This window comes from Flavobacterium sp. P3_A6 (assembly GCF_056403035.1).
On record NZ_JBFUGG010000017.1, the window covers coordinates 1 to 111,622 of the forward strand.

Annotated in this window: 88 protein-coding genes, 1 tRNA gene and 5 pseudogenes; 19 read left to right on the forward strand and 75 right to left on the reverse strand. The window is 34.9% G+C overall.

All coding sequences use genetic code 11. The features are described from left to right. The 13 genes from AC1DVP_RS15280 to AC1DVP_RS15340 all read right to left on the reverse strand — a co-directional run. On the reverse strand, positions 1–156 hold a 156-nt coding region (locus AC1DVP_RS15280), incomplete at its 3' end, for an MFS transporter (RefSeq protein WP_477184439.1). Between the two features lie 228 nt (positions 157–384). Continuing rightward, complete coding sequence (locus AC1DVP_RS15285; RefSeq protein ID WP_477184355.1) at positions 385–1,674, reverse strand: family 8 glycosyl hydrolase; 1,290 nt, start codon at positions 1,672–1,674, stop codon at positions 385–387. Positions 1,675–1,715: 41 nt separating this feature from the next. Beyond that, on the reverse strand, positions 1,716–2,636 hold the full coding sequence (locus AC1DVP_RS15290; protein WP_477184356.1) for an alpha/beta hydrolase: 921 nt from the start codon (positions 2,634–2,636) through the stop codon (positions 1,716–1,718). 69 nt (positions 2,637–2,705) lie between these two features. Beyond that, positions 2,706–3,557, reverse strand: coding sequence for a sialate O-acetylesterase (locus AC1DVP_RS15295; protein WP_477184357.1), 852 nt, complete (start codon positions 3,555–3,557; stop codon positions 2,706–2,708). A 40-nt stretch (positions 3,558–3,597) separates the two neighbouring features. Next, positions 3,598–4,839, reverse strand: a complete 1,242-nt coding sequence (locus AC1DVP_RS15300) for an SGNH/GDSL hydrolase family protein (RefSeq protein ID WP_477184358.1) — start codon at positions 4,837–4,839, stop codon at positions 3,598–3,600. A 24-nt stretch (positions 4,840–4,863) separates the two neighbouring features. Then, the gene (locus tag AC1DVP_RS15305; protein WP_477184359.1) at positions 4,864–6,219 is read right to left on the reverse strand and encodes a family 43 glycosylhydrolase; all 1,356 of its coding nucleotides are present in this window, start codon (positions 6,217–6,219) and stop codon (positions 4,864–4,866) included. Positions 6,220–6,252: 33 nt separating this feature from the next. Further along, entirely contained in the window at positions 6,253–8,130 is a 1,878-nt protein-coding gene (locus AC1DVP_RS15310) for a glycoside hydrolase family 97 protein (protein ID WP_477184360.1), read from the reverse strand. A gap of 123 nt (positions 8,131–8,253) precedes the next feature. Then, positions 8,254–10,848 (reverse strand): xylan 1,4-beta-xylosidase, encoded by a 2,595-nt coding sequence (xyl3A, locus tag AC1DVP_RS15315; RefSeq protein WP_477184361.1) that lies wholly within the window; start codon positions 10,846–10,848, stop codon positions 8,254–8,256. A gap of 60 nt (positions 10,849–10,908) precedes the next feature. After that, on the reverse strand, positions 10,909–12,468 hold the full coding sequence (locus AC1DVP_RS15320) for a glycoside hydrolase family 43 protein (RefSeq protein ID WP_477184362.1): 1,560 nt from the start codon (positions 12,466–12,468) through the stop codon (positions 10,909–10,911). 126 nt (positions 12,469–12,594) lie between these two features. After that, a complete protein-coding gene (locus AC1DVP_RS15325) occupies positions 12,595–12,807 on the reverse strand; it encodes a glycoside hydrolase N-terminal domain-containing protein (protein ID WP_477184440.1) in 213 nt (70 codons plus the stop codon). A 474-nt stretch (positions 12,808–13,281) separates the two neighbouring features. Beyond that, entirely contained in the window at positions 13,282–15,228 is a 1,947-nt protein-coding gene (locus AC1DVP_RS15330) for a RagB/SusD family nutrient uptake outer membrane protein (RefSeq protein ID WP_477184363.1), read from the reverse strand. 14 nt (positions 15,229–15,242) lie between these two features. Further along, positions 15,243–18,338 carry a SusC/RagA family TonB-linked outer membrane protein gene (locus AC1DVP_RS15335; RefSeq protein WP_477184364.1) on the reverse strand — a complete coding sequence of 1,032 codons (3,096 nt, stop codon included), beginning with the start codon at positions 18,336–18,338 and terminating at the stop codon, positions 15,243–15,245. Between the two features lie 663 nt (positions 18,339–19,001). Then, positions 19,002–21,056, reverse strand: coding sequence for a transketolase family protein (locus AC1DVP_RS15340; RefSeq protein WP_477184365.1), 2,055 nt, complete (start codon positions 21,054–21,056; stop codon positions 19,002–19,004). Positions 21,057–21,360: 304 nt separating this feature from the next. Between AC1DVP_RS15340 and AC1DVP_RS15345 the strand changes: the two genes are divergently transcribed. The 3 genes from AC1DVP_RS15345 (at position 21,361) to chrA (ending at position 24,159) form a co-directional block, all read left to right on the forward strand. Then, positions 21,361–22,392: a LacI family DNA-binding transcriptional regulator gene (locus tag AC1DVP_RS15345; RefSeq protein WP_477184366.1), complete on the forward strand. Its 1,032-nt coding sequence runs from the start codon at positions 21,361–21,363 to the stop codon at positions 22,390–22,392. 227 nt (positions 22,393–22,619) lie between these two features. After that, a complete protein-coding gene (locus AC1DVP_RS15350) occupies positions 22,620–23,039 on the forward strand; it encodes a DoxX family protein (RefSeq protein ID WP_477184367.1) in 420 nt (139 codons plus the stop codon). Next, positions 23,029–24,159, forward strand: coding sequence for a chromate efflux transporter (chrA, locus tag AC1DVP_RS15355; RefSeq protein ID WP_477184368.1), 1,131 nt, complete (start codon positions 23,029–23,031; stop codon positions 24,157–24,159). Before AC1DVP_RS15350 ends, chrA begins: the two co-directional genes overlap by 11 nt. A gap of 175 nt (positions 24,160–24,334) precedes the next feature. Here the strand turns inward: chrA and AC1DVP_RS15360 are convergent, their stop codons facing one another. The 20 genes from AC1DVP_RS15360 to AC1DVP_RS15455 form a co-directional block, all read right to left on the reverse strand. After that, positions 24,335–26,503 carry a TonB-dependent receptor gene (locus tag AC1DVP_RS15360; protein ID WP_477184369.1) on the reverse strand — a complete coding sequence of 723 codons (2,169 nt, stop codon included), beginning with the start codon at positions 26,501–26,503 and terminating at the stop codon, positions 24,335–24,337. A 75-nt stretch (positions 26,504–26,578) separates the two neighbouring features. Further along, positions 26,579–26,902 carry a DUF6660 family protein gene (locus AC1DVP_RS15365; protein ID WP_477184370.1) on the reverse strand — a complete coding sequence of 108 codons (324 nt, stop codon included), beginning with the start codon at positions 26,900–26,902 and terminating at the stop codon, positions 26,579–26,581. Between the two features lie 681 nt (positions 26,903–27,583). Beyond that, positions 27,584–28,828 (reverse strand): hypothetical protein, encoded by a 1,245-nt coding sequence (locus AC1DVP_RS15370; protein ID WP_477184371.1) that lies wholly within the window; start codon positions 28,826–28,828, stop codon positions 27,584–27,586. 35 nt (positions 28,829–28,863) lie between these two features. Beyond that, positions 28,864–31,401: a heavy metal translocating P-type ATPase gene (locus AC1DVP_RS15375; RefSeq protein WP_477184372.1), complete on the reverse strand. Its 2,538-nt coding sequence runs from the start codon at positions 31,399–31,401 to the stop codon at positions 28,864–28,866. A 100-nt stretch (positions 31,402–31,501) separates the two neighbouring features. Further along, positions 31,502–31,792, reverse strand: coding sequence for a heavy metal-binding domain-containing protein (locus AC1DVP_RS15380; RefSeq protein WP_477184373.1), 291 nt, complete (start codon positions 31,790–31,792; stop codon positions 31,502–31,504). A gap of 316 nt (positions 31,793–32,108) precedes the next feature. Next, complete coding sequence (locus AC1DVP_RS15385) at positions 32,109–32,528, reverse strand: hypothetical protein (RefSeq protein ID WP_477184374.1); 420 nt, start codon at positions 32,526–32,528, stop codon at positions 32,109–32,111. Between the two features lie 138 nt (positions 32,529–32,666). Then, a complete protein-coding gene (locus tag AC1DVP_RS15390) occupies positions 32,667–33,881 on the reverse strand; it encodes an efflux RND transporter periplasmic adaptor subunit (RefSeq protein WP_477184375.1) in 1,215 nt (404 codons plus the stop codon). A gap of 8 nt (positions 33,882–33,889) precedes the next feature. Next, positions 33,890–35,137, reverse strand: a complete 1,248-nt coding sequence (locus AC1DVP_RS15395) for a heavy metal-binding domain-containing protein (RefSeq protein WP_477184376.1) — start codon at positions 35,135–35,137, stop codon at positions 33,890–33,892. 2 nt (positions 35,138–35,139) lie between these two features. Continuing rightward, positions 35,140–36,393: a TolC family protein gene (locus AC1DVP_RS15400; protein WP_477184377.1), complete on the reverse strand. Its 1,254-nt coding sequence runs from the start codon at positions 36,391–36,393 to the stop codon at positions 35,140–35,142. Then, the gene (locus AC1DVP_RS15405; protein WP_477184378.1) at positions 36,380–38,317 is read right to left on the reverse strand and encodes an efflux RND transporter permease subunit; all 1,938 of its coding nucleotides are present in this window, start codon (positions 38,315–38,317) and stop codon (positions 36,380–36,382) included. The genes AC1DVP_RS15400 and AC1DVP_RS15405 overlap by 14 nt, the downstream gene beginning before the upstream one ends. Before the next feature lies 1 nt (position 38,318). Then, positions 38,319–39,608 (reverse strand): efflux RND transporter permease subunit, encoded by a 1,290-nt coding sequence (locus AC1DVP_RS15410; protein ID WP_477184379.1) that lies wholly within the window; start codon positions 39,606–39,608, stop codon positions 38,319–38,321. A gap of 5 nt (positions 39,609–39,613) precedes the next feature. Further along, on the reverse strand, positions 39,614–40,084 hold the full coding sequence (locus AC1DVP_RS15415) for a heme-binding domain-containing protein (protein ID WP_477184380.1): 471 nt from the start codon (positions 40,082–40,084) through the stop codon (positions 39,614–39,616). A gap of 1 nt (position 40,085) precedes the next feature. Further along, positions 40,086–40,652 carry a DUF3347 domain-containing protein gene (locus tag AC1DVP_RS15420; protein ID WP_477184381.1) on the reverse strand — a complete coding sequence of 189 codons (567 nt, stop codon included), beginning with the start codon at positions 40,650–40,652 and terminating at the stop codon, positions 40,086–40,088. Positions 40,653–40,683: 31 nt separating this feature from the next. After that, positions 40,684–41,301, reverse strand: a complete 618-nt coding sequence (locus AC1DVP_RS15425) for a heavy metal-binding domain-containing protein (protein ID WP_477184382.1) — start codon at positions 41,299–41,301, stop codon at positions 40,684–40,686. Positions 41,302–41,523: 222 nt separating this feature from the next. Next, positions 41,524–41,892: a hypothetical protein gene (locus AC1DVP_RS15430; RefSeq protein WP_477184383.1), complete on the reverse strand. Its 369-nt coding sequence runs from the start codon at positions 41,890–41,892 to the stop codon at positions 41,524–41,526. A gap of 109 nt (positions 41,893–42,001) precedes the next feature. Continuing rightward, complete coding sequence (locus AC1DVP_RS15435) at positions 42,002–42,436, reverse strand: hypothetical protein (RefSeq protein ID WP_477184384.1); 435 nt, start codon at positions 42,434–42,436, stop codon at positions 42,002–42,004. 78 nt (positions 42,437–42,514) lie between these two features. After that, positions 42,515–43,084 (reverse strand): Crp/Fnr family transcriptional regulator, encoded by a 570-nt coding sequence (locus AC1DVP_RS15440; RefSeq protein ID WP_477184385.1) that lies wholly within the window; start codon positions 43,082–43,084, stop codon positions 42,515–42,517. Between the two features lie 249 nt (positions 43,085–43,333). Continuing rightward, on the reverse strand, positions 43,334–43,711 hold the full coding sequence (locus AC1DVP_RS15445; protein ID WP_477184386.1) for a hypothetical protein: 378 nt from the start codon (positions 43,709–43,711) through the stop codon (positions 43,334–43,336). 101 nt (positions 43,712–43,812) lie between these two features. After that, a complete protein-coding gene (locus tag AC1DVP_RS15450; protein WP_477184387.1) occupies positions 43,813–46,434 on the reverse strand; it encodes a glycoside hydrolase family 31 protein in 2,622 nt (873 codons plus the stop codon). A gap of 49 nt (positions 46,435–46,483) precedes the next feature. After that, positions 46,484–48,130, reverse strand: coding sequence for an alpha-L-fucosidase (locus tag AC1DVP_RS15455; RefSeq protein WP_477184388.1), 1,647 nt, complete (start codon positions 48,128–48,130; stop codon positions 46,484–46,486). A 247-nt stretch (positions 48,131–48,377) separates the two neighbouring features. On the opposite strand from AC1DVP_RS15455, the gene AC1DVP_RS15460 reads away from it, so the two are divergent. Beyond that, the gene (locus tag AC1DVP_RS15460; RefSeq protein ID WP_477184389.1) at positions 48,378–49,259 is read left to right on the forward strand and encodes a helix-turn-helix domain-containing protein; all 882 of its coding nucleotides are present in this window, start codon (positions 48,378–48,380) and stop codon (positions 49,257–49,259) included. Between the two features lie 360 nt (positions 49,260–49,619). Here AC1DVP_RS15460 and AC1DVP_RS15465 read toward each other — a convergent pair whose 3' ends face one another. Next, positions 49,620–50,120 carry a nuclear transport factor 2 family protein gene (locus tag AC1DVP_RS15465; protein WP_477184390.1) on the reverse strand — a complete coding sequence of 167 codons (501 nt, stop codon included), beginning with the start codon at positions 50,118–50,120 and terminating at the stop codon, positions 49,620–49,622. Between the two features lie 31 nt (positions 50,121–50,151). Beyond that, entirely contained in the window at positions 50,152–50,529 is a 378-nt protein-coding gene (locus AC1DVP_RS15470) for a nuclear transport factor 2 family protein (protein WP_477184391.1), read from the reverse strand. Between the two features lie 110 nt (positions 50,530–50,639). Here AC1DVP_RS15470 and AC1DVP_RS15475 point away from each other — a divergent pair, with 110 nt between their 5' ends. After that, positions 50,640–50,972, forward strand: a complete 333-nt coding sequence (locus AC1DVP_RS15475) for a winged helix-turn-helix transcriptional regulator (protein WP_477184392.1) — start codon at positions 50,640–50,642, stop codon at positions 50,970–50,972. Positions 50,973–51,009: 37 nt separating this feature from the next. Here the strand turns inward: AC1DVP_RS15475 and AC1DVP_RS15480 are convergent. The 6 genes and pseudogenes from AC1DVP_RS15480 to AC1DVP_RS15505 all read right to left on the reverse strand — a co-directional run. Further along, positions 51,010–51,123 (reverse strand): annotated as a pseudogene (locus AC1DVP_RS15480) (IS982 family transposase); the annotation flags it as partial. 45 nt (positions 51,124–51,168) lie between these two features. Continuing rightward, a complete protein-coding gene (locus tag AC1DVP_RS15485; RefSeq protein WP_477184393.1) occupies positions 51,169–54,222 on the reverse strand; it encodes an efflux RND transporter permease subunit in 3,054 nt (1,017 codons plus the stop codon). Positions 54,223–54,224: 2 nt separating this feature from the next. Continuing rightward, the gene (locus tag AC1DVP_RS15490) at positions 54,225–55,160 is read right to left on the reverse strand and encodes an efflux RND transporter periplasmic adaptor subunit (RefSeq protein WP_477184394.1); all 936 of its coding nucleotides are present in this window, start codon (positions 55,158–55,160) and stop codon (positions 54,225–54,227) included. Then, positions 55,153–56,313, reverse strand: coding sequence for a hypothetical protein (locus tag AC1DVP_RS15495; RefSeq protein WP_477184395.1), 1,161 nt, complete (start codon positions 56,311–56,313; stop codon positions 55,153–55,155). The genes AC1DVP_RS15490 and AC1DVP_RS15495 overlap by 8 nt, the downstream gene beginning before the upstream one ends. A gap of 99 nt (positions 56,314–56,412) precedes the next feature. Next, a complete protein-coding gene (locus AC1DVP_RS15500) occupies positions 56,413–57,438 on the reverse strand; it encodes a YncE family protein (protein ID WP_477184396.1) in 1,026 nt (341 codons plus the stop codon). Between the two features lie 699 nt (positions 57,439–58,137). After that, complete coding sequence (locus AC1DVP_RS15505) at positions 58,138–59,586, reverse strand: pyruvate kinase (protein ID WP_477184397.1); 1,449 nt, start codon at positions 59,584–59,586, stop codon at positions 58,138–58,140. A gap of 151 nt (positions 59,587–59,737) precedes the next feature. On the opposite strand from AC1DVP_RS15505, the pseudogene AC1DVP_RS15510 reads away from it, so the two are divergent. Both AC1DVP_RS15510 and AC1DVP_RS15515 read left to right on the forward strand, forming a co-directional pair. After that, positions 59,738–59,863: pseudogene (locus AC1DVP_RS15510) on the forward strand (IS982 family transposase); the annotation flags it as partial. Between the two features lie 185 nt (positions 59,864–60,048). After that, entirely contained in the window at positions 60,049–62,673 is a 2,625-nt protein-coding gene (locus tag AC1DVP_RS15515; protein ID WP_477184398.1) for a phosphatidylglycerol lysyltransferase domain-containing protein, read from the forward strand. Between the two features lie 302 nt (positions 62,674–62,975). Here the strand turns inward: AC1DVP_RS15515 and AC1DVP_RS15520 are convergent, their stop codons facing one another. The 10 genes from AC1DVP_RS15520 to AC1DVP_RS15565 form a co-directional block, all read right to left on the reverse strand. After that, positions 62,976–63,896, reverse strand: coding sequence for a carbohydrate kinase family protein (locus AC1DVP_RS15520; RefSeq protein WP_477184399.1), 921 nt, complete (start codon positions 63,894–63,896; stop codon positions 62,976–62,978). Between the two features lie 24 nt (positions 63,897–63,920). Beyond that, positions 63,921–65,477 carry a glycoside hydrolase domain-containing protein gene (locus AC1DVP_RS15525; RefSeq protein WP_477184400.1) on the reverse strand — a complete coding sequence of 519 codons (1,557 nt, stop codon included), beginning with the start codon at positions 65,475–65,477 and terminating at the stop codon, positions 63,921–63,923. A 21-nt stretch (positions 65,478–65,498) separates the two neighbouring features. Then, the gene (locus AC1DVP_RS15530) at positions 65,499–66,896 is read right to left on the reverse strand and encodes a DUF4960 domain-containing protein (protein ID WP_477184401.1); all 1,398 of its coding nucleotides are present in this window, start codon (positions 66,894–66,896) and stop codon (positions 65,499–65,501) included. A gap of 20 nt (positions 66,897–66,916) precedes the next feature. Next, on the reverse strand, positions 66,917–68,608 hold the full coding sequence (locus AC1DVP_RS15535) for a RagB/SusD family nutrient uptake outer membrane protein (protein WP_477184402.1): 1,692 nt from the start codon (positions 68,606–68,608) through the stop codon (positions 66,917–66,919). 22 nt (positions 68,609–68,630) lie between these two features. Then, on the reverse strand, positions 68,631–71,735 hold the full coding sequence (locus AC1DVP_RS15540; protein ID WP_477184403.1) for a SusC/RagA family TonB-linked outer membrane protein: 3,105 nt from the start codon (positions 71,733–71,735) through the stop codon (positions 68,631–68,633). Between the two features lie 17 nt (positions 71,736–71,752). After that, entirely contained in the window at positions 71,753–73,351 is a 1,599-nt protein-coding gene (locus tag AC1DVP_RS15545) for a glycoside hydrolase family 32 protein (RefSeq protein ID WP_477184404.1), read from the reverse strand. Further along, complete coding sequence (locus AC1DVP_RS15550; RefSeq protein WP_477184405.1) at positions 73,323–74,681, reverse strand: sugar porter family MFS transporter; 1,359 nt, start codon at positions 74,679–74,681, stop codon at positions 73,323–73,325. Before AC1DVP_RS15550 ends, AC1DVP_RS15545 begins: the two co-directional genes overlap by 29 nt. 230 nt (positions 74,682–74,911) lie before the next feature. After that, positions 74,912–77,650, reverse strand: a complete 2,739-nt coding sequence (locus tag AC1DVP_RS15555; RefSeq protein ID WP_477184406.1) for a substrate-binding domain-containing protein — start codon at positions 77,648–77,650, stop codon at positions 74,912–74,914. Positions 77,651–77,780: 130 nt separating this feature from the next. Next, entirely contained in the window at positions 77,781–78,140 is a 360-nt protein-coding gene (locus tag AC1DVP_RS15560; RefSeq protein WP_477184407.1) for a hypothetical protein, read from the reverse strand. An 8-nt stretch (positions 78,141–78,148) separates the two neighbouring features. Continuing rightward, positions 78,149–78,631, reverse strand: coding sequence for a nucleotidyl transferase AbiEii/AbiGii toxin family protein (locus AC1DVP_RS15565; RefSeq protein ID WP_477184441.1), 483 nt, complete (start codon positions 78,629–78,631; stop codon positions 78,149–78,151). Positions 78,632–78,715: 84 nt separating this feature from the next. On the opposite strand from AC1DVP_RS15565, the pseudogene AC1DVP_RS15570 reads away from it, so the two are divergent. The 3 genes and pseudogenes from AC1DVP_RS15570 to AC1DVP_RS15580 form a co-directional block, all read left to right on the forward strand. Next, positions 78,716–78,814, forward strand: a pseudogene (locus AC1DVP_RS15570) (IS982 family transposase); the annotation flags it as partial. A gap of 119 nt (positions 78,815–78,933) precedes the next feature. Continuing rightward, positions 78,934–79,056 carry a hypothetical protein gene (locus AC1DVP_RS15575; RefSeq protein WP_477184408.1) on the forward strand — a complete coding sequence of 41 codons (123 nt, stop codon included), beginning with the start codon at positions 78,934–78,936 and terminating at the stop codon, positions 79,054–79,056. 216 nt (positions 79,057–79,272) lie between these two features. Beyond that, a complete protein-coding gene (locus tag AC1DVP_RS15580; RefSeq protein WP_477184409.1) occupies positions 79,273–79,941 on the forward strand; it encodes an alpha/beta hydrolase in 669 nt (222 codons plus the stop codon). A 277-nt stretch (positions 79,942–80,218) separates the two neighbouring features. Here the strand turns inward: AC1DVP_RS15580 and AC1DVP_RS15585 are convergent, their stop codons facing one another. From AC1DVP_RS15585 to AC1DVP_RS15635, 11 genes are all read right to left on the reverse strand, one after another. After that, on the reverse strand, positions 80,219–81,271 hold the full coding sequence (locus AC1DVP_RS15585) for an NAD(P)-dependent alcohol dehydrogenase (RefSeq protein WP_477184410.1): 1,053 nt from the start codon (positions 81,269–81,271) through the stop codon (positions 80,219–80,221). 25 nt (positions 81,272–81,296) lie between these two features. Continuing rightward, positions 81,297–81,683, reverse strand: a complete 387-nt coding sequence (locus AC1DVP_RS15590) for a (R)-mandelonitrile lyase (RefSeq protein ID WP_477184411.1) — start codon at positions 81,681–81,683, stop codon at positions 81,297–81,299. Between the two features lie 29 nt (positions 81,684–81,712). Continuing rightward, complete coding sequence (locus AC1DVP_RS15595) at positions 81,713–82,288, reverse strand: TMEM175 family protein (RefSeq protein ID WP_477184412.1); 576 nt, start codon at positions 82,286–82,288, stop codon at positions 81,713–81,715. Between the two features lie 10 nt (positions 82,289–82,298). Then, positions 82,299–82,868, reverse strand: a complete 570-nt coding sequence (locus AC1DVP_RS15600) for an NAD(P)H-binding protein (protein WP_477184413.1) — start codon at positions 82,866–82,868, stop codon at positions 82,299–82,301. A gap of 74 nt (positions 82,869–82,942) precedes the next feature. After that, positions 82,943–83,776: an SDR family oxidoreductase gene (locus AC1DVP_RS15605; RefSeq protein ID WP_477184414.1), complete on the reverse strand. Its 834-nt coding sequence runs from the start codon at positions 83,774–83,776 to the stop codon at positions 82,943–82,945. A gap of 11 nt (positions 83,777–83,787) precedes the next feature. Continuing rightward, on the reverse strand, positions 83,788–84,768 hold the full coding sequence (locus tag AC1DVP_RS15610) for an aldo/keto reductase (protein ID WP_477184415.1): 981 nt from the start codon (positions 84,766–84,768) through the stop codon (positions 83,788–83,790). 12 nt (positions 84,769–84,780) lie between these two features. Next, positions 84,781–85,254: a nuclear transport factor 2 family protein gene (locus tag AC1DVP_RS15615; protein WP_477184416.1), complete on the reverse strand. Its 474-nt coding sequence runs from the start codon at positions 85,252–85,254 to the stop codon at positions 84,781–84,783. Positions 85,255–85,275: 21 nt separating this feature from the next. Continuing rightward, on the reverse strand, positions 85,276–86,427 hold the full coding sequence (locus AC1DVP_RS15620; protein WP_477184417.1) for an aldo/keto reductase: 1,152 nt from the start codon (positions 86,425–86,427) through the stop codon (positions 85,276–85,278). Positions 86,428–86,459: 32 nt separating this feature from the next. Continuing rightward, positions 86,460–87,311 (reverse strand): aldo/keto reductase, encoded by an 852-nt coding sequence (locus AC1DVP_RS15625; RefSeq protein WP_477184418.1) that lies wholly within the window; start codon positions 87,309–87,311, stop codon positions 86,460–86,462. A gap of 12 nt (positions 87,312–87,323) precedes the next feature. Beyond that, positions 87,324–87,794, reverse strand: a complete 471-nt coding sequence (locus tag AC1DVP_RS15630) for a nuclear transport factor 2 family protein (RefSeq protein ID WP_477184419.1) — start codon at positions 87,792–87,794, stop codon at positions 87,324–87,326. Positions 87,795–87,853: 59 nt separating this feature from the next. Beyond that, positions 87,854–88,843, reverse strand: a complete 990-nt coding sequence (locus AC1DVP_RS15635; RefSeq protein ID WP_477184420.1) for an aldo/keto reductase — start codon at positions 88,841–88,843, stop codon at positions 87,854–87,856. 173 nt (positions 88,844–89,016) lie between these two features. On the opposite strand from AC1DVP_RS15635, the gene AC1DVP_RS15640 reads away from it, so the two are divergent. Further along, on the forward strand, positions 89,017–89,913 hold the full coding sequence (locus AC1DVP_RS15640; protein ID WP_477184421.1) for a helix-turn-helix domain-containing protein: 897 nt from the start codon (positions 89,017–89,019) through the stop codon (positions 89,911–89,913). Between the two features lie 30 nt (positions 89,914–89,943). On the opposite strand, the gene AC1DVP_RS15645 is transcribed toward AC1DVP_RS15640, so the two are convergent. From AC1DVP_RS15645 to tpx, 8 genes are all read right to left on the reverse strand, one after another. After that, positions 89,944–91,194, reverse strand: a complete 1,251-nt coding sequence (locus AC1DVP_RS15645) for a site-specific integrase (RefSeq protein WP_477184422.1) — start codon at positions 91,192–91,194, stop codon at positions 89,944–89,946. Positions 91,195–91,463: 269 nt separating this feature from the next. Further along, positions 91,464–91,551: transfer RNA gene (locus AC1DVP_RS15650), tRNA-Ser, on the reverse strand. Between the two features lie 157 nt (positions 91,552–91,708). Further along, positions 91,709–92,842 (reverse strand): 3,4-dihydroxy-2-butanone-4-phosphate synthase, encoded by a 1,134-nt coding sequence (gene ribB, locus AC1DVP_RS15655; RefSeq protein ID WP_477184423.1) that lies wholly within the window; start codon positions 92,840–92,842, stop codon positions 91,709–91,711. Continuing rightward, positions 92,843–94,294 (reverse strand): LptF/LptG family permease, encoded by a 1,452-nt coding sequence (locus AC1DVP_RS15660; protein WP_477184424.1) that lies wholly within the window; start codon positions 94,292–94,294, stop codon positions 92,843–92,845. A gap of 8 nt (positions 94,295–94,302) precedes the next feature. After that, on the reverse strand, positions 94,303–94,944 hold the full coding sequence (gene lolA1 / locus AC1DVP_RS15665; protein ID WP_477184442.1) for an outer membrane lipoprotein periplasmic chaperone LolA1: 642 nt from the start codon (positions 94,942–94,944) through the stop codon (positions 94,303–94,305). Between the two features lie 307 nt (positions 94,945–95,251). After that, complete coding sequence (locus tag AC1DVP_RS15670; protein ID WP_477184425.1) at positions 95,252–97,714, reverse strand: DNA translocase FtsK; 2,463 nt, start codon at positions 97,712–97,714, stop codon at positions 95,252–95,254. Positions 97,715–97,732: 18 nt separating this feature from the next. Continuing rightward, positions 97,733–98,107 (reverse strand): diacylglycerol kinase family protein, encoded by a 375-nt coding sequence (locus AC1DVP_RS15675; protein ID WP_477184426.1) that lies wholly within the window; start codon positions 98,105–98,107, stop codon positions 97,733–97,735. Positions 98,108–98,115: 8 nt separating this feature from the next. Continuing rightward, positions 98,116–98,613 (reverse strand): thiol peroxidase, encoded by a 498-nt coding sequence (gene tpx, locus AC1DVP_RS15680; protein WP_477184427.1) that lies wholly within the window; start codon positions 98,611–98,613, stop codon positions 98,116–98,118. A gap of 269 nt (positions 98,614–98,882) precedes the next feature. Here tpx and AC1DVP_RS15685 point away from each other — a divergent pair, with 269 nt between their 5' ends. Next, complete coding sequence (locus AC1DVP_RS15685; RefSeq protein WP_477184428.1) at positions 98,883–99,641, forward strand: hypothetical protein; 759 nt, start codon at positions 98,883–98,885, stop codon at positions 99,639–99,641. Between the two features lie 61 nt (positions 99,642–99,702). Here AC1DVP_RS15685 and dcm read toward each other — a convergent pair whose 3' ends face one another. After that, positions 99,703–100,671, reverse strand: coding sequence for a DNA (cytosine-5-)-methyltransferase (gene dcm, locus AC1DVP_RS15690; protein ID WP_477184429.1), 969 nt, complete (start codon positions 100,669–100,671; stop codon positions 99,703–99,705). Between the two features lie 384 nt (positions 100,672–101,055). Between dcm and AC1DVP_RS15695 the strand changes: the two genes are divergently transcribed. Beyond that, entirely contained in the window at positions 101,056–101,427 is a 372-nt protein-coding gene (locus AC1DVP_RS15695; RefSeq protein ID WP_477184430.1) for a nuclear transport factor 2 family protein, read from the forward strand. 57 nt (positions 101,428–101,484) lie between these two features. Here the strand turns inward: AC1DVP_RS15695 and AC1DVP_RS15700 are convergent, their stop codons facing one another. Beyond that, on the reverse strand, positions 101,485–102,069 hold the full coding sequence (locus AC1DVP_RS15700; protein ID WP_477184431.1) for a DUF6642 family protein: 585 nt from the start codon (positions 102,067–102,069) through the stop codon (positions 101,485–101,487). 230 nt (positions 102,070–102,299) lie between these two features. Here AC1DVP_RS15700 and AC1DVP_RS15705 point away from each other — a divergent pair. Both AC1DVP_RS15705 and AC1DVP_RS15710 read left to right on the forward strand, forming a co-directional pair. Beyond that, a pseudogene (locus tag AC1DVP_RS15705) lies at positions 102,300–102,683 on the forward strand (acyl-CoA thioesterase); the annotation flags it as partial. Between the two features lie 18 nt (positions 102,684–102,701). After that, positions 102,702–103,091, forward strand: coding sequence for a DUF1398 domain-containing protein (locus tag AC1DVP_RS15710; protein WP_477184432.1), 390 nt, complete (start codon positions 102,702–102,704; stop codon positions 103,089–103,091). A 156-nt stretch (positions 103,092–103,247) separates the two neighbouring features. Here AC1DVP_RS15710 and katG read toward each other — a convergent pair whose 3' ends face one another. Further along, a complete protein-coding gene (gene katG, locus AC1DVP_RS15715; protein WP_477184433.1) occupies positions 103,248–105,470 on the reverse strand; it encodes a catalase/peroxidase HPI in 2,223 nt (740 codons plus the stop codon). A 236-nt stretch (positions 105,471–105,706) separates the two neighbouring features. Here katG and AC1DVP_RS15720 point away from each other — a divergent pair, with 236 nt between their 5' ends. The 3 genes from AC1DVP_RS15720 to AC1DVP_RS15730 all read left to right on the forward strand — a co-directional run bounded on the left by AC1DVP_RS15720 (position 105,707) and on the right by AC1DVP_RS15730 (position 108,208). Continuing rightward, positions 105,707–106,072: an iron chaperone gene (locus AC1DVP_RS15720; protein WP_477184434.1), complete on the forward strand. Its 366-nt coding sequence runs from the start codon at positions 105,707–105,709 to the stop codon at positions 106,070–106,072. A 265-nt stretch (positions 106,073–106,337) separates the two neighbouring features. After that, positions 106,338–106,703 carry a VOC family protein gene (locus AC1DVP_RS15725; RefSeq protein WP_477184435.1) on the forward strand — a complete coding sequence of 122 codons (366 nt, stop codon included), beginning with the start codon at positions 106,338–106,340 and terminating at the stop codon, positions 106,701–106,703. Between the two features lie 218 nt (positions 106,704–106,921). Next, complete coding sequence (locus AC1DVP_RS15730; protein ID WP_477184436.1) at positions 106,922–108,208, forward strand: DUF6602 domain-containing protein; 1,287 nt, start codon at positions 106,922–106,924, stop codon at positions 108,206–108,208. Positions 108,209–108,427: 219 nt separating this feature from the next. On the opposite strand, the pseudogene AC1DVP_RS15735 reads toward AC1DVP_RS15730, so the two are convergent. Together AC1DVP_RS15735 and AC1DVP_RS15740 are read right to left on the reverse strand one after the other, a co-directional pair. Then, positions 108,428–109,543: pseudogene (locus AC1DVP_RS15735) on the reverse strand (IS91 family transposase). Between the two features lie 47 nt (positions 109,544–109,590). Then, positions 109,591–110,262 carry a tyrosine-type recombinase/integrase gene (locus AC1DVP_RS15740; protein ID WP_477184437.1) on the reverse strand — a complete coding sequence of 224 codons (672 nt, stop codon included), beginning with the start codon at positions 110,260–110,262 and terminating at the stop codon, positions 109,591–109,593. 582 nt (positions 110,263–110,844) lie between these two features. Here AC1DVP_RS15740 and AC1DVP_RS15745 point away from each other — a divergent pair. Then, positions 110,845–111,342 carry a hypothetical protein gene (locus AC1DVP_RS15745; RefSeq protein ID WP_477184438.1) on the forward strand — a complete coding sequence of 166 codons (498 nt, stop codon included), beginning with the start codon at positions 110,845–110,847 and terminating at the stop codon, positions 111,340–111,342. Positions 111,343–111,622 lie beyond the last annotated feature (280 nt).

Genomic DNA, 111,622 nt, shown 5'->3' on the forward strand with positions numbered 1-111,622 from the left:
TTTTATAGACGAATGCGTGGGAGACAGTCCATAAATATCCGTATAGAAATAGGCCAGATACGTCATCAGGGTCTGAAAAACTAAATTTGCCGCTAAGTCGCCTAGACTGTATCCGATTTTTTCCTTAACAGACAGTTTTTGTGAAATGGTACTCATTATTTGTATTGGTTTATTGAGGGGTTAATGCTAAAATCGATTCTTTTAAGCGCTTAATTAAAACAATCGGTTGTGTAAAAGTATTAAAAAAAAAACGCCAGCAAAAAAAAACTCTAATTATTTATAATATAATTTGAAATAAAAACAAAATCAAGCATATTTCATTAGCACTATTAGCTCAATTAATTTTTATTTAAAAACTCCTTTACTAACTAAACAACTTAAGATCTATTTAGCTTGAGGAGTGATAATTTGATAATTTCCACTTAAATGCATTAAACTAAAAAGATACAGCAAACCATCATAGTAAGGATCAAAATAGCCATCCTCATAAGGTTCAAGCTTAGCATTCCAAATAGCATGAACAAAATCAAAACTTCCTTTTTCATCATTTATTAATGCTGTTGTTGCAGCTGTGGAAACTAAGCCAATAGAATGCCTTAGTTTTTTCACAGATCCAACCTGTAAAATAAATTCTGGCACTGCACCGTCAAGATTAAACTGATCATCATAACTATCTATTCCTTTAGATCTTAGAAATTTTTGGAATTTTACAGCATACTCTTTCTGCCATTTTTTGTCCTTACCAAACCATACATAATCCATTGCAATATTCATTGGAACCCGCCAAGAATCATAACGAAAACCAGCTGGCATCCAACGTGTAACATGAGGCTCTCCACTAAATTCTGTATAATCGGAATTGAGAGCTGTTACAGGATGAGCAGCTCTGTGAAAAAACACCCTCGAAGTATCTGCACAAGCCTTATAAAATTCTTCATGGCCGTCTTTTGCATATTCTGACCAAACTTCATAAAAAGCAGGTAAATGATACGATGGATCTGTCCAATTGTAACTGTTTCCCTCAGGAACAAAACTTATTTGCTTATGTTCGGTATTAATAAGATTGTAAATATTGCCTGTTCCGTTTTTTTTCCACATATTATCCAATATGCGTCTGGCTTCTTTATAATAATTAATTCCTGTAGCATTGCCCCATCTGTTAGAAGCAAATAAAAGGCTGGTTATATAATACAGCTCACCATCAGATGCAGAGCCAGGAGAGTTTTGCTTCATCGTAGCCGGATTAAAGCTCCATGCAAAATATCCCTCACGAGGACCGTTTTGATGCTGCAGATACGTTTTCGAAAATCTCCAAATCCGGTCAAAAACATCTTTTTTATTCAGCTGGACAGCGACCATCATTCCGTATGACATCCCTTCCGTTCTTGCATCTTTATTTTTTACATCAGATACATAGGCCATAGTATCTCTAACTGTAAAATAAACGCGATTAGGCCCTTCAAAAACATCATAATAAGCTTTAGCTAATTTCTGGTCAATAGCTTCCTTTTTGTACCCAGCTTCTAAAAAAATATTTCTGTATTTTATAGTTTCAAAAACTCCTTTGGCTTTTCTTTTTCCCTGAGCAAAAATCATATTAGAAGAAAGAATAACAGTCAATATAAACAAGCCTGTTTTATGAATATTCTTGAATAAATATCTTTGGTTTTTCATTTTATAAGTTTGGTTAGATATTAAAAATTGTACTGAATAAATTATTTTTTCAGCCAGGCATTACTTTCCAGCCATCTAAATAATGGTTCCATCCATCCCGGATGCCTAAAAATAAATCCATGATCTCCTTTTGGATAAATATGCATCTCAACAGGTACTTTATGATTTCTCAATTTTTCAAAATAGACAATACTATTATCCACGTCCACTGTTTTATCATCGGCAGTATGTGTCAAATATGCTGGGGGCGTATCAGACTCAACCTGCAGCTCATTTGAAAACAAATCGACATCTTCCTTGCTTGGATTTTTTCCCAGCAAATTATCTCTAGAACCAGCATGAGTTAAAGCATTTGTCATACTGATAACGGGGTACACCAAAATCTGGAAATCTGGACGCAGGCTTGTATTCTCTTTATTTTCTATATAAGTTTTCTCAAAATGTGTTGCAGCTGCTGAAGCTAAATGCCCGCCTGCAGAAAAGCCCATAATGCCAATTTTATTTTTGTCCAATCCCCATTTTTCAGCATTATCTCTTACTAATTTAATGGCCTGCTGCGCATCCTGCAATGGACCTATTTTTTTATCCGTCATAACGGCATCATTTGGCAATCGGTATTTAAGCACAAATGCAGCAATTCCTTTTTCAGCCAAAGCTTTGGCGGTACTTACCCCTTCCCCATCATACACCACAACTGAATAACCGCCTCCTGGAATGACGATTATTGCTGTTCCCGAAGCTTTTTCAGCATTGGGCTTAAAAAATTCAAGAGTTGGGACAGTTACATCTTTATATATTCCTATTCCAGACTCTTTTATCGCCGATGGTCTTGAGTTAGGTATATCAGACGGATATAAAGTGATTATCTCCTGTGCATGAACAAACAAAGAAAACAGCAGAAAAAGCATTAAAAACAGCCTTTCTTTAAAAATATCACAAAAATTTCTATTTGTATTTTTCATTTAATAAAACATATTTGATTGGCTGTAACTTTATCCTTTGTTGCTGTGACTCATGACAAAAAATCTATCTCATTTAGAAGCTTTATTTCCCTTTAACGACAGCATTTTCTCCGCATATCTTTTTCCTAATTCTCTATAACCGGCAGCATCAAAATGCAAATTATCTTTAGCAACTGTGCATCCGCTGGATGAAACCACATAGGAATTAGGCACCGTTTTTGGAAGAGTTGCAATAATCGTATTCATACTGGCACATATCCCGCCTTGATCTGCATTGACAGTTTCTCCAGCAAGCAAAGGAACATTTTTAGGATTCAGATTAAGATCTTTCATCAAATTGTCATAAACAATTTTGACCTTTTTTGTCCAAAGGGTATCATTTGTATTTGATTCCCCCTGATGCAGTAAAATTCCTTTAATCACTCCGTCTTTCTGAGCAATTTTTGCCATTTCAACCAGCCTTCCATAAGGGTTTTCATCATATTCTTTTACCATTCCTTTCATCCAGTCGGGGGTAGTTGTCATGTATGCCTCATATTTGTCTTTATCAAAAAGCTCAATTTTACAGCCTCCAACTGCCACATTAATAATCCCCACTTTTACATTTTTAGGAAGATGATCAACCATTGCTCTTCCAAAATAATCCGTTAGCGTCAAACCTGTCTTACATCGGCATAATGGCGGAACCGCTGTATACCATTTGCCTTTTTCACGTTTAAGCTCTGGGCAGTTTACAGTTTCCAAAACCTGAAAACGATTATCCACACCTACTGTATCTTGAGGTTCAATTTTAGCGTTTCCTTCCATATTAGATTGACCAAAACTCAAATAAATATGAAAATTAGCATCTTGTGAAAATGAATACTGACCTGCTAAAAGCAATAACAGCACTGCAAAGTATTTATTAATCTCTTTTTTCATTTTTGTGATTTTATAAATTATTTTTAAACTTATCCTTACTCTATTTAAACAAATCTAAATCTATGGCTTCACCCATTCGACGGTAGCCTAATTCATTTGGATGCAAAAAATCTCCGTCATGCATACTTGATAGAATAGTTTTAGACCCAGACTCAGAAACCATTGCTTTATCAAAATCGATTATAGCATCGAAACCGCTATTATTCCGAATCCAAGCATTTACAATATCTCTCGCTTCCTGCCGGTAGGGTGCGTCATAAAATGATTTTTCAAACGGCAAAATAGTGCAGCCATATACTTTTATCCCCTTTGCATGTGCTTTGTCTATCATCACTTTATAAGCACCAATAAGCTCTTGAGCTCTAACGGGTGCATCTTCAGCTTGCTTAATTCCTCCAATATCATTCACTCCTTCCAGAAGAATTAACCATTTTGTGCCTGTTTGAGATAATACATCCCTGTCAAATCTATTTAATGCCGTAGGCCCTAATCCTCCTCTAACAACACAGTTTCCTCCAATTCCTAAATTCAAAACTCCAATATGCTCCGTTTTTTTATTGGCTAATAAACGAGCAGATAATATGTCGGTCCATCTGTTTTGCCTATTTGTGCCAGATCCGCGCCCGTCAGTAATAGAATTTCCTAAACAGACTATATTTGCAGATTTTTTAGGAGCAATCACGTCCACTCCCATAATTGAATACCAATGATCTGTCTTTACTGCTCCCGAAAAAGATGCGTTGTTAAGGTTATCTCCTTCCAAAATATAAGAAGTCGTGCGGGAACCTGGATGTCCGGATGTTTTTTGCGAAGCTGTTCCATAATGAATGGTAATGGCCAAAAGCTGGCCTGGCTGCAATGCAAAATCAAAAGCATCTGAAAACACTTCTTGTTCAGGACTCAATGTTATCTCAGCATTTCCATTAAAGCTTAATGTCTTTTGAGTATTTTGATCAATAGCAGCTCCTTCAGCAACATTTGCAACACTTACGGATTTTAAAACTGTTGGCTGGTCACTAAATATATTCGAAAAGCGTAACCTCATCCGTTTTCCACCTATTGAAACCCTAATAATTTGCCTAAGCGTATTATCTGTCAGACCTGGAGCCGGAGGCATATTATTAGGTTCTACCAACATCTGAGCCGTAGCCCAAGTACCAACCCAATTTTGAGTATTTGTTTTCTCCGTTCCCTGTATAGATGTTATTTGATTGGATTTACAGCCAATAACAAAAATGACTAGGCTTAAAAACCATAACCATTTAAAATATTTCTTTTTCATATTTAATTCTTTAAAAACCTGAAACTATTTTGCAAATTTTATCCAATCAGCCTCAATCTGATTTTCATCTTTCGATAAAACAACCAAATTTTGGATCCCGGATTCCATCTTCAGCAATGGCGATTTTATTTCTGTCCAATTACTGCCTTTAGGAATAATCACCTCAGCAATAATCGTTTGTTTTTTTCCTTTAAGAGCTATTTGCAGAACGCCACCTTTTTCTGAAAAAGCTTTAACAGTCAATGATTTTAATTTTTTTTGTCCAAAATCAATATTATTGTACTGTATCCAGCCTCCAGATTGATTGAAAACTGTTTTCCAGCCATTAAAAGAATTTTGACTGTCCAAAAATGAAATTGACACCCCTTTATCACTTATTTCAGAATAACGGTCAATTTGAATTTGATCTGTCGCTTTGGTATTTCCTACTCCTCTCAATGTAGGAATGACTTTCTGAATGCTTCCGTCTGGTTTGAAAAACAAATAATCTGCTCTAATTGATCTAGCTTTATCAAACTGAGGCGATAAATCATTATGATGATAAAATAAATACCATTGTTTTTTAAATTCTATAATCGAATGATGATTTGTCCAGCAGCCAGAAGGCGATTCATCCATAATGACACCCGCTGCCTTAAACGGTCCTAAAGGATTATCGGCAGTTGCATATTCTAAACGTTCAATTTTGTTTTCGACATGAGGATAAGTCAAGTAATAAATCCCATTTCTCTCAAACATATATGGGCCTTCTTTTAGTCCTTTCGCAGGAAGATTCTCGAGTATTTTTACCTCAGAATCTAATTCGGTCATGTTTTCTTTTAATTTGGCCACATAAATATTCCCTCCAGACCAATACAAATAGGCCTGTCCGTCTTTGTCTATAAAAACATTAGGGTCAATCCCGCTGATGCCTTTTATCGGATTAGGCTCTGGCACATAAGGGCCTTCTGGTTTGCTGGCAATGGCAACACCCACAGTAAATCCTTTTTTATAATTAACTGTATCTTTTGGAATACTCGGAAAATAGAAATAATACTTACCGTTTCTTTCAATACAATCTGGAGCCCACATACTATAGCTGTTGGGTTTAACCCATGATACCTTATTTTGCTGCACTATCATTCCATGATCTGTCCAATCTGTTAAGTTAGATGTAGAAAACACATGATAATCTTCCATACAAAACCAATCTTTACGCCCTTTTCCTTCTGTTGCAAGTATATCATGAGACGGAAAAACATAGACTCTTTCTCCAAATACCCTAGCAGAAGGATCGGCAGTAAACTGATCTCTGATAAGCGGATTTTGAGCAAACGAAATCGTGCTAACTATAAAAATCAACATTATTTCGATTTTAAAAATACAGGTTAAATTCTTCATTATATTTTAGTTAAGTAAAATTAAAACCGTCTCTTAATTGACCATCAGCACACCTCCATTAGAAGGTATTGTCAATTGAGCCAACTGGTTTTTATTAATTTTTACAGTACTCACTTTTCCATTTAATTTCAGATCATCGCTGTACAGTTTTAATTCAGTTCCTGCCATAATCATTGGCAATTTTAAATTAATTTTCAGCGTCTCTTTTTGAGCATTCACACCGGCTACATACCATTTTGTGCCTTTTCGGCGGGCAAGCACCACATATTTACCAGGATAACCGTCTAAAAAACGGACTTCATCCCAGGTTGTAGGTACTTCTTTCATAAAGTTAATAGCCCATTCAGGGGCGTCTGTCAAATTATTTGGTGCCAAAGCAAAATGCTGTACCCCGCTTTGAAACAGTACGGTTGCTGCTAGAGCAAATACATCCGAAGTCATTCTTTTTGAACCTTTGTTAAGCGTATTGTCACTATTATAAAATTTATTCAAGGCACTTCCTCCAAAATCCATGCTTCCCACCACATTCCGGATAAAAGTATGTATGGAGGCATTCATTGCTTCATTATCACAGCTTCCCTGACCAAAATGCAAATTTTCACTGGCCAAAACCGCTTCGCTTGCTGCATAATTTGGATACATTCGCTCCCATCCCCTAGGCAGTGTACAGCCATGAAAAATAACCATGATGCCAAAATCATTTGCATCTGCTAAAATATCTTCATACAGCTTCATTGTAACCTGTTTGTCTCCTCCAAAAAAATCAACTTTGATTCCTTTAATGCCAATGCTTTTCATCCAAGCCATTTCCTTACGGCGGATAATAGTGTTGTCCATAATTCCTCTAGGGCCCTGAGGAGCATCATTCCAATACCCGTTAGAATTGTACCACAAATAAAGCCCTACTCCTTTGTCAGCACCATATTTTGCCAGTTCAGCAATTTTATCTTTACCAATTTGCGTGTCCCAAAGCGCATCAATTAAGATCGTTTCATATCCCATGGCATTACTAAAATCGATATACTGTTTTTGAACTGGAAAAGTCGTATTGTTATCCATTTTCATAATCCAGCTCCAAGTTCCTTTTGTATATTGGTATTTTTTAGAAGCTTCGTATTTTGGCTTAACCAAATCAAACGGAATAGTTGTTTCTACAATTGGAGCCAATGTTTCACCCACAGTAATTGTTCTCCAAGGTGTTTCTCCCGGCAATGCAATACCTGGAGCAGTTGTTCCATTGCCATTATTTTCGCCTGCCATTGGGAATCCTATTGTATATAAACCATCAGTATTGCCAATAAGCCTGCTGCCGCAATAACCGCTGTCAACACCAGTTTCAGAAATTAATACCCACCCATTGTTATTTACTTTAAAAAGACAGGGAAAAGTATATCCGTCACCCGAACCATTTTTCCCCATTGGAGCATCAATAGTATAGGGAGTTTCATAACTTGGCATTGTTCTGGCATATCCTACCATCGATTTACTCTGAGGGCACAAGAATGTTGTCGTTCCTTCCGGCAGTAAAAAACCGGAAGCTTCTTCCTGTACAACACAAGAACGGGCTTCTTTTTGCGGGTAAACTTTATACTTAAAAGCAACATTATTATTACTTGCCCTAAAAATTACATCGATAGCTTTTTTTCCATCTTTGGTAAAAGAAAATACAGCCTCGTTAGCCACATAATGCACCCCGCTTTGCTTTATATTAGATAACTCATAAGTTTCATCAATTTTATTTTGATTCACATTAGCTTCTAAAACTAATCCCGAAGTAAAATCACCAACATTGGTTTTTAAGCCAAGAGGAGATCTTTCTAAAAATTGTTTTTCATTGTAAGCAACACTATAAAAAGGTTTCCCGTTATTTAAAGAAATTGATACTTTAAGTTTTCCGTCTGGACTTTCCACGATCGATTGTGCTTTTAAAGCAAAAAAACTGAACAGACAAAAGCATAAAAGATATTTAAAGTTCATAATATATTGATTGTTAATTAGCATAGTCTTAATATTTCTTTTATTATATCCTCTGTTTTATTTAATGAAAACTTTAGTCATTTTTAAATCTTTGGCATCCGAACTGTTACCATAATAAACCTCATATTCACCCGAAGCTACATTCATTCTTTTAGCATTAGAATCATAAAATTCGAATGAAGAAGCTGGTAAATCAATAGTTATATTTTGTTTTTCTCCGGCTTTTAAATTGATTCGTTTAAAAGCTTTTAATGTTTTTAAAGGCCCATCGGAATCATTTAATTTTCTAACATAAACCTGAACAATCTCTGTTCCATCACGTTTACTAACATTATCTACGGTAAAATTTAATTGAGTATTTTCATTTGGTTTTATATTTGTCTTGCTTAATTCACCTGATCCAATAATAAACTTGGAGTAGCTTAAGCCAAAACCAAAAGGAAATAAAACATCCGTAGTGTATCTATACGTACGTCCTTTCATTGAATAATCTTCAAAATCACGTAATACCTCTGAGTTTTTATAAAATGAAACCGGCAGTTTTCCAGCAGGATTATAATCACCAAAAAGCACATCAGCGACAGCCTGACCTCCAGATTCCCCTGGATACCATGCCTGTAAAATAGCATCACAGCTCGAGGTTTCAGGCGTTAAAGCAATGGCAGAACCAGAACAGTTTACAAAAATTACTTTTTTGCCAGCCTCTTTCAGCTCTTTCAAACATTTTCTCTGAACAGGCGGAAGCTCGATATTTGTACGATCACCGTCTTTAAAACCAGGGTAAGAAACAGGCATTTCTTCACCTTCAAGCAAAGTAGAAAGCCCTCCTACAAAAACTACAGTATCGATACCTTTTAATTTTTGAATCAATTTGCTAAAATCTATGTCAAATCCTTTTCCAAAATCGAACTCAAGATTGGCTTGCCAATTGTTTGATTGAGCGTAAAGAATTTCAATTTTATATTTTTTTCCAGCTTCAACGACAAATGGAATATTAGCAGGAACAGTACGCCAATTGTTACTTTTTGAAATTGATTTTCCGTTCACTAATAATTCAAAAACACCCGTAATACCAGTTTTAAAAACAAGAGTATCGTTTTGCTTCGATAAATATTCCGTCTCATATTTAGCTGAAAATCCTTCCAGCTTAACTCCTGATGCAAACTCATGCTGACCTGCAGTGGTCATTTTTATAGGATTAACAATTTGCTGAGATATTACACTAGCACCCTCTCTATTTGGATTATTCCAATAAGTAGCTTTCATTCCTTTTTTTCCTTCAAATGAAATTTGGTCAAAATAAGTCTGAGTTACTTTATCTTCTACTAAATCACAGGCTTTATCGTAAAAGATTTTATTTGCACCCGTTTTGGATTCGATTCCGTCTTTTATCGTAATCGTTCTAACGGGTGTACCATTATAATTCCCCCATAACATCGGCTCATTAGCAGCGTTTGGACCAATAATTGCAATTTTGCCTGCAGTTTTATTTAAAGGAAGAACATTGTTTTTATTTTGCAGAAGCGTCATTGTTTTTTGCGCCATTTCAAGTGCCAACTGTTGATGTTCTTTATTATTAAGAACAGATGCAGGAATTTTTGTCCAGGGCACAATGGCATCATCATCCATTTCACCTAAATCAAAACGGCCTATTAAAACACGAAGCAGACTTTTATTAATATCGGCTTCTTTAATTAAATCTTTTGCCACAGCTTCGGGCAAATTTTTAAAAGGATACTTCTCCCAAACGCATTCTACATCGGTTCCTGCAAGTACAGCTTTCGAAGCTGCATGAACCGCATCTGATGAAACTTTATGGGAAGTATAAAAATCAGTTACTGCTCCGCAATCTGAAACTACCATGTATTTATATCCCCACTCATCGCGAAGAATACGCTGCAAAAGACGGGTATTACTGCAGCAAGGCTCATCGTCCAGACGCTGATAGGCACACATCACCTCTCTAACATCGGCATCCTGCACTAACGCTTTAAATGCCGGCAGGTATGTTTCGTACAACTCTCTCGGATCTACATTATTAAGATTTAATTCATGTCTGCTCCATTCTGGTCCTGAATGAACAGCAAAATGCTTTGCACAAGCTAAAAGCTTACGGTATTTAGCATCAGCAGGACCTTGCAATCCTTTCACAACAGAAATCCCCATTCGAGAAGTAAGATAAGGATCCTCGCCATAGGTTTCCTGACCTCGGCCCCAGCGGGGATCTCTAAAAATATTTACGTTAGGAGTCCAAACCGAAAGACTCAAAAAGCGTTTATTTTCATTTCCGTTTTGAATCCACTGGTTATATTTTGCTCTGGCTTCATCTGATACTGCATCAAATACACGATACACAAACTGATCGTCAAATGAAGCTGCCATACCAATAGGTTCTGGAAAAACAGTTACATTATCGTTATTCGCATAGCCATGCAATGCTTCGCTCCACCAATTAAATTTTTTAATTCCGAGTCTTGGTACAGCATCTGACTGATCGCACATTAATGCTGCTTTTTCTTCAAGAGATAATCTCGAAATTAAATCCGCTGCCCGCTCTGCTGAGCTGAGAGAAGGATTCTGAAAAGGATATTGTTGCGCATTTATGCTAAATACTGAAAATAAACTTATAAAAAACAGGTATTTAATTTTCATGATTTTATATTAGAATTGAATTTAATAATTAAAGTTTTTGCAGTAAAATGAAGCAGTAAACTAATTCGTTTTTGAAATTTTGTCATCAATATGGAAATAATCAAAATCCACAAAACCGCCAGTATTTTTAGTTGCATAATTAAACAAACCAAATCGGTATCCCATAAAATGAGGAATTGTGTATGGCAGTTTTATAGCATTTCCGATACTAATCCATTTTTTTCCATCCAAACTGTAGAAAAACCTTCCAATATCTGCTTTGTCTTTAAAATTACATTCGGTTTTGAAATACACTTTATCCTGATTTAGAGAAACACTTTCGATTTCTTTAGAGGCATCAATCATTACGATTTTTTTAGAACCATTTTCAGCTTTTACAGCAACCAACCCAAAATCTTTTTGCAGTAACGAAAGCCCTGCAAAATCGCCTTCCTTCATATTAGAAACTTCTACTAATGTTTCGCTCGAACTTTCTGGTCCAAAAGTCCTTTGTGTTAATGTATTTTTAGCCTGAAGAAAACTACTGTCTATTCTGCCTGTTTTTAATCTTAAATATCCTTTTCTTTCTGTCACAGACCAAAGTGCGTTATTCGGATTGTGATTCCATTGCCACACCAATGGCAATTCTTTTTCTCCGCTTTTGCGGGTAAAGTCATCCGAATTAACAATACCAGGAATAAGACCTTTACTAGCCGGCAAATCAAGATTTTCTGGAACTTTGCCATTTTCGCCCAATATTGGCCAGCCATCTTCCCATTTTACAGGCACCAGATAAGGAATACGCCCTACGCCTCCTGCATCTCTAAATAGATAGGAAAACCATTTTCCGTCAGGAGTATCAATAAGTCCGCCTTGTGCAACACCTAAATCCTGTAAACCGACTTTTCCTTCCCAAGGTCCTGAAATGTTATCTGCTCTGTGTATAACTACAGTACGCATTCCACCTTTTGGCCAGCAAATATTAAATAAATAATATTTTCCTTTTACCTTAAAAAGCTGAGAACCTTCAGAGTTCAGCATAATATTGCTACCTGCAGGAGAGCTTGCATTTTCAATTAAAACTTTTTTAGTTTCTTCCTTAACTGCCGTAAGGTCATCATTCAGTTCTATAATCTCAATTTTTCCCGCTCCCCAAACCATATATACTTTGCCGTCATCATCAAAAAAAATCGAATGATCATGGTAAGAAGCGTTTAAAACATTTTTTTTCCAAGGCCCTTTTTCTAAATTTTTTGTAGAAAAAATATATGTTTTGCCTGTTGTCCCGGAAAAAGTACTGACATAGTATGTACCATTATGATAGCGCAGGCTGCTGGCCCATGAACCTCTTCCATAATCATTTTTTCCATTATCTAAATTTAGTTTATCATCATTATCCTCCAGTGTTTCATAAGCATAATTAATGAGTTTCCAATTGACTAAATCGCTGGATTTCATAATGGGCACCCCAGGATTCATATGCATAGTAGTGCTGCTCATATAGTATATACCACCAACTCTAATAATAGATAAATCAGGCACATCTGCATAAATCACTGGATTTTTTGCTTTACTGTTTTGTGCAGCTGCAGAAGCCACCAGCATTAGGCTTAAAAATAACGGTTTTAAAAAATTTCTCATCTTTTCAAATTTTGTTTTCTCTGATCATTGTCTCTTTTGTTAAAAAATAACTATTTAACAGATATACTCTGTTCTGTCCATGTAAGCTCATTTATATAAAGCATCTCATTAATTTTTCTGCGTTTTTTATTCGCCTTGAAAAAGAAGTTTCCTAATTTCATTCAAAGCACTTTTTGCACTGGGATTATCATTTCTATTAGGACTCCCACTCCAAACAGTACCTTCATTTAATTGAAGAATTTCTTTCTCAACATTCCCATATACCATTGCAGCCTGAAAACCATTCCCGATAGGCAATGCATTTTTCCAAACCTTTCCAAATGGTGTATGATACCAAATTTTTAAATCATTTGGATATTAAGCAAATAATGGAACACAAAAAACAATACAATGTTGAATATTTTTTTTCATAAGCTGCATTTATCCTCTTCTCTAAGGATTTGATAATACAAATAAACAAAACCTTAAGTGTTTATATTACACTTTTAAAAAAAAGTAAAAAAACCTTATGGGCAACTTATTTAAAAAAAGGCTTCTTCTAAAAAGCTCAGAAACCTTTATTTATATTTTTTTAAAATTTACTGAATTAAAGATACAATCTTATTATTCTTTTAGTCTGTTTTGCTAATCATTCATTTACAAAACATACTGCTGTTAAACCTCATTTTTAATAATCAAATTAAAAAGCCGAGTGAATTAACCCTCGGCTTCTAACTAAACAAATTTAAAAACCAACAGATGAAGGTATCCTGTAAAAACTACACTTCAATGTTAATAATCCAAAATTTCAAATCTAAACTTGTTCATAAAAATTTAGTATCCAGGGTTCTGATAAGCTAATTTTTCAGCAGCTGTCATTTCCATTCCGTCAATCTGTCCAGTAGGAATTGGTCTTAGATAATGAAATGGCTGGATAGTTCTTGTTACTGTTGCAGGAGTATGATTACCATAACTAGCTCCGCAGATTCTATAGGTTCCTGCTAACTCATTCCATTTTTGAGTACGTACTAAATCATACCAGCGGTATCCTTCACCAAAATATTCACGTGAACGCTCTGCTAAAATATAATTAATATCAATAATAGATGGAGTCGCTGCAGTAAGTACCGCACTATTATCTGCAACTTTTGCTACATTACCATTATTATCCCAACGCCATTTACCTGCACGTGCACGGATAACATTTATTAGGTTTCTAGCTGTCATAGATCCGGTTGCTCCTTTTACAGCAGCTTCAGCAGCTACAAAATAAAGTTCCGAGAATTTAGCAATTGGAAATGGTCTTGTACTCGCAGCATTAGGCTGCCCTAAAGTACCAGCATTATCTGTGCGGTATGGACCTAATTTCCAGAATCCAGGATACACAATTCTGCTAAATCCACTTGGAGAGACTACATAATCAGCTCTTCCTGGTAAAACTCCAGCACCAATACCACTGTCTCCTCCTCCAGAAGGATATACTATAGGAGTAGCCGGTTCATCACCTAAGAACGACAGTACAGCATCTTTTGGGCTTATAGGCAATGAATTTGCATTATACAATGTCGTTACATCTGTTAACCCAGTTCCTTTTAAATTCCAGTTCCCACGATATACAGTTGTAAAAGTACCATCATAACGTGAATCATTTGTTTTATCAGCAAATGTGTTTGTAAAAACATCAATAGGAGGTGCCATACGAGTCCAAGGGCGTCCAAGGGCTTGAGCCGCTTCACGCTGAACAGGAGAAACTAAACCGCCAGCTGCATTTTTACTTTTGATGGCTGTATAATTCCAAGTTGCCATCCATCCTGCAAAATTATCTGCACCGCCACCATTAGCATATGTAAGGCTAGATCCATTATAATACTCATTAGCTTCAGTATGATCAGCATAAAGCAGCATTTCTTTATTACGGTCGTTAGAACCTAAATTAACATCATAGAAACTTGCCTGCAAAGCAAAATTTGTTCCAGCATTATTAATCCCTTCTAACGCAACATTATATGCTTCTTGAAAATACCATTGTGCATTATGCCCGTCTGGATCAATTCTTGGGGTATCTGGATAGGTTGGAATACTATTTGGGTTTTGTAACCACCAAGCATATGTCAAATAAGCTTTTGCTAAATATAAACGAGCCAATGTTTTAGTTGCAGTACCAGTCAATCTAGATGCATCTGGCAACTCAGCAACAGCCGCTTTTAAATCAGGAAAAATCCCTTTAGTGTAAACTTGCGGTACACTGTTACGTACTGAAAACCTTGAAGGTTTGCTGTTAAATTTTAGCTCACCAGCTCCTAAATCTAGAGGCACTCCTCCAAAAGTCTGCACCAATAAGAAATAATCAAATCCTCTGAAAAATTTAGATTCAGCAACAAGACTAGGAGCAACTCCAACTGCTGCAGCATTTTCAATAATTCCATTGGCGGTATTAATGTCGGAAAATGAATTATTCCACAATACATCTGAACGGCTGGAACTTGGAGTAATTGTTCCAACACCTGATAAATCATGGTCTTTAAAGTTACCATCAGCACTTTGCGCATAGGTAATCTCATCTGTACCGGTTTCTAATGAATTATAAAAATAAGCATTCCCATACAGCCAGCGTAAATGAGCATAATGAGATGTTAGCCCTTGAATTACACCTTGCTCCGTTTTAAAGTAGCCAGGCTCATAAAAATCATGCGGTTTCTCTTCTAATAGGTCAGAACAACCTGCCAAGCTAAACAAAGCTACGGATCCTATAATTATATTTTTAAATATATATCGTTTCATATTTATTCTATTTATTAAAATGTTAAGTTAAGCCCCATTAGGAAGTTACGAGTTGATGGCGTATTAGTACCAATAACTAAAATTCTGCTAGGATAAGAATTTACGGCTTGATTTTGATCACCCAAAGAATTTGTTTCTGGATCCATACCAGACATATCATGATAAGGAGAAAAGAAAACAAATGGATTCTGAACGGAAGCATATACTCTCAATTTATCAATACCTACTTTTTTCATGAAATCCTGCTGAACGGTATAACCAAGAGTTATTGATCTGATTTTCAAATAAGAACCATCAAAATACCCCATAGTTGACATATATTTTGGATTATCACCACTTCTAACACCATTTGGATTAGGGAAATCTGCACCAGTATTCGTTGGTGTCCAATAATCTACGTCAACATTACTGCTTCGCCCATTAAGCAAATTCAAATAACTGGCACTTCCATAAAGTGTACTTACTAAAATTCCACCGCTTTTAAATGCTCCAACGGCATTAAAATCAAAACCTTTATAAGTTAAATTAGTATTGAAACCTCCTTGAAAGTCAGGATCGGTATCAAGGATTTGTCTATCAGTTGCATCAATTCTGCGTTTAGGAGATCCGTCAGCATTATATTCTCCTGTATATTTTACTTTTATAGATCCTACAACAGTTCCTGCTTGATTAACACCCGTTGGCCCTGCTTCATAGCTGCTCATAAAAGCATCTCCCTCTTGCCAAAGACCAATTTTTTCATAATCATAAATAGAAGCTATATTATGACCTACAAACCATAAATTACCTTCATCTCTATCCTTTCCAGAAGCAAGAGAAGTAATTTGATTTTGATTGGCATACAAGTTGAAACCAACTGTCCAGGTCAGACCATTAGGATTATCCAATATCACTCCGTTTAATGAAACTTCATATCCTTTATTTTCTGTTGCACCAACATTTGCTGTATAACCGCTAACACCTGATGTTGTTGGCAACTGCACTCTTTGTAATAAATTTTCCGTTTGTGTATTATAATATTCAACAGTACCTGTCAAGCGGCTGTTAAAAAATCCAAAATCTAAACCATAATTCATAGTCTTAGAATATTCCCAACCTAAAGCCGGGTTAGGTAATTCAGTAACATAAACTCCTGTAGAATTTGTAGTTCCAAAATTATAAGGTCTTGTGCTTAAAGTTCCTAATGTAGCATACGGATCAACCGATTGATTAGAAGTTTCACCATAACCTGCACGCAGTTTCAAAGAATTAATCCAATTAATATTCTTCATGAAAGATTCATTAGAAATAGTCCATCCTGCGGAAACGGCTGGATAAGTAACCCATTTTTCTCCTTCAGCTAATCTAGAAGAACCGTCAGAACGTATTGTGCCTGAAATAAAATAGCGATTATCATAAGAGTACATTAATCTCGCCATATAAGAACGTAATCCCCATTTTGTATAATCCTGCTCAGATGGTGTTATAGTGATCGGTTCCTCACTTTGTCCCATATTATAAAATTGAAATGCATCAGAAGTAATTCCATTTCTTGCTATTCTCGAATTATTACCTGTATAGCTTTCATTAGAATATAATCCAACAAAATTAATCGTATGCTTTTCAGCAAAAGTCTTATCATAAGTAATTAAATTCTCAAGCAGCCATTGCGTTGACATAAAGTTACTAATTGAAGCATTAGATAAAGTCGCCGCATTTACATCAAAAACACCTTGCCCTTCATAATATCCATTGTTAGTTGCGCGGAAATTTAATCCAGAATTCAATCTGTATTTCAACCCATCTATACCTGGAATTTTTAGCTCTGCAAAAACATTGTTATAAGAACTAAATGCTCTGTTTAGATTAATATATTTATCACCTAAAGCATTAATAGATTCTCTCGTATAAACCCATTTATCATCTATTAATCCCATATTCACAGTTCTTTTCAAATTGCCATTAGCATCATACGGATTAACCAAAGGCGACATACCTAAAGCGGCTCCAGGCCCTATATTATCACCATTCGTAATTGCATAGTTATTATTAGTAGTAAATCCTATGCGAAATGCAGTCCCAATTTCTTGATCTAGTGATGCTCTAAGACTAAAACGTTCATAAGACTGGCCAGGCAAAACAGATTCTTCTTTATAATATCCAAGTCCTCCTGTATAAGAACCGCCTTCACTTCCTCCTGAAACACTAACATCATGACTTATTATTTGCCCTGAATCATACAATAACCCTTGCCAATCAGTGTTAGTGCCTCTTACCTCATCTCTACCATCTGAATATAACTTAGTAACATCACGGAGTGCCGCAAACTGATTACCGTTCATCATTGGATATTCTCCAAAAACATTTTTTACCCCACCAAATCCATTATAAGTAAATTTAGCCTTTTGACCTTTACGTCCTTTATTCGTTGTAATCAACACAACTCCATTAGCACCGCGAGATCCATAAATTGCAGTGGCAGAAGCATCCTTCAAAATGTCAAGGGATTTTATGTCAACAGGATTAATATCTCCTATGGATCCTGCAAAAGGAACTCCATCAAGTACAATCAAAGGATCATTACTTGCCGTAAGCGATCTGGTGCCACGAATACGAATTTGCATGGAAGCACCTGGTTTGGTAGAGGTTTGAGTTAATTCAACACCTGGCAGTCTTGCTTGTAGCGCTTGAGTTACATTTCCAGATGCAAATTCACCCAATTCTTTACCACCAATTGTAGCTACAGATCCCGTAACAGCTTCCTTACGAACAGCACCATATCCAATTACTACAATTTCTTTCAAAGTATTGGATTCTTCTTCGAGAGTCACATTTATAGTATTACGTCCGCTTACTGTTATTTCTTTGCTTTTGTATCCTAAAAAACTAAAAACAAGTACTCCATTTGAAGGAACATCTTTAATCGAATATTTACCGTCAAAATCAGAGCTGGTTCCGCTGCTTGATCCTTTCAAGTTTACATTCGCTCCAGGAACAGGACCATTCTTGTCTGATATTATTCCTGTAACTGCCGTTTGCGCACCCGCACTGAGCGAAAGAACAAACATTAAAATCAAAAAACCAAAACATTTAAAATGCTTTGATTTGCTTGTAACAAAATAGTTAGTCATAAAAATTGAATTAATTAAAATTAGTTAGGGTTTTAATTTTAATCACATTCTTTGGATAAGTGTGATTAGCACAAATATATAAATAAAAGTTAAATACACAATCGGTTGTGTATATTTTTTTTATGAATTTAAAAAAAATAACATAATATTAAAATTGTATCTTCATAAAATTTATTATAAAATTAAATAAATCATAAATTTAAAATAGCTATCACATAAAAATTTGATGATAAATCACCATTTAGATCAAAACAATAAATATAAAATAATACTAATCATCTAATAAACAGAATAGAATAAAACATATTAATTCGATATAAAAACAGCAAAAAACAAAACAATCGATTGTTTGAATAAGAAATGTTTTACAAAAAATAATATCCTATTTATATTAAATTTCTAATTAAATCCTTAAGCTTAATCTAATTTTAATTTCATATTAAATACGTTATCTATTAACTTCTATCAAAATAAAAAACAAAAAAAAGGAGCCAAATTTAGCTCCCCTTATTCAATTGTTATAAATAACTTCTAAATGCCTATAAAACCTAACAATCATAGATCACTCCTACCCATTTTTATAACAATTATTTTTTATAAACAAACTACTGTTCCTTATAATATTAACCAACTAAAAGTTTCAAATCTTAGTATCTTAAAGTCTTAATTGCTCAATATCTGAGCACTCTCCTCAATATACTTTACTATTTCTGCGCAAACGCTTTGGCTGGTAAATCCAAATTTTTCGTCCAAAACGCCCGCTGGAGCCGAATAGCCAAAATGGTCCAGTCCTACTACTTTTCCGCTGTCGCCAATGAGTCCTTCAAGGTTTACAGGAAGACCTGCGGTGAGTCCGAAAACTAGTTTTTCCTTTGGTATAATGCTTTCTTGGTATGATTTGGATTGTGATTTGAACAAGCCTTCAGAAATAATGGAAGCGATGTTTATTTTTAGATTGTGTTCCTTTTCCAAGATCACTGCTGCATCGATTAGTGTCGAAACTTCCGATCCGTTTGCGATTAAAGTGATGTCCGGATTTTCAGTTTCTTTTACCAAATAACCGCCTTTTGCAACTCCCGTTGCTTCATCGTATCTTGAAGTTTTAGCCGCCGGAATATCTTTTATGCCTTGTCTGGAAAGAATTAAAGCCGTTGGCGTTTTGGTGTTTTTCAAAGCCATATCCCAAGCCACGGAAGTTTCAATGGCATCGGCAGGGCGCAGTGCCAATAAACTTTGGTGTCCCGAATGGTTTTTTACCTTTTCCAGCAAACGCATCTGCGCTTCCTGTTCGATCGGCTGGTGCGTTGGTCCGTCTTCTCCCACTCGGAAMGAGTCGTGCGTCAGGACATATTTTACAGGAAGCTCCTGAATAGCGGCCAATCGGATGGCCGGTTTCATATAATCCGAGAATACAAAGAAAGTTGCCACTACAGGAACTACACCGCCATGCAAAGCAATTCCGTTTGCGATGGAAGTCATCGTCAATTCGGCAACTCCTGCCTGCAAAAAGGCTCCGTTGAAATTGTTTTTTTGCAATACCGATGATTTTTTCAGGAAGCCGTCGGTTTTGTCGCTGTTGGATAAATCTGCCGAAGAAACAATGATGTTTTCTACGTTTTCCGCCAGATAAGCCAGCACTGCAGACGAAGCGTCTCTAGTCGCAGCATTTGGTTTTTGTGCCACTTTGCTTAAATCCAGTTCCGGTAATTTGCCCGATAAAAACAGTTCCATTTTTTGTGCCAATGCCGGGTTTTCGTTTTCCCATTTGGTAATCTGCTGTTTTTTTACAGAAGCTTTTTCTGTTTTTTTGGATAAAATATCAGAATAATGTGCAGCTACTTCTTCAAAAATTGCAAAAGGATCTTCTGGATTGGCTTTGAGGTTCAGCAATGTTTTGATGTAATCGGCTTTGGTGTCGCCAATAGGTTTTCCGTGCAGTTCGCATTCGCCTTCGTACATGGAACCGTCGGCGGTAACGCAACCTTTGCCCATAATCGTTTTTCCAATGATCAAGGTTGGTCTTTCGGTTTCCTGGTTGGCTGTATCCAATGCTTTACGGATTTCCGAATGGTCATGGCCGTCAATAGTGATTACGTTCCATCCCCAAGCTCGGTATTTCATGGCTGTATCTTCTGAAGTCACTTCGTCGGTCATAGAAGAAAGCTGCACATCATTCGAATCATAAAACATAATAAAGTTGTTCAGTCCCAAATGCCCTGCGATTCTTCCGGCTCCCTGCGAAATCTCTTCCTGAACCCCTCCATCGGTGATAAAACCGTATATTTTATGGTCAAAAAGCCCTTTGAATCTGGCGTCAAGAAATTTGGCWGCGATGGCAGCGCCAACTCCCATGGCATGTCCTTGCCCCAGTGGTCCCGAGGTGTTTTCGATTCCTCGCAAAACATCAACTTCAGGATGTCCAGGCGTTACAGATCCCCATTGCCTAAACTGCTGTACGTCTTCTTTTTTATAGTTTCCTAATAAATAGTATTGCGCATACATCAAAGCCGATAAGTGTCCCGCATCCATAAAGAAACGGTCTCTGAAAGGCCAATCCATCTGGGATGGGTCAAAATCTAAGTATTCAGTGTATAAAATATGCATAAAATCAGCGCCTCCCATAGCACCTCCCGGATGCCCTGAATTTGCTTTTTCTACCATGGATATAGCCAGAGCTCTTATGTTGTCTGAGGCTAAATTGTCAATTTTTTTATTCATAATTTAAATATTATATAATTTTTATAAACCAAGAAATCTTCAAGTTTTTATAATCTTAAAATCTTTCATTAACCTGTAGCTAATATTTTGATTAAAAAAATATTCACTTAAAATAGAATCCGATGATTCCAAAAAGTAAAAATCAAAAACACGCAACCGATTGTTTTTGCAAACATATAAAAAAATTAAATACAAATTGAAATATTACTAAAACAAAAAAATAATCCATTTAAATGTAATACCAATAGATTTTTTGTTAAATTGGATATACAAAAAAAGTATATTTGTAATAAACGGATACCAAATGGAAGAAAATAAAGATATTACGATTTATGACATAGCCAAAAAATTAAACCTTGCAACTTCTACAATTTCCAGGGCATTAAAGGACCATCATACTATTAGTGCAAAAACAATTAAGAAGGTTAAAGAGGCTTGTGCAGAATTAGGATATCGCCCAAATAGCCTTGCAGCTGGATTGCGCAGTAACAAAACCCAAACTATAGGGGTACTAGTGCCTACAATTGACCAGCCATTTCTATCTTCCTTAATTAGCGGAATCGAAACAACTGCCAAAAAATCAGGATATACCATTCTCATTACACAATCGGGAGATTCATATCAAGAAGAAATCAATATGACTCAAGCTCTTTATGCCAGCAGAATTAGCGGTATAATTTGTTCATTAGGAATGGAAACAAGAGATACTTCACATTTTATGCCGTTTATAGATGCTAAAATTCCGTTGGTTTTTGTAGACAGGGTGCCAAACGATATAGATACTTACAGAGTTATAATAGATAATTACGCAGCAGGATACAAAGCCACAAAGCACCTCATTGATCAAGGCTGCAAACGCATTGCACATTTTTATGCCGGTATGGAATTTGGCACACTGTTTAGCGAAAGAAAAAGAGGATATCTGGATGCCTTAAGAGCCCACAATCTTCCTATTGATGAAGACTTAATAATTAAATTAGAACAGCTAGTATTTGCCGAAGGAATTAAGGCAACCAATAAATTACTAGACATGAAAAATCCGCCTGATGGGATTTTTTCTTCAGTTGACATTACCGCAATAAGCGCAATTCAATGTGCAAAAAAAAGAGGCGTCAAAATACCGGAAGAATTGGCAATAATAGGATTCAATGATGATCCTATTTCATCAATTATTGATCCTGGTCTGTCCACAATATCACACCCTGCATTTAAAATGGGACAGATTTCTGCAGAAAAAATATTAAATCACCTACTATCACCAAAAAAAGATAACATCAAAGAGGTCACATATTTAAATACTGAGGTAATAATTAGAGAATCAACAAAGAGAAATTAAAAGTTTATACCAATTTGTAATTCATATTACATTTTATGACAATCCATAACTAATGCCAAACAGATAGAATTAGCCACAGATTAAAAAGATTTACACAGATTTTTTCAAAAAGTGTAATAAAATCTGTGAGAATCAGTATAATCAATGGCAAAAAAATATACATGGTACTCTTTGCGGACAGTCGTATTACATTTTTACATAGATTGACTGTGTGCAGACATATAAAAATGAAAAAACAAATATTAAATACGGACAATTCAAAAACAACAATCCTGATCAGACTGATCGTTGGAGTTGTGTTTCTGTTGGAAGGAATTCAGAAATTTTTGTTTGCTGACACACTTAATGCAGGACGATTTGATAAAATCGGTTTGCCATCGCCTGAATTTTTAAGGAGTTTTAAAATTATTTGCGGAACGCTAATTCTTTTTGGCTTTTCGACAAAATTTGCAAGTATTCCACTCTTCATCATTATGCTTACTGCCATTACGGCAACTAAATCGGAAATTTTAGCTGAAAAGGTTTTTGGGGAAATGAAGCACGAAAGCAGAACAGATTGGGCAATGCTTTTGGGAAATATTTTTATACTGATAAAAGGTGGTGGATATTGGTCGGGGGATAAAGCTTTGACGAAAAATGGAGAATAAAGCTGGCTTAAAGGATATTGCCAAACTTTTTCTAAAACTAGGAATTATTGGTTTTGGTGGTCCTGCTTCACATATTGCAATGATGCAGAAAGAAGTTGTTACGAAAAGAAAATGGCTGACCGAACAGCATTTTTTGGATTTAATTGGTGCAACTAACTTAATTCCTGGACCTAACAGCACCGAAATGGCGATTCATATCGGACACGAAAAAGGCGGCTGGAAAGGTTTAATCATTGCAGGGTTTTGTTTCATTTTACCAGCCGTTTTCATTACAGGATTTTTTGCTTATCTCTACAAACAATACGGACAACTACCCGAATTACAGCCTTTTGTTTATGGAATAAAACCTGCCATTATTGCGATAATTCTTGGTGCAATTTTTCCTTTGGCAAAGAAATCTTTGAAATCGGCAGAACTTATAATCATCGGACTTCTTGTTTTGATTTGTTCATTGCTCAGCATTAACGAAATATATTTGATGTTTGGGGCAGGGTTTTTGGCTTTACTTTTGGCTTATGTGCGAAACAAAAAACAAAACAACATCAGCAGCTTTCTACCATTAACTTTATTGCAAATTACAAACACGACAATACTTTCGGTATCCAATGTAAATCTGTTTTGGATTTTCCTAAAAATTGGAGCAATACTTTATGGAAGCGGTTATGTTTTGTTTGCATTTCTCGACACAGAATTAGTTTCAACAGGGCTCTTGACAAGACAGCAACTGATTGATGCAATTGCTGTTGGACAATTCACACCCGGCCCCGTTTTTTCCTCGGTAACTTTTATTGGTTATCAAATCAACGATTTGACAGGAGCAATCGTTTCGACAATCGCCATATTTTTACCTTCATTTGTATTTGTAGCATTACTCAATCCAATCGTAAAGAAAATGCGAAACTCAAAACTGTTTTCTTCATTTCTTGACGCTGTAAATGTAGCATCAGTCGCAATAATTGCCGCAGTTTGTTTTGATATGGGCAAAGGCACCATTACAGATTGGCGGACAATTTTGATTGCTGTTTTAAGCATAATAACCACATTTGGATACAAGAAATTAAATAGTGCTTTTATAGTTTTAGGAGGTTCATTAATCGGCTATTTACTGACACTAATATGACAACAAACACGATAGAAAATAAGAACGAACGCACAAACCGCAGTTTGTCAAAATGGCGGGTTCAGTGCTAAATTCAACATCAGTTCTTTTATTGAAAATAATCTTAAACATGCGAAATAAAAAAGCCTGCGGAATCTGGATTTAATCCTGCAGGCTCTGATTGCTTATGAGATATTTAAATTTTTAGTTTGATTCCGACATTTACTACAAATCCGTCTAGCGGAGCATAGATGTCTTTAAAGACAGGATTTGAGATTGTTCCCGTATAAATACTTCCAAATTTTGTTTGTCTGGTATCAGTAAAATTTTCGAAATTGGCATAAACTGAAAAATTTCCCAAAAGCTTTTCAATCATAAAGCCGAAAATCCAATACTCTCTCCCAGTAGTGCCATCATTAAGTTTTTGCGGGCTGTAATAATAAGCCTCCAAACCGGCTTTCCATTTGTCTTCTACTTCATACATCAAAACATTATTCAATCTGTGTTTCGCCGTTAAAGGATTTTCAGATTTTATTCCGTTGTTATCTATAGAAGCATCAGTATAGGTATAACCCAGAAATAATTTGAAATCTTTATATCCTAATTTGACATTTGTTTCGGTTCCTTTTGTGTTTAAATATCCATCAGCGTTTACAAACTGATAAATGTCATTAGGAAGCGAAGTTAAGATAAGCGGACTATCAACATTGGTATAAAAGAATAACTGATTCAATGATAAAGATATATCTTCGGTAATTTTAGTTTTATAATTCACATCAAAGTTAAGTCCGTAACTTTTTTCAAGTGCATTGAAATCATTATTAATAGGCAGTACGTTTCGATATTGTATGCGCTCGCTTTCTTCTGTAAATATGGTTGGCGTTTTGTAACCTAACCCACCGCCAAGTCTGGAAGTAAGCTTAGAATTGATTTTAAATAAAGCTGAAATTCTTGGCAAAAAAGAAAATCCGTAATCATCAACATAATCGCCACGCAGACCTGTTTCTATATTCAGCCATTCTTTGGCTTTTACTGTATTTTGAATGAAAGCCCCATAAGTAATCTGGTTATAATTTCTCAGAGGAAAAGCTGTTTTGTTATCTTCAATAAAATTATCGGTGTATAAATTTGCACCGGTAACCCATTCAGTAATTTTGCCATTTTTAGAATAGCTAATTTCAGAAAAGGTACTGTTCTGTAAACCGTCAAAAATATAATCAGGTATCGTTATGACACGGCTAAAATTATTGAAACTGTTCTTAATCGTCAAAACTTCTTTCTCGCTGAATTTATGCGTAAAGGCAAATTGAGTGCTTATTCTCTTCGTTTTGTTCCTTTCGAAGTAATTGTCTGGATATTTACTTTCGTCTTTGATATAATCAATGTTCCCGCCGATACGATTTTCAAAAACCGTATTTACGCCAAAATTGAGTTTTGTGTTTTCATTAAAATTGACAAATAATTTTGGATTAAAATTAAAACGTTCAAATTTCGGAATAGCAGTAAGCAGTATATCTGCAGGATCATAAGGAGCATTTCGGTCATGTGAAGCAAAAACTGTCAATCCAATTTTATTAAACTGCTGAGAATAAAACCCATTTATATCCAGTCCAAGTGCAGAGGTTCCATTAATTAAAAAGCGTAATTCTCTTTCTTTAGCCGGAATTTTAGAAACAAGGTTAACCAAACCAGCAATTGCTCCTCCTCCATAAAGTGTAGATGCAGAACCTTTGATTATTTCAACTTGTTTTAAATCTAAAGGTGGTGTCTGTAATAATCCCAGTCCACTGGAGGCTCCGGAATAAAGAGGAAAACCATCCTTTAAAATTTGGGTATATCTTCCGTCCAATCCTTGAATTCTAATAGACGAGTTTCCAGAAGTTGCAGATGTCTGCTGGGTTTGTATTCCGGTACTTTCGTTAAGCATCATGCGGATATCCCCTGGTTTCATATTGGCTTTTTCTTCGAGTTCTTCTCCTGCAATAAACTCTACTCTGGTCGGAATGTTACTGATGGTTCTTGTTCCTCTTGTTGAAGTGACAATGATTTCATCCATTTCTTCGGCTTCGCGTTCTAAAGCAATCTCTAAAAACTCATTAGCAAAAGGCACTTTAAAAAATGTTTTATGCGAGCTATAACCTTCTATAAAAACAGACAATGTGTAATCTCCATCCGCAAGATTTTCAAAAATGATAATTCCATTATCATCAGATATAAATTCCAAATTAGTTCCTTCAATTTTAGCTGTTACACCTTTTATTGGTTCATTAGTAATAGCATCTTTTATATGGAACTTGATTTTATTTTGTGCTTGCACAGTGCTAATAGCTGCTATTGCGACTATCAAAAAAATATATTTAAACATTTGTAATTTCTTTATATTAATAAACATAACATATCTGCCTGATATCAAAATCATGCAAAACAAATTCTTTTTATATTAAGAAATTTTAGGAGGCTGCCAAATTTTACAAATGAAAGAAGAATTTATAAATTTATCATACGATCTTGGCTGTTCTATATCGTCTGTTATAAAATCTAATTTTTTACTAAAATGGGAATAAGTTAAATTTATTGTGAACCCAACGCAGGTGCCGCATGAATAAAACGGAGAACACTTTCCGTTACAATCGTTGCCGCAATCATGAGAGTTATCTTCACAATTCTTTTCTGCATTGCATTCTGAATGATTAGCAAATGCTGAGCATGGTACTGTCGAAAGAAACAGTACAATAAACGATACTATTGTTGCAAATGTTTTCACATTGCGAATTTATAACTATTATTTGCTGCTAACTTATTTTACTCTATAAATAATATTCCAATAGTCAATCTTATAGTGTTTTTTTTTTTTTGAAAGAACATTTAAAATTTGGTTGTCAGAAACTGCCTTTTTTATAAGAAGAAAATAATTCATGGTAGTTTCAATTGTTTTTGATGTTATATTATACCAATTTAAAATGTTCGTTTGAATAAAACTGTAGCCATTAGATAAATATACTACAGATTACTAAAAAAACGTTGGGTGTGATTAATATTTTGATTTTTAATTTTATTTATTTGTCTATCAATGATGAATTTATTGATTTTATGAACAATTGAGAGGTAGACATTATAATAATAATTGGAAGAAAAGGAAATAGGAAGATGCTTATGCACCTTTTTTTATGAGATTATTTTTGAAATATCGAAAACCGTAATATCTAATTAAGATTATTTGTATGTTTGGTTCAGCACAATCAACTGTAAAATTTACGCTAGGGAATCTTAGAAAATTTTTAATAAACGGCACTCAAATATTAAAACCAAAAACCTCCAAAAACAAATGAATTCGGAAGTTTATAATTGGTAGTGATCTTTATGAACCTGTTTACGAACAATTTTATGTAGAATTTGAAGAAGTTATCTTCAATAACTTAAAAATTGTTTATTAATAAATAAGCACTTACACTTTTTTTGCAATTTTTTCCATTATTGAATAATCCGAACCAAATTTGCAAATAGCATCACAATTGGTTCTTAATTCTGAAAACAGAATGTATTTGATATTCATTTTTGAATTTTTTATGACTGGTCGGTTGAGTTGTTGAATAACATCTTTTTCTCGACTGTCTGGAATGATGATATAAAAAACTTCTTCTCCGTTAGAAATACTAAAATATAAATCAGATAATCGGAGTATCCCTGAATAAATACTCGTGCTTTTTTCGACTTCAAATGCTCCAATGATTTTATTAGTTACTTTTTGAAACCATAACACATCGATTAGTTTTATGGTATTTTGTGTGTCTTTATCTGTTGGAAGTTCTGGGAATTTATTGATTGATATAAATGAAAAACTTTGTCCGCCAAACGATTTGCTCTTATCGTTACTTGCTGGTGTAACATCATAACCTAATGAAACTCCAATTTTTAATAAATGGTATTGCATTTCATTATGAAGATTTTCGGCTAATTTTTCTTCCTGAATTTCTTTTTGTCGTTTTAGTATATTCTTTTCAAATTTTGCTCGTTCCTCTTCACTCAAATATTCATCGTTACCAATAAGCATTTTTTGTGTTCCAATTTCAAAACACAAACCTGCAATTGCTCCTAAATCATTGGATAATTCTGCTTTGTTTTTACTATTAGTTTCGATTAAAGTTTCTCTTATTTTTAAATATTCTGTCCAACTTCCTAGTTTCTTTTTGTCTTTGAATAGAAAATTAAATCCATTAAGAATAGCTGTATTAAATGGTGGAAACCAAGTTGGATGCAAAAAATATAAAATACTTGCTACAGCTGGACCAAGGCCTTTTATTTTTAATTCATCCAATTTTACAATTTCTTTTACAACTTGTTCTTCTGTTTTGGCATTGATGCAGTTCTCGAGAAATTGACCAAAAGCAATTTTATTATTTTGGTTTTCGTAAATATCTGGAATTCTCAATTTTGGTTTCCAATAAAAAGGATGTGCTACGCCCACAAATATTTGTTTTTGTTCTGCTATACAACTCAATACAAATTCTAAACTACTGCCTTTGAAATCGTTTGGAAATGTTTTGTTTTTAATATCGTCTATCACTTGCAAAACACCACGGCGAATAGTCCGAAAAGCTTTTAATCGTTGGTCATTATCTACAAACCAAATTGTATAAACACTTTCGGTATCGGTTTTATATTGTTTGATTATTTGAGTAAAGTTGTTCATTTTTAATACAGCTATAACTTATTTCTTATTCGATTTTACAATTTCAAACTTCTTAATCGCAAAGCATTTACAATTACAGAAACCGAGCTAAAACTCATTGCTAAAGCTGCAATCATCGGCGATAATAAAATTCCAAAAAACGGATATAAAACACCCGCTGCAATTGGAACTCCTAAAACATTGTAGAAGAAGGCAAAGAATAAGTTTTGTTTGATGTTTCGCATTACTGCGTGGCTTAAATTCTTAGCTTTTACTATGCCTTGCAAATCCCCTTTTACTAGAGTGATTTTGGCACTTTCAATAGCTACATCAGTTCCTGTTCCCATTGCTATACCAATATCGGCTTGGGCTAATGCTGGTGCATCATTTATACCGTCTCCAGCCATTGCTACAATTTTTCCTTCGGATTGTAAACGCTTAATTTCGTTTAATTTGTCTTCGGGTAAACAACTCGCTTTGTAGGATGATAAGTTTAATTCATCGGCAACCGCTTTGGCTGTATTTACATTATCGCCGGTAAGCATAATTACTTCAACACCTTGTCGCATTAGTTCTTTTATGGCTTCTTTACTTGAAATTTTAATTGCATCGGTAATTGATACAAAACCCACTGCAATGCCATCAACAGCAATATAGGAAACAATTTTTCCTAGTTTTTGTTCGGCTATAATTTTGTTTCCTAAATCATCAGAAACTGTGGCTTTGACTTGTTCCATTAGTTTTTTATTGCCCAATGCTACTTTTTTATTGGTAACTGTTCCTGTAACTCCTTTTCCTGCAACGGCTTCAAAATCTTTGATTTCTATTAATGAAATGTTTTTTGCTTTGGCATAATTTACAACCGCTTGGGCTAATGGATGCTCACTGTATTGATTTAAAGAAGCGATGTTTTGCAGCAAATCATTCTCATTATTGTTTGATGCAAAAACCTTTTCTACCGATGGTTTTCCTTCGGTTATTGTTCCTGTTTTATCGGTTATTAAAACATTTACTTTGTTCATATTTTCTAATGCTTCGGCATTTTTTATCAAAACTCCCGATTGTGCGCCTTTTCCAACTCCAACCATTACTGACATTGGCGTTGCCAGACCCAATGCACAAGGACATGCTATAATTAAAACCGCAATCGCATTTATAAAACCATAAACCAATGCAGGCTCTGTACCAAATTTTGCCCAGACGAAAAAGGTAATAAGTGAAATGATTACAACAATTGGCACAAAATATTTGGCAATACTATCTGCTAATTTTTGGATTGGCGCTTTAGAGCGACTGGCATCATTTACCATTTTTACAATTTGCGAAAGCAAGGTTTCTGAACCTACTTTTTCTGCAATCATTACAAAGGATTTGTTACCGTTTATAGTTCCTGCAATAACATTATCATCTTTCTTTTTGTCTACTGGAATAGGTTCTCCAGTAATCATTGCTTCATCAATACTGCTTTCGCCAGCACTTATTTTTCCATCAACTGGTATTTTGTCTCCTGGTTTTACTCGTAGTAAATCTCCTTTTTTGATGTCGTGAATTGAAATTACTTTATCGCTTCCGTCAATAACCAAAGTTGCTTCGGTTGGAGCGAGTTTTAATAATTCTTTGATTGCTCCGCTAGTTTGACTGTGGGCTTTGGCTTCCAATAATTGTCCTAATAAAACCAATGTTAGAATTACTGTTGTAGCTTCAAAATATAATAAAACTGCCCCTGTTTCAGTTTTGAATTCGTTTGGGAAAATACTAGGAAAAAACATTCCAACTAAACTGAACAAAAAAGCAACTCCTGTTCCTATACCGATAAGGGTAAACATATTCAAATTCCAAGTAATAATAGATTTGAAGGCACGAACAAAGAACATCCAACACGCATAAAAAACAACAGGAAGTGTAAGTATAAATTGTACCCAATTCCATTTTGCAGCATCCATTATTTTAAGTAACGGATTGTTTGGCATCATTTCTATCATTGCGATGGCAAAAACAGGAACGGTAAAAATTACTGCCACTTTCATTTTTTTGACTAAATTTTTATAGTTTTTTTGGTCTTCACTATCACTCGGCTCCATCGCTACCAAATCCATTCCGCAAATAGGACACGAACCAGGAGTATCTTTAATGACTTCGGGATGCATCGGACAAGTAAACTTAATAGGACTGGTATTGAGTTCCTGTACTTTTTCAAGATGCATCCCACAAACTGGGCAATCACCAGCTTTATCATATATTTTATCTCCTTCGCAATGCATTGGACAATAATATTTTCCTTTGGTATTACTTGGTATTATGGCTTCCTTTTTATCACTATGGGAATGCTCTGAACAACAAGATTTTGCAACAGGCGCATTTGTTGTAATATCTTTTGAGTTTTCACCATTACTTGTTTCTATGGTGTATTTTCCAACGGCTGTTAGTGCTTCTTGTAGTTGTGCTGTTGGAATGTGTTTTTCCATAGTGATTGTAGCTGTGGGTGGATTTAACGAAACTGTTGCTACAACACCATCAATAGCATTCAATGTTTTTTCGACTTTTGTTCGACATCCATCACATGTCATTCCAGTTATGTTGTAAGTATGTATCATCTTTAATTATTTTAATGCCATCTGTAATTAAATAACCTAAATTAACCTTGCTAAATTCATAAAAAGATTAATTTAGGCAACCCAAGTAAATTATATTTTATTATTTGCCGTTTTCTGTTTTCTCAGGGACAGGCTCTGTTAGTTTCATCCCGCATTTAGGGCATTTGTCATTCAGTTTCCCCTGTACTTCTGGATGCATTGGACAGGCGTACATTTTTGCTTGATTGTTCATCATTTTAGTTTTATCATTCATCACTGTGCTATCATTACTCGTTATAGTACCATCATTATCCATCATATGGGGATTATCTGATGTCGCTTCTTTGTTTTTTTGGTTACAAGAAGCCAATACGAAAGCCATTACTATGGCCGAAAAGAGTATTTTTTTCATTTTATCTAGTTTTAATTTACAGATTACTTTCTGTCATATAAATATATAATTTACTGTTTTGCAAACTGTTACACTATTATTTTTCTAGTTTGTGTAATTCGCACCAAACCATTTAAAAGTTTTTAAGTGATTTTTAAAGAGTTTACTTATTTTCGATGCTCAGGAGTATTTTTTTACATCTTCATTCTTATTGCAAAGAATTTTTATTAAAATACTTAATTTAAGAAACTTAGTCAGTAACCTTTCAAACAATTTGAGCAGGATTATAGCTAAAAAAACAAATGATTCGTTTAGCCACGAACCATTTGTTAAAAAATTATTTTTTTGATTTTTCGTTATTCATCTTTTGTTCTAACAATAAGCAATGGGCAGCACAGGCATGGAGTTTGTAATTTTCATGTACGCTACCCATATTATGACCTTTTGGATCTAGTATTTCACATTTTTCTTCCTGTGTTTTGCCTACATTAAGCACGTTTTCACCTTTTATATTGTAATATGAACCATTCTTTTTAGCCCTACCCAACTTGTTCCCTTTAGAATCAATAACATTACCATTTACATCAATAAAATAAATGGTCTTACCTTCATTATTTTTCACAATATCCTCTTTGGTAATAAATCCTAATTTGTTCCAACCGTGATCATAAATTTCACCCTTTTTATTTATATAAATTTTTTCATTTTGGGTGGAGTTCGATTTTGTTTGTGCATTGGCATTTAACGAGATTACCATTAAAAACATCGTTAATAGTAAACCTTTTTTTGTCGAAATTAACCTTTGAGTTCTCATAATAAAAATATTTAATTATTCTTCAGTTCCGCTGTTGACCGTTCTTCAGTATCGCTGTTACCCGATTTTTATATTCTAAAATCACATCTTCATCCCCTCCATTGGATCACTTCCTTTGCGGAATTTATACTCGCTGTTTATAGCATAAGCACCCGTAATTACAACTTTTTTTGTGGGATCCAAATCGGATTTGATTTCGATCATTCCATTGGTTTCTATGCCTGTTTCTACCATAACATTTTCAAAAATTCCCGGTCTTTTTTCAACCCAAATATAGGAAGCGTTTTCTTCTCGAATAACCGCATCAATCGGTATAAAAATTCCTTTTGCATTGGATTGGGTCAATTTTACAACCGCCTGCATTCCTGGTTTTAATTGTAAGCCTTGATTTGGAATTTCCATTCGGATTAACAGCAATCGAGTGTCGGGATTAATTTCTGGATTAATAAATGCTACTCTGGTATTTATTGTTTTATCCGGGAAATCAGTAAAAGAAACACTAGCTTTTTGACCTATTTTTAAACTTTTGGCATAGTTTACGTTTACTTGTGTTTCGAGCCAAAGACTATTCAGATCAGCCAATTTTATTATTCCCGATCCTTCCATTACATAACTTCCTTCTGTAACTGCAATTTCTGAAATTGTTCCGCTATAAGTGCTGTAAAATATAGTGTTTGGCGAAACATCTTTATTGGTTTTAATGCTTTCAATTTGGGCATTGGTAAGACCATAAAAAAGAAGTTTTTGTTTAGCTCCAATTAGCATATTTTTTGCATTTTTTCCAAAATCACCCGGCATCAGCAGTTGTTTATATGCCACATAATAATCCTGCTTTGCAATGGCAATATCTTCGCTATACAATTCATAAACGGGTTGATTTTTAAAAACATAATCACCAACAGTTTTGAAAAACAACTTTTCAATTCGTCCCATTGCTCTTACAGAAATGGTGTTGATTTTCTCCTGATTAATGGTTAAGACTCCCGTATAATTTTGATTTAAGCTATTTTGAGTTTCTGTAATAGCTTGAGTAGTGATATTACCCAATCGGATTTGCTGTTTACTCAGACTTATTTCATTTGGGTCAGTATCACTTTTTTTGGCTGGGGCTAACGCCATATGGCAAATAGGACATTTTCCAGGCATATCTTCTTTTATTTGCGGATCCATAGAACAAGTGTAGAAAATTGTTTCATCTGTCATTTTATGCCCACTATGATCTTCCTTATTCTTAGAATTGCAAGCAACAAAAAATAATATTAGTAGAATACTGCCGTTTTTTATCTTTCTCATCATTTTTATCTTTACTTGGTTTTAATGAAACTTTCGCTGTCAATCAGATATTGTGCATTTTGGGCAATCACATCTCCCACTGAAATACCTCCAATAATTTGAACAAAATCGTCTATTTCAAGACCTGTTTGTATGGCTGTTGCTTTGAAACCATTGTCCATTCTCACAAAAACTATTTTTTTCTCCCCCACGCTAACCAAAGCTTGTTTTTGCAGCCAAATTGCCTTTGCTGAATTCAATTGTATAACACCTTGTAATCTTGTGCCAATGGGTAATTTTAGATTTTCATTATTCAGATACGCTCGAATTCTATTCGTTTTATCGGTTGGATCTAATTGTGTTTCCACAAAATTTATTTTTGCGTAAATGATGTTTTTTACATCCAACTCCGAAGTAATATCGATAGATTGATTGATTTTCATAAGACTGTTGTATCCTTGTAAAACATTGAAAACTCCCCAAACTTTTTCGGTATTCATTAATTTGAAAACCACTTCCCCTTTCTTAATATAGCTTCCTTCTTTTACATCTAATGTTTCTGTATTGCTGTTTGTATTTAACATTGGAGAAGTGTCAGAATTAGTCATTTTTTCGGTTCCTGTAATGATTCCGTTTGCAGGACTATAAATAACAATCACTGGGTTCACTTTTTTGGCGGAAGCCAATGCATTTACCTGATTATTGGTCATTCCATAAAGCAATAATTTCTGCTTGGCTGCATTAATAATCGATGAGTTTTGACTGTCATTAGAAATCAAATAGATGAAATTTTGCTGTTCGGTTAATAATTCCGGACTGTATATTTTAAATATTTTTTGGCCCTTATCTACTTTTTGGTATTTGTAATTGACGTACATTTTCTCTATCCGGCCATTTATTCGAGCTGAAATATTCACAGATGAATTTGGGTCGTAAACTACCGTTCCAGGCAAACTGATTTCACTACTTATAACCGTATCCTTTGCAGTTGTGGTTTGATAATTGCCTACTACAAAATTATCGGTGGGTTTCAAAAGATCGTCAATAGAATCATTTTTTTCAGAATGGTCTTCGTTTACTTTTTTCACTAAAGTCATTCCGCAAATGGGACAATTACCTGGTTTATTTTTGATGATTTGCGGATGCATCGAGCAAGTGTAAACATCGTTTAGATGTTCCATTTCCGAATGATTATTTGATTTCATGGCAAAGAAATAGATTGCAATTCCAACAATAAAAATCGCAATTCCAATTAAACCATATTTTATTATATTATTCATACTTAATTGGTTTCAAGTTGTTTTTCGATTTCTGCTTGTGTTGTTAAAATCGATTTTAATTTATCCAACGCATCGATTTGAGTCATATTCATTGCTTCCCATGCTTCTAAAGCCACGAATAAATCCCCTGTGTTATTTTGCCAAGCCAAAATTGCGGTATCATAGTTTCGTTTTAAGGCTGGAATAATGTTGTCTTGCGTAATTTGGTATTGCTTTTTCAAGTTCAAAAATTCAGCATTCATACCTTTTATCATTCCGCTGGCTTCGTTGGCAATCATTTGCTTTTGCCAATCCAAACTTTCGTTTTTAATGCGATAGCTATTCATATTAGCTTTGTTCATTTTGGTTGACCAAGATACCGGAATCGTCATCATTCCCATCAACGAAAATTGCTGTGGCTGATTCCCAAAAGCAAACATATGATCGTATTTTACGCCAAATTCCGGTCTAGTGCCTGCTTTCTCAACTTCGATTTTATTGTTATTGATTTCCTTAGTTTTATCAATGGCTTTGATATCACTGCGGTTGTTGATATAGGGAGACAAATCAGCTTCAAGAAGATTAAAATCCTTAATCTCGTAATTGGAATCAATTTCAAAATCCTCATTTTTATCACGAGCCATCAAGGTGCTGAGCATGTATTTTCGCTGTAAAGCATCATTCTCTAACATCACAATCATGCTTTGCAAAGAGGCATATTGAGATTTGGCTTTGTAATACGATGGCAATTTATCCATATTGTACTGATAGCGTATTTCCATGCTTTTGATCATATACTCCAAAAGCTGAAGATTGTCATGGGCAATTTTTGTCTTTTTCTTAATGATTATCCATTCATAATAATAGGATTTGGCCAATGCATTTAATTGGTTTAATGTGAAATTTTTATTTTCACTTTCAACCGACGACATCGCTTTCATCAAATTTTCATTAGCATTTAGCTTAGAGGCATTCGGAATCATTTGAGTAACGCCTAACATATAATTGCCCATTCCCGACCCCATTTCATTGGCTTTCCATAGATTGGCATTGTATGGAGTCATAAAGAAACCTGCTTCCACTTGTGGAGCCATCCAACTTCTGGCTCCTTTTGCCGATGCATCCATACTTTGAATGTCGGCATCATACATTTTCAATTGTGGATTATTTGTTTTGATTGTACTCAAAACATTGTCCAACGTAAGTGTTTGAGCTTTACCATCCGTAAAGCTTAGAATCAAACAGCTTAGGGCGATATAAAATTTAATGTTTTGCATCTATAAGAGTAATTTTTCCATTTGTTTTTAATTCGCGAAGTTTCACCATTTCGAAAACAACAGGGGTTACTAATAATACATAAATCGTTGAAGTAATTGTTCCTCCAATGAGCGGAACAGTGATAGGGAGCATTACATCTGCTCCGGTTCCCGTTGCCCAAAGAATGGGAATCAGGCCAAATAATGAAACGGAAACCGTCATCAGTTTTGGGCGCAATCGCTTGGCAGAACCTTCAATAATATATTTTCTTATTATTTCTTCTGTTAAGTTTTCTTTGCTGTTACCATATTTTTCGACCATTTTGTTCATAGCTTCATTCAAATAAATGGTAATCAGCATTGCCGTTTCGATCGCCAAACCAAATAAGGCTATAAAACCAACAGCCACTGCTACCGACAAGTTGATACCATAAAAATAGACCATAAAAACACCGCCGATTAATGCAAACGGTACTGTTATCATCGTAATCAAAGCCTCTTTCATAGATCGATAAGTGAAATATAGAATGAGGAAAATAATCACGACAACAATTGGCAATATCAAACTCAATGTTTTGTTGGCTCTGATTTGGTTTTCCCATTGACCGCTCCATTCCACATAGTAGCCTTTAGGCATTTTGGTCATCATCTCATTCAGTTTTGCCTGTGCTTCTTTGACTGTACTTCCCAAATCACGGTCACGGACATTAAACAACACACTGCCCCGGAGCATAGCATTTTCTCTGTTTATCATTGGCGGGCCATCACTTATTTTTACATCGGCAACCGTTTCCAAAGGAATGGGACCAAAATCCATTGTTTGTACCTGCATTTTTTTCAAGGCTTCAATGCTATTTCGGTATTCTTGTGCATATCTTGCGTTGACCGAAAAACGCTGTCTTCCTTCAATGGTTGTGGTGAGTTTCATTCCTCCAATAGAAGCTTCAACAACAGTATTTATGTCGTCAATTGAAAGTCCATATCTGCCAATGACTTCCCGTTTGGGTATAATATCAATGTATTTCCCACCCGTAATGGGTTCAGCATACAAATCTTTTACTCCCGAAGTTCCTTCCAATGCCATTTTTATTTTTTGTGATAAAGCATTAATGGTGTCCAAACTTTCGCCGTATATTTTTATTCCTACATCGGTTCTGATACCCGTCGAAAGCATATTAATCCGATTAATAATCGGTTGCGTAAAACCATTGGTAACTCCTGGTATTTGCAGTTTATTGTTGATTTCATTTATGATATCCGCTTTTGTTTTACCCTCTCTCCATTCTTGGCGGGGCTTTAGCAAAACAATTGTTTCAATCATACTTATGGGGCTGTTATCGGTTGCCGTATTGGCTCTGCCTGCTTTTCCCAAAACATGAGCCACTTCGGGAATTGATTTTATCAATCGGTCCTGTACCTGCAAAATTCGTTTCACTTCAGAATTGGAAACGTCTGGTAAGGTTACCGGCATAAACAAAACAGAACCTTCGTCAAGCGGAGGCATAAATTCTGACCCTAAACGAGTAAACATCAGCACGCCGATTAACAGCGCCACAATATTGACCGCTAAAACTGTTTTTCTCCATTTTAAGCAAAAAGTCAAAATGGGAGTGTAAATGCTTTCCAGCTTTCTGTTTATTGGATTTTTTTCTTCTGGACGGAGTTTCCCTTTCAGTAAAAAACTTATTAGCACTGGTGTTAGCGTGATTGCCAAAAAGGCATCAACAATAAGAATAAAGGACTTTGTATAGGCCAATGGGCTAAAAAGTTTGCCTTCCATTCCTGTGAGAAGAAACACAGGCAGAAAAGACGCAATTACAATTATTGTTGAATAAAAAACACCCGGACCCACCAATTTAGATGATGCTTCAATTATCTTGAGTTTTTCTTCTGAAGATAATGGGTCTTGTTCTTTTTTGAATATTTTTAATAGTTTCTCTTTCATCTTAAACAGATTCTTTATTGTTAACCATTTCTTCCTGCTTATCCGAAATATTTCGATAAGCATTTTCTACCATTACAATACCATCATCAACCACAACCCCAATCGCCAATGCAATTCCGGTTAATGACATAATATTGGAAGAAATACCGAAAGCCTCAAGTAAAATAAAACCCACAGCTACTGAAATAGGAAGCTGAATAAGGATAATCAAAGCACTTCGCCAATGAAAAAGAAAAAAAAGAATGACAATGGAAACAGCAATCATCTCTTCGATTAGTGTTCCTTTGACCGATTCAATTGCTTTCTCAATCAATTCGCTTCTGTCATAAGAAGTCTTAAAAGTAACGCCTTCAGGCAATCCTTTCTCTACTTCTTTCATTTTGGCTTTGACCGCTTTTATGACTTTATCGGCATTTTCTCCGTAGCGCATTACCACAATTCCTCCGACTACTTCACCCGTTCCGTTTTCATCAAAAATACCTAGCCGCAAATCACCTCCCATTTGGATAGAACCAATATCTTTAACTTTTACAGGAATAGAATTGTAATTTTTAATGGCAATCTCTTCGACGTCCTTTATGTTTTTAATATATCCTAACCCCCGTATGATATAAGACATATCACTCATTTCGAATTTTCGTCCTCCCACATCATTATTATTTGCCTTGACTGCATTCATCACTTCCATCATGCTTACTTTGTAATGCTGCATTTTCAAAGGATCTAAAACCAATTGATATTGTTTTTCAAAACCTCCAAAAGAAGCTACTTCAGCAACTCCGGGAACAGTTTGTAATGCGAATTTCACATACCAATCCTGTAAGGCTCTTTGCTCCCCCAAATCCATACCATTTGCATCTAAATGATACCAAAAAATATGACCAACACCCGTACCATCTGGTCCAAGCGTAGGAACCACATTTTGAGGCAAAAGACGCTGGGCATAATTCAGCCTTTCTAAAACCCTGGTTCTTGCCCAATAGATATCTACATTATCCTCAAAAACTATATATACGAAGCTCATTCCAAACATAGAAGCACCGCGAATATTCTTGACTTTTGGGATTCCTTGTAGATTAGACACCAAAGGATAGGTTACCTGTGCTTCGATAACCTGCGGACTTCTTCCCATCCACTCCGTAAATACAATTACTTGATTTTCGGATAAATCGGGAATGGCATCAATAGGATTTTGCTGCACGCTATAAACACCCCAAGCAAATAAACAGGCCGAAACGAGCAGGACTATAAATCGGTTTTTTAATGAAAATGATATTAATTTTTCTACCATAATATTCAGTATTTAGAGGAAAGGCTATCTCTGATTCTCAGAATCCAAGTTATGACTTTCTGTTTTTGACTATCAGAAAGTATTGCGTTTTTGTGTATCAATGTATATGAAGCCAATGGCATATCATTCGACCTGATTTCTTTCATTATAGCTTTCAATTTACTATTCTGCCTGCGTTTTGAATAATTCCCATATTCATTGAAATTCAAATTCTCCTTCCCTTCATCTATATGATTTTTCATAAAAATTCCAACGGGTTGAATATTTGAATACCAAGGATAATTGGTATTATTGCTGTGACAATCATAACAAGAGGTTCGCAATATCGTTTTTACATTTTTAGGCACATTATATACTTTTGTAAAATCTGCAGTTAAATCCTGCTCTAACGCAATGTTTCGAGCAGGACGATATAACTGTAACAACAAAAAAATAATTATTCCAATAATAAATACCTTTCTAAAGATTCCTTTCATATTAGAACTCTTTTCTCACGGAACCACAAGTAAGCATTTCCGAACCGAAATAAGGGTTTTTGATGTCTTTCTCCTCACTTATCCAAATAGCACCTTTGCCTTCATCAGCCATTGGGCAAAAATCCTGATACAGTTTTTGTTCTGTCCCAAAAGTTTTTATCAAATCGTTGATATCTTTGCTCATTAAGACAAAATGTTCTCTTTGGTGAACAATGTTTCCGCCATTATCTCCAATATGTTCAGCGTGTTCTTTAACATCATCGGCAATATCCATATAGGTTTTCATCTGTTCACCAGATAATTTTTTCATATCAATTTTTCCCAAAGTCTCCACCATTGTTTTTCCTGCATCGGAAGCTCCATTAGAATCATCTTTGGTCAACGCATTTTTTAAAGACAAATAATTAGCTACAATATCTTTAATGGAAAAGGAATTAGGATTAACCTTTACAGTTACAATTTCAGGTGCATTTGTTGTTGAATCAACTGTTTCTTCTTGTTTGTTTTTTTGGTTACAAGAAACCAATACGAATGATATTACTGTAACTGTAAGAATTATTTTTTTCATTTTTTTCATTTTAAATTATTGAAAGATTGGTTTACTGTTTATGGTCTTCTTTTGGAGTCATTTCCATACCGCATTTAGGACATTTTCCTGGTTCATCAGAAGTAGAGCCATCCATTGGACAAACATATTTTGTCACAACTTTGCTTGTTGGCCGGCTTCCTTTTAACGGATGTGTATCAACTTTTTCTGTTACTTTTACCATATCCATTCCGCATTTAGAACATTGACCAGGTTTGTCAGAGACTGTGCCGTCCATTGAGCAAACATATTTTGTCACAGTTTTACTCATCGGTTGGCTTCCTTTTAGAGCGTGGGTATCTACTTTCTCAGTAGTTTTCACCATTGCCATTGCGCATTTAGAACATTTACCCGGTTTATCAGAAGTTGAACCATCCATTGGGCAAACATATTTTGTCACTGTTTTAGTCATAGGCTGACTGCCTTTAAGAGCATAAGTATTCATTTTTTCGGTGGTTTTTACCAAAACCATTCCACATTTTGAACATTTACCTGCACTTGAACTTGTCTCGTCAGGATGTGAAGGACAGATATAAATTGTTTTTTGTTCTTCCTTTTTTATAGCGTTTTGTGCAGATGCTACATTAATTACTGTTAAGAATACGCTTAATACGATAATTAAATTTTTCATTTTTTCTGATTTTAATAAACAAGAAATTGACATCGTCGAAAAACCCGATTTTGTGAATTTCCGCTTTGGTTTAAGTTTAAATAATTTTGAATTAAGTAGTTGATTGAATGATAAAATAATAGCAATAAACTATAATTTAATAATCCAATTAACCAATAGAAAAATGATTTTAAAGCAAGAATTGCTTCGAATTTGACACACTTATGGCTGTCAAAATTTGATTTAGCTTATTTTTGGTATAAGCCATAAAGAATTGAAACCAGAAGAAATATTGGTTTCATAGTTGTAAAATTTTTGTTTTGCCGAAGAGAAACTAAAACGATTGGTTTCAATGTTCCATTCCGTAATCGAAACAGATGTATTGTAAGAAAAAGCACATCCACATTTCGAATGATTGCATTTACCGCCACAACCTTCGTGGCTTTTATTTTTTGAATGACTATCCTTTTTACAACAATCGCCATTACAGGTTTTAGAAGAAATCTCTTTTCGAGAAGAATGTTTAGCTGAATTGTTTTCACACGCAAAAACACCATTTGGCATCAGTAAGAAGCCAAATAATACGATTACTAAAATGTGAAATTTATTCATTTTTACTTTTCTTATCTCAGTCCAAAATTAATCAATTTATAATTATTGACTGCAAATAACATGTTAAAAACGTAATAAAGATAAATCAAAAAAGGATTAGCCTTTTTAATTAGCTATTTAATTCATAATTTACACACCATTTATAGGCAAATATTGTACTCCAACCCCCCAGTAGATGATGCGCAATATCTAAAAAAAAATGTACGTCCATTCCTTCGCCCATTGAAAGATGTTTAATTTGGTGTCCAACAAAAAATAAAGTATATAAAAGTGTTAAGATAAAGACAAACCATCTGAATTTTTTGCCTTCAAAAGTTTGGACAGCTATCTGAATGATAACGTTTATTATTGCCACTGTGACAATAATCCATAATCCTATTATGCCCGGATCTTTGATAAGAAAGTGAAAATCATTTTTCATACCACATTCTACAATGTCCGTAATCATCATTAAAAGAAGCAGAAACAACATTCCGCTCCAACCTTTGGTTATAATGTTTCTAGTTTGTATATATTCTTCTTTTTGTACGTTTAAATTGCTCATAATTTTTGTTTTTAAATGATAAAAACAAAAATAGACAGGAACAAATGAAAGCTACTGAACATTTGTTAAAATATAAGTTTATTTGATTTTTTTTCTAATACGGCTCAAATGCTGCGGCGTAATGCCAAGGTAAGAAGCTAAATAATTCAAGGGTACGGTCTGCACCAAAATTGGATTATTGCCTAAAATGAATTTATATCGTTTGTCTGCAGAATTATTTATTAAAATAGAAATTCGCTTATTCATTTCGGCTACTATATTTTCGGTTGACTTTCGTCCAAATTCCTGCATAACAGGCACTTTTTTATAGATCATTTCCAAATCTTCTTTAGTAATCACAAGTAATTCGGCAGCAGTTATTGCTTGTATGCCTTCGGTAGAAGGGATTTGAGTATTGAGACTTGTATGTGATGTTACAAAAGTGTTCTGTAATGGAAAATAATGCGTAACTTCTTCTCCATCGTCGTCAAAATGAAACATTCTCAAGACTCCAGACTGTATAAATGCTATTTCATTACATTGTTTACCAATTCCCAAAAAATATTCCTCTTTTGCCAAGCTAATATACTTGAAAAACGAAAGTACAAAGTCAATTTCGACAGTGGTAATTGAAATAGTATTATTTATTAGATTTCTTAAACTGTCCATAGTTTGATGTCTTTCCTCAATAATTTTTTCAGCTTCTAAAACTTGATTTTTTAAATAATCCAGATGATTATTTATTGTTCTGGCCTCTTCATTAGTACCCTTAACTTTAGACCCTTCTCCCGACCATCTTTTGAGATTTACATGCTTGTTTGCACTAAACTCAAACCATTATCGATTGTTACTCTCATATAAATGATCTACAAATGCCTCAGCAGAATCGTTCAATGCAAAAATAAAAGCTTTTAGATCTCAATTTAGAGGAGCGAGAAATATAGATTTCTTCTTGTTGTTCAGATTATCCAATCTTTTTGCATAATCCCCAGCTTTACACTTGATCCGAAATTTAATGAATATAAATAATATAACCCAATAGCTAGGTTGACCAAAATAATAATACGACATTGTATTGGCTCTTATTTCTGTCCAATTCGACATTGGAGAAGATGAATTTTCAGTTGCCGCACTTGACCAAAAAGCATAACTATAAAAATTTAACGGTGCATATTGGGCGTGTAAATAATATCCGTATTCGTGCATTAATAACCTTCCACCATCAGAATCTAAACCATTTTTTAAATAATCATTATAAAACCAAGGAGATGTGTGAATTGTTCCTAAATATGTCATATTATAGACACTGCCTCCTGACTGATAGGCATTAAATTGTACGTTTGCTCCAAAAAAAGAATGAGGCTCGCGAGCTTTATACTTGCCTGTTGAGCTGGTTGTTATTTCTTAACATCAATTCTATTTCCATTGTATTTTACCGAAATATTTGTTTTTCCTCTTTCGATGCCGGTACCGTTTGATTCGTCAACCCAAACAATATTAAACACACGGTTTTCGATTAATCCATTAAAAATTTCACCTTTTCGTTTTCCAATTGTAAGGGTTTGTTTTTGTTCGTTCCATTCAAAAGGTATGATAGAAAAAGCTCCTTTCTCATAGTTGTAATTTACGCCTTCATCCTCATAAAGCTCAAACTTGCCATTAGCGCCTGCATATATTCTAAGCTCAAGATTTTCAGCAGGCTTTTCGTTTGTGTACTGCATTTTTTCAGCCATTGGAATTATAGAACCCGATTTTACATATAGCGGAATGGTTGAAAGAGACGCAGGTGTTTGTACAGTTTGCCCGCCTTTACACTGTTTTCCTGTCCAAAAGTTATACCATCCTGATTGATTTACTGGCAAGTAAACATCCCAATTCTCCACACCTTCTGAAACAACAGGAGCAACAAGAAAGGCAGATCCAAACATATACTGATACTTTTGCTGAAGTGCTTTTGCATCATTTGCAAAATCCATAATCAGCGGACGCATCAAGGTTCCGTTTTTAAAAGTTATATTGGCTGCTTGTGAATAAATATAGGGAAGCAGACGATAACGAAAGTTCAAATATTTTAAAGATTCGGCTTCTACTTTTTCCCCGAATCTCCAGAATTCAGTATTCGTTTGATATCCGTGTACTCTTTGTAAAGGACAGAATGTGGCAAACTGAAACCATCTTAAAAAACGTTCGTGAAATTTAGTATCCGTGTATTGACTTTCTCCGGGACGGAAGAAACCTCCTGCATCAAAAGTCCACCAGGGTAATCCTGTTATGGAATAATTTAGTCCAGCTGTTAGCTGTCTGCGCAAGGTTTCCCAGTCGTTACCTATATCTCCGGTCCAAACTGCTGTTGCGTAACGCTGTTGTCCGGAAAATCCGCTTCTGGTAAGAATAAAAACTCTTTTGTCCGGAGCATCCTTGCGTGAACCTTCGTATACAGTTTTTGTTACATACATCGGATAAACATTTCGCATTTGCTCTCCGGGAATTGTTCCGTTATTTATTTTTCTGTTTACTAAATCATCGTTTTCCGGTTCAGTAGCATCCTGCCACCAAGCATCAATTTCATAAGGTTTTAAGAGTTTTTCACTAAAACTCTTCCAATAATAATTTGCTGCATCAGGATTAAAAAAATCAACCCATTGGGTATTTGGGATATAGTAATTTTTCTTATCAAATTCTTTACCAAGCACACTTTCTTTATCTATTTTAGACCAAACGGAAAGCATCAGCCGCATATTCATTTGATGTAATTCCTTTACCATTGCAGACGGATCTGGAAACAAATCTTCATCGAATTTCATCGAATTCCAACCGTATTTCCCCCAATACTGCCAATCCTGAACTATTAGATCCATTGGTAATTTTTTCTCTCTGAATGATCTGGCATTCTCAAGCAAATCATCTTGAGTCATAAAGCGCTCACGGCAATGAATATATCCTAATGACCATATTGGCATAAGCGGAGCCTGACCTGTCAGATTACGATAGCTTGAAATAACCTCATCTGAATTTCCGGCAAAAACAACATAATCAAGCATATTAGCAACAGGAGATCTAAATACTGTTTCATTGATAACTTTGCGGTAATATACTACAGGAAGATCGTTTTTTTCACCTGTTACCAAAATGTCATGTTTACCTGCTGTTAATTTAACTAATGTACTTGTTGTTGGCGGAAGCCAATGATTTTTAAAATTAATAACCTCTTTTCCATCGATTGTCAATTGCCATTTTCTAGCCATTTTTTGCCCCACATCGAGCAGAATGGCATATTCACCATTATCATTAACCGTAAAATTTCCAGTAAATACACCGTCTTGGCGGGTTTCCTTTTGTGTTCCGTTAGTAGTCGTAACAGCTACAGTAATAGCTTCTCCACTTGTACCTGCTGACTTTAAAGTAACAATACTATCCGCAGGGTTAAAATCAGTAAGTCCGTAATTATGCCATAGCAAACCATAACCTTTGCTTGACATAATAAATGGAATAGCAATTTGAGTATTTACCTGAGTTAATCTTCTAGGCAGTCCCTTAATATCCAAATGTCCGTCCTGAAACTGACCTGTACCAAAAATATATTCGTCGGGTAAAGTACTAAAACCTTGTTCCACAATATGGCAAGGTTCTCCTTGTACTGAACTTGTTTTAAAAATACGGCCATCAGGTTTTTCGCTAAGAAAAACTTTCCCCTCATGGTTGCGATAAGATAATGCTCCACTCTTTTTATCTACTACCACAGTCATTTTTGATGTAGTAATTTCAATGAGTGAGTTGGACTCCGAAACCTTAAAATCTGGTACCATAACTTTTGAAGTAAAAACCAATTCAGGAATTTGATTTTCCATTTTCAAACCATACTGAACTCTTACGGTATTTTCGGTTAGAGGACTTACATGCAGTTCACCTTTATCGAGAGATATGACTACTTTATCATTATGCTTTTTATAACTCTTAAAGACTTGTCCAATACAAAACATTGGAATCAGTAAGACAAATAGAATTGTTATTTGCTTCATTTTTTTCAATTAATATTTATGTAGAATTCTAAAATAAAATCAACTTACATTATGATAGAATTTCCAAAGCATTAGCATAAGAAGCTTCTGGTTTTTGATTTGGAAAATATACTTCAAGAGTATTTGAATTCTGTTTGAACTGTAGTTTTTCTCCTGTACTAACTAGTCTTATCTGTCTTATTTCCTCCTTACGATGTGGATTAGATTTTCCTAAATTTTTAATAATTACAGTACCGCTTTCTGGCCAGGCCATTACGGTAGCATAAAGGATTTTATCTTTTTGCACAAAACGAATATCTTCTGATGTAAAAGGCTTTCCTTTTCCTTCGTTAAAACCTTGAGCTGTTAAAGCTCCAGCACTTCCTAATTGAGGCCCTTCGCCAAATATTTTCCAAGGACGGGTTCCATAAATACTTTTGCTGTTTAGTTTCATCCAAACGCCAATTTCTTTTACAATTTGACGTTCTAATTCGTCGATACTCCCATCTCCTCTTACCGGAATGTTCAACATTAAATTCCCGTTTTTACTTACTGCATCTATCAGGGTATGAATAACTGTTTTAGCCAACTTATAACTTTTTCTTTCATAAACCCCACGGTCATAATGCCAGTTACCAAGACAAGTATCTGTCTGCCAAGGCAAAGGTTCAATATCATTACCTTGTCCTTTTTCGATATCCCAAACTAAGGCTTTTTTTTGCTGCTCGTCTAATATTTTACCCGTAATTACTGACTGAACAGTTTTGTTTTTTTCGAGACTTTTATTGTACATGTGTGCCGCAATGCGTAAACCTGCATCACTAACAGGCCACAAGGGTAATGCTGTGTCGTCAAAATAAATCATATCAGGATTGTATTTGTCAATCAAATCAATAGTGCGGTCATGAAAATTCTCCATGTACGCTTCTGATGGTTTTGCAACTCCATTTCCCCAGTTCCATTGGCTGTGTATCGCACCATTATCGGAGCTTCTTTCACTTAATGAATGATTTTGGGCGTATAATTCCTGAGGATCTAAACCTTCCCACCAAGTTCCTTTTCCATCAGCTTTAGTCAATTTTCCATCATAAGGAACTCCTGCTAAAGGACCATTTTTGTCAGAACGCTGAGCCGTTTCAAACCAACTCCAAGCATGGGCTGCGTGAACACTCACCGCAAAAGGCAAACCTGCTTTACGTGCTGCTTTTTCCCAACCTCCAATAATATCTTTTTTTGGACCCATTTTTGTTGAATTCCAATTAGGCTGATACTTACTGTCATACAGATCTAAATTATCATGATGATTAGCCATTGCCATAAAATATTTGGCTCCAGAATCTTTATATAAATTGACCAACTCTTCTGGATTCCAGTTGTCGGCTTTCCAAACATTGATTACATCTTTAAAACCAAATTTTGATGGATGTCCGTATTTTTCAACATGATATTTATATTGCCAGGAATCTTCCTGATACATTCCTCTGGCATACCAATCGCCTGCTTCTGGTTCACATTGAGGTCCCCAATGCGCCCACATTCCAAATTTGGCATCACGAAACCAATCAGGAACTTGGTATTTTTCCAATGAATCCCAAGTAGGTTCGAAAGATCCCTTGGAAACAGGATTGTTAAAAATATTGATTTGTCCTAATAAAGGTGACAAGTAGAGTCCTGCCAGTGCTGTTGTGCCTAATTTTAAAGCATTTCGTCTGTTCATTATTTTTATGATTATATAATAATTTATATATTTCCGACTTTATTAATTTTATTTGTTTATCAATAAAATAATCTTATAATTTAATAATATTACACCTATTTAATATATAAATTTTATTATTAATTTTTTTTACTATTTATTTAAAAACAATCAATAACAAATGTAAAATACACACTTATAAATTTAATTATCCAAAACCGATTTTTTATTACTCAAAAACGATTTTTTTTATCCTTTTAATATTATTATGTCAAAAAACACTTTCAAATATTCGTTTCCACTGTTACACATTGATTATGTAAAACTTAACAACAAATGGAATTTTAACAATGTAATTAGTCCTTATTATCGACTGTATTACATTGATGAAGGAATGGGATCTATTTCAAATAGTTCGGATAAATTAATTTTAGAACCCGGTTACTTATATCTTATTCCAAGTTTTACCATTTGCAATTTGAATTGTGAAAAATATTTGAGTCAATATTTCATTCAGTTTTTTGAGGAATCTCCTGATGGGATTTCGTTGTTTAACCAGAATAGAAATGTAATGAAATTGCCCGCTGCTGAAATCGACATCATTCTTATCAAACAAATGCTGCAAGGCAATCCCAGAAGAGGAATTAATCGGTCAGAAAACCCGAAAGTCTATGAAAAAGAAGCTTATTACAAGGAATATCTGGCTCTKAATAATGAAATGAAAATGCATTTAATATTTGAAAATCAAGGAATTATTCTTTTCTTGATTTCTAAATTTTTAAATACAAAGGAGTTTAAAACAAACCATTCGCAATCTGTACCTTCCAAAATATTAGATACGATGAGTTATGTACAGCTTCACATAAGTGAAAATATTATGGTGTCTCAATTAGCCCGAAGAGTCAATCAGAATGAGGATTATTTTTCCAAACAATTTCTGATTCATACAGGACAAAGACCGATGAAATATATCCATGAAAAAAAAATCGAAAGAGCACAATACCTCATAGCTACCAGTGATAAAACATTTTTGGAAATCGCTTTAGATACCGGATTCTCGAACCTGCCTCACTTTTCAAAAATATTCAAACAAATAGTGAGCCTGACCCCAGGAGAATATCGTCATCAGAACAGTAAACTTTCCATGTAATTTTCTATGCACATACATTTTCAATACACAATGTTTAAAGAAAGCAATAAACTGTAACAATTGCTTTTTAAGAAACTATTAATCTTTCTAAAACACTAGAAAAAACTAACTGTCCATATCAAACTAGTTATCAAAATGGCAGCTTTTAGAAGAATATTTGATAAACAACAGTAGATTTCCATCTTTATCTTTATAGTATAAATTTCGAATAATAAAGTTGTTCTTTTACAGCTTTATTAAGCGCAATACGGTTAACTTTTAGCAGTTCAGTATAGTTGGTTTGCAATTTTTCTGTAAGCAAAGAGAGAGTACCCTAAACAGAATGCTCTCTCGTGACTTTATTTCTTGTGACCAAAAAAATTATTTCCAAAACTCGTCTTCAGCAGATTGGTCTTCAGAAAACAACCAAACTTGAACAATTTTTCCATCTGCAACTTCATACAAATCGCTACCATTCATATCAACAGTTTTAGCACCACTTTTAGCACTAAAACGAACCGGGCAAGAAACAAAATTTCCATTAGCCATCATTGCTCCTGCTGGTTTGATTACCAATGAGCCTTGTGTTGCTCCCATCATATCGCTAAGCATTTTGCCAATGGCATCAAGTCCAGTTTTTGTTCCAGAAAATTTATTGTTTCCAGGTTGGTGCCATTTTGCATTAGGACTGAAATACGAAAATGCTGTAGGAATGTCTCCTTTTGAAAGTGCTATTGAATAAGCCTCTACTGCTTCTTTTGCTGTCATTTTAGTTGTTTTTAAATTATTTATTTTTTTTGAATTATCAGCTGCTTGCGCTTGAGTAATTGATGTACCTAATGTTAAGAATAATGCAAGTGCGATTATTTTTTTTACGATCATTTTCATATTATTTAGAGATTAAAATTTTATTTTAGAACATCGGATTATTATTTGCAGGTGTATCAGGCATCTGCATCATAGCATCCCAATGCTCAACTAATTTATCTTTTTCAACACGATAAATATCAATAAAGCGCCATTCCTTTCCTGCCATTTCATAACGAGAATGAAGAGAAACAATATCACCTTCTGCTAAAACGTGCTTAAATTCGATTTTTTGCTTTGACACGCCTTGTGAAATTAACATTTGAACTAATGCTTTTACACCATCTTGTCCATCGGGAGTTGAAGGATTATGCTGTAAGAAATCTTTACTCATAAATTCATCCACACCCGTACTATCCAAATCGCCAAAAATTCTTTGGTAAGCTGTAATTACTAATTGTTTGTTTTTTTCTACTGGTGCCATATAAATATTTTAAAATTATTTTTTTCAAAATTAAATTACTTTTTACCTTTGCACAAGTACCTACATATAAGTACAGTACTTACTTAATGGTTAGATATACTGATTATACTATGGAAAAAATTCAAAAAATAATTTCACAATCAGATGAAAATTGCCCTGTAAGAAAGTCATTAAAACTTTTAGGCGGTAAATGGACCTTATTAATTCTATTTCAAATAAACGATAGAGTAATAAGATATGGTGAGCTAAAAAGAACCATTCCTGGTATTAGCGAAAAAATGCTGATACAAGAATTAAATTTTTTAGTAGAACATAAATTCGTTTCTAAAAAAGCATTCCCAGAGATTCCACCAAGAGTTGAATACAGTTTGACCAAACTTGGATTGAATACTTTACCAGTCATCGACAGGCTTGCTTTATTTGGTTTGGAAAACTTAAAATAAATGGCTACTACCAACAGTACCTTTGCATCTGCGGATTCTTTCTTTTTCGTTTGTTGTAAACACTTCTTTCTATTTTATCAAACAAATAAGTTCCTTTCAAACCCCTAAACAATTGATGTTCAGAATCTATTGATAGAAATTCAGTAGTAATAATTATAAATTGATTCTGAATTCCTTTATTTTTTTGAACATTAGACTAAGTAAAATGCTTAAAATGTTTTTCGTTTTTATAAACTTGAACCAACAAGCTTGGAAGAACAATCAATAGCAAAGGCAATGCAATAATAAACCCGCCAATCACTGCTATCGCCAAAGGCTGGTGCAATTCTGAACCCGTTCCAATTCCAATTGCCAAAGGCAAAAGTGCAATTATAGCTCCTAAAGCCGTCATTAATTTGGGGCGCAATCGTGTTGAAATCGAATAGATTATAGATTCGTTTACATTTCGAGTCAATTTGAAAGTTTCTCGAAATTGAAGAAAGGTGAAAATCGCATTTTCGGCAATAATACCAACAATCATAATGATTCCTGTGTAACTACCAACGTTTAAAGGTATTCCCGTTATAAAAAGCAAAATATAACTTCCTGAAATACCTAAAACAGAAATTAAAAGGATAACCAACGCCACTCTGAAATCTCTAAAAAGAAATAAAATAACACCAAAAACCAATAATGAAGAGGTAATTAAAATCATCAATAACTCTTTAAATGATTGTTGTTGATCCTTGTAAGCTCCACCATATTCAATGTAATAGCCATTAGGCAAATGAGTCGCAGTATTAACTTTCATTTGAATTTCCTGCATTACGCTTCCCAAATCCCTATTGTCCAATCGACCGGTAACTACTCCCATCGTCTGAAGATTTTCACGTTTTATTTCTGCAACTCCTTTTTGTACAGAAATAGCAACCAAACTTGTAATTGGAATAGATTGCCCGTTAGGTAAAAATATTTTGAGTTGTTTGATATCTTCCAAACTGATTTTTTTTCCATAAGCATAAATCATCCGAATAGGCGTTTGCTTTTCATTTTCCAATAAACTCCCCACTACATTCCCTTCTAAAGCAGTTTGCATTTGAAATTGCAAATCAGTAGGCGTAATCCCATATTGGGCCAATTGTGCATAATTGGGCTGAATAGTTATTTCAGGCCCGGCCAAAACAATGCCATCAAAAACATCGGCAGTTCCTTTTACATTTTCAACAATTGCAGAAACTTCTTTGGCAATTCTTTTTAATTCCCCTTGATTGCTTCCATATATTTTCACTTCAATCGGAGAAACTGAACTCATCAAATCACCCAGCATATCTCCGATAGCCTGACCAAAATCAATACGCAAGGCTGGCTGTGTTGCTTCTACTTTAGCCCGGATTTCGTCAATTACATCATTACTGGTTTTACTTCTGTTTTTCTTTAATTGAATCAAATAATCCCCGCTATTGGGTTCGGTGATAAAAAAACCCATCTGAGTACCGGTTCTGCGGCTATAGGCCTCCACTTCTGGAACTTTTATGATAATTTTTTCCACTTCATTAAGCATTCTGTCGGTTTCTTCAAGTGAAGTTCCCGGTGGGCTTTCATAATCCAAAACAATACTTCCTTCGTCCATTTCGGGTAAAAAACCAGTCTCCAAATTGGGTAAAATAATAAAAATAGAAAGCGCCAAAACAATACAAAATCCAAAACTGATAATAGGTTTTGAAATAAAATAGGCCACCCAATTTTGAGTTTTCACTTCATGAATCTGGATTTCTTTTTGAATTCCATTTGCTGTAACTTCATTCTTTGTGAGCAATAAATAAACCACCGGAAGCAATAGCCAGGTAACAAAAAAAGAACAGACCAAAGTGATAATCATTGTATCGGTCAGCACTTTAAAATAAGAACCTGCAACACCGCTCATTAATACAAAAGGAATAAAAATCACTATAGTGCTAATCGATGAGCCTACCATTGCCGGAAATAAATACCGAATAGCTTTTTGTAAAAGATTCACTGTGGGTTCTTCCGGATGTTCTTCATGCGTCCTGTGAATTTGTTCAACAACCACAATTGCATCGTCAATTATCAATCCCAAAGCAGCTGCAATGGCTCCCAAAGTCATAATATTGAAACTGTTTCCTGTGAGGTACAAAACAATTAATGTCAAGCCTAAAGTAACAGGAATAATAATTAAAATAGTAACACTGGCCTTGGCTGATTTCAGGAACAAAACTGCAACGATTATAGCCAGCAACAACCCCAATAACAAACTATCGGTAACGCTTTTGACAGCATCGTTTACAAAAGCCGCCTGTTCATAAAAAGGTTTTATTGTGATTCCGTTTGGCAGGATCTTTTTTAAAGACGCTAACTTTGCATTCATATCGTTCGAAAGCGTAATCAAATTTGCATTAGGCTGCTTGATTACGGCAGCCAAAATGCTTTCTCTGCCATTCGCATTGACTTTTATGTATTCCTTAGCCTCTTTAATTTCGACGGAAGCAATATCTTTTAGCGTAATAATTCCTTTGCCATTATTGAGAATTACAAGGTTTTCCAACTCTTCTTTTTTATCAACTTGCGCATCGGTAATTGTCAAATACAAATACCGATAATCAGACAAATAGCCATTGGATTTTATAAAATTAGTTTGGCTTAAAACTTGTGAAATACTATTTGGCGAAATGCCAAGTGAAGTCATTTTTTCAAAATCAAGTAATAACCAATACTCTTTTTCTTTTMCTCCAATGATTCTGATTTCAGAAACACCGTCAATTTGAGAAAGGAATGGCTTAATTGTAAAATTAGCAATCTTTTTCAACTCAATGGGAGACATTCCTTTGCCTTCAATAGCGTAACCAATTACAGCAAGGATTGAAGGATTCATTTTTTCCACCGTAATTTGAGTATCTGGCGGTAGATTATTTTTGATTTGGTTAATCTGTTCTTCAATACGGGTTTTACTCAAATCTATATCCGCTTTCCAATCCATAAAAGCCGATATTTCACAACTCCCACGACTGGTGGTGCTGCGGACAGATTTTAAATCTTGTACTTTTTTAATGGCGTTTTCAAGAGGTTTGGTAACCGTAATCATCATTTTGTCGATGGGTTGCTGTCCTGCATCGGCAATGATTTTTATTTTTGGAAACGTAATTTCTGGAAATAAACTGGTCTGCATTTTGGAATACGCAAAAAAACCTCCGAAAATAATCAGGAAGAGAATTGAACTTAAACCGTTTCTATGCTTTACATAAAAGTTATTCATCTTTATTTATCTTTAATAACTTTAACGTTAATCGTATCGCCGACCCCATAATTTCCGGTAAGCAAAATTTTATCTTTTGGAGTTAAAATAGGTGAAAGAATTTCAACCTTATCTTCTGTTTGAATTCCTTTTTTTATTGGAATTTTTATTGCTGTATTGGAGTTTATCATTTTCATTATCCAAAAATCGGTCTCGGTTTCATCACTTAAAACGGCCAATTTTGGCAAGGAAATAGTTTTGTTGCTTGAAGTTTTGGTTATCCTTACTTTTACAATTAAGTTCTCGGGAATATCTTGTTTACCGTTTATTTTCAAAACAACATTTTGCGTTTGCGAAGTAGCGTCAACTGTGGGAGAAAATTTTTGCACCGTCGCTATTCTTGTTGAATTATCAGGCAGAACAACACTTAATTGCTGACCAGCAGAAATGTATTTTTTCAATTCAAAAGGCAAACTCAAAATAATTGCAAAACTTTTGGCATCATTTATGGTCACTAAAGCATCTCCATCCTGCACATAATCGCCTTGTTGTACATTGACCATTGTCACAATTCCTGTAGCATTAGAGGAAACTCGTATCGCTCCGCCAAAATGCAGCGTTGGGTCAATTTTGTTGATTGTATTCCCTAAAACTTTAGTCTCTCGCGTTTTTATCGAAAATAATTCTTGTCCATTGGTTACAAAATCATTGGTTGCTACATTTACAGAATTCAAATAGCCGGTTGCATTGGCTTTAATAACATTTTTAACCAAATAAGTGGCAGTAGCATTCAGGTCGATATAGCTTTGTAAACTCGTCGTGTCAATAGAAGTCAATGTTACTGGAACGCGAACATCCGTTGGTTCTTCTGGTATGGGCTTATCTTTACAGGAAATAAAAAAAACTGTAATTAGCAGACAAACAAAAAATGTTTTCTTCATCATAATTAGATTAGTCATTAGAAATCCAATAATTGATTTCGTTAATAAGTAGTAATTTGTTGATTTTATTCTGGGAAATTGAATTATTGAGCATGATAACATTACCAATCGCTATTACAAAATCCGTGATTTGTGCATCACCAGACAGCAATAATTTTTTATCTGCTTCAATAAGTGCATCGGTTATTTGAAGCTGAGATTGCAATTGATTTCCTGTTTCAACAGTCTGTTTCAATTTCTGATTAAGGATCAGTAATCGTTGTTGGTATTGCTTATTGAAATGGTTTTTGTAAGCCAAATTAGTGGCTACTGCCTGCTCATTTTTTTGATGCTGCAATAACCTTTGATTACCGTCATAAATAGGAATTGACAAACCTAACCCTACGCTAAAACCAAAATTTTTATAAGGCTGATACTCAAAACTGGACAAATAACCAGCATCTCCAAGCAGAGCCAATGTTGGCTTATAGGCGTTATCAATTAGCTTTCCCTGATTGACAATTTTCAAACTATCGACTTCAAATTGTTTAAAGAAAATAGTTTTTTCTGGACTCGAAATCGTTTTTAAGCTAATATCTGGTTTTATCAAATTCACAAAAGCAGTATCCGTTTCCCCTGATAAATAATTAAGTAATCCCAAATCATTTTGATATTGCTGTTTCAACTGTAAAACCTGTAATTCTTGCTGCTTTAAAGTTGAAAGAAAAATCAAATAATCAGTTTGTTTATAGATAGCATTTTGAGTTAGCTTTTTCAAGGTATTAGCTCCATTATTCAATAGAGTTACTATTTTTTGATTGTAGGCTATTTGTTCGGCATTTCCGTAAGCAGTAATGTATTGGTCGATAATTACTTTATTCAAATCTTTGAGAGCAATTTTTTTATTTAAAACCAAACTCTCTTTTAGCATTTTGAAACTCTCTGCTTGTGAATTAACAATGCCTTTACCAACTATCTTTTTATTAATTCCTACCAATCCAGAAACAGATTGCCCATTAGTTATAGCGGCATCATAACCTGCTCCATTTATAACAGGAGCGTAATTTGCATTAAGATTTCCTGTGATCTGAGCTTTATAAGCCGCCCTATTAAGTAAACTATCTATAGTATTAGATTGAATTTGATTGGATAAGTCCTTTAGCAATGGTGAATTATTCTGTGCCTTTTCCATATAAAACCGCAAGTCTTTTTCTTGCGAAAAAGACTCGAGACTAATAAAGCTTAAAATTAAAAAAAAGATGATTTTCATTAACTGGTTTATAAAATAAAATTATTTTTTGCTAATATTCGCTACAACCAAAACCACTGAAGAACCAGGAATAATAGAAGCTCTTGGGTTAGGGTTTCCGGTAGCTGGTTTTGGTTTTGCACCAAAATCAGCAGTCGTCAAATATAAATCACCCATAGTTTTGTTTAATGCTATAGTTCTTGCTCCTTTTTGAGTTTTTACCGTTTCAAGAACCGAAAACTTATTTGCATTTTGTTCTTTTACAACTGTAATTGTTCCTTCACCATTGGAACTAAAAACAAGTTTCTTTTTGGCATCAAAAGCAACGCCATCACAACCATCTCCTATAGGTAATGTTTTAATAACTTTTCCATTTGAAGCATCAACAACAATCATTAATTTGTTGCTGCAAACCGAAAATAATCGATTAGAATCTAAATCAATGGCCAAACCTGAAGGCTCATTGCCAGGCGCAATGCTCCAAGTTGCAATTACTTGTAATTTCGTTGCGTCTATCGTTTTGATTTCGTTTTTATCTTCAATATTAACATAAATCAAACCTTTAGTATTTGTAACCGAAAATTCTGGTTTACCGCCTAATGGAATCGTTTTTATAACTTTATTGGTAATGGCATCCAGAACGGTTGCATCCTTCGAATTGGCATTATAAGTAAATACTTTTTGAGAAAATTGATCATACAAAACAGCATCCGGTTTTTGACCTTCAATAGAAACTTTATCAATTAATTCAAATGTATTCAAATTGACTACTGAAACCGAATTGTCTTTTCCGTTTGTAATGAATGCTTTGTTTAAATCGTCGGCAATCGCAATGCCGTGAACTCCTTTGGTATCAGGAATTGTTGTTATTGTTTTATTGGACTTTAAATCGATAACATTGACAACGCTTCCGTGAGAAACAAATAAATGCTGATTCACTTCATCAACGGCTAGATAATCCCAGCTTTCATCACCTGAAACATTTATTTTTTTTGATACTTTATAAGTTTGGCTATAACTATTAGAAATATAAGCAATAATTATTAATGATAATATTATTTTTTTCATTGCCATTAATTTAAGAATTTATAATAACCAAAGTTGTAAACCGATTTTGAAGAAATATTGAATTTTTAGAACTGGATCTCAAAAATATGAAGATTATCTTTGAAATTATAAATAACATTCCATTGATTGTTATCTGCATTTTTTTAATTATTGATAATCCCAGGTTCTGTCGCATCTAACAATTTAAAACATAAGAAATCTGAGAATAAAATTTTACGACGCTAACTTACAGAAAGATTTAAACATAGTTCTCACAGGGTTAATCATCTGATTCTTTCTTAACATAAGTACTACTTCAATTCCGCTCAAAGTTCGTCTGGCTGATTCAAACCTCTTAAAACCTAATCCATTTTGTACTCTCTATTTTATAAAATGATGACCTCCAGCTCGTGCCAACTCGGCGCTTTCTCATCATCATCTGTGACTCAATAAACGGTGCAAATTTGCATACCCAGCGCTGGATCGTCGCATGATCAACCTGAACACCTCTTATTTTCATTATCTCCTCAACGCCTCGATAACTCAATGTGAATCTTAATTTGAAATACTGCCTGAAGAATGATATATTTTGGATAACAGTGACCTTTGATGTTCATTTTTAAAGTTTTCAATCTAAAGATAAAAGTTATATTTTAAATGCGACAGAACCAATATTTATGCGTTTTTTTTATTCTAAAAGGCTTTGTTGTGATGAGAAAACTAGTTTTTATTGAAAAAATTAACGGCAATGGATAATGGCCTGAAAACAAATCTTTTTTTATGATGATGGCTTCCCATTCTGCCAAAAATATTTTTCAAGGTTTCAATTACTTTTAAAATATTAGTTCCTTTATTAATCATCACACAATCGGCTCCCGAAGCATGCGAAACATCTGTTATTTCAGAGCGTGTTGCCAGTCCTTTTTTGTTTAAATTTTCCAATACCTGAGTAGCCCAAACCACCGGTACATGGGCAGCCTCACAAATCCAAAGTATTTCTTCCTGAATTTCGCTTAATTTTTCAAAACCTATTTCTATGGCCAGATCGCCTCTTGCAATCATAACCCCGAAAAATTCTTCTTTCATGCCTTCAAAAAGTAAAGAAGGCAAATTATTAACAGCCTCAGGTGTTTCAATTTTTAAAATGACAGGGGGCATGGGTAAAACTCCAAAAGCGTTACGCATCATTTGAATATCTGACTTGTTTTTTAGGAAAGAATACCCGACAATGTCTGCGTATTTTGAAATAAAAGGGACGCATTCTTCATCGATTGGAGTCAGTGCCGGAAAATTCAGTTTGGAATTGGGAATATTTATTCCTTTTTCATCCTCTATGACAGTTTTTTTTGAAGCAATTGATTTTACCTTGAGCAATACGTGATCATCGTTTTTTTTAATAATTATTGTTTTTATTAACCCGTCATTAATAAATACGGGTTCATTTAACTGCAATTGCGGAATTATCTCTGCTAATGTGCAGGCGACGGCTTTTTTGTTTTTATACTTTACTAAAAGCTCAGGAGCGGTTAAAATTATTTTAGTTCCTATTTTAATGCTGATTGGTTTTGCGTCGGGGAGTTTAGTACGGATTTTCGGTCCTGCCAGGTCCATGCAAATTTTACAGGGTATATTTGTTTTTTTAGAGGCTTTTCTAATTTTTTTTATTAGTGTTTTCCATATTTTTTCATCATCATGGGCGCAGTTAATTCGGGCAACGGTCATCCCGGACGTTAACAGCGAATGAAAAATTTTATTTTTGGTCTGCCATAATCCGTCAATGGTGACCATGATATGGCAATTGTTGTTGAAATTTAAGTTTCCCAGCAAACCACTGATTTTATTATTAATTGAGTCTTTGGCAAATTCGTAGGAACATGAATCTATTGAAGAATCATTTGGCTGGCCCAACAGATTCAATACAGCATTGATTTGTCCTAAAATATGGCTTTCTGCATTAGATAAAGATGACAAACCCAAGATGTGCATTTCGTCTTGCAGTTCCCTGATTTCAATTGTTCTTAAAGCCAAATAATACAGTAGGTTTTTTCCGTTTATCTGATTGTTTTTATGAAGCTGCTTTAACAACAGTTCGTACTCTTTCTCAAAGGTCAGGATAGTGTCCTTTATAGACAATAATTTCTGAATTATATATTCCTTTCTGGTATCCATCTAATTGAAAAACAGTTAAACCATTCATTACAAGTTACTGAAAGTTTTTACTACTGGCAACTTCCGAATATTATTTTTTTGTTAAAGCGGGATTGAAAGGAGTGGCAGGTAATTTTATAAAATTAAAAGGCGGCAATGTCTTCGCTGGCTTTCTATACAAATAACGAAAACAATAATCAATTTAATCTTTTTCCATAAATCTTCAAAAAACAGTAAGAAACAAATATCTGATTGTGTGCTGCTTGGAGATAGAGGTTATTTATCAGAATCTATCCAGTAGGGCCTGTTTCGAGTGAAAACTACTTTGCAAAAGAGAAATATAAATGAAGATTTTTAGTAATTTTAATTGTTTAATGTTTAATTTTCAGTCGATAATGAGTGTTTTGTTTTTTTAGAGTTCATTTTTATTCATTCACTCTCGTTACTTTTGAATACGATCAGTATCAACCAAATTATTATAAAATGATAGCTTCTACTCTATTGATTTCCAATATTAGATTTGTAAAAAAAAAGTTTTTACCTTTCAATAAAGAAAATAGAAAGATTTGTCTTCAATTTATAATTGGTGCTTTCTTTATTGGATTGGGAATTTGGTTTATAAAGCACGAAACACCAGAAATAATTCAAATAAAACATGCCGTAAGCAATGCTGCTCTGCTTTGGGTTTTTGTGGGCCTATTTATCACGATATTGTATTTTATTTTACAAGGATTACTGTATGTTGCTTCATTTTCTGCAATAAATGCCAAAATAATTCTAAAAGACGGGATTATCCTCTTCTTAAAACGAAATTTCATTAGTGTTTTTCTACCTGCCGGCGGATTTTCATCATTATTTTTTTTCAATAATGCCATCGAGAAAAAAGGAAACACAAAGCTTCAAATTCATTTGGCATCAAGTATTTATGCTTTTATTAGTATTCTTACTGTAGTTCTTGTTGCAATTCCTGTTTTTATTTATACTTTTTTAAAGGAAACTATTGGTACAAATGATTGGCATGCGCTGCTATCAATTATTGTATTTATAATAGTATTGATTTTACTATATCGTTCTCTCATTACAAAAGGATATATGTATAAATTATTGACAAAATGGCTTCCCAAAACCGAAATCTTTTTAAATGATATAGAGAATCAAATAATTGACAAAAGAAATTTTTTTATAGCTTTTTTTTATTCTGTTCTAATTGAAATTGTTGGGATTGCTCATTTGTATGTAGCTATGATAGCATTGCATTTTGAACCATCACTTTTAGTTGCTTCAATAGGCTACATCATTTCAGTAATCTTTTTAATTATATCTCCTTTTATGCGAGGTCTTGGTGCTGTTGAAGCCTCAATGAGTTATATTTTAATCCGTTATGGTTTTGGTAATGTGGATGCCATAGCTATTACTTTTCTATATCGAGTTTTTGAGTTCTGGACACCTTTGTTCGCAGGAATACTGATTTTTGCATCAAAAATAAACAAGATATTAATGCGTATCATTCCAGCGTTCCTTTTATTAGGGCTGGGTATCATAAACATAATTTCGGTTTTAACTCCAGCAATAAACAATCGTTTAGAATACCTAAAAAATTATTTACCGCTGGAAGCCATTCACGCTTCGAATTATTTAGTTTTTACTTCGGGACTATTTCTGTTGGTTACTGCCTCTTTTATGCTCAAGGGATTGCGTATGGCTTGGTGGTTTGCATTAGCGTTGTCCATAATTTCTTTCGTTGGGCATTTAACCAAAGCTATCGATTATGAAGAAGCTATTATTGCCTTTGTTGTAATCCTAATGTTGATAGTAACCCGAAAAGAATATTACGTAAAGACCAATCCAAAACTTAGTTTATTAGGATTAGAAACTTCCATTCTAAGCATAATTGCTGTGTTGGTTTATGGGACTATTGGATTTTATTTTTTAGATAAAAAACACTTCGACATTAATTTTAGCATATTTCAATCCATTAGATACACATTACAGAATTATTTTTTGGTAGGCAGTTCTAATCTGGTTCCGTTAGATAGTTTTGCCAATCATTTTCTAATGTCTATAAAAATTAGCGGTTTTTTGTCCCTTGGTTTTTTAATCTACACATTAACAAATCCATACGTTAGCAAAAAATCAATTACTGACGAAGAAAAAGAATTGGCAAATGAATTAATTGAAAAGTATGGAAATTCAAATCTGGATTATTTTAAAACTTATTTTGACAAACTGCTTTTTATTTCACAAAGTAAAAATGCTTTTATATCGTACAGATTAGCTGGAAATTATGCTGTTGTACTCGAAAACCCTGTGGCACAAAACGAACCAGAAATGAAAAGTTGTATTGTCGAATTTGATAATTTTTGTTACGAATGTGGATTAAAAAGTATCTATTATCGAATTTTAGAGAAAGACTTAAGAATGTATCAGGCATTACATAAAAAACACTTTTTTCTTGGTCAAGAAGGGATAGTGAATTTATCCGAATTTAGCTTGGAAGGGAGTAGTAAAAAATCGTTGCGGAATGCTATGAATAAAATTGCAGAAAACGGATTTAAAACAGTGATATATCAGCCACCCATAAAAGACGGAATTTTACAAAAACTGGAAGCAGTCAGCAATGAATGGTTAAAAGAAACAAAGAGAACCGAAATTATTTTCTCTCAAGGCTTATTTAATATTGAAGAATTAAAAAATCAAACGATAATAACGGTTGAAAACAAGGAAGAAAAAATAATTGCCTTTCTGAATATTATTCCAGACAGCGTGAAGGGAGAGGCAACGTATGATCTTATTCGTAAAACAGTTGATGCCCCAAATGGTATAATGGATTTCATTTTGATAGGCCTCTTTAATTATTTAAAATCGCAAAATTACACAACAATTAATTTAGGATTAGTTCCAATGAGTGGTATTGATAATCCAAAAACCATTCAAGATAAATCAATGAAATATGCTTATGAAAAAGTAAAATCGTTTTCGCATTACAAAGGATTGCGAAATTTTAAAGAAAAATTTTCACCCGCTTGGTACAATCAATATGTGGTTTTTTCAGACGATTACGATTTGATACAAATGCCTAGGATTTTGTCTAAAGTTATTAAGCCATAATGCGCTACTATTTGTAATTAGTTTAAACACATCAAATGGAAAAACTTACTTTAGCCCTCACAATTACAATGGTAAATCAAGCATAGCATCGCTACGGTTTATTTTTATTTTGAAGAAGAAAGGAAAAAAGACCTTTTTATTGCGGTAAATTCAAACGTTAAATGGTATAAATAATGGTTTTTAGTTACTAATAGGGAATTATTTAAAAAATTATAGAATCAATTATTTGAAAAGTCAAGGTTTCTATTACAAAATCGAAACCTTAACTTTTCAGCCTGCTCACTTTATGGGATAGTGTAAAACTATTTATTAATAGTGTTTTTTTTCTCAATTTTCATATAATCCCTAATTACCTCTTCAGAAATCTTGGGATTTGCTCCTTCTTCTCCAGCAACTAAAGCACCAATTGCACAAGCATAATTCAGTGATTTTTGAGGAGACTTTCCTTTTAGCAGCCTTACTATTAGTGAAGCCAAAAAAGAATCCCCGGCACCAACTGTATCTACTACTTTTATAAAATAACCGCTGTTATAATAAAATTTATCATCATAGTACAAAACAGCTCCAAATGCTCCTTTAGTAACACAAACTTGTTTAGTATTTGTTTTATCGGCTATAAATTTAATATTCTGCTCAAATGAATTGTAAGGGGAATCCAATTTTCTGCTTATTTCAAACAATTCTTCATCATTAAGCTTTATAAAATCTGCTTTCATCATAAGCTCTGTTAAAACATCAGCTGTATAATACGGAGCTCTTAAATTGGCATCAAAAACTTTATATTTTGCTTCATCTAATAATGCATTCAAAGTTGATCTGGATTCTTCATCTCTGCAGATTAAGCTTCCAAAAATAAAAACATCGGAATCAGAAACTTTTTTCTTTATATCTTCATTCAGTGTTATTTTATCCCATGCGGAAGGGTATAAAATATCATATGATGCATTCCCTTTTTCATTAATCATTACATTAACCACACCCGTTTTATACTCTTCACTAATTTGAAGTATATCTGTATCAATCCCTTTTTCAGATAAAAAAGAAATAATTTCTTTACCATCGGCATCGGAACCAACTTTACTGATAATAGCTGATTCCACTCCAAACGATTTTATCCTAAGAGCCACATTCAGTGGCGCTCCCCCTATTTTTTTATGAGTTGGAAAGACATCCCAAAGCACCTCTCCATAGGCCACAGCCTTAAGGTTTTTTCCGCTAATCATTTTACAGTTATTTTTATATTAATATTATTCGGGCTGTGTAACCTGAAGATTTGTAATCACTGCAGTTTGTCCTTCAGACAACAGTCCCCATTTATTTTTGTCTCTGCCATAAATACGGTTTGTTAATGCAGTCTTACCGTTTATGTAAAGAACAACCGTACTGCCTTCGGCAATTATTTCAACATCATACTTGATATTGGTTTGAAACTGGAAAGGAATTCTTGCCGTTTCCTGAGAAGCCGAATTATACCCAGCAATTTTACTTCGGGCAATATCAAAAACAATTTTGTAATAACTGCCTGCATCATTGGTATGAAAAACAAATCCAGCTGTTCCATTTGTTTTCCCTAATGTAACTTCCGCTTTTATTTTTGCTTTTTTTCCAATAGGCTTAAATGTTATTATGGCTTTTTCTGCCGAACCTGGCAAAGTATAAGTACCATTGTCTGCATTAGCATTTCCTGACGCTGCATCAACTTCTGCACTAGCAGTTTTTTTAGAAAATAAATCTTTTACTGATTGCAGTGCCTGAGTCCCCAAAGTTCCATCAGAATTTTGCACTAACTGGTGAGTAACCATATTTCCTGCCCAATCTTTATTTCCTAAATCATTTTCTGGTGTTTTTCTGGCATTCCAACCAAAAACATATCTTTTATTTCCGTCAGAAGCCGTTTTTCCAGCATAAAAATATTCACCGTCAATCATATCATTTACTGGTTTGAGCCAAGGTCCGTTAATCGATGCTGCCATTCGGTAATGTGTTCCCTTATTACCGCTCCAGTTTTCTGAAAACATCAAATACCAATAATTACCCATTTTAAAAATATCAGCACATTCCATCATCAAATAATTTTCTTCAGGAGTTGTGGTATAAATTGGTGCTTGAGCATCCCATTTCCCTGAAGCTGGATCAGCACTTGTAAAATGCAGTAAAACCGCTTTTCTGCCAGGTTCCGTCTGTGTGCTTACTAACATCGAATATTTCTTTAATTCGTCGTTATAAAACACATGCGGATCCCTAAAATCATAATTGTAATATCCAGCTGGTGCTATAACTTTGAAAGAAGGAACTTTTGTCCAATTTTTCAAATCAGAACTAGTAGCGCACAAAACACTTTCTCTAGCATTTGACTGCACAAAAGCTGGTGTCTCATTATGTCCAGTGTAATAAAAGTAATAAAGATTACCCACTTTTACAACTGACCCTGTGCCAATGGCAAAATCAGGATCAGTAGTTTTTCCGAATGGAATCATTTGTCCTTCGTAGGTAAAATGAGCCAAATCAGTACTTAAATATTTATGAATATCATGAAAACCTTTACCTGCAGGTTTGTTCAGTGCATCATGAAGAAAATAGATATGGAATTTTCCGTTATCAAAAAAAGGCATAATATCTCCTGTGTAACCCGCGCTGTAATACGGATCTGTTCCGCCCATCCATTGTGAGGGCGGCGCGGGGTAAATACTTGTCATTTCTGACTCACCGCCTGAAATTGAACCTCCAATATAAGTTTCCTCCTGACTGCAGGAAACTGCTGAAAAGAAAATGGAAGCCAATACTATTATGTTTCTATATTTCATTTTTATTGCTTTCAGATTAGATTAATTTTCAGCTAAATAATTGATGCTGTTTTGTGTCAAAAGTTTGATATTACCGATAAACTCATTTGCTTGGCTTGGCACCCCGCTGCTATTAGCTTCGTTATACCAATCATAAGCTCCCATCGAAATCACGACTACATTTTTATCCGTTCCAGTGTTCGGGAACTCAGCAATAGTAACTCTTCCGTTAAGACCGTTATCCCAGGCTTCGCTGGCTAAGTTTGTTCCTCCGGTTTGATTTCTCCAGCCTTCCCCGTTTACGTAGCCTCCCCATTCCGGTAAAAACCACCAGGCGGTGTGGTTTAATCTAAAAGTACCGCTTTGGAGTAAATTAGCTTTTCCTGCTTCATAAGTCACCAAACCCGCAAAGATTGGATGATTCTCATGTCCTACGAATGACATTCCCCATGAATTTCCATCTACAAATCCGTTAGGAGGAAAATCTCCAAAAACATTATTAGGTCCTTTTCCTGAAGGAACAATTCCTAATGCATCTACATATTGTGAAGCAAATGACGTTAACAATAAATTCCCTCCATTAGTCCTGAAACTTTTTAGAGCTGCTGTTACCGCAGGATTGTATGCCACAGAAGGTAAATTAGCGGCTGAATCAAAATGCCACCAAATCACATCGACATCACTTAAATCCGCACCGTTTAAAACACTATCGAAAGAAATGTATTTAGCTCCAGGAAAATTATTAAACAGCCAGTTTGAAGCCGTCACTTCATCCATGTTGGTAATTCCTGATCTAGTTGCAGCTGTACCCAAAAATGCAACTGTTAAACCAGTAGCTGGCACTCCTACATTGGCTGTATAATTGACACTTTTTCCTTTAGATGTTACAACAAAAGTTACCGGATTTGTAAAATTAACCGTAGTTCCTGATGCTGGTGCAATAGAAACTCCATCTGTCAATTCGATTACGGGGTTAAGTGCCGTTAAATTAGTGTTTTCGGGCAGAGTCATCGTTATCGTTTTACTGACATCGTTGATTGTTGCTGCAACTCCATTAATTTTAAAACTTTTGATTGGGCTTAAAACAACTGTCGTTACCGTATAATCTTTAAATAAATTACCGTTTATCACTCTAAATTTTACTGGATTTGTAAAATTGATCGGTTTTGTTAAATCAAGATTTGAAGTTGCGTCCGCTTCCAGAACAGCTTCCGGAATTACAGCTGTAACATCAGATCCGTAAGGCATCGTTACAGTAATTTTTCCTGTTTTCTGATCAATTTCCCCTGCAGTTCCCGTTAACTTAAAAGAAATAACATTAGAAGGTGAATTAACATCAAAACCACCATTTTCGAAACTGTCTTCACAAGCCGTTACAATGAAAAGCAAGGCTAATATCAAAGACGCCTGCATCCAGATTTTATATATAAATTTTCTCATATTGATTTTTTTAAAATGGATTAGTATCCTAAATTTTGTTTATATAATCCCTGACTGAAATTAATCTGTTTTAACGGAATCGGGCAATACTCTTCTTTATGTGCATCAAAAAAGGCATCTTGATAATAGCTGCGTTTTGTTTTTTCTTTATCAAAAAACGCATTCATAACCTGATCGGTTACACCCCAGCGAACCAGATCAAAAAAGCGGCTTCCTTCCATAGCCAATTCTAAACGGCGTTCCCAGCGTAATGCTTTACGGGCAAAATCTTTAGTCCAGCTGCAGTTAACTCCATCAGCATAAGTATTGATTTTAAAGTTCTTCACATACGGAAGCCTTCCTGTACTTTGAGCGGCTCTCTCTCTAATCTGATTGATTAACGGTAAAGCTTCAGCTTGTCTTCCTAATTCAATCAAAGCTTCGGCACGCATCAAAATCACATCAGCGTAGCGGATTTGAATTCTGTTTTTTGAATTTCCATAAAAGGGATCAATATTGACAACACAGCTGCAGCTTGGTGCCACATTTTCCTTTAAAGAAGCAAAATAACCATAGGTTCCCGGAGATCTTACCCATGCTTCAACATATAAAAATTCTGGATCGTATTTATATGGCAGACCTGGCATTGCAACCGTATGATACAATCTCGGGTCAACCGTATTGGCATCTATATTTTTATAATCAAAATCCTGATTGTTATAAGTTTCAAATTGAGGCAGACCATCAGCACCTGTTTTAAACGCATTTACTAAGTTTTGGCTTGGCTTATGAAAATCGCAGCATCCCAGCCCTTGAGGAGTAGAAAGAACATCCGAAAAATTTAACCTCCCGTATAAAGTTCCGTCGTTATCTGAAAATTGAATAGAAAAAATGGATTCAGAACCGTTTTCATAAGTTCCAGGTAAAAAGTTATTGGCAAAATCAGGTTCCAAAGTCGCTTTCCCTATTACTTTATCAGTTGCAGTAATTACTTCCTGCAGATGCTGTGCATTGATTCCTGTAACAGCATAGGTTTCGTCTTGTGTGTAAGCCTGATACAAACGGGTTTTGGCTAAATAAGCATAAGCGGCTTTTTGGGTGGCACGCCCAACTTGTGGCTGTGTTTCTGGCAAATCATTGGCCGCTGCCTGAAAATCTGCTGCAATTTTATTCCAAAGTTCTTCGTTCGGAAGTGCTTTGTTTGAAATCGTTTTATAATCTTCAACTGGAATATCTTCTGTAATGTACGGTACATTTCGGAACATAATTTTTAGCATAAAATAAAAATGCCCTCTCAAAAAACGCATTTCGGCAATACGTGTTTTTTTCAGCGGATAATCCGCTTCCGAAATTTGTTCCAAAGCCTTCAAAGCTTTATTAGCTCTGGAAACGCCGACATAACTGATGTACCAAAAAGAATCTAATTCACCAAAATCAGGTCTGATATTATTGGACACTTCAAAAAAGTGAAAATCCTGAATATCATTAGTGCCGCTGCCGCCTTTATAGGCATCATCTGAACGGACATTCCCAAAAGGCCACAGACTGTAAGGCGAATCATAATGGTCATTCCCCAATTGTGCGTAGGCCGCATTCATAAATCCTTCTACCGATTCTGGTGTAACAATATCATCCTCAGACAATACGCCGCGCGGGTTAGTTTCCAAAAAATCAGAACAGGAAGAGATGATTCCCATCACTAAAAACCCTGCTATATATATTATTTTTTTCATGTTTTTTCGATTTAATCTTTTATTATAATGTAAAATTAAGTCCAGCAGTAAAAGTTGTTGGCTGCGGATATCCAAATCCTGCATTTTCAGGATCTACACCAGTGAAACTTTTAGCATCAAGGATCAATAAATTCTGTCCGCTGATGTAAAGTCTAAAGCTTTCTATACTCAGCTTTTTCAGCACATCTTTTGGCAGACTGTATCCTATTTGCAGCACACGAAGTTTAAGATAGTTTCCGTTTTCTACATAATAAGTAGAAAATCTTGATTCTGCATTTCTGTCTACAGTTGTCAAAGCTGGAATAGTTGAATTTGGATTATCAACTGACCAGGCATTCAGCAACCGGGTTCCTTTATTAGACCCAACATCATCAACACTCCAAAAATCAGTTTGATATTTCGTATTATTAATTACATCAACATCACTTGCTCCTTCCCAGAAAGTGGTAAAATCGAAGTTTTTATAAGATAAGTTTAGGTTAAATCCGTAAAGCAGACCTGGGTTTGGATTTCCAATCCAAGTACGGTCTTTGTCAGTTATAGTGCCATCTCCATTCAAATCTTTGTAACGGATTCTTCCAAGACCCTTTCCATCCTGATTGGCCGAGTTATCCACTTCGTCCTGGCTTTTAAACAACCCGTCTGCAACATAACCGTACATAGAGTTAATCGGGCGCCCCAAAATATTATCGTCAACTCCATTTCCTCCATAATTATTTCTAACTTCATCCGGTAATGCAGTAATCTTGTTTTTGTTTGACGAAACATTAGCAGAAATATCATATTTCAGACCAAATGAAGTTTCATCGCGGTATCCTAAAGAAACTTCCCATCCTTTATTTTCCATTGAAGCGCCGTTTACCCAGCGGTTTCCGCCTTCGCCAATTACACCTAAATAAGGTGGCAGAACCAAAATATCTTCTGTTTTTTTGATATAATAATCAAAAGATCCGCTTAATTTTTGTTTGAATAATCCAAAATCTAACCCGATATTGGTTTGGGTAGTGGTCTCCCATTTTAAATCATCGTTTCCTGATTGTGTTGCGATAAAACCAGATGGAAGCAAACCGTTTCCGTTTCCTGCAATATCATAAGCAGTGCCAAAAGATGTTGCCCATGTTGGGCTTCCGCCTGCATAATTGGCCAAATAAAGACTATAAACCGCAGTATTGCTGATTTCCTGATTTCCAGTTTGTCCCCAGCCTGCTCTAAGTTTTAAATCAGAAATAACAGGGGCATTATCTTTGATGAAATTTTCATTACTGATTCTCCATCCCGCTGAAACCGCAGGAAAAGTTCCGAATTGATTGTTTTTACCAAAACGGGAAGAACCATCTCGGCGTATTGTAGCCGAAAGCAGATAACGGTTATCAAACTCATAGTCTGCTTTTCCGAAATAAGAAAGCAAAGAATATAATGTTGATGTGCCGCTGGTAAAGGATTCACCGGTTCCGGCATCAGGATACATATAATCCGGCGTTTCAATTAAAAAGTCATTTTTACGCAAAGTCGTTGTATCAAAAATGTCTTTATACATCTCGGTTCCTGCCATCAGATTCAAATTGCTTTTTCCAATTTTCAAATTATAAATTGCAGTATTACTCCATGTCCATTTATCGCTCACCGATTGATCAATTGTAACCGATGTCTGATCGTTTTGCAAATAACCGGATTGATAGCTTCTTTGCAGCGTGCGTTTTTTATAAGAACCGTAATCGATTCCAAAACTGCTCTTGATATGCAGATTTTTGATTACCTCCAAGTCTGCATACATATTCCCGAAAAGACGCAGATAATCATATTTATTGTCTTTATTATACTCTAATAAACGAACCGGATTTTGTCTGTCATTCATTCCTCCTACTGGTCCTCCCCACCCTTTTCCGTCAACGGTATGTACCGGAATTATTGGCAGAGCCCGAAGTGCAGGATCTAAAACACCAGGATCTGAAACTTCGTTTGTACGATTGAAACTAAAATTTTCGCCTATAACCAGTTTTCCGTCAAAGTATTTATAAGAGCTGTTCATTCTGGCAGAAATTCTTTCGAAATCAGTTGTTTTCACAACACCTTCATTATCATAATAACCCAAAGAGAAAACATAATTCCCTTTATCTGAAGCATTGGAAACTGATAAATCATAAGAACTTGCTATTCCTGTCTGTGAAATTTCATCGTACCAGTTAGTGTTTGAAGCTTTCATTGTCTGATCAGCATCTAAATATTCTGGAACCAAAACTTTGTTCAATTGCGGTTTGTTATTATTCACCGACCAATCAAATTGGTAACGTAAATTATTGTTGTTCGGGTTTAATCCGTCATTAATATTTGCCTGCCACAAAGCCTGACCGAATTGATTGGCATTCATCACTTCTTGTTTTCGTGAATAATCAGAAATAGAAGTATAAGTACTGAAATTGATTCTCATCTTGCCTTCTTTCCCTTTTTTGGTCGTGATGATAATCACTCCGTTTGAAGCGCGGGAACCATAAATGCTGGCTGAGGAGGCATCTTTCAAAACCTGAATTGTTTCAATATCATTTGGATTTAGTTCATGCATTCCGGATTTTGTTGGCATTCCGTCAATCACATAAAGAGGATCTGTGTTGTTTAAAGTACCAACGCCGCGAATCACCACTTTTGTATTGGCACCGCTTGGAGAACCGTCAGAGGAGATTTTAACTCCAGCTATTCTTCCCTGCAGGGCTTTAATAGGATTGGCTTCCGGCTGCTTCATGACATCTTTCATGTTTACAATAGAAACGGCTCCGGTAATATCGGTTTTCTTTTGTTTCGAATATCCTGTTACAACAACTTCATTAAGCTGATTGTTATTTACTCTTAAAGTAATGTTTAGTATTTTTTGCCCTTTGAGCGTTATCGTTTGCGGAGCAAATCCGATAAATGAAACAACAATTACTGCATCTGATTTTACTTCAGGCAAAGAAAATTTTCCGTCAAAATCTGTTGATGCGCTGCTACTTGTTCCAGAAATAGTCACTGTCGCTCCTGGAAGAGGCAATCCGTCTTCTGACGAAATCACCGTTCCTTTAATCCCTCCATCCTGTGCTGTCATTAGCAGCATCGGAAAGAAGAAAATTAGAAAATAAATAATTTTACTTTTCATGGTTTGTGGTTTTGGTTTTAGTTTATATTTAATTGGTTAATTACAAGATTACTCAACTCAATTTCTTGGTTTGAAGAAACTGAAAGAGAAGTAAATGGCTGATTTGAGAAAAAGATTTCGGTAATTACTTTTTCGCCATTGTTATAAAAAATTTCAATTGAAGTTTTGTCTAAAACAATTTTAAAAGTGCCTTCTTTTTGGTCTCTATCTAAAATTGCTTTGGTAACTGTTGAAGCAAATTTTTCAGAGAAATCAGTTTTTCCAGATTTTGAACGATCTGCAAACAGATAGTGATCTGAATTATTGATTCCGAAAGTCAAAGATTCTCCAAGTGTATTAGAAAGTGTAAAAGTGTAAGTGTCCTGTTTCAGATTTTTTAAATCAAAATTGACAATTGCTTTAGTCAAATCTATCTTTCCAGCCGCTACAAGGTCTAGTTTTCCATTTCCTTTTAATAATTTTTCTTTAATCGTTTTAGAAATATATTTATTGATTTCTTTTACAGGATTGCTTATCAGACTGTATGCATTTCCTTTTTTTACTAATTTAATTTCGCGCGCAATAGTCGTACTTCCTCTCCAAGTAAATGTGGGTACTTGCTGCGCGTAATCCCAATTGGACATCCATCCGATGAATAATTTTCTTCCGTCAGAATTTGGAACATTATTCCAGGTCACGCCAGCATAATTATCTTTTCCATAATCCAGCCAAACTGCTTTTTCCTGTTCTGTTCTTTTTGCAAAATTGGAGTCTAAAGTAAAAGTGGTGCCGTCAAAATCTCCAATAAAATATTGAGTTCCTGAACCTCCGTTTGCACCGCCTGGATTCAAACTCTGAATCAGAACCCATTTTTTTTCATTAGAACCTTCCACTTTCATCTGAAAAAAATCAGGACATTCCCAAACCCCTCCATGAGCGCCGATATTCTTTCCAAAATCAGATAAATATTCCCAGTTTTTAAGATTCTTGGATTTATAAAGCTGCGCTCGGTCTTGTGCTGCAAGAACCATTATCCATTGTTTATGCGTTTCATCCCAAGTCATTTTTGGATCACGAAAATCACGAATTCCAGGGTTCTTTATGACAGGATTTCCTTCCTCAAATTTCTGCCATGTAAAACCGTTATCGTTCGAATACGCAATATCCTGCTGTTCTATATCAATTTTGTTTTCTTTTTCCTTTGTCATATCATGCAGAGTATAAATCGCTACAATCGGAGCCGTTTTTCCAGTTCCTAAACCTGATGTATTATTTATATCTGCTGTTGCGCTTCCTGAAAAAATGTATTTGTCTTTATCTGGATAAATTGCAATTGGCTGTTCTTCCCATTTAATTAAATCTTTACTAATGGCGTGTCCCCAATGCATTGGCCCCCATTTATTTCCATCAGGATAATATTGATAAAGCAGATGATACTGTCCGTCAGCATAGAACATTCCGTTGGGATCGTTCATCCAGCCTTTTTTGGGGCTATAATGAAAATTAGGACGGTACATTTTTTCTTCAGTCGTATTTACAGCTGAAACAGGAGCAGTTTGGGCTACAGCTGAAAATGGTTTACAGCCCGCTATTGAAATTAGAACAGCACTACAAAACGCCAGCGGTAGATGTTTCATTGATTTCATTTTTTTTGGTGTTTTTTTTAGTTAGATTTTCACTTAATACTTCCAGAGAGATTCCTTTGGTTTCCGGCATCATAAAAATGACAAACAGCAATTGCAGCACCATCATCAAAGTAAAAATTAAGAAGACAACTTCAGGTCCAATTTCGGAGAATAACATTGGAATTAATGAAGGGATTATAGCTGCAAGAACCCAGTGTACTGAACTTCCAAAGGCCTGACCCGATGCACGAATATGATTTGGAAAAATTTCTGAGATGAAAACCCAGATTACGGCACCCTGACCAATGGCATGTGAAGCGATGAATAAGAAAAGGAAAATGGGCACTGATAAACCTCCCCAATTGTAATAAAAAGAAGCAGAGACTAATCCTAAAGAAATAATATATCCGACAGAACCAATGTACATTAACAGCTTTCTTCCTAATTTGTCAATTAATGCCACACCGATTAAAGTAAATATAAGATTCGTTATCCCGATTCCGATACTGCTCAATAAAGCGGTATTTTGTCCTAAACCTGCTTCTTCAAAAATTCTTGGCGCATAATATAAAAAGGCATTGATTCCCGAAAACTGATTAAAGAAGGCAATTAAAAAAGCCAGCATTAATGGAAAACGGTATTTTTTCATGAAAATATTCTCATGTTTGGTAACCCCATTTTCTCTAGAATCATCCATGATGTCTTTAAGAGCTGCAGACGGATCAATCTTGAATAACACCTTACGTGCTTCTTCATCGCGGTTTTTAGATAATAACCATCTTGGGCTTTCCGGAATAGTAAGTATAAATAATATATATATAAATGATGGAATAGCCTGAACTCCAATCATCCAGCGCCATGCATTTTCACCAATATCTTTTAAAAAGTAATTGGATATAAAGGCAATTAGGATTCCAAGTACAATATTAAACTGGTATAAAGCTACTAATCGTCCGCGTTTGTCAGCCGGAGCAATTTCAGAAACATAAGCAGGAGCTGCAATGGTCGAAGCGCCGACACCTAAACCTCCTATAAATCTGAAAGCCGCAAAAACAAAAGGATCATTTGCAAAAGCAGCACCAATAGCGGAAATAAAATATAAAATCCCAATCCAGAACAGTGTTTTTTTGCGTCCTATTTTATTAGTTGGAATTCCTCCAAAAATAGCACCTACAACTGTTCCCCATAGTGCCATTGCCATAACAACAGATCCATGAAAAGCATCAGATGATTGCCAAAGAAGCTGTAATTGTTTATCAGCTCCAGAAATAACTACGGTATCAAAACCGAAAAGAAAACCTGCTAGTGCAGCAGTAACAGACCAAAGTAATATCTTGTTCATTGTAGATGTATTAAAAACTTATCGCTAAGATATCCGCAAAAAAAACAACTTATTTTTAATGATGTTACAATTTAATTCTTCAATTACTGAGGGTTTGATAATTCAGAATCAAAGCCTTTGTTTACAAGGGATTACGTAAATTAAAAAATATTTACGAAAACCTTGTAGTTTCGATTTTGTTACATTAGCTTTAAAATTGATACCTGATTTGTATCAATTTTGAACCAATATTAAATGGAAGATTTATATTCCTTTGGTGAAACTCCAAATTTATTCTTAAAAGCTGTAGAAAAATAGTTTGGAGAAGAGAATCCAAGAGAGTATGCAATTTCAGAAATATTCATCTCATTTGACTTTAAAAGTTCCGCTGCTTTTTCGAGTTTTACGTTATTGATATGGTCACTTATATTAATTCCAATAATAGCTTTTACTTTTCTGTACAGCTGAACTCGGGAAACCCCAAGCTTATCGGCTAAATCCTCTACTGAAAATTTAGGGTTCTCAACATTCATCTTAATAATATCATTCATTTTGGTAATAAATGACTGTTCCTGATTACCAAATTTAGACTCTGGTTCAACTCGATAAATATTATTAGTATAATAATAACGAAGCTTTTCTCTGTTGAAAAGCAGACTCGAAACGGACTGTTTTAAAATAGAAAGACTAAAAGGCTTAGTAAGATATTGGTCAACACCGCTTTGAAGCCCTTTTAAAACAGATTCCTTATTGCTTTGTGCTGTCAAAATAATAATCGGAATATGTGACGAACGCAGATCTTTTTTTAATTCCTTGGTAATTTCGTAACCGTCTTTGCCCACCAGATTAATGTCGCAGATGATGATATCCGGAATAATTTCCATTGTTTTCTCAACAGCATCACTTCCGTCAGAGGTATAAATCACGTATTCGCCGGATAATTTAGCTTTTAGGAATGTAACCAGATCAATATTATCTTCTATAATTAAAAGAGTGTGTTTTTCAGAATCCGAAATTATGCTTACTTCTTCAAAACCAGATTCTATATCTAAAATATCTAGTGCTAAATTTGGCTTTATGTTTACACTTGCAGTCTTATTTATGATTTCAGACGGCTGCAGATGCTGGTTTCCTTTTAACAGAGTAATCACAAATTCACTGCCTTGTTTTGATTTTAATTCGATAGTCCCATGATGTAAAAGCACAAACTCTTTTGACAGGTGCAGCCCAATTCCCGAGCTGCTTTTATTATTATTTGAAGCTTTAAAAAAAGGACTGAAAACACTGGATAATTCATTTTCGGGTATTCCAATTCCAGAATCCTTAAAACTGATTCTAACTGTATTATCTTGATTTTCGATAATCGAAATAGTTATTTTTCCGTTATCGGGCGTAAATTTAAACGCATTGGAAAGCAGATTAAAATACACTTTATCCATCAAACCTCTGTCAATAAACAGCTCCAGATTTTTGTTCTTGCAGGCAAGCTGAAAATCAATATTTCGGCGTGCAGCTTCGCCTTTAAAATTGGTCATTACATCACTTGTAAAATCATAGATTCTAGTATTTGAGGCTCTTAATGTAAATTTTTGCTCTTCAATTTTTCTAAAATCTAACAGCTGATTTATCAATCGCAGTAATCTGTTCGAATTTTTATGGATTAGTTTTACTTCATCAATCAATGCTGTTCCTTTAATTTTATCATTTTCAATCAAAGATTCCACATAACTCATAATCAAAGTTATAGGAGTTTTAAATTCATGCGAAAGTCCAGTGAAGAAATTGAGTTTTGCCTCATTGCTTCTTTCTGCAATTTTAGCCATTTCCTGAATTTCAATATTTTGATCAATTACAGTTTGATTAATCCGTTCCAATTTTTTTTTATTGCGCGAAATAGAAATCGTGGAATATATACTATAAATAGCAAGGCTTAAAATGATAATTAGAAAAAAACTTAATAATCGAACTAAATTATTCTGAGAAGCATATTCCTTTTCCTGCACCTTAATTGCTCCTTGCTGTGATTCAATAATTTTTTGCTGCTGATCCACTTTATCCATTTGGTTTTCAATAATTTCAGCATTCACCTGATCAATTACAATCGTTTTTAATATATTGTTTTTTGCAATTGGCTCATTGTTATTAATTTTTAAAGCAAGTTTTAAGGCCTCATTTCCTCCAGTCGGATATAATATGGTCCCATCTAAAATGCCGTTTTTTACAAGTTCAATACCCCCATTGACAGAATTTAATCCGTCTACTCCGATGAATTTTATTTTATTTTCTAGTCCTAATGTTTTTGCAGTTTCCCATGCGCTTAAAGCCATCCTGTCATTATGAGCAAAAATATATTCAACATCATGGTTTTGTAATAGAACTTCTTTCAGAGGTGCCTTAACTGATTCTTTTTCCCAATTCCCCTGTATTGAATTTACGACTCTAAATCGCGGATTATCTTTAATAATTTGATTAAAACCAAGACTGCGTTCGTATGCTGGTGAAGACCCGCTGGCTCCCATAATTTCAATTATTTTTCCGTTGCCTTTGCTCTTCGAAATAATATACTTTGCTGCAATTCGACCTACTTCAATATTATCAGCTCCAAGATAAGCCGTATAATTTTCACTGTCAATTTTTCTATCAACTACCAAGACTGGAATACCGGCTTTTATTGATTTTTCTACAACTGCAGTTAGTGGTTTTGATTCAATTGGAGACACAATAATGACATCAACTTTATTTGATATAAATTTTTCAATGTCTTCAATTTGTTTATCTACATTATTATTTGCATCTCGTATGGTAAGATTAACTTCAGGCCGTAAAGAGGCTTCAACCTTTATGGAACTATTCATCTGTTTACGCCAGTCATCTGTTGTCATGGCTTGCGAAAAACCTACTTTTATCTTATTACCGCTTTTTTGTTTACAAGACACTAAACTGAGTGAAGCGGCAAATAATAGCAATATATATTTGATAATATGATTCATAACATAATTAAGATTAAGTAAATAGATTATTTTTAAAATGCTTAATTTTAAAATTACTCTTATCAAAAATAATTAGGAAGTATTATTTTAGTGATGATAAGGAAGGAAGCCGTAATAATTAAAGGTAAAATTAAACTTTTATTTTATGTCTGCAAAACTGTAAATACATATAATGTGGATGTGTTAAAAAAATACATCTTAACTTTTCTTTACATTCGTTTGGATAGAAATAGTAAAGTTTCGAAAACTTCATTTTCTCCTGGAGGTTTACTTTGCCTATTAGTAATTCGTTAAATTTTGACCCGGTATAAACTTTTTTCACGGTATTCCAAACCATTTCAGTTTCACTAAAAATCAATGCTTCTTTTGGGTATTTGTACAGCCAATTTTTATCATTGGGTATGGCTTTATCACCATCTCTTGCAACTCGCAGTAACATTGTGTCAAATGAACTGGAACCAACAAAGTCTTTTATGATATCAAGCTTCATTAATAAGGTTAAATCATAGGTATGGGCACTTTATTAGATAGATCGGCTAATGGATTTTCCGTATAAGAAAACCGAACTAAGCTAATTATCTTTTCACAAAAAGTTCGCTCAACAGCTAAAGCTTTAACTGTAAAATCTTCTAATCCGAATTGAGTAATTAGTGCTGCATTAGGAGTTGTTTTGATATAATCTGCAATCAGAGTGCATATTGATTTAGTCACATTAGGTTCAAAATTGCCAAGATGTGATACTTCCAAAGTAATGTCATCTTTCACTTCTCCATATTTTCCTTTTACACCAGCTTTTGGAAAGGAATAAACTATTTTTCTTAAACTCCCTTTCTTATTAATATTTGGATGATCAGTAACAATATCAAGAATAGAATTATCAATTATGGCAGTGACTTCTTTCAGTCTTCTTTTAAGGTCATTTCCGGTATCACTGTTATTTTTTATGATAACCATATCAATATCTTCCGAAAATCGTTTAATTAATTCAAGGTGCTAATTTATATAGCATAAAAAAACAAAGCAGAGGTTAAATAAATTTGTTTTGCGAACCAATAAACAGAACCAATGCTTTGTAAATACAAAATTATATCATTTTTTTGTTTAATAGATGATATTTTGCAGGGAATTAACCATGTAGAAGATGTGAGAAGAAAAATAAAGAATCTGAAACAATTGAAAAAGAGGCATTTTTGCTTCATCTAGATGATTGCATTAAGTATCTTTCGTTTGAAGACGCAATAACTGCTTGTAAAAAATGTGCATATAATTTTGATGTAAAAAAAATGGAATTATGTCCTAAATGTAAACAGCATTACAAAGGACTTCAGTATCCAACCTGTATCGAATGCTTACTCGAAGACAAACTAAAAGTTGCCTTAGAAAGCATTCAAATCGGAAAAGAATGACATGAAATGCATAAAAGACTAGGAATAGACTAAAAACCTGCTGGTAACAGCTAAAACGGATTTAGGCAATTGGCTTAATGGAAAGTTGGTTTTCTATTTGGGATGAGTTGGCAAATCCGAAAATAGGGCTTAATTTATTTCTCAAACCCGCTGTATTAGGTGGGACGTTGTAGACAATGTCAACGAAGACCAAAACAATTTTTAAATTAAACAAAAATGAACATTAACTTATTTCTTTGGTTGTTATTAATAACTTTACCAGAAATGGTATTTTCTCAATCGCTCGACTTTACCATTCAAGATGTAAAGTTTGAAAGTCAAGGCGTCACTCTTGCGGGCTCGATTTTAACGCCTAAAAAAACATTTGCAGCAGTTGTAATTGTTCATGGGTCTGATCCTGTAAAAAGAGAAATGGAGTTCGCTAAACGTCTTGCCAAAGAAGGTATTGCTGTATTGACATATGATAAACGCGGCGTTGGAGAATCAGGCGGTGTATATGCAGGCCCATCTGTTGGCACGAATAATATTGACACTACTAATCTTAATTTATTATCTCACGATGCAAGTGCAACAGTAAGTACATTTCGAACCTATTTGAAAGATAAAAAAATACCAATTGGATTAGTTGGCTTCAGTCAAGCAGGATGGATAATCCCAATTGCTGCAAGCAAAAATCCACAAATAGAATTTATGGTTTCATTTAGCTGCCCTACAATTACAACTCTAGAACAACTTCGATTTCAGTTTTATACCAATGGAAACAATAATTTTTGGGAAAATCATACAGAATCAGATGCTCGTGAACATATCAAAAATGATTCTGACAGGTATCAATCAGCAAGGGTTTCGTTGCGTGCGCAGCACGAAAAATGGAATTTCTGTTGAACGGAACTAAAAGTCCTATTTCTTTGAATTGATTTCTCTTATCATACTTTCGAGTTTTGCTTGCTGTTGTTCGAGTTTTTCATAATACTCCTTTTGTCTTCTCTCAAAAATGACTTGTTTCACATGAAGTTCATTGTTTACTCGAACAAGTTCTTTCTCCAAAGTGAGAGTTTTATTGTGATTATTTGGTAAATTAGAAAAGCAACTATTGAAGAATATTGAATTAAAAAGCATTACAAGTTTGCTGCAATGCTTTTTACAATTTGAGTTTTTGTGATTATTTTAATGAAGCCATATCAATTACGAAACGGTATTTTACATCGCCTTTTTCCAGTCTTTCAAAAGCGTTGTTGACATCCTGAACTTTAATTAATTCAATGTCGGCAGTAATATTATGTTCCGCACAAAAATCTAACATTTCTTGAGTTTCGGCAATGCCTCCAATATTTGACCCCGAAAAGCTTTTTCTTCCCATTACCACATTAAAAGCGCCTACTTCTAAAGGCTCTGGTGGCAACCCGACCAATACAACCGTTCCATCGTGTTTTAAAAGGTTCAGATATGAATTAATGTCGTGTTTTGCCGATACTGTATCAATAATAAAATTAAGTTTACCAGTATATTTACTCATTTGTTCTGCATCAGTTGACAATACGGCATTATCAGCACCTAGACGCTTGGCATCTTCGACTTTAGATTGCGAAGTGGTAAACACGGTTACTTCAGCTCCCATTGCTTTGGCAATTTTGATAGCTAAATGACCTAAACCGCCAATACCTAGAATACCTACTTTTTTACCTGGTCCTGCATTCCAATGTTTTAAAGGCGAATATACAGTAATACCGGCACACAATAATGGTGCAGTTGCGGCAAGATCCAAACTTTCTGGAACGTGCAATACGTATTTGTCTTCACAAATATAGGTTTCAGAGAATCCTCCATAAGTGACTCCACCCAAATATTTATCGGGTGAGTTGAAGGAGAAGGTAGGGAACTGATCGCAAAATTGTTCCAACCCTTCCTGACAGCTTTCGCATTCTTGACAAGAATCAACAATACATCCCACTGCGGATAAATCCCCAATTTTAAAATTCTTGACGTGAGCACCAACTCTTGTTACTCGTCCCACAATCTCGTGTCCTGGAACAATTGGGTATGCTGTCATTCTAAAATCATTCTTGATTTGATGTAAATCGGAGTGGCATATTCCGCAGTACAGGATTTCCATCTCAACATCGTGAGCCTGCAACTCCCTGCGGTTGATGCTAATTGTTTCTAAAGGCTGGTCGGCTGCCTTTGTTCCAAAGGCTTTTACTGTTGTAGTTTCCATATTAATAGTAATTAGATTCTGTTATTTAATTATTATAGTCCTCTTCGCTTACTGCTTCCAACCATTCGGTTTTATCCTCATCGTAGTCAGGTACAAGGGCAATATGGCGCATCAAACTGCTATGAGAAGCTCCATGCCAGTGCACTACATTTTTAGGAATTTTAACCACATCCCCTTTTTGTATTAATTGAATAGGTTTTCCTTTTTCCTGATAATAACCAATTCCTTCAATCACAAACAGTATTTGTCCGCTAGTATGAGTATGCCAATTGGTTCTGGCTTTTGGTTCGAAAGTTATCGTTCCCATATTGATGTTATATCCTTCATCGGGTGTTACATTCATATTGACCCAAACGATTCCCGTGAAATAGGCTGCTGGAGCAGCTGTTCCTTTTTCTGTAAATGTTGTCATTTTAAAATGTTTAATTGTTTTAGTGTTTATTAATTTTCTTCCTGCTCAAATATATGATTAGGAATGAACCAAGATAAAGACGTCAGTATTATAATTATAAACGCTGTTTTTGGAAAACTGCATATAGATAAAATTATCGCAATACTATTTAAAACAAGGCTGAAATACGATTTCTTATGACCTTTGAAGGTGTTGGAAAAAGAAGAATTATTACCATGCAATCTGCATAATTGAGCTACTAAAAACATATATACAATTATACTTAATGTGAGTAAACTGGCATAAATGGTAACCGTTACAGCTTTAAAATCATTTTCGCCCATTGTAGCTGTTGCAAAAGGAACAAGTGAGAGAATAAAAAGATTAATCATATTAATCCAGAGCACTTTATTATCAACCTTAGAAACCGTTTGAAACAGATGATGATGGCTTGCCCAATTTAATCCCACAAAAAGAAAACTTACTGCATAGCTAATGAATACAGGCCACATTGCTAAATAAGTTTCTAAATTAGGGTTATGTGGAACTTTAAGTTCTAATACCATTATTGTAATGATGATAGCATAAACCCCATCTGTAAATGCTTCAATTCTATTTTTTTCCATGCTTCATTTGTTAAGGTTTGCTAATTCCTAAGTTTTCATTTTTATGCAGCTCTGGATTCTGAACAATAGTTGCTACAAATGCTGCAATGCTCTTTCTGGAAATTGCCAACCCTTTCTCTGGCGTGCCTTTTTGGGTGATGGCATAATCTACCTCATTAGCATTGGTAAACCATTCCGGTCTCAGAATGGTGTAATCTAATCCTGAAGCTTCAATAACATCTGCCAATTTTCTGTAAGGAATTAAAATGGGTTTCATCGGCGATTCATAAATACCAATAGAACTAATGGCAATTACTCTTTTTACATTTGTTTCAATCATCGCTTTTACGATGTTTTTTGACATTGCTTCCAGATTACCTGCAAGATTTATATAGACAATATCCTGACCGGAAACTGCATTTTTTAGTTTTGCATAATCCATAACATCTGCTTCTACAATCGTGCAGTTTGCGGTGTAATTTGCTATGTGGCTTTTGTTTCTTGCCAATAGCGTTAAGTGTACATCGGGTACATTTTTCAACGTATCTATTACGTATTTTGCAAGACTGCCGCCTGCCCCAATTACTAATACTTTTTTCATTGTTTTGTTTTTATTTATTTGTCCATTTATGTTTATAGTAAAAAACATTACAGTTATAAAAAGGAATATACTTTTTATTTCGGAGCTAATTCCCCATACCAATAAGCAGAAGTTACGCCACCATCCATCAAGAAATCGCTTCCTGTAATAAAGGCACCGTCTCGTCCCATTAATAAAGCACCGACTACGCCGACTTCGTCTGGTGTGCCAGCTCTTCCTGCAGGTGAAATTTCAAGCATTCGACGGTAGCCATCTCCGCGTGGTCCATTCAATTCATCATAAGCAAGAGGTGTCATAATAATTCCGGGACTAATGGTATTGATTCGGGCTCCTCGTTTTCCCCAACGTACTGCTTCTGCTTTCACCCGCAATGAATTTCCTCTTTTGGATAATTGATAAGCAAATAGCGAACTATCTACGGTTTCCGATTGTAAAAACGGAAGTGAAAGCAGCTCTTCTGTGGGAGTAACTGCCAATGCTTTATCTTGTTCGGAAGTCAATGAAGGTAAACGATGCCCCGATTGGGAAGCAATCACCACACCCGAACCACCGCTTTCGATAACATTGCCAAATTCTTCCAACACCAATGCTGTTCCATACAAATCGACTTTAAATATAGTAGATGGCGATGCTTGCGAGGGAGAAACTCCGGCAGCGTGAATAAGCCCTGTAATTCCCCCAATTGCTATGGCTTTTTCTACAAGTGCTTGAACAGATACTCTTGAAGATACATCCACAATAGCTGTACTTACTTTAAAACCCGCATCTCTAAGAATTTTTGCGGCTGTATCGCTATTTTCCTGATTCAGATCAGCAAGCAAAATATGATTTCCTGCACCCACACGTCTGGCAATGGCCTGACCAATAGATCCAGCACCGATTACAACAATTACGGTTTCTTTTTTCATTTTATTAGATTTTAGTTTCCAACTCTTTTTTGCAAATCTGCAGGATAACGGTCTCCTTGTATCGTGGTTTGTGCAAATGCGTAATCAATTTTTTTAATATCATTAGCAGATAAATGAATAGAAGCCCCTCCAATATTCTCTGTTAGTCGGTGTGATTTTGTAGTACCTGGAATTGGCACAATCCAAGGTTTCTGTGCCAACAACCAACCTAATGCAATTTGTGCAGTTGTTGCTCCTTTTTGAAAAGCAATTTCACCTAATAAAGTTACTAATCGTTGATTAGCTTTTCTGTTTTCTTCACTAAAACGAGGTACAATATTTCGAAAATCGGTTGAATCAAATTGTGTGTTTTCTGTAATGGCACCAGTCAAAAAACCTTTTCCCAATGGACTAAAAGGCACAAAACCAATTCCTAATTCTTCTAATGTTGGTAAAATTTCTAATTCTGGTTCTCGCCACCAAATAGAATATTCGCTTTGCAAAGCCGTTACAGGTTGTACAGCGTGAGCTTTTCGAATCGAATCGACTCCAGCTTCTGAAAGGCCAAAGTGTTTTACTTTTCCTTCTTGAATAAGGTCTTTAACCGTTCCTGCCACATCTTCCATGGGTACATTTTGATCGACTCTGTGTTGATAAAATAAATCAATGACATCTGTTTTGAGTCGTCTTAATGATTCCTCAGCAACTGCTCTGATGTTTTCAGGTCGGCTGTCTTGTCCGTTAGCCACAACTCCATCTTTAAAACCAAATTTTGTAGCAATAACAACTTCTTTTCTAAACGGATTTAACGCTTCTCCTACTAATTCTTCATTAGCAATTCCATAAGCTTCTGCCGTATCAAAAAAGGTAATTCCTTGTTCGTAGGCTTCTCTAATTAATTTTATACCTTCTTGTTTGTCAGTTGCAGGACCATAACCAAAACTCAATCCCATACAGCCCATTCCTAATGCTGAAACTTCTAATCCTTGTGTTCCTAATATTCTCTTTTCCATAATTTTTATTTTTTAAAATGTGATAGCAACCGATTTTAGAATAATCCATTTTCCGTTACGCTTTTCAAGCTGCATCGTCTGTTGCAAACGCCAGTTATTTCGTGTACCCCAAATGCGTGCGTCCAAAAGGTTTTGCCCAACGAACGTTGCTTTGTCAGTATCAATTTTCACGGAAGTTTTTACCTCTTTATATGAATAGTATTTCATTCTCTCACTTTCAATTTCAGAAAACCATTCCTCTTTTGACTGTACATATCCCGTAATATGCGTGAGCGTGAAATGCATATCTAAAATTCTGTTCAGTCCTGCTATGTCCTTGTCAATCATTAACTGTGTCAATTGGCGAGTTACATCAAGTACTTGAGATTCGTTATCCTCTAATTTATCAGTCTCCATTACGTTTTTTGGTTTTGAATTTATTTGCGGACAAGCTGTAGTTATATCTAGAATAAGCGATAGAAGTAGCAATTTTATATGAAGTTTCATTAGTTCGAGTATTTAAATTATCTAATTCTTTTTCAAAGGAGCTTCTACACCTGAGTATGCTAAAACAGCTGTAGGTAATCTTTCTCCCAAAATTTGAATAGTATTTAATTGCTCATTGAATTCCTTAAATTCATTTGCAGAAAATTTCACATTGTCTGCTCCTATGTTTTCTAACATGTGTGCCATTTGTGTTGTGCCAGGTATTGGAACAATCCACGGTTTTTGTGATAGTAGCCAAGCTAATGATATTTGAGCTAGCGTAGCTTGTTTCTTTTCACTCCAATTTTTTAACAAATTGATGAGTGCTAAATTATTAGGCAAATTTTCGGGTGAGAACCTAGATTCGATAGCACGGATATCTCCGGGAGCGAACCGTGTATTTGCGTCAATTGCTCCAGTAAGGAAACCCACACCAAGCGGACTCCATGGAACGAAACCAATGCCGAGTTCCTCACAGAGTGGAATAATTTCCTTTTCAGGACCACGCCATAGCAGCGAATATTCATTTTGTATAGCTGTAATGGGATGGATTTTATGTGCTCGTCTTACCGTTTGTACACCCGGTTCTGAAAGCCCATAATTCAATACCTTTCCATCTTTTATTAAGTCTTTGATAGTGCCAGCAACATCTTCAATCGGAACATTTGGGTCAACACGATGTTGATATAATAAATCTATGCGGTCAGTTCGAAGGCGTTTGAGCATTCCGTCAACAACAGCTTTTATGTGTTCCGGACGGCTGTTAAGTCCCGGATTTCGTTTACCAGTTTCTTGATCGATATTCCATCCGAACTTTGTTGATACAACTACTTTATCACGGAAAGGCGCAATACCTTCACCAAGAATTCGTTCCACTTCGTGCGGACCATAAGCTTCGGCGGCATCAAATAAAGTTACGCCATTATCGAAAGCAGTTCTAATGATATTGAACATTTCGGTTCGGGTAGGAATCGTAGTTTGATACGTGCGGCTCATATTCTGAACACCGATGCCTACACTGGATACTTCAAGTGATTTACCCAATTTTCTTCTGCCAGAAAGGGGTTGCAGAGAATTATCTTTCCCCAAAGGTTTAGATTCCGAATTTGTAGTTTGAGCAACAGAGGTGAAAGGCAATATTGCGCTTCCAGCCAATGCCAGTCCTGCTGTTTTTAATAGGTTTCTACGATTCATAAATATATTTTTAGATTGACGTATTTCTTTAGTTATATATCTAGCTTTCTTTCACTCAGCCATTTCACCATCGCTGGATCTCTGTGGTCAAAAAACAAACTTTGATTCGTATCTAAGGTTGCGATATTTTCCATATCCTCATTAGAAAGATTGAAATCGAAAATGTTGAAATTTTCTGCCATTCTCTCTTTTTTAACAGATTTAGGGATTACAATAACACCTCGCTGTGTTAACCAGCGAAGAATAACCTGAGCAATGCTTTTGTTGTATTTTTTACCGATAGTACTCAATAATTCGTTTTTGAAAATGTCATTTTTCCCTTCTGCAAATGGACCCCAAGATTCAATTTGCACATTATTCTCTTGAAGGAATTTTTGTATCTCAATTTGCTGATGAAAAGGATGTGTTTCGATTTGATTAATAGCAGGAACAATTTTGTTATGCAAAATTAAATCGATTAATCTATCAGGATGAAAATTCGCAACACCAATAGCTTTCACCTTTCCTTCGGCATATAATTCCTCCATAGCCCTCCATGAACCATAAACATCACCATAAGGTTGATGAATAAGGTACAAGTCCAAGTAATTTAATTGTAATCTGTCCAATGAGTTTTGGAACGCTTTTTTGGTGCTTTCGTAACCTGCATCCTGAACCCAAAGTTTAGTTGTAATGAAAAGTTCTTCTCTAGCAATACTGCTTTTTTTAATAGCATTACCAACAAAAATCTCGTTCATATAGGAAGCAGCAGTATCCAAAGAGCGATATCCAACATTAATAGCATCTATTACGCTTTGTTCACATTCTAGAGGGTCTGTAATTTGGAATACGCCAAAACCTAAAATTGGCATTTCAATACCGTTATTCAATACTATATTTTTCATCTACTATTTTTTTTAAATTAAAGGTTGTCCTAAATCTACTTTTTCCTGCCAAGTAAAAAATGATTTTCTTTTCGATATTAGCCATTTTTTATCTGAGCGTTCAAACTCATCGTGATAAATAACGCCTAAGTTTGTTTTCATTTTTTTTTCATTTTCATCTCCAACAAGAGTTACTGAACAATAGGAAATACTGCTTGCTTTATCTCCATTTAATTTAACCGTTTGCTGTCCGTTGATATGATAAAGTGTTTCAAAATTTTTAACAAAATCTGCAAACCCTTTACTAATTTCTGCTCTTCCATTAAAAACTAATGCAAGTTGTCCGTTAAAATACGATTCCACGACTGCATTTTCAGTAAAAAGGAGCGATTGTGTTTGCAAATCTCTTTTGTCTGCTAAAATTGAAAAAGTATCAAAAGTTTCTCTTATTGCCATCTTATCTTCGATAGCGCTTATTCTGATATTAAGATTAGTTTCTTCCATTTTATATAATATTAATTTGTTAAAATGATTTATACTTAAACATATTAGTATGCTTGATTTTATTTTTCTGACATTGAAAGCAAACCTTCATCCAGTCTTGAACCTTGAATTTTGATTGCGGCTAACTGCTCATCGATATATGTAAGGTCTAAAGCTGTTAGTTCAAGATCTACAGACTTAATATTGTCTTCCATGTGTTTTAAATTAGTCATTCCGGGAATAGGAACAATCCAAGTTTTTTGAGCTAATAGCCAAGCCAATGCTATACGCACTGGTGTAGCATTTTTTTCTTGAGCAATGGTTCTAAGCATATCCACAACTGGCATATTTGCTTTTATAGCTTCTTTCGTAAATCTTGGAAAGTTTGCTCTTAAGTCGGTAGCACTATCAAATTTTGTATTGGTATCAATTTCACCACTAAGAAATCCTGTTCCTAAAGGTCCCCAAGGCACAAAACCAATTCCTAATTCTTGGCATACAGGTAATACTTCTAATTCAGGCTCCCTTGTCCAGATAGAATATTGATTTTGAACCGCAGCTACAGGATGAATGGCGTGTGCTCTTTTAATAGTGTAAGCTCCTACTTCTGAAAGACCATAATGAAGAATTTTTCCCTCGTTAATTAAATCTTTAAGCGTTCCTGCCACTTCTTCAATCGGAATGTTTGGATCAACTCTGTGTTGGTAGAACAAATCGATATAGTCAGTTTTTAGACTTTTCAAAGAAGCTTCTGCTACCGCTCTAATATTTTTAGGACGGCTATCCGCTCCTGTAATAGCTCCATTTTCTAATTTGAATCCAAACTTGGTTGCAACGACAACATCTTTTCTAAAAGGAACTAATGCTTCACCCAATAATTTTTCATTGACATACGGGCCATACGCCTGCGCAGTGTCAAAAAAAGTAATGCCTCGCTCCAAAGCGGTTCTAATGACTTGTATGGCTTGACTTTCTTCAACAGCTATTCCTGTTCCAAAACTTAAATTCATAACCCCCATTCCAAGTGCTGAAACTTCTAATCCGCTGTTTCCTAATATTCTTGTTTTCATTTTAAATGACTTTTTGATTGTAATTTTTTGATAGTACAAAGTTCCTTCAATAGCTATTGTCGTTTTGTATATAAATTACGGATGTTAGTACCATTATTACTGATTTGGCGACCCAACCTAACACCTTAACAATCTGCGCAGTATATTTGTACTATAAATTTAATAAATACATTATGGATACTATTATAAAGCTTGAAAAAGTCTCTCAATACAATATGCTGAAGGATATTGAAACAAAACATCCTTTGATAAGTGTTTTTGATAATTCCATAACAAAAGCATTACCTAATCACAGTCGCATGTATTTTGGATTCTATGCCGTCTTTTTAAAAGCAGGACATTGTGGGGAATTGAAATATGGACGTAACAATTATGATTATGATGAAGGCACACTTGTATTTGTTGCGCCGGGACAGGTTATTGAAGTCAATAATGAAGAAAATTACCAGCCTTCTGGTCTAGCACTGCTTTTTCATCCTGAACTAACAAAAGGAACAGCACTTGGGAAACAAATGAGTCAGTATTCTTTCTTTTCATATGAGTCGCACGAGGCACTTCATTTGTCTTCAAAAGAACAGCAGATTATAAAAGATTTATTTAGTAAGTTAGATTATGAACTAAGTCAATCTATTGATAAGCATAGTAAAAGCATTATAACCAATAATATTGAGTTACTGTTGAATTATTGTGTTCGGTTTTACGACAGGCAGTTTATAACCCGTGAGAACATCAATACTGATATCTTATCCAAATTTGAAAATTTATTAAAGGATTATTTTCAATCAGAAAACGCACAAAATTTAGGACTTCCTTCTGTTGGGTATTTTGCGGATCGTCTGCATCTTTCTCCTAATTATTTTGGTGATTTAATCAAAAAAGAAACTGGTAAAACTGCGCAGGAACATATTCAATTAAAATTAATAGATATCGCAAAAGAGAAAATTTTTGATACTGAAAAGTCAGTCAGTAAAATTGCATTTGAACTCGGTTTTAAATACCCGCAGCATTTTAATCGAATGTTTAAAAAAAGTACGGGTTATACGCCGAATGAATATAGAAGTTTGAATTAATTTTACCGAAAAAAAATAAATACTTATACCTTAACTGTTTATTTTTTTCTTGAATGATTTATTTATATCGGTTGAAAATTTATCTCTTAAAACTTTCATATCCTCACTTACTTTTTTGTCCAAAACTTTGGCATAATGCTGTGTAGTTCTCAAATTTTTATGGCCTAACATTTTACTCACACTTTCTATTGGAACACCATTAGTAAGTGTCACGGTCGTTGCAAAAGTATGTCGGGCAATATGAAAAGTTAGTTCTTTGTCAATCTCACATAATCCAGCGATTTCTTTCAAGTAAGCATTCATCTTTTGATTTGACAGAATAGGGAGTAATTTGTCATTTCCAATAGCTTGAGGATGATTTTCATACTTATCAATTATCATTTGCGTAACAGGTAGTATTGGAATCTTTGAAGCACTTTCTGTTTTCTGACGATGTGTAAAAATCCATTTTTCACCATCAATTCCGAAGCTTATGTGGGATTTTGTCAAGTTTTTGACATCGATGTAAGCTAGTCCTGTAAAACAGCTAAAAAGGAAGATATCACGAACCACTGATAATCTTTCTGTTTTTAGATTCTTGTTAATAATGTTTTGAATTTCTGCTTCAGATAAATAAACCCGTTCCACTTCCTTAACTTTTGATTTATAGTTTGCAAACGGATTTTTATCCAGCCAGTCATTGGCCAGACAGATCTTGATTATTTTATTGAAGTTCTTGATGTATTTTACTGCCGTATTATTGGCACAGTTCCGGACACTTCTTAACCAAAATTCATAATCGGTTACAAAGGCGTGATCTATTTTATTAATATCAATATCCGAAACTTTATATTTCCACTGCAAAAACTCTACTGTATGACTTAAAGATGTTTTATAGCGTTCTAATGTTCCTGGAGCGTATTCTTTGCCAACTAGTTCTTTGATTTTATTGTTATGGTCTTGAAAGATTGGGATCAGCATTCTTGCTCGTTCATCAACTCCCAATATTTTATTTTTGAGTGTTTCGGCTGTTACTGGAATTTTCTTGTGTACTAATTCCATTTGCATATCAATAATTTGAATTCTCAGCATATTCAGATGATTATTTATTGAACGAGCTTCTTCTGAGTTGCCTTTCATTTTACCGGCTTCTGTAGACCATTTAGATATTTCTACAAATCTGTTAGAACTTAATTCAATTCTTTTGCCATCAATAGTAATTCGAGTGTAAATAGGAATTAAACCATTTACATTGGCTTTTGCTCTCTTTGCGTAAAAGAGAATAGATACTTTTGTTTTCATCGTGGTAACCTTTTCGTTATTATTAAATTTAATTTTAATAAGGCTAGCACACAAGATGTACAGTTTTTAAACAAGTTATTGAACTGGTTGTAACACCTTGTAAATACTAGGTTGAGATAAAATTCGGTTACCCTAATTTTGAATAGTTTAGGGTAACCGAATTTATCCCTTTCAGTTCACGCATTAATGAATATTTTGACGATGGGGTAAAAGAAAAAACCCTTTAAATCACACGATTTAAAGGGTTTTAATTCAATTTGTATTTCTACTGGCGGAGAAAGAGGGATTCGAACCCCCGGACCTGTTACAGTCAACAGTTTTCAAGACTGCCGCATTCGACCGCTCTGCCATTTCTCCAGTATGTCACTCTCATTTCCTGATTGCGAGTGCAAATATAAGAACCTTTTTTGGTTATGCAAGTGTATTTTTAGAAAAATTACAGCTAATTTTTAAGTGAATTTTTAATTGTTTCATTTGCTTTAGGTTACAGAAAAACTTTTTTCAAAAAAAAGTTTTAGTACTTTACATATTCAGTAATTTCCAGACCATAGCCTATCATTCCTACGCGTTTTCCTTGCTCAGTATTGGATACCAAACGAATTTTAGAAATATCAATATCATGCAGTATTTGGGCCCCAATACCATAATCTTTGGTATCAATAACCACTTTAGGGGCTTTCATTGTCCCATCAGCTTGGAGAGCCTTCAATTCAGTAATACGGTTTAGTAAATTTACAGCCGACATATCTTGATTGATGAATACGACAGCGCCTTTACCATTGTCATTAATAATCTTGAACATATCATCCAATTGCTGGTCAACATTATTAGTCAATGTTCCCAAAAGATCGTTATTAACTTGCGAAGAATGGATTCTGGTTAATATAGATTCACCAAGATTCCACGTGCCTTTTGTTAATGCGATATGAATTTGTTTGTTTGTAATTTGCTCATAGGCTCTCAATCGAAAAGTTCCAAAACGGGTATTGATATCAAAATCTTCTTTTTTGATAATCAAACTGTCGTGCTGCATTCTATAGGCAACCAATGCTTCTATAGAAACTAATTTTAAGTTGAATTTCTTCGCTACTTTAGCCAATTGAGGCAAGCGGGCCATAGAACCGTCTTCATTCATGATTTCGACAATCACTCCTGCCGGCTTAAAACCTGCCAACCGTGCAAAATCAATAGCCGCTTCGGTATGTCCTGTTCTTCTCAAAACACCTCCTTGCTTAGCAATCAATGGAAAAATATGTCCTGGACGAGCCAAATCATGTGGCTTAGTGCTTGGATCTACTAATGAAAGTACCGTTTTTGCCCTGTCAGCAGCAGATATTCCAGTTGTTACTCCTTTACCTCTCAAATCTACTGAAACGGTAAAAGCAGTTTCCATAGGATCGGTATTATTGCTTACCATTACATGCAGTCCCAATTCTTTGCAACGGCTTTCGGTTAATGGAGCACATATTAAACCACGGCCGTGCATAGCCATAAAATTGATCATTTCGGGAGTTACTTTATCGGCAGCAGCCAAAAAATCACCTTCATTTTCGCGGTCTTCATCGTCAACTACAATAATTACTTTGCCTTGACGAATGTCTTCGATGGCTTCTTCTATAGTGTTGAGGTGTATTTTTGTGAGAGACATTTATTCTTTATTTTGAGATGGAATTATTTTTTGAAGTACTTTTTGAAACACTTTTTGGATAGGCGTCAGTATAATGTCTAAATTGATTAAACCAATATCATTTGTCGCACGATACGTTAGCAAAATTGCCAATGGCGTTAAAATCATAGAGGACATCCAGGAACCAAAGAAAGGAGCTAACCCGTCTTCCTGTGAAATTCTTTTACCAAAAGTATTGATAAAATGAAAGGATATAAAAATCAATACTGCAAATACTATTGGCAGACCAACACCTCCTTTACGGATGATGGCACCCAAGGGAGCTCCAATAAAAAACATTAAGAAACAGGCATACACAATGACAAACTTGTCGTATAATGATAAAATATGACTGTTTATTCTTTTCTTTTTAAGATCCAGATCGGTTTTGGTAGCGTCAATATTATACAGTATGCTTTGAATATTACTGCTTGCAGCAGCTAAAACTTCTCCTTTTTTCTTATTGTCAAAAAGTGACAACAAATTTTTTGTCAACGGCTTTTTCTTGTTTAGCACTGGAGCTTTATTATCATTTAAGGCTACTGGCCTATTATTGGTGCTTTCAGCAAAATTGATAATTTCTGCCTCTCTGTTTTTATTCAGGGAATCCAATGTGTATTTTAAATCACTAACATTAAGCATGTTATTAGTATTAGACACAGACTCATCTTTGGTGTCCACTTTATTCAATTTAGATAAATCTATATTAATGCGGTATTTTTTAAACGAGCTTTTCGCAAAAGGCAATTTTTCTCTATCCTCATATTTTTTTGGAACAATATCTTGGTAATAATTCCCATCGTTCAAAACCAATTGAAGGAGATTTGTCTTTTCATTACTCACTAATTCTCCATTTGTAGCTCGAATTACCGTTTTACTGCCATCACCATTTTGAGATTTTTCATGAATGGTAATTCCAGTCAGATGATTGCCTTTTTCGCCTGATTTTTTATTCACCTTAATATTATACATTCCAATATCGCTGAATTGTCCCTCGGTGATTGCCAGTGCCGGTTTAGCTTGGGCAATGTTCTTTCTGAAATTGACAAACTTGAATTCGGCATACGGAATCACATTATTCGCAAATAAAAAAGCAATAAAACTCAATATTGCAATAGCAATTACCAAGCTTCTCATGGCTCTTTGCAATGAAATTCCAGAAGATTTCATAGCCGCAAACTCATAATGCTCGGATAAATTCCCAAAAGACATTATTGAAGCCAACAATATAGAAAGAGGCAGCACCAAAGGCACAATTCGAGGCATCGAAAAAGCCAAAAATTTGACAACCATTATAAAGTCCAAATCTTTACCGGCTAATTCAGCAATAAACAGCCAAACTGTCTGCAGTATGAATACAAAAAAAAGGATAACAAATACCGTAGCAAATGTACCAAGAAATGTTTTTAATAAGTATCTGTCTAGAATCTTCACCTAAATAATTAGTCTAATTTATTGATGTAATAATTGGGGTATTTACTCGCTGCAAAGGTAAATTGATTTTTTGGCAATGCTTGATTTGTTTTAAAAGAATTCACGGTCAATGTTGTTTTTGTGCCTTTTTTGCCAATTTCAATAATAGTATAGATGTTATTGGTTTTAGAGTCCACCCCTACCAAAATCTCTTTTCTTTGATCTTTAGGATTGGACGGAACCAATTTAATGTACTGAATTTTTTTACCGCTTGCATTTTGAACAATATCCATCGAAAATTTATAGCCTTTATTAAAAAAAGTCAGCATTTTCGAAGGAGTGATAGCTGTTTCATCTTTTTCATTCAGAGTCGAAACAGTAATTTCTTCGTCTTCAGGAACAATCGTATAGGTCTTTTTGCCATCAAAAAGCTTGGTAATTCCCATAAAATTCAAAATATACTGATTCCCTTTCATCACCACCGTTCCCTTGCTGTCCTGATTAATATTCTCTTTGGCATTATTCAAAGAATATTTAAAATCAATAGTAATATTATCGTAACTTTTTACTTTGGCAGTCACCTTGTCCAATAAAGCTTTCGCTTTAACATCTTGAGATTGAGCAGAAAATCCAATAAAAAAGATCATCAAAAGCCCCAAAATTGCCTTCATTCCTATTTTGTTTTGTAGTGTCATTGTTCTGTGTTTTACTGTATGCTTACTATATTTAGTTTGTTTCGTAATTATTTGGGCGTGACTCTATTTAGGAAAGGGGCTTATTAACACAGCGGTCATTAGCCCCTTCCCTAAATAGAGTCGGGCTATACGCGCTACTTCGGTAGCTGGCTTCTATCCCTCACGCACTCGAGCAACGATAAATTCTGTGTAAAAGTAAAAAGCCTAAAAGTAAAAAGCCTAAAAATCAAAAGCATTAAAAAAAAGCTAAATTTAGCTTTTATCAGTTTTTAGCGGTTTGCAATTAAGACTCGTTATTAAAAAACTGATCCAGACCGGTCATATCCTGTATGTTCACACTTCTGGCTTTACTGCCTTCAAAAGGTCCTACAATACCTGCCGCTTCCAATTGGTCAATTAATCGTCCAGCTCTGTTATAACCCAGTTTCAGTTTTCGCTGCAATAATGATGCCGAACCTTGTTGAGCATTTACAATTACTTCGGCTGCTTCCCTAAATAAAGTATCTCTTTCCGAGATATCCATTTCTAAATTAAGACCACCATCTTCCCCAACAAATTCAGGGAGTAAATAAGCAGTTGCATAGGCTTTTTGCGAACCTATAAAATCCACAATTTTTTCAACTTCGGGAGTGTCAACAAAGGCGCATTGTACCCTTACGACATCATTTCCATTAGAGTACAGCAAATCTCCACGGCCAATTAATTGATCTGCTCCCTGCGTATCAAGAATAGTTCGTGAATCAATTTTGGAGGAAACCCTAAAAGCAATTCTCGCAGGAAAATTGGCTTTGATCAAACCAGTAATTACGTTTACCGACGGTCTTTGCGTCGCTATAATTAAATGAATACCAATAGCTCTGGCTAATTGCGCCAACCTTGCAATAGGCATTTCTACTTCTTTTCCAGCCGTCATAATTAAATCAGCAAACTCATCAACCACCAATACAATGTAAGGCAAAAATCGATGTCCATTTTCTGGATTTAATTTTCGGGACTTAAATTTTTCATTATATTCTTTTATGTTTCGAACCATCGCATCTTTTAGAAGATTATAACGGTTGTCCATCTCTACACAAAGAGAGTTCAAAGTATTAACCACTTTGGCATTATCGGTGATAATAGCATCATCAGTATCTGGAAGTTTAGCTAAATAATGTCTTTCGATTTTATTAAAAAGAGTCAATTCGACTTTTTTAGGATCGACCATAACAAATTTAATTTCAGCAGGATGTTTTTTATAAAGCAACGAAGTGATTACCGCATTCAACCCAACTGATTTTCCTTGTCCAGTAGCCCCCGCCATCAATAAATGGGGCATTTTAGCCAAATCAACTACAAATGTTTCATTCGAAATTGTTTTTCCTAAAGCGATAGGCAATTCCATTTCAGCTTCCTGAAATTTGGCTGAACCGATGACGCTTTTCATCGAAACCATTGTAGGATTCTTGTTCGGAACCTCAATACCAATCGTTCCTTTCCCAGGAATTGGAGCAATGATACGAATTCCCAATGCCGACAGCGACAAGGCAATATCATCTTCCAGACTCTTAATTTTAGAAATACGGATACCGGCTTCGGGCACAATTTCATATAAAGTCACCGATGGACCAACGGTCGCTTTGATTTGCGCTATTTCAATTTTGTAATTGCGAAGTGTTTCTACAATTCGGTTCTTGTTTTCTTCCAGTTCCTCCTGATTGATAGTAATACCGCCAGTCGAATACTCTTTTAATAAATCGATGGTTGGATATTTATAGTTGGATAAATCCAAAGTAGGATCAAAAAGCCCAAAATCCGAAACCAATCGAGATGCTAAATTGTCTTCAATAATATCTTCTTCGACAGCTTTTTCAATTACAAAAGCTTCCTCTTTTACAGGTTCTGCTTTTGGCAGAATATCCATTGGAAGAGGCTTGAGCGTTGGCTCTAAATTAATTTCCGAAGAACTTGAAATCGTAGGCTTTAATGCCTCTTTATTAATTTCAAATTGTGAATTCGTTGTTTTTAAATGGATATTATCCAATAAATCTTCGTCCTCTTCTTCAACAGGTTCTTCTACAGCAAATTCCTCCAGATTATAACTGGGATCATTTGAAGAAACTCCTACTGGGACTGGACTGTTATCAATGTCTTCACTGATTTCTTTTTTGGTACTTTCAAAAAACGACTGCACCTTTTCAGGAGACACTTTTATTTTAAAAATCAGATAGATAATCAGGCCGAAAACAAGAACTAACAGCGTTCCCGTTTTTCCAATATAATCTTGTGAGAATAAATTCAGTTCATACCCGATAGTTCCACCCAATTCAGGTACTGAAGTGGCAAAAAAACCAAATAAAACTGATATAATAATAATGGCAAATAAGTCCCAAAACCAAGTCCCTTTCAGTTTTTTAATCGAAAGATCCAAAGCTAAGTACATTCCGGTAAGGAAAAATAAGCGTACAAAAAGAAAAGAGGCAGCACCAAAACCGCGATAGATAATCAAATCAGCAAGATAGGCACCAAATTTTCCTAGCCAGTTTTGAACCACTTCTTTGCGGTCCGTCAATTCAGAAACAGCACTTTGATCTATTTGCCCATAAATGAAAAAGGAAACAAACGCAACCAATAATGCTACTGAAAATAAAACAAGAAGTGCCCCCAAAACAATACGATGCTGTTTGGTAAATTTCCATGATTTTAAATCCTTAGATTCTGATTCACTCTTTTTATCTAAAGCTTCTTTTTTTGTAGATTTTGCCATTCTTAAATTTAATTGAGCCTATAAAAATTTTGGAACGTAAATAATAAGACCAATTGCAATTGCTGTTAATGCCGCAAAAAATACGGCTCCAGCTGCAATATCTTTGATAAAGCCAATTCTTTCATGATAATTGGGATGAATAAAATCGGCAATTTTTTCAACTGCAGTATTCAGCCCTTCTATACTCATAATTAAACCGATAGCCATCGTTTGAAAAAGCCATTCGGTTGTAGAAATATGAAAATAAAAACCGGCGATCGTCATCATGATTCCAATAGAAAATTGAACCATTATGCTGTGTTCGGTAGTTATTAATTTTACGGCTCCAAGAAAAGCGTATTTCACGCTTTTCAATCGGCCAGTAAGTAAAGTGTTGTCTTTTTGAAATTCCATATAGACTTTTAAAGTGCCGCTAAAGCTGCTTCATAATTAGGTTCATGTGCAATTTCAGCAACTTGTTCTGTATGTGTTACCACTCCGTTTTCATCAGCAACGATGATTACGCGGGAATGTAAACCTGCTAATGGTCCGTCAACAATTTCTAAACCGTTATTTTTTCCAAAAGCTCCATCTTGAAAATCAGATAAGTTAACAACATTTTCAAGGCCTTCAGCACCACAAAAACGCTTTTGTGCAAATGGTAAATCTCTTGAAATACACAAAACGGTAGTATTCGCTAAGTTGCTGACACTTTCGTTAAATTTTCTAACAGAAGTAGCACAAGTTCCTGTATCAATACTTGGGAAAATATTTAAAACTAATTTTTTTCCTGCAAAAGTGCTTAAATCAGCTATTGATAAGTCGTTTTGAACTAATTTAAAATCTGCCAATTTTGAACCAACTTTTGGTAATTCACCTGAAGTGTGTACTGGATTCCCTCCTAATGTTATAGTCGCCATATAATTTGTTTTTTTTATGAGGCTCAAAAGTAAGGATTAATATTTGAATCTAAAAGTATTTGTTGTTTAGGAATAGAGTTCTCAGTTAGCAGCTGAAAGTTATCAATAATGAAGCTTAATTGTGAGAAAAAAAATTCTTATCCAGATTATGGATCAGAGAGTAAGAAAGAAATAGAATACAATTATTAAATTATTTGAAATACAAAACCTTTAAAATTTAAAAATTAAGTCTACATTTATAATGCTAACAATTAATAAATGAGCAAAATATGAAATTAGACAACGTAACTGGTTCAAATAATTATTACGTTAGCAATAAAAGAACATTTGCAGGAACTCCAATTTCAAGAGAAGCTATTCAAATCATTATTGACTTTGCCTATGAAATGTGTTTTGGTGCAGGGCATCATAGAAACCGCAGAACCGGCGGACAGTATGAACGAAAAGGAGGCGAAAAATTTTGTAATGCATTCCAAGGAAAATTAGCCGAAATAGTATTGCATAATTATTTCAAATCAGAAGGCTTAGATGTAAAAGAACCTGACTTTGGCATTTACAAAAAGGGCATTTGGGATGATTCGGATTTAGAGATTCAAGATAAAAAAATAAATGTAAAATCAGCCGCTTCCCAGTCGAATCTACTCTTACTTGAAACAAAAGATTGGAATTCACAGGCACAATACGTTCCAAATATTTTGCTTAATAATGGTGCTGCTGCGCACTATGATTATTTCGTTTTGGTTAGAATTGAACCTGACATTAAAAAACTCTTTAAAACAAGACAATTATTATTCAGCAATGAAATAGAACGCAAAACTATTGACGATATGCTTTTTGCAAATAATTGGTATTTTGACATTGCCGGATATTGCACTAATGCGGATATAATAGCAACAATAGCAAATGCCCATATTTTGCCTCAAAATGCAATGCTGAACCAATATACTAAAATGGATGCCAGCAATTACTATATTCAAAGTGGTGATATGGAATGTATAAAAGATTTAGTTCAGGAATTGAAAATCTGAATTCGATTCTAATTCTTAAAAATGGCAAAGATGCCTGAAGTTCCTGCTTCAAATAAACAATCTACTTTTCAATTCCATTTAGAACCTTCAAAATATTCTTCGACACTGCCCGAATTACGGGTACGCTTACAGAATTTCCGGCTTGTTTATAAACGCTTGAATTGGCTATTTTTGCAGGTATTTTGAAAGTGTCAGGAAATCCTTGGAACCGTAGGCATTCTCTTGGAGTCAGTTTTCTAAAACCAAATTCAGTTTTTATAAGCGGTACATTATGCCCGCCCGTTCCCATATTAGCAGTCAGGGTTGGACACACATTCGATTTGTTTTCTCTTACATATTGGCGTCTGAATTGATAAACGGTATCTTCAGATTTCATGGTTTCTTCGAGCATATTATACATATACTTGTCAGCACCGTAATAGAAATTATCTTCAACTTTTTCTTTAGTGATTACCTCTTTTATTGTCTTTGTCAGCTTCTCTTCTTTTGGAAATTTGAATGTTTTTTCGGCATCAGGATATGCTTGTTCATCAAAAGCTACCATAAATATCCGCTCTCTGTTATGAGGAATATTTCCATAATCTTTAGTGTTCAAAACCTTGGCTTGAAAGGAATATTTCCTTTCTCTTAATGATTGTTCGATAACTTTCATTGTTTTGCCGTGATCGTGAGTCGTCAGGTTTTTAACATTCTCTAAAAAAACTACTTTAGGCCTCATGGTATCTACAAAATCAAGTATTCGAAAGAAGTGGTTCCCCCTATTGTCATCAAATCCTTTTCTATAACCCGCTACCGAAAATGGCTGACAGGGAAAACCAGCAGTGAGTATGTCTATTTTTGGTATCACATCAATATCCAATTGCAAAACGTCGCCTTCGATAAGCTGATGCTCAAAATTATTTCTATAAGTGATACAGGCATTTTTATCAAATTCATTGGCCCATTTTATGTCAAATCCTGATTTTTTAAACCCAAGACATATTCCGCCAATACCCGCATATAAACTGCCAACAGTATATTTTTCACTCATTATATTCTATTTTGTCGCTAATTTTTGTGTGCGAAATTACATTTTCTGAAACAAATATACATCTTGAAATGGGTATTTAAAAAAAATAAAACAAATACTGAACTAATTCAATAAAACGAAATATTACAGGTGTTATTCCTGATTTATTTAGCAAAGAGCTCCATTTCATAAGTTACAATTTCTGCCATTATTTTAATGCTTCAATACACAATAATCAAACTATTATAGGAGCGCTCTCCTATCCGTTTCACACGAACGAAGCAAACTGGCAAAGCAATCAGGACCAGAGCATTTGTTTTTATAAGAAATTTTTCTATAAATTTACATTTCCAGATTATCCAATTCGAATAATAATCAATTCATTTAAATTTTAGACTAAAAAAAATGACTGACAAAATAAAACAAACCATAACCGATTTTGTAAAAGGCGGAGACAACAGCGACACAAAACTGTTAGACAAAGTACTGCATAAAGATTTTCGGGTAACCAATAATGGTTTTATGGGAACTTCGGGAGTAACTGTAATTGACAAAGAAAAATATTTAGCCAATATTAGAGACGGAATTTTTGGCGGACTGCCTAGAACAATGATGATTGAAAACATTGATGTGAGTGAAACAATTGCTTTCGTTAAACTTCGATTAGAAAGTTCAGAAAACCGCTTTATATCATACAATTCATTGGTTTTGGACACTGATGATGAATGGAAAATAATAAGCAATTTGGCCGTTGTAACCCAAAAAATAAACATTTAAAAACTATAATAACATCTCATTTTAAGTTTTAAAGTGAGATTTATTTTTATATCATTTTTAATAATACAATCTAAAATCAAGTAATTTACAGAGTGCATAATTCTTTTGATGCAATTCTTCTACAATTTCTACAACATCATCCAGTTCTTGGCACAAACTAAAAAATGCTTTATCTAATAAACTGCTGTTTATATTCTTATGAGCCACGCCATAACCCGAAACGGCGAGTGCCCCGGTGATGTCCAAAAAATATTGGGCTTCCTCATCTTTTAGGTCAAGCACTTTCGTATTGGCAAAATGTAAAATTTTCCCTTTCATTTTCCCTTCAAAGATTTCGGCAATTTCCTCAAAACTATAGTAATAGTCATTGAGGCAGATTGTATTTCTTTTGCCCTGCATAACTAAATAAATGATTTCATAACCTTTAAAATTATGGTCATCATAAAGCAGAGTGTTCAAACTTTCTTCCAATCCTTCGATAGTGTCGCAGGTTTTATAAATACTTGCAATCCCTTGTTCAAGTGCAAGTTGCTCCAGATTTTTGACTACGTCGGTAATAGTATTTGTCTCAACATCAGGAACGCCCTCAAGACAAAAAATAAATTGGTCTTCCTCAAAATTATGTTTATGCTGCAGATTCAAAATACGTGCTTTTAATGGTTACTCAATTTAAGATTCAAGATAAGAATTAAAAATTCAAATCACCAAAATTTAACCGCAAACCTAACTAATTTATCAATAATTTTAGCAAAAAGTTATACTGGCAGGTTTAAAATCCTTACTATCTTAGCCAATTATAAAACATCATAAATATCTTGTCCATGGCTACATTTAGCAAACAATTATCTTTTCGCTGATCTGATTTAGATCCAAATTTTCACTTGCGCCACAGTGTTTATTATGATTTTGGCGCACAGCATCGTATTGAGCTGCTTGAACAATTAGGCTTAACATTAAGAGTGATGCAAACAGAATGTATTGGTCCAATATTATTCCGGGAAGAATGTGTTTTTAGAAAAGAAATCAAGCTTTCAGACGTTATTACCATGCAGACAAAAATGGCAAAAATGAAAGCCGATGCTTCACGCTGGTCCATTATTCATGAGTTTTACAAAGACGATGTATTGTGTGCAGTCATAACTGTGGACGGCGCATGGATGGATACTAAACTAAGAAAATTAGCTACTCCTACACCGCAGATTGTTACTGATGCCTTAAGTGTTTTCCCGAAAACAAACGATTTTATCAATCTATAATTAAAAAACTAACAAGCTATGTTTACAATCGAACAAATAAAAGAAGCTCATTCTAAAATAAAAAGTGGCGCTGATTTTCCAAATTACATACAGGATTTAATCATTTTAGGCGTAAAAGGATACGATACCTTTGTAAATGATGGTCATGTTCAATATTATGGAGTAAATAACTATACCACAACGTCTTATGAAAAATATGATGCAATAGCAATTGCTTCATCAGCTAATAAAGAGCGGTTCATTGAATTTTTAGTGATGCACCAAGACGGCCAAACCGATTATTTAACGTTTTGCAATCATGCAGGACAATGTGGCATTGCACGATGGAGAGTTGATATTATTGAAATGACCTGCACTTATTTTGACAAATCCGGTTCCGAAATCTTGATTGAAAAAATTTCGGTTTAGATTACCACAAAATTAGGCGTATAATCAACTTTAAAGAATCGTAATTTTGATGGTTCTTAGTGCCTTAATGATAAAAAACAACTCTACTTTTATAAGACAAAAAAGGTGGCCTGAAAATAGGCCACCTTTTTTGTCTTTATAAATCAGACTCTTCAACTAAACCAAATCAAAGCGGTCCAAATTCATTACTTTGCTCCAAGCGGATACAAAATCGTTTACAAACTGTTCCTGAGAATCCCTGCATCCATATACCTCAGCGATTGCGCGAAGTTCTGAATTGGAACCGAAGATAAGATCAACACGAGTACCTGCCCACTTCAATGCTCCTGACTTGCGGTCACGTCCCTCAAACACCTCTTGAGAATCTAAAGAAGCTTTCCAAGTTGTGCCTAAATCGAGTAAATTCACAAAGAAATCATTCGTCAATGTCTCTGGACGGTTTGTGAATACACCATGCTTAGACTGGTCATAGTTGGCATTAAGAACGCGCAACCCACCAACAAGCACTGTCAGTTCTGGTGCAGTCAGTGTCAGTAATTGTGCTTTGTCAATCAGCATTTCTTCTGCCGAAATAGTGTATTGCGTCTTAATATAATTTCGGAAACCATCTGCTTCAGGCTCCAGTACGGCAAAAGATTCGACGTCCGTTTTATCTTGTGAAGCATCCGATCTTCCTGCTGAAAAAGGAACAGTCACATTATGGCCAGCCAGCTGTGCCGCTTTCTCAATTCCTACCCCGCCGGCCAGAACGATTACATCGGCCAATGATACTTGTTTCCCGTCAGACTGCGAACCGTTAAATCCTATTTGAATAGCCTCTAGAGTCGATAATACAGCCGACAGCTGAGCAGGATTATTTACTTTCCAATCCTTTTGCGGAGCGAGACGAATGCGTGCACCATTGGCCCCGCCTCTTTTATCGGAACCTCGAAATGTCGATGCCGATGCCCAAGCTGTCGATACCAATTGAGATACTGACAATCCCGAATCCAATATTTTAGATTTCAAGGCAGCAATATCCTGATCATTAATTAATGGGTGGGTTACCGCTGGAATAGGATCTTGCCAAATCAGTTCTTCCTTAGGCACTTCTGGACCAAGATAACGCTCGATTGGTCCCATATCACGATGTGTCAGCTTAAACCAAGCACGTGCAAAAGCATCAGCAAAAACATCTGGATTTTTAAGAAAATGTTTTGCAATGGGTTCATATACAGGATCAAATTTCAAAGCTAAATCTGCAGTAAGCATCGTTGGAGCATGGCTTTTTGATGAATTATGGGCATCTGGCACAGTTCCTGCACCTGCACCTCCTTTTGGTTTCCATTGGTGAGCACCAGCAGGACTTTTTGAAAGTTCCCATTCAAAACCGAATAAATTTTCTAAATAATTGTGGCTCCATTTTGCTGGCGTTGTTGTCCAAGCACCTTCAAGCCCACTACTAATAGTGTATTCACCATGTCCACTTCCGAATGTATTTTTCCAGCCAAGGCCTTGTTCTTCAATTCCCGCGGCGGCCGGTTCAGCACCTACATACTCGTTTGGATCGGCAGCACCGTGAGTTTTACCAAATGTATGTCCTCCAGCAATAAGCGCAACCGTTTCTTCATCATTCATCGCCATTCTTCCAAAAGTTTCACGAATATCACGCGCAGATGCTACAGGGTCTGGATTACCATTTGGTCCTTCCGGATTCACATAAATTAATCCCATCTGAACGGCCGCTAAGGGGTTTTCCAATTCCCGATCGCCAGAATACCGCTGATCATCCAGCCATTTTCCTTCGGATCCCCAATAAATATCTTCATTTGGTTCCCAAACATCGGCACGGCCGCCAGCAAAACCGAAAGTCTTGAATCCCATCGATTCAAGAGCGCAATTACCAGCAAGAATCATCAAATCGGCCCATGAAATTTTATTGCCGTATTTCTGTTTGATAGGCCATAACAGCAAACGGGCCTTGTCAAGATTCACATTATCCGGCCAGCTGTTAAGAGGTGCAAAACGCTGTGTTCCAGCTCCGGCTCCTCCGCGCCCGTCAGCAATACGGTAAGTACCAGCGCTATGCCAAGCCATCCTGATAAATAGTGGTCCATAATGACCATAATCAGCTGGCCACCAGTCCTGAGAATCAGTCATTAAAGCGAAGAGATCTTTCTTTACGGCATCCAGATTAAGACTTTTGAAAGCCTCAGCATAGTCAAACTTCTCCCCCATCGGATTGGACAATGAAGAATGCTGGCGAAGAACATTTAATTTCAACTGATTGGGCCACCAATCATTGTTTCTCGTGCCTGATCCGGCACTTTGTTTTGGATTCCCCCCTGAGAACGGACATTTGCTTTCTCCGTTAGAATTCTGACTTGTATTATTTTCCATAATGTAATGATTTTTAAAAACATAGACCAATTTACCAAATTTTATTTTATCTAAATTATTTTTTCAATAGATAAAATTTATAGTTACAGTCCAAAACCGCAGTTTAGAATAATTCTGAATTTGACTGAAATCACTTTTTTATTCGTATTTTAGTTGAGTATAAAAACACATTGCAAACTTCCTATCATTTCAAAAAAAGAAAACATTGGCACAACAAAACCAAAAAGGACAAAACAATGAAAACCGATTATAAAACAGTTGACGAATACATTTCCTCATTTCCAAAAGACATACAATTACTTTTGGAAAATGTCCGCGCATCGATTATCAAAAGAGCACCCGAAACCATTGAAAGCATATCCTATGGAATGCCAGCCTACAAGACAAACGGGAAGCCATTAGTGTATTTTGCAGGCTATAAAAAACACATCGGGTTTTATGCAACGCCAACCGGACACAAGGAATTTGCTAATGAACTTTCGAATTACAAGCAGGGAAAAGGCTCGGTTCAGTTTCCTATTGACCACCCAATTCCATATTGGCTGATTGAGCAAATTGTTGTCTTTAGAGTTAAAGAAAATGAAGAGAGAAAAAGATTCTAAGATTTGAATTGAGAATTTTTTAATTTATCTTTAATTATAATAAAACCTATAAAAAATGAAACATATAGACACATAGATTTAATAGTAAACCATTAGAATGAATAGAAACAGCACTATTTTTAACATAGATTGACTATGTGAAAAGTAAAACGTCTAGCCAACTCTTTTTAAACACTATAAATTCTATGTTTCTATGTGTTAAAAACAACTGCACCCAATGCATTTTTTCACTTAGAATCTCAGAAACTTAGCAACTTATACAACCATGAAGCATAAAGCCAAATCAATCAGGCCTTTTATCGGTTCCAAAGACTTTGGAATTTCAAGACGTTTTTACCAAGATCTTGGATTCAAAGAAATTATTTTGGCACCTAATTTCTCCTATTTCGAAACCGAAGGAATCGGATTTTATCTGCAGGACGCCTATGTGAAAGACTGGATAGACAACTCCATGCTTTTTTTGGAAGTTGAAGATGTCCGCCAATTTTGGACATCGCTTTTGGATTTAGACTTAACCAGCAAATACGAAAAAGTAAAATTGGTTCCCATCCGCGAAATGGATTGGGGTAAAGAATGCTTCATTCACGACCCGTCCGGGATTCTTTGGCACATTGGAGAGTTTAACAAATAATGTCTTTTAAAAATTTTATTAGAAACGAGAAAACCTTTAGTCAATGAAAGTCTGCTTGATGATTTGTAATCTTTTTTTGTTATTTTTGAAAAGACAATAAACGAAACAAAACTTCGTCTATACATCTACCAGTTGGGTAGATAGGCGAAAGTTTATTTCGCATATATGCTAGTTAGTGGCAAGCTCAAAAAAAACCGAAGAAAATAGTTTTATAAAATATGATTTCAACAATTTCAGATTTTTTAGAAGAATTCAAGAAAAATGCTTTATCAAAAATTGACCAAGAAGAAAAAGATATAACCCATACACCAACGATTGGGAACATATTTGAGGGTTTAACTGCAAATATATTAAACAAGGCAATTTTTAAAGGATTAAACTTAAAAATTGTAAATAATAGTTTTATCTATAATAATGATAAAGAATTAAGCGATGAAATAGATTGTATGTTAGTTATTGGTGAAGGAATAAATATTTCTTTCACAAACAGTTTTAAATATCACATTAATGATGTAATTGCAGTTTTTCAAGTAAAAAAAAATCTTTTCCGAAAAGATATTGAAGAAGCACATAATAACTTGTTTTCTGTTATAAAACTTACAGAACAAAGGCAATTAAAAGTATATGAAAAAACGATATTCAGAGATGCTTATAAATGTTTACACGCTAAAGATATTCCTACTCCAGAAATAAAAAAAAGATTTACTGAAAGGCAAAACACAATATTTGATTATTTAATTTCGGAGACTGTTAACCCAATAAGAATTGTAATCGGATTTAATGGATATAAAAGCGAATATGGACTACGTAAAGGTTTTGTAGAAATATTAGAAAATTTAACTCAAAAAGGAAAAGTGAAAGGTTATTTTCCTGAAAGTTTTCCAAATTTATATATTTGTGGTAATAGCACAATAATAAAAAATAATGGAATGCCAATGGGAATGCCATTAACAAATGACGAATACTATTTTCCTGTTTTATTTTCATCAAACGGAAAACCAATGCTTCATCTTTTAGAAATGATTTGGACAAGACTTTCATATAAATTTAGCATAAGTTCTAAAATCTTTGGAGATAATTTTGACAGTGAGCTAATTCATTCATTTCTTTATGGTAAAGAACAAAAAATTAGTGAAGATTGTTTAGGTTGGGATTATTGGTATCATCCATTATCAAAATCAGAACTATCGACTCCTTTGACCGCAATTCCTTGGAAACCAGTAGAGCTAGATGATATTAAATGTAGTATAATTAATGTTTTACTTAAGCAGAACGAAATAGATATTATTAATGACAAAATGTTTAAAAAATTCATTGAACTAAAAAAAATAAACTTACCTAAATTTCTTAAAGAATTAGAAGATACCAAATTAGTATATATTGAAGAAAATAAGTTGAGATTTTTAATTGATGAGCCTCTTTTAGTTGCTAAAGATGGTAAAGTTTATTTTGGAGAAAATAAAAATCTTGAAATGTCAACCTATTTTAATCTAGAAACTAAATAAGAGCCTGCCACTAACAGCTAGAGTTTCGTTGGGTGCGTAGCACCAACAATGAAACTCCTGTTGAACGGAACCGCTGAGACTCCGCAACTATGGTTTTTTCAATAATAGTTTTTAGGATATAAGAGAGGATTTAGCGTCCTCTTTTTTTTGTAGAAGTTTTTTATGTGATTTTATAATGTTTTCCTTCACTTTAGGGCACAAATCCCCTTACCCATAAAATTAGTTTTTACAGAGAATTGTGTTTTGGCTAGTACCAAGATACCAAGCAGGCGGACCGCGCTGGTCAAAAACTGCTATTCTATGCAGATTGCCTGTTTTACAACAAGGACATTTGGGTAAAAAAGGCTTATTTTCTACTTTCTCCAATATTTTCATCTGAAGCTTCTCCTGCAAAAGCTTTAGCTTTTAACGTTTCGAAGTACTGCTCAGAAAACCATAATGCCGAATTTTCACAAAACGTTTGGGCAAAATATGCAAGGCAAATCGCCTGATAAATTCCTGATGCGTGAGTGCCATTTGTTTTTTGACCCCTGCCATCCGATAATCCTTGTAATCAAAAGTGACGTTTTGGGCATCAATATTTTTGATTCTATGGTTGCTAATGGCGATTTTGTGGGTGTATCTCCCCAAATATTCCACCACTGATTTGGGGCTTCTAAATGGACGTTTGGCAAAAATGACCCACGGTTTTTGCCATAATTCCTGCCGGATCTGCTCATAACCAATCGGAATTTTTGCCTTGAGCTTTTCGCAGTATTTAGCTCTGAATACCCTAGATAAGGCCTTGACCGGAAACAGAAATTTGCCGTCCGTTCTACTGTTTTTCCACAGTCCTTCTTTGTCCACGCCTCCCCCTGGAACAATACAGTGCAGGTGCGGATGCAGGCTCAATTGCTGTCCCCAAGTATGCAAAACGGCAATCATTCCCATTTGCATTTCTTTGGCTTTGCCAAAACTTTGAAGCGTTTCCCAAGCGGCTTCAAACAAGGTGTCATACACTATTTTGGGCTGATGTACTGCTAGAGAATTAATGCTGTCGGGCAAAGTAAAAACCACGTGGAAGTACGGCACAGGTAAAAGTTCCGTGCTTCTGGCCTGTATCCAATCTTCTCGTTTATTGCCCTGACATTTGGGACAATGCCGATTGCGGCAAGAATTGTAACTTATACTGATTTTTCCACAACTATCACATGCATCGATATGGCCGCCTAATTCGGCTGTCCTGCATTTTTTTAGGACGCAAAGCGTACGAAGCTGCCAAGTATTTAATCCATAGTTTTCATTTTTTGAGCCAATCTTTCGCAGTACATCGGCTACTTCAAACTGTGGCTGCATTTTGCAAAAAGGATATCCAATGGACTAAAAATGCGCTGACTCTCGAGTTAGGCAATGTGGAGATATTCCATCGTGGTTTCGATGTTTTGGTGACCCAAAAGATCTTTGAGCGTCATTATATCCATGCCGTCTTCGAGTAAATGCGTGGCATAACTGTGGCGAAGCGTGTGGGTATGTACTTCTTTTTTGATGCCCGCTGCCTTGGCTGCCTGCTTGACCGCCCATTGCACGCCACGCTGACTGTAGCGATTGTCAAAATCGCCTCCCGCTCCATTGCTTAAAGGCTGACCGTTGAAAAGATAATCTTGAGGTTTTTCGGCTTCGATGTACTTTTTCAGTCCTCGAATCAAGTGTTCCGATAAAGGAACGTAGCGGTCTTTTTTACCTTTGCTCTGCACAACTTTGAGTTGTTTTCTGTCGAAATCCAAATCCTGTAAACGAACACTTCGAGCTTCCATACAGCGAAGTCCGCAGCCATAAAGCAAGCCAATAAGAATTTTGTGTTTGAGCAGTTTAGCGTCTTGGAGCATCGCCCAAACTTCTTCTTTGCTCAAAACAACTGGAAGTTTATTCTCGTGTTTTATTGAGGGCAAACGCAGGAATTCATACGGCAATCCTTCGGATTTTAGTAAAAAACGAAGACCGTAAACACAGTGTTTGAAATAGGTTTGTGAGGGAGTTTTGGACTGCTTTTGCTGGTAAAACAAGTAGTCCTGCACTTGCTAGGGATCAAGCTGAGTGGGAATTTTACCAAAATAAAGCGAAATCGACGCCACATGGCGGGAATAATTATTGAAAGTGCTCTGGCTTCGCCCCAAGACCGAAACAGTCCGCTCAAATCGAGCTAGTAATTCTTCAAAACCTGGGACTTCCCGCTTGGCTTGGTTTAGGATTTTGTTCTCTCTTAAATCTTCTGGATGCTTTTTTTTGTAGCCATTGTTTACGATTTTTATTTTATCTTCGTAAGATACTAAATCATCACATTGGTGCTACCGAAGGTTTAGTTCAACATACGCTACAACGGATTTGGGCAATTGGCTTAATGGAAAGTTGGTTTTGTATTTGGTATGATTTGGCAAATCCGAGAATAGGGCTTAATTTAATCCCAAACCCGCTGTAGTACCAGAACGTCAGGCTGTGAAAAAACCTCTTCAAATTTAGAACGTATTCGGAGGGCTACCAAAGAAAAAACTCAAATATGAGATTCTCAAGAGGCTGATTTTAGTTTTTTCACAGACTGACGTTAGCGGTCAGTTCGGCGGATCGAAGAAAATCGATAACAAGCCATAAAAATTTAAGTTATGTACAAATTTATTATTTTCATTTTCTTTATTTCAACATTGGCTTCTGCGCAAAAAATAGATAATTGTAATACAAGTCTAAATCGTAAGTTCAAACTAATAAAAGTGGAAGGTTTAAAAATCGATACAGTATTAGCAAAAACTAAAGGAATATATATTTCAAAAGATTCATTTCTTGACTTAGATCAAAAATGGAAAGACCGATTTTGCTATTTAAGGTTTTTTGAGAATGGTAAAGTGTACAAAAGTTGTAGTTATCTTTCTTTACCAACAAAAGAAGATATGGAAGATTTAAGTTACGGATTTTACTCTGAATATAAAGTTGAAAATAATGGCATAATAATAGAATCTTATGCGCCTTGGTGTGGGTATTTTTTTGAATATTATGCGATTAAAGAAAACTTAATTATAAGAATTGGAACAAGTAAAAGAGAGTTTAATAAGAAAGTAAAAATTGAACCCAGAAATACTATAACTTATGAACTTTATAGTAACTAGGAGATTAATGCGGATTATAAAAAACCGAACCGCTAACAGCTACTCCTATGTAAAGCATCGTAAAGTTATTCACAACTTTTGAGAGGGTTATATGTCGGTTATTTTTCGAGTATAGAATTCCATACCAGCGGGCTTGTTGAAAAAGTTGGAAACAACTTTTTGTCCGCCGAAGGCTGGGACTGAAAAAGTTATTCTGACTTTTTCAATAATGCCACGAATTTATGTCTCTTTTATTTCATAGTCTTTCTTTTAATTTCTTAAGGCTCCTACTCCTATATGT

Coding starts and splice junctions, on each gene's coding strand:
- AC1DVP_RS15505 (WP_477184397.1), bottom strand. CDS start 59,586: ATGGATACCAGAAAGGAATATATAATTCAGAAATTATTGTCTATAAAG.
- dcm (WP_477184429.1), bottom strand. CDS start 100,671: ATGAGTGAAAAATATACTGTTGGCAGTTTATATGCGGGTATTGGCGGA.
- AC1DVP_RS15400 (WP_477184377.1), bottom strand. CDS start 36,393: ATGCAAAACATTAAATTTTATATCGCCCTAAGCTGTTTGATTCTAAGC.
- AC1DVP_RS15330 (WP_477184363.1), bottom strand. CDS start 15,228: ATGAAACGATATATATTTAAAAATATAATTATAGGATCCGTAGCTTTG.
- AC1DVP_RS15405 (WP_477184378.1), bottom strand. CDS start 38,317: ATGAAAGAGAAACTATTAAAAATATTCAAAAAAGAACAAGACCCATTA.
- AC1DVP_RS15625 (WP_477184418.1), bottom strand. CDS start 87,311: ATGAAAAATATAGTATTGAATAACGGTATTGAAATGCCAATTTTAGGT.
- AC1DVP_RS15450 (WP_477184387.1), bottom strand. CDS start 46,434: ATGAAGCAAATAACAATTCTATTTGTCTTACTGATTCCAATGTTTTGT.
- AC1DVP_RS15540 (WP_477184403.1), bottom strand. CDS start 71,735: ATGAAAAGTAAAATTATTTATTTTCTAATTTTCTTCTTTCCGATGCTG.
- AC1DVP_RS15285 (WP_477184355.1), bottom strand. CDS start 1,674: ATGAAAAACCAAAGATATTTATTCAAGAATATTCATAAAACAGGCTTG.
- ribB (WP_477184423.1), bottom strand. CDS start 92,842: ATGTCTCTCACAAAAATACACCTCAACACTATAGAAGAAGCCATCGAA.
- AC1DVP_RS15465 (WP_477184390.1), bottom strand. CDS start 50,120: ATGATCGTAAAAAAAATAATCGCACTTGCATTATTCTTAACATTAGGT.
- AC1DVP_RS15300 (WP_477184358.1), bottom strand. CDS start 4,839: ATGAAAAAGAAATATTTTAAATGGTTATGGTTTTTAAGCCTAGTCATT.
- lolA1 (WP_477184442.1), bottom strand. CDS start 94,944: ATGAAGGCAATTTTGGGGCTTTTGATGATCTTTTTTATTGGATTTTCT.
- AC1DVP_RS15535 (WP_477184402.1), bottom strand. CDS start 68,608: ATGAAAAAAATAATATATATAGCAGGGTTTTTAGTGATGGGAATCATC.
- AC1DVP_RS15560 (WP_477184407.1), bottom strand. CDS start 78,140: ATGAAGCTTGATATCATAAAAGACTTTGTTGGTTCCAGTTCATTTGAC.
- AC1DVP_RS15370 (WP_477184371.1), bottom strand. CDS start 28,828: ATGAACAACTTTACTCAAATAATCAAACAATATAAAACCGATACCGAA.
- AC1DVP_RS15575 (WP_477184408.1), top strand. CDS start 78,934: ATGGAATTATGTCCTAAATGTAAACAGCATTACAAAGGACTTCAGTAT.
- AC1DVP_RS15435 (WP_477184384.1), bottom strand. CDS start 42,436: ATGAGCAATTTAAACGTACAAAAAGAAGAATATATACAAACTAGAAAC.
- AC1DVP_RS15645 (WP_477184422.1), bottom strand. CDS start 91,194: ATGAAAACAAAAGTATCTATTCTCTTTTACGCAAAGAGAGCAAAAGCC.
- AC1DVP_RS15420 (WP_477184381.1), bottom strand. CDS start 40,652: ATGAAAAAAATAATTCTTACAGTTACAGTAATATCATTCGTATTGGTT.
- AC1DVP_RS15430 (WP_477184383.1), bottom strand. CDS start 41,892: ATGAATAAATTTCACATTTTAGTAATCGTATTATTTGGCTTCTTACTG.
- AC1DVP_RS15295 (WP_477184357.1), bottom strand. CDS start 3,557: ATGAAAAAAGAGATTAATAAATACTTTGCAGTGCTGTTATTGCTTTTA.
- AC1DVP_RS15395 (WP_477184376.1), bottom strand. CDS start 35,137: ATGAATAATATAATAAAATATGGTTTAATTGGAATTGCGATTTTTATT.
- AC1DVP_RS15725 (WP_477184435.1), top strand. CDS start 106,338: ATGAAGCATAAAGCCAAATCAATCAGGCCTTTTATCGGTTCCAAAGAC.
- AC1DVP_RS15495 (WP_477184395.1), bottom strand. CDS start 56,313: ATGGAAAAGGCACAGAATAATTCACCATTGCTAAAGGACTTATCCAAT.
- AC1DVP_RS15320 (WP_477184362.1), bottom strand. CDS start 12,468: ATGAGAAATTTTTTAAAACCGTTATTTTTAAGCCTAATGCTGGTGGCT.
- AC1DVP_RS15555 (WP_477184406.1), bottom strand. CDS start 77,650: ATGAATCATATTATCAAATATATATTGCTATTATTTGCCGCTTCACTC.
- AC1DVP_RS15710 (WP_477184432.1), top strand. CDS start 102,702: ATGTTTACAATCGAACAAATAAAAGAAGCTCATTCTAAAATAAAAAGT.
- AC1DVP_RS15410 (WP_477184379.1), bottom strand. CDS start 39,608: ATGGTAGAAAAATTAATATCATTTTCATTAAAAAACCGATTTATAGTC.
- AC1DVP_RS15500 (WP_477184396.1), bottom strand. CDS start 57,438: ATGAAAAAAATAATATTATCATTAATAATTATTGCTTATATTTCTAAT.
- AC1DVP_RS15550 (WP_477184405.1), bottom strand. CDS start 74,681: ATGAACAAGATATTACTTTGGTCTGTTACTGCTGCACTAGCAGGTTTT.
- AC1DVP_RS15600 (WP_477184413.1), bottom strand. CDS start 82,868: ATGAAAAAAGTATTAGTAATTGGGGCAGGCGGCAGTCTTGCAAAATAC.
- AC1DVP_RS15720 (WP_477184434.1), top strand. CDS start 105,707: ATGAAAACCGATTATAAAACAGTTGACGAATACATTTCCTCATTTCCA.
- AC1DVP_RS15590 (WP_477184411.1), bottom strand. CDS start 81,683: ATGACAACATTTACAGAAAAAGGAACAGCTGCTCCAGCAGCCTATTTC.
- AC1DVP_RS15345 (WP_477184366.1), top strand. CDS start 21,361: ATGGAAGAAAATAAAGATATTACGATTTATGACATAGCCAAAAAATTA.
- AC1DVP_RS15545 (WP_477184404.1), bottom strand. CDS start 73,351: ATGAAACATCTACCGCTGGCGTTTTGTAGTGCTGTTCTAATTTCAATA.
- AC1DVP_RS15520 (WP_477184399.1), bottom strand. CDS start 63,896: ATGATTAGCGGAAAAAACCTTAAGGCTGTGGCCTATGGAGAGGTGCTT.
- AC1DVP_RS15605 (WP_477184414.1), bottom strand. CDS start 83,776: ATGAAAAAAGAAACCGTAATTGTTGTAATCGGTGCTGGATCTATTGGT.
- chrA (WP_477184368.1), top strand. CDS start 23,029: ATGGAGAATAAAGCTGGCTTAAAGGATATTGCCAAACTTTTTCTAAAA.
- katG (WP_477184433.1), bottom strand. CDS start 105,470: ATGGAAAATAATACAAGTCAGAATTCTAACGGAGAAAGCAAATGTCCG.
- AC1DVP_RS15385 (WP_477184374.1), bottom strand. CDS start 32,528: ATGGTAATCTCGTTAAATGCCAATGCACAAACAAAATCGAACTCCACC.
- AC1DVP_RS15380 (WP_477184373.1), bottom strand. CDS start 31,792: ATGAAAAAAATACTCTTTTCGGCCATAGTAATGGCTTTCGTATTGGCT.
- AC1DVP_RS15530 (WP_477184401.1), bottom strand. CDS start 66,896: ATGAGAAAATTTATATATAAAATCTGGATGCAGGCGTCTTTGATATTA.
- AC1DVP_RS15490 (WP_477184394.1), bottom strand. CDS start 55,160: ATGACTAATCTAATTATGATGAAGAAAACATTTTTTGTTTGTCTGCTA.
- AC1DVP_RS15745 (WP_477184438.1), top strand. CDS start 110,845: ATGTACAAATTTATTATTTTCATTTTCTTTATTTCAACATTGGCTTCT.
- AC1DVP_RS15525 (WP_477184400.1), bottom strand. CDS start 65,477: ATGAAATATAGAAACATAATAGTATTGGCTTCCATTTTCTTTTCAGCA.
- AC1DVP_RS15290 (WP_477184356.1), bottom strand. CDS start 2,636: ATGAAAAATACAAATAGAAATTTTTGTGATATTTTTAAAGAAAGGCTG.
- AC1DVP_RS15640 (WP_477184421.1), top strand. CDS start 89,017: ATGGATACTATTATAAAGCTTGAAAAAGTCTCTCAATACAATATGCTG.
- tpx (WP_477184427.1), bottom strand. CDS start 98,613: ATGGCGACTATAACATTAGGAGGGAATCCAGTACACACTTCAGGTGAA.
- xyl3A (WP_477184361.1), bottom strand. CDS start 10,848: ATGAAAATTAAATACCTGTTTTTTATAAGTTTATTTTCAGTATTTAGC.
- AC1DVP_RS15630 (WP_477184419.1), bottom strand. CDS start 87,794: ATGGAAGAAACTAATCTTAATATCAGAATAAGCGCTATCGAAGATAAG.
- AC1DVP_RS15615 (WP_477184416.1), bottom strand. CDS start 85,254: ATGAAACTTCATATAAAATTGCTACTTCTATCGCTTATTCTAGATATA.
- AC1DVP_RS15360 (WP_477184369.1), bottom strand. CDS start 26,503: ATGTTTAAATATATTTTTTTGATAGTCGCAATAGCAGCTATTAGCACT.
- AC1DVP_RS15445 (WP_477184386.1), bottom strand. CDS start 43,711: ATGACATATTTAGGAACAATTCACACATCTCCTTGGTTTTATAATGAT.
- AC1DVP_RS15595 (WP_477184412.1), bottom strand. CDS start 82,288: ATGGAAAAAAATAGAATTGAAGCATTTACAGATGGGGTTTATGCTATC.
- AC1DVP_RS15695 (WP_477184430.1), top strand. CDS start 101,056: ATGACTGACAAAATAAAACAAACCATAACCGATTTTGTAAAAGGCGGA.
- AC1DVP_RS15515 (WP_477184398.1), top strand. CDS start 60,049: ATGATAGCTTCTACTCTATTGATTTCCAATATTAGATTTGTAAAAAAA.
- AC1DVP_RS15440 (WP_477184385.1), bottom strand. CDS start 43,084: ATGGACAGTTTAAGAAATCTAATAAATAATACTATTTCAATTACCACT.
- AC1DVP_RS15375 (WP_477184372.1), bottom strand. CDS start 31,401: ATGATACATACTTACAACATAACTGGAATGACATGTGATGGATGTCGA.
- AC1DVP_RS15415 (WP_477184380.1), bottom strand. CDS start 40,084: ATGAAAGGAATCTTTAGAAAGGTATTTATTATTGGAATAATTATTTTT.
- AC1DVP_RS15475 (WP_477184392.1), top strand. CDS start 50,640: ATGGAAAAAATTCAAAAAATAATTTCACAATCAGATGAAAATTGCCCT.
- AC1DVP_RS15730 (WP_477184436.1), top strand. CDS start 106,922: ATGATTTCAACAATTTCAGATTTTTTAGAAGAATTCAAGAAAAATGCT.
- AC1DVP_RS15455 (WP_477184388.1), bottom strand. CDS start 48,130: ATGAACAGACGAAATGCTTTAAAATTAGGCACAACAGCACTGGCAGGA.
- AC1DVP_RS15390 (WP_477184375.1), bottom strand. CDS start 33,881: ATGATGAGAAAGATAAAAAACGGCAGTATTCTACTAATATTATTTTTT.
- AC1DVP_RS15425 (WP_477184382.1), bottom strand. CDS start 41,301: ATGAAAAATTTAATTATCGTATTAAGCGTATTCTTAACAGTAATTAAT.
- AC1DVP_RS15585 (WP_477184410.1), bottom strand. CDS start 81,271: ATGGAAACTACAACAGTAAAAGCCTTTGGAACAAAGGCAGCCGACCAG.
- AC1DVP_RS15610 (WP_477184415.1), bottom strand. CDS start 84,768: ATGGAAAAGAGAATATTAGGAACACAAGGATTAGAAGTTTCAGCATTA.
- AC1DVP_RS15675 (WP_477184426.1), bottom strand. CDS start 98,107: ATGGAATTTCAAAAAGACAACACTTTACTTACTGGCCGATTGAAAAGC.
- AC1DVP_RS15335 (WP_477184364.1), bottom strand. CDS start 18,338: ATGACTAACTATTTTGTTACAAGCAAATCAAAGCATTTTAAATGTTTT.
- AC1DVP_RS15580 (WP_477184409.1), top strand. CDS start 79,273: ATGAACATTAACTTATTTCTTTGGTTGTTATTAATAACTTTACCAGAA.
- AC1DVP_RS15635 (WP_477184420.1), bottom strand. CDS start 88,843: ATGAAAACAAGAATATTAGGAAACAGCGGATTAGAAGTTTCAGCACTT.
- AC1DVP_RS15305 (WP_477184359.1), bottom strand. CDS start 6,219: ATGAAGAATTTAACCTGTATTTTTAAAATCGAAATAATGTTGATTTTT.
- AC1DVP_RS15350 (WP_477184367.1), top strand. CDS start 22,620: ATGAAAAAACAAATATTAAATACGGACAATTCAAAAACAACAATCCTG.
- AC1DVP_RS15685 (WP_477184428.1), top strand. CDS start 98,883: ATGAAATTAGACAACGTAACTGGTTCAAATAATTATTACGTTAGCAAT.
- AC1DVP_RS15470 (WP_477184391.1), bottom strand. CDS start 50,529: ATGGCACCAGTAGAAAAAAACAAACAATTAGTAATTACAGCTTACCAA.
- AC1DVP_RS15670 (WP_477184425.1), bottom strand. CDS start 97,714: ATGGCAAAATCTACAAAAAAAGAAGCTTTAGATAAAAAGAGTGAATCA.
- AC1DVP_RS15620 (WP_477184417.1), bottom strand. CDS start 86,427: ATGAATCGTAGAAACCTATTAAAAACAGCAGGACTGGCATTGGCTGGA.